Origin of the sequence: Streptomyces radiopugnans, assembly GCF_900110735.1 — a bacterium.
Lineage (GTDB): Bacteria > Actinomycetota > Actinomycetes > Streptomycetales > Streptomycetaceae > Streptomyces > Streptomyces radiopugnans.
Window position 1 is genome coordinate 56434 of the sequence record NZ_FOET01000014.1, and the last position, 102447, is coordinate 158880.

The 102447-nt window shown below is 72.9% G+C and carries 85 protein-coding genes, 1 rRNA gene and 1 riboswitch (1 of these 87 only partly in view); of the genes, 60 read left to right on the forward strand and 26 right to left on the reverse strand.

What is annotated here, in order from left to right:
* From dprA to BMY40_RS21570, 3 genes are all read left to right on the forward strand, one after another.
* Window positions 1–242, forward strand: partial view of a DNA-processing protein DprA gene (gene dprA / locus BMY40_RS28720; protein ID WP_245770232.1) — the end only. It extends 889 nt beyond the left edge of the window; the window shows 242 of its 1131 coding nt (coding positions 890–1131); its start codon lies off the left edge, out of view; its stop codon occupies window positions 240–242.
* A 266-nt stretch (window positions 243–508) separates the two neighbouring features.
* Window positions 509–1351, forward strand: a complete 843-nt coding sequence (gene whiG / locus BMY40_RS21565) for an RNA polymerase sigma factor WhiG (protein WP_093662153.1) — start codon at window positions 509–511, stop codon at window positions 1349–1351.
* 54 nt (window positions 1352–1405) lie between these two features.
* A complete protein-coding gene (locus BMY40_RS21570; RefSeq protein ID WP_093662155.1) occupies window positions 1406–1963 on the forward strand; it encodes a TetR/AcrR family transcriptional regulator in 558 nt (185 codons plus the stop codon).
* Between the two features lie 208 nt (window positions 1964–2171).
* Here the strand turns inward: BMY40_RS21570 and BMY40_RS21575 are convergent, their stop codons facing one another.
* The gene (locus tag BMY40_RS21575) at window positions 2172–2954 is read right to left on the reverse strand and encodes a murein hydrolase activator EnvC family protein (RefSeq protein ID WP_093662309.1); all 783 of its coding nucleotides are present in this window, start codon (window positions 2952–2954) and stop codon (window positions 2172–2174) included.
* 352 nt (window positions 2955–3306) lie between these two features.
* Between BMY40_RS21575 and rpsB the strand changes: the two genes are divergently transcribed.
* From rpsB to BMY40_RS21600, 5 genes are all read left to right on the forward strand, one after another.
* On the forward strand, window positions 3307–4206 hold the full coding sequence (rpsB, locus tag BMY40_RS21580; RefSeq protein ID WP_093662157.1) for a 30S ribosomal protein S2: 900 nt from the start codon (window positions 3307–3309) through the stop codon (window positions 4204–4206).
* A 115-nt stretch (window positions 4207–4321) separates the two neighbouring features.
* Window positions 4322–5158, forward strand: a complete 837-nt coding sequence (tsf, locus tag BMY40_RS21585) for a translation elongation factor Ts (RefSeq protein ID WP_093662159.1) — start codon at window positions 4322–4324, stop codon at window positions 5156–5158.
* A gap of 182 nt (window positions 5159–5340) precedes the next feature.
* On the forward strand, window positions 5341–6114 hold the full coding sequence (gene pyrH / locus BMY40_RS21590) for a UMP kinase (protein ID WP_093662311.1): 774 nt from the start codon (window positions 5341–5343) through the stop codon (window positions 6112–6114).
* A 172-nt stretch (window positions 6115–6286) separates the two neighbouring features.
* A complete protein-coding gene (frr, locus tag BMY40_RS21595; RefSeq protein WP_093662313.1) occupies window positions 6287–6844 on the forward strand; it encodes a ribosome recycling factor in 558 nt (185 codons plus the stop codon).
* Window positions 6845–6866: 22 nt separating this feature from the next.
* Window positions 6867–8066: a phosphatidate cytidylyltransferase gene (locus BMY40_RS21600; RefSeq protein WP_093662161.1), complete on the forward strand. Its 1200-nt coding sequence runs from the start codon at window positions 6867–6869 to the stop codon at window positions 8064–8066.
* Window positions 8067–8278: 212 nt separating this feature from the next.
* Here the strand turns inward: BMY40_RS21600 and BMY40_RS21605 are convergent, their stop codons facing one another.
* On the reverse strand, window positions 8279–8638 hold the full coding sequence (locus BMY40_RS21605) for a hypothetical protein (protein ID WP_093662162.1): 360 nt from the start codon (window positions 8636–8638) through the stop codon (window positions 8279–8281).
* Between the two features lie 181 nt (window positions 8639–8819).
* Between BMY40_RS21605 and BMY40_RS21610 the strand changes: the two genes are divergently transcribed.
* Window positions 8820–9395 carry a hypothetical protein gene (locus BMY40_RS21610; protein ID WP_093662164.1) on the forward strand — a complete coding sequence of 192 codons (576 nt, stop codon included), beginning with the start codon at window positions 8820–8822 and terminating at the stop codon, window positions 9393–9395.
* Between the two features lie 295 nt (window positions 9396–9690).
* Complete coding sequence (locus tag BMY40_RS21615) at window positions 9691–9915, forward strand: e9imm peptide (protein WP_245770233.1); 225 nt, start codon at window positions 9691–9693, stop codon at window positions 9913–9915.
* Window positions 9916–9918: 3 nt separating this feature from the next.
* On the opposite strand, the gene BMY40_RS21620 is transcribed toward BMY40_RS21615, so the two are convergent.
* Complete coding sequence (locus tag BMY40_RS21620) at window positions 9919–10470, reverse strand: HD domain-containing protein (protein WP_093662166.1); 552 nt, start codon at window positions 10468–10470, stop codon at window positions 9919–9921.
* A 403-nt stretch (window positions 10471–10873) separates the two neighbouring features.
* Window positions 10874–11638 (reverse strand): type II toxin-antitoxin system death-on-curing family toxin, encoded by a 765-nt coding sequence (locus BMY40_RS21625; protein ID WP_093662168.1) that lies wholly within the window; start codon window positions 11636–11638, stop codon window positions 10874–10876.
* A gap of 208 nt (window positions 11639–11846) precedes the next feature.
* On the opposite strand from BMY40_RS21625, the gene rlmN reads away from it, so the two are divergent.
* From rlmN to BMY40_RS21645, 4 genes are all read left to right on the forward strand, one after another.
* Window positions 11847–12953 carry a dual-specificity RNA methyltransferase RlmN gene (rlmN, locus tag BMY40_RS21630; protein WP_093662170.1) on the forward strand — a complete coding sequence of 369 codons (1107 nt, stop codon included), beginning with the start codon at window positions 11847–11849 and terminating at the stop codon, window positions 12951–12953.
* 89 nt (window positions 12954–13042) lie between these two features.
* A riboswitch (TPP riboswitch) is annotated at window positions 13043–13176 on the forward strand.
* Window positions 13171–14271, forward strand: coding sequence for a thiamine ABC transporter substrate-binding protein (locus tag BMY40_RS21635; RefSeq protein ID WP_093662172.1), 1101 nt, complete (start codon window positions 13171–13173; stop codon window positions 14269–14271). Its footprint overlaps the riboswitch before it by 6 nt.
* A 1-nt stretch (window position 14272) precedes the next feature.
* Complete coding sequence (locus tag BMY40_RS21640; protein WP_093662174.1) at window positions 14273–15946, forward strand: ABC transporter permease; 1674 nt, start codon at window positions 14273–14275, stop codon at window positions 15944–15946.
* Between the two features lie 2 nt (window positions 15947–15948).
* Window positions 15949–16986, forward strand: coding sequence for an ABC transporter ATP-binding protein (locus tag BMY40_RS21645; RefSeq protein WP_093662176.1), 1038 nt, complete (start codon window positions 15949–15951; stop codon window positions 16984–16986).
* Window positions 16987–17055: 69 nt separating this feature from the next.
* Here BMY40_RS21645 and BMY40_RS21650 read toward each other — a convergent pair whose 3' ends face one another.
* On the reverse strand, window positions 17056–18288 hold the full coding sequence (locus BMY40_RS21650) for a hypothetical protein (RefSeq protein ID WP_093662178.1): 1233 nt from the start codon (window positions 18286–18288) through the stop codon (window positions 17056–17058).
* Window positions 18270–19019 carry an ABC transporter ATP-binding protein gene (locus BMY40_RS21655; RefSeq protein WP_093662317.1) on the reverse strand — a complete coding sequence of 250 codons (750 nt, stop codon included), beginning with the start codon at window positions 19017–19019 and terminating at the stop codon, window positions 18270–18272. Before BMY40_RS21655 ends, BMY40_RS21650 begins: the two co-directional genes overlap by 19 nt.
* Window positions 19020–19314: 295 nt before the next feature.
* Between BMY40_RS21655 and BMY40_RS21660 the strand changes: the two genes are divergently transcribed.
* Window positions 19315–20763, forward strand: coding sequence for a gamma-aminobutyraldehyde dehydrogenase (locus BMY40_RS21660; RefSeq protein ID WP_093662180.1), 1449 nt, complete (start codon window positions 19315–19317; stop codon window positions 20761–20763).
* Between the two features lie 82 nt (window positions 20764–20845).
* Here BMY40_RS21660 and BMY40_RS21665 read toward each other — a convergent pair whose 3' ends face one another.
* On the reverse strand, window positions 20846–21883 hold the full coding sequence (locus BMY40_RS21665) for an adenosine deaminase (RefSeq protein ID WP_342745084.1): 1038 nt from the start codon (window positions 21881–21883) through the stop codon (window positions 20846–20848).
* Window positions 21884–21980: 97 nt separating this feature from the next.
* Here BMY40_RS21665 and BMY40_RS21670 point away from each other — a divergent pair, with 97 nt between their 5' ends.
* On the forward strand, window positions 21981–22631 hold the full coding sequence (locus tag BMY40_RS21670) for a DUF4190 domain-containing protein (RefSeq protein ID WP_093662184.1): 651 nt from the start codon (window positions 21981–21983) through the stop codon (window positions 22629–22631).
* Here BMY40_RS21670 and BMY40_RS21675 read toward each other — a convergent pair.
* Both BMY40_RS21675 and gabT read right to left on the reverse strand, forming a co-directional pair.
* On the reverse strand, window positions 22628–23254 hold the full coding sequence (locus BMY40_RS21675) for a phosphatase PAP2 family protein (protein ID WP_342745085.1): 627 nt from the start codon (window positions 23252–23254) through the stop codon (window positions 22628–22630). The two genes, BMY40_RS21670 and BMY40_RS21675, sit on opposite strands and share 4 nt — an antisense overlap.
* Window positions 23255–23636: 382 nt before the next feature.
* The gene (gabT, locus tag BMY40_RS21680) at window positions 23637–24989 is read right to left on the reverse strand and encodes a 4-aminobutyrate--2-oxoglutarate transaminase (RefSeq protein ID WP_093662186.1); all 1353 of its coding nucleotides are present in this window, start codon (window positions 24987–24989) and stop codon (window positions 23637–23639) included.
* Window positions 24990–25216: 227 nt separating this feature from the next.
* On the opposite strand from gabT, the gene BMY40_RS21685 reads away from it, so the two are divergent.
* Together BMY40_RS21685 and BMY40_RS21690 are read left to right on the forward strand one after the other, a co-directional pair.
* Window positions 25217–27424, forward strand: a complete 2208-nt coding sequence (locus tag BMY40_RS21685; RefSeq protein WP_425443151.1) for an ATP-binding protein — start codon at window positions 25217–25219, stop codon at window positions 27422–27424.
* Window positions 27425–27651: 227 nt separating this feature from the next.
* Window positions 27652–29355 carry a PucR family transcriptional regulator gene (locus tag BMY40_RS21690; protein WP_093662190.1) on the forward strand — a complete coding sequence of 568 codons (1704 nt, stop codon included), beginning with the start codon at window positions 27652–27654 and terminating at the stop codon, window positions 29353–29355.
* 38 nt (window positions 29356–29393) lie between these two features.
* Here the strand turns inward: BMY40_RS21690 and BMY40_RS21695 are convergent, their stop codons facing one another.
* Window positions 29394–30725 carry a M14 family metallopeptidase gene (locus BMY40_RS21695; RefSeq protein ID WP_093662192.1) on the reverse strand — a complete coding sequence of 444 codons (1332 nt, stop codon included), beginning with the start codon at window positions 30723–30725 and terminating at the stop codon, window positions 29394–29396.
* A 256-nt stretch (window positions 30726–30981) separates the two neighbouring features.
* Between BMY40_RS21695 and BMY40_RS21700 the strand changes: the two genes are divergently transcribed.
* The gene (locus tag BMY40_RS21700) at window positions 30982–32436 is read left to right on the forward strand and encodes an aldehyde dehydrogenase family protein (RefSeq protein ID WP_093662193.1); all 1455 of its coding nucleotides are present in this window, start codon (window positions 30982–30984) and stop codon (window positions 32434–32436) included.
* 104 nt (window positions 32437–32540) lie between these two features.
* Here BMY40_RS21700 and BMY40_RS21705 read toward each other — a convergent pair whose 3' ends face one another.
* Window positions 32541–35498, reverse strand: a complete 2958-nt coding sequence (locus BMY40_RS21705; RefSeq protein ID WP_093662195.1) for a glycoside hydrolase family 3 C-terminal domain-containing protein — start codon at window positions 35496–35498, stop codon at window positions 32541–32543.
* Between the two features lie 356 nt (window positions 35499–35854).
* Here BMY40_RS21705 and BMY40_RS21710 point away from each other — a divergent pair, with 356 nt between their 5' ends.
* From BMY40_RS21710 to BMY40_RS21730, 5 genes are all read left to right on the forward strand, one after another.
* Window positions 35855–37522: an extracellular solute-binding protein gene (locus BMY40_RS21710; protein ID WP_093662197.1), complete on the forward strand. Its 1668-nt coding sequence runs from the start codon at window positions 35855–35857 to the stop codon at window positions 37520–37522.
* Between the two features lie 125 nt (window positions 37523–37647).
* Window positions 37648–38775 (forward strand): ABC transporter permease, encoded by a 1128-nt coding sequence (locus BMY40_RS21715; protein ID WP_245770234.1) that lies wholly within the window; start codon window positions 37648–37650, stop codon window positions 38773–38775.
* 44 nt (window positions 38776–38819) lie between these two features.
* On the forward strand, window positions 38820–39701 hold the full coding sequence (locus tag BMY40_RS21720; RefSeq protein ID WP_093662319.1) for a carbohydrate ABC transporter permease: 882 nt from the start codon (window positions 38820–38822) through the stop codon (window positions 39699–39701).
* 87 nt (window positions 39702–39788) lie between these two features.
* Entirely contained in the window at window positions 39789–41837 is a 2049-nt protein-coding gene (locus BMY40_RS21725; protein WP_245770235.1) for a beta-galactosidase, read from the forward strand.
* A 55-nt stretch (window positions 41838–41892) separates the two neighbouring features.
* Window positions 41893–42756, forward strand: coding sequence for a GH12 family glycosyl hydrolase domain-containing protein (locus tag BMY40_RS21730; RefSeq protein WP_245770236.1), 864 nt, complete (start codon window positions 41893–41895; stop codon window positions 42754–42756).
* Window positions 42757–42843: 87 nt separating this feature from the next.
* Here BMY40_RS21730 and BMY40_RS21735 read toward each other — a convergent pair whose 3' ends face one another.
* Together BMY40_RS21735 and BMY40_RS21740 are read right to left on the reverse strand one after the other, a co-directional pair.
* Window positions 42844–44892: a glycoside hydrolase family 31 protein gene (locus BMY40_RS21735; protein WP_093662199.1), complete on the reverse strand. Its 2049-nt coding sequence runs from the start codon at window positions 44890–44892 to the stop codon at window positions 42844–42846.
* 107 nt (window positions 44893–44999) lie between these two features.
* Complete coding sequence (locus tag BMY40_RS21740; RefSeq protein ID WP_093662201.1) at window positions 45000–46013, reverse strand: LacI family DNA-binding transcriptional regulator; 1014 nt, start codon at window positions 46011–46013, stop codon at window positions 45000–45002.
* A gap of 252 nt (window positions 46014–46265) precedes the next feature.
* On the opposite strand from BMY40_RS21740, the gene BMY40_RS21745 reads away from it, so the two are divergent.
* Window positions 46266–48182 (forward strand): acyl-CoA dehydrogenase family protein, encoded by a 1917-nt coding sequence (locus BMY40_RS21745; protein ID WP_093662203.1) that lies wholly within the window; start codon window positions 46266–46268, stop codon window positions 48180–48182.
* A gap of 42 nt (window positions 48183–48224) precedes the next feature.
* On the opposite strand, the gene BMY40_RS21750 is transcribed toward BMY40_RS21745, so the two are convergent.
* From BMY40_RS21750 to BMY40_RS21760, 3 genes are all read right to left on the reverse strand, one after another.
* Window positions 48225–48971, reverse strand: a complete 747-nt coding sequence (locus BMY40_RS21750) for an alpha/beta hydrolase (protein ID WP_093662205.1) — start codon at window positions 48969–48971, stop codon at window positions 48225–48227.
* A 151-nt stretch (window positions 48972–49122) separates the two neighbouring features.
* Window positions 49123–50367: a S8 family peptidase gene (locus BMY40_RS21755; RefSeq protein ID WP_093662207.1), complete on the reverse strand. Its 1245-nt coding sequence runs from the start codon at window positions 50365–50367 to the stop codon at window positions 49123–49125.
* Window positions 50368–50893: 526 nt separating this feature from the next.
* On the reverse strand, window positions 50894–51421 hold the full coding sequence (locus tag BMY40_RS21760; RefSeq protein ID WP_093662326.1) for a GNAT family N-acetyltransferase: 528 nt from the start codon (window positions 51419–51421) through the stop codon (window positions 50894–50896).
* A 54-nt stretch (window positions 51422–51475) separates the two neighbouring features.
* Between BMY40_RS21760 and BMY40_RS27780 the strand changes: the two genes are divergently transcribed.
* The 10 genes from BMY40_RS27780 to BMY40_RS21805 all read left to right on the forward strand — a co-directional run bounded on the left by BMY40_RS27780 (window position 51476) and on the right by BMY40_RS21805 (window position 61892).
* Window positions 51476–51694, forward strand: a complete 219-nt coding sequence (locus tag BMY40_RS27780) for a hypothetical protein (protein WP_143071801.1) — start codon at window positions 51476–51478, stop codon at window positions 51692–51694.
* Window positions 51695–51702: 8 nt separating this feature from the next.
* Complete coding sequence (locus tag BMY40_RS21765; RefSeq protein WP_093662209.1) at window positions 51703–52242, forward strand: PadR family transcriptional regulator; 540 nt, start codon at window positions 51703–51705, stop codon at window positions 52240–52242.
* Complete coding sequence (locus BMY40_RS21770) at window positions 52239–52937, forward strand: ABC transporter ATP-binding protein (RefSeq protein WP_093662211.1); 699 nt, start codon at window positions 52239–52241, stop codon at window positions 52935–52937. The genes BMY40_RS21765 and BMY40_RS21770 overlap by 4 nt, the downstream gene beginning before the upstream one ends.
* Window positions 52934–54499, forward strand: a complete 1566-nt coding sequence (locus tag BMY40_RS21775) for a hypothetical protein (protein ID WP_093662213.1) — start codon at window positions 52934–52936, stop codon at window positions 54497–54499. Before BMY40_RS21770 ends, BMY40_RS21775 begins: the two co-directional genes overlap by 4 nt.
* Before the next feature lie 129 nt (window positions 54500–54628).
* Window positions 54629–55900, forward strand: coding sequence for a 1-deoxy-D-xylulose-5-phosphate reductoisomerase (gene dxr / locus BMY40_RS21780; RefSeq protein WP_093662215.1), 1272 nt, complete (start codon window positions 54629–54631; stop codon window positions 55898–55900).
* Window positions 55897–57201: a M50 family metallopeptidase gene (locus BMY40_RS21785; RefSeq protein WP_093662217.1), complete on the forward strand. Its 1305-nt coding sequence runs from the start codon at window positions 55897–55899 to the stop codon at window positions 57199–57201. Before dxr ends, BMY40_RS21785 begins: the two co-directional genes overlap by 4 nt.
* Window positions 57202–57355: 154 nt before the next feature.
* Entirely contained in the window at window positions 57356–58510 is a 1155-nt protein-coding gene (gene ispG / locus BMY40_RS21790; protein WP_093662219.1) for a flavodoxin-dependent (E)-4-hydroxy-3-methylbut-2-enyl-diphosphate synthase, read from the forward strand.
* 89 nt (window positions 58511–58599) lie between these two features.
* On the forward strand, window positions 58600–59445 hold the full coding sequence (locus BMY40_RS21795) for a GNAT family N-acetyltransferase (RefSeq protein ID WP_093662221.1): 846 nt from the start codon (window positions 58600–58602) through the stop codon (window positions 59443–59445).
* A gap of 122 nt (window positions 59446–59567) precedes the next feature.
* A complete protein-coding gene (locus BMY40_RS21800) occupies window positions 59568–60104 on the forward strand; it encodes a GNAT family N-acetyltransferase (protein WP_093662223.1) in 537 nt (178 codons plus the stop codon).
* 66 nt (window positions 60105–60170) lie between these two features.
* Entirely contained in the window at window positions 60171–61892 is a 1722-nt protein-coding gene (locus tag BMY40_RS21805; RefSeq protein ID WP_093662225.1) for a proline--tRNA ligase, read from the forward strand.
* A 64-nt stretch (window positions 61893–61956) separates the two neighbouring features.
* Here the strand turns inward: BMY40_RS21805 and BMY40_RS21810 are convergent, their stop codons facing one another.
* From BMY40_RS21810 to BMY40_RS21820, 3 genes are all read right to left on the reverse strand, one after another.
* Window positions 61957–62871, reverse strand: coding sequence for an aminoglycoside phosphotransferase family protein (locus BMY40_RS21810; protein WP_093662227.1), 915 nt, complete (start codon window positions 62869–62871; stop codon window positions 61957–61959).
* 44 nt (window positions 62872–62915) lie between these two features.
* Complete coding sequence (locus tag BMY40_RS21815) at window positions 62916–63392, reverse strand: DUF4439 domain-containing protein (RefSeq protein WP_245770241.1); 477 nt, start codon at window positions 63390–63392, stop codon at window positions 62916–62918.
* Window positions 63393–63514: 122 nt separating this feature from the next.
* A complete protein-coding gene (locus tag BMY40_RS21820) occupies window positions 63515–64051 on the reverse strand; it encodes a hypothetical protein (RefSeq protein ID WP_093662231.1) in 537 nt (178 codons plus the stop codon).
* A 260-nt stretch (window positions 64052–64311) separates the two neighbouring features.
* Between BMY40_RS21820 and rimP the strand changes: the two genes are divergently transcribed.
* The 8 genes from rimP (at window position 64312) to BMY40_RS21860 (ending at window position 72637) form a co-directional block, all read left to right on the forward strand.
* Complete coding sequence (gene rimP / locus BMY40_RS21825) at window positions 64312–64863, forward strand: ribosome maturation factor RimP (RefSeq protein ID WP_093662233.1); 552 nt, start codon at window positions 64312–64314, stop codon at window positions 64861–64863.
* 2 nt (window positions 64864–64865) lie between these two features.
* Complete coding sequence (nusA, locus tag BMY40_RS21830; protein WP_093662235.1) at window positions 64866–65891, forward strand: transcription termination factor NusA; 1026 nt, start codon at window positions 64866–64868, stop codon at window positions 65889–65891.
* 74 nt (window positions 65892–65965) lie between these two features.
* Window positions 65966–66244 carry a YlxR family protein gene (locus BMY40_RS21835; protein ID WP_093662237.1) on the forward strand — a complete coding sequence of 93 codons (279 nt, stop codon included), beginning with the start codon at window positions 65966–65968 and terminating at the stop codon, window positions 66242–66244.
* A 170-nt stretch (window positions 66245–66414) separates the two neighbouring features.
* Window positions 66415–69450 carry a translation initiation factor IF-2 gene (infB, locus tag BMY40_RS21840; protein WP_093662239.1) on the forward strand — a complete coding sequence of 1012 codons (3036 nt, stop codon included), beginning with the start codon at window positions 66415–66417 and terminating at the stop codon, window positions 69448–69450.
* Between the two features lie 178 nt (window positions 69451–69628).
* Complete coding sequence (locus tag BMY40_RS21845; protein ID WP_093662241.1) at window positions 69629–69922, forward strand: DUF503 domain-containing protein; 294 nt, start codon at window positions 69629–69631, stop codon at window positions 69920–69922.
* Window positions 69923–69988: 66 nt separating this feature from the next.
* Window positions 69989–70486 carry a 30S ribosome-binding factor RbfA gene (gene rbfA / locus BMY40_RS21850; protein ID WP_093662243.1) on the forward strand — a complete coding sequence of 166 codons (498 nt, stop codon included), beginning with the start codon at window positions 69989–69991 and terminating at the stop codon, window positions 70484–70486.
* Window positions 70487–70489: 3 nt separating this feature from the next.
* Window positions 70490–71395 (forward strand): tRNA pseudouridine(55) synthase TruB, encoded by a 906-nt coding sequence (gene truB / locus BMY40_RS21855; RefSeq protein ID WP_093662245.1) that lies wholly within the window; start codon window positions 70490–70492, stop codon window positions 71393–71395.
* A 303-nt stretch (window positions 71396–71698) separates the two neighbouring features.
* Window positions 71699–72637, forward strand: a complete 939-nt coding sequence (locus BMY40_RS21860) for a bifunctional riboflavin kinase/FAD synthetase (protein WP_093662247.1) — start codon at window positions 71699–71701, stop codon at window positions 72635–72637.
* A 108-nt stretch (window positions 72638–72745) separates the two neighbouring features.
* On the opposite strand, the gene BMY40_RS28100 is transcribed toward BMY40_RS21860, so the two are convergent.
* The 3 genes from BMY40_RS28100 to eccE all read right to left on the reverse strand — a co-directional run bounded on the left by BMY40_RS28100 (window position 72746) and on the right by eccE (window position 77793).
* Complete coding sequence (locus BMY40_RS28100) at window positions 72746–75493, reverse strand: SCO5717 family growth-regulating ATPase (RefSeq protein ID WP_093662249.1); 2748 nt, start codon at window positions 75491–75493, stop codon at window positions 72746–72748.
* A 240-nt stretch (window positions 75494–75733) separates the two neighbouring features.
* On the reverse strand, window positions 75734–76471 hold the full coding sequence (locus BMY40_RS21870; RefSeq protein WP_093662251.1) for a hypothetical protein: 738 nt from the start codon (window positions 76469–76471) through the stop codon (window positions 75734–75736).
* Window positions 76471–77793: a type VII secretion protein EccE gene (gene eccE, locus BMY40_RS21875; RefSeq protein ID WP_093662253.1), complete on the reverse strand. Its 1323-nt coding sequence runs from the start codon at window positions 77791–77793 to the stop codon at window positions 76471–76473. Before eccE ends, BMY40_RS21870 begins: the two co-directional genes overlap by 1 nt.
* A 192-nt stretch (window positions 77794–77985) precedes the next feature.
* On the opposite strand from eccE, the gene eccB reads away from it, so the two are divergent.
* The 7 genes from eccB to BMY40_RS21910 all read left to right on the forward strand — a co-directional run bounded on the left by eccB (window position 77986) and on the right by BMY40_RS21910 (window position 85062).
* Window positions 77986–79497, forward strand: a complete 1512-nt coding sequence (eccB, locus tag BMY40_RS21880) for a type VII secretion protein EccB (RefSeq protein ID WP_093662255.1) — start codon at window positions 77986–77988, stop codon at window positions 79495–79497.
* Between the two features lie 16 nt (window positions 79498–79513).
* Complete coding sequence (gene mycP, locus BMY40_RS21885) at window positions 79514–80827, forward strand: type VII secretion-associated serine protease mycosin (protein WP_093662257.1); 1314 nt, start codon at window positions 79514–79516, stop codon at window positions 80825–80827.
* Window positions 80828–80925: 98 nt separating this feature from the next.
* Complete coding sequence (locus tag BMY40_RS21890) at window positions 80926–81330, forward strand: hypothetical protein (RefSeq protein WP_093662259.1); 405 nt, start codon at window positions 80926–80928, stop codon at window positions 81328–81330.
* A gap of 16 nt (window positions 81331–81346) precedes the next feature.
* Window positions 81347–83020: a WXG100 family type VII secretion target gene (locus BMY40_RS21895; protein WP_093662261.1), complete on the forward strand. Its 1674-nt coding sequence runs from the start codon at window positions 81347–81349 to the stop codon at window positions 83018–83020.
* A gap of 64 nt (window positions 83021–83084) precedes the next feature.
* Window positions 83085–84308: a S8 family serine peptidase gene (locus tag BMY40_RS21900; protein WP_245770238.1), complete on the forward strand. Its 1224-nt coding sequence runs from the start codon at window positions 83085–83087 to the stop codon at window positions 84306–84308.
* Window positions 84309–84379: 71 nt separating this feature from the next.
* The gene (locus BMY40_RS21905; RefSeq protein ID WP_093662265.1) at window positions 84380–84745 is read left to right on the forward strand and encodes a WXG100 family type VII secretion target; all 366 of its coding nucleotides are present in this window, start codon (window positions 84380–84382) and stop codon (window positions 84743–84745) included.
* Between the two features lie 29 nt (window positions 84746–84774).
* Window positions 84775–85062 carry a WXG100 family type VII secretion target gene (locus BMY40_RS21910; protein WP_093662267.1) on the forward strand — a complete coding sequence of 96 codons (288 nt, stop codon included), beginning with the start codon at window positions 84775–84777 and terminating at the stop codon, window positions 85060–85062.
* 112 nt (window positions 85063–85174) lie between these two features.
* Here BMY40_RS21910 and BMY40_RS21915 read toward each other — a convergent pair whose 3' ends face one another.
* A complete protein-coding gene (locus BMY40_RS21915; protein WP_031508379.1) occupies window positions 85175–85408 on the reverse strand; it encodes a DUF397 domain-containing protein in 234 nt (77 codons plus the stop codon).
* A gap of 367 nt (window positions 85409–85775) precedes the next feature.
* On the reverse strand, window positions 85776–89777 hold the full coding sequence (eccCa, locus tag BMY40_RS21920; protein WP_093662269.1) for a type VII secretion protein EccCa: 4002 nt from the start codon (window positions 89775–89777) through the stop codon (window positions 85776–85778).
* Window positions 89778–90044: 267 nt separating this feature from the next.
* On the opposite strand from eccCa, the gene eccD reads away from it, so the two are divergent.
* From eccD to BMY40_RS21950, 6 genes are all read left to right on the forward strand, one after another.
* Window positions 90045–91520, forward strand: a complete 1476-nt coding sequence (gene eccD, locus BMY40_RS21925) for a type VII secretion integral membrane protein EccD (protein ID WP_093662271.1) — start codon at window positions 90045–90047, stop codon at window positions 91518–91520.
* A 226-nt stretch (window positions 91521–91746) separates the two neighbouring features.
* On the forward strand, window positions 91747–92034 hold the full coding sequence (rpsO, locus tag BMY40_RS21930) for a 30S ribosomal protein S15 (RefSeq protein WP_093662273.1): 288 nt from the start codon (window positions 91747–91749) through the stop codon (window positions 92032–92034).
* A gap of 278 nt (window positions 92035–92312) precedes the next feature.
* A complete protein-coding gene (locus BMY40_RS21935) occupies window positions 92313–94544 on the forward strand; it encodes a polyribonucleotide nucleotidyltransferase (protein ID WP_093662275.1) in 2232 nt (743 codons plus the stop codon).
* A 92-nt stretch (window positions 94545–94636) separates the two neighbouring features.
* Window positions 94637–95980, forward strand: a complete 1344-nt coding sequence (locus tag BMY40_RS21940) for a M16 family metallopeptidase (RefSeq protein WP_245770243.1) — start codon at window positions 94637–94639, stop codon at window positions 95978–95980.
* A 74-nt stretch (window positions 95981–96054) separates the two neighbouring features.
* On the forward strand, window positions 96055–96807 hold the full coding sequence (gene dapB, locus BMY40_RS21945; RefSeq protein WP_093662277.1) for a 4-hydroxy-tetrahydrodipicolinate reductase: 753 nt from the start codon (window positions 96055–96057) through the stop codon (window positions 96805–96807).
* Window positions 96808–96812: 5 nt separating this feature from the next.
* Entirely contained in the window at window positions 96813–97274 is a 462-nt protein-coding gene (locus BMY40_RS21950) for a hypothetical protein (RefSeq protein WP_093662279.1), read from the forward strand.
* 39 nt (window positions 97275–97313) lie between these two features.
* Here BMY40_RS21950 and BMY40_RS21955 read toward each other — a convergent pair whose 3' ends face one another.
* Complete coding sequence (locus BMY40_RS21955) at window positions 97314–97865, reverse strand: hypothetical protein (protein ID WP_093662281.1); 552 nt, start codon at window positions 97863–97865, stop codon at window positions 97314–97316.
* Between the two features lie 52 nt (window positions 97866–97917).
* Window positions 97918–98157: a hypothetical protein gene (locus tag BMY40_RS21960; protein WP_093662283.1), complete on the reverse strand. Its 240-nt coding sequence runs from the start codon at window positions 98155–98157 to the stop codon at window positions 97918–97920.
* 261 nt (window positions 98158–98418) lie between these two features.
* Between BMY40_RS21960 and thyX the strand changes: the two genes are divergently transcribed.
* From thyX to BMY40_RS21980, 4 genes are all read left to right on the forward strand, one after another.
* The gene (gene thyX / locus BMY40_RS21965; protein WP_218158309.1) at window positions 98419–99111 is read left to right on the forward strand and encodes an FAD-dependent thymidylate synthase; all 693 of its coding nucleotides are present in this window, start codon (window positions 98419–98421) and stop codon (window positions 99109–99111) included.
* A gap of 167 nt (window positions 99112–99278) precedes the next feature.
* A complete protein-coding gene (dapA, locus tag BMY40_RS21970) occupies window positions 99279–100178 on the forward strand; it encodes a 4-hydroxy-tetrahydrodipicolinate synthase (protein WP_093662287.1) in 900 nt (299 codons plus the stop codon).
* Between the two features lie 102 nt (window positions 100179–100280).
* Window positions 100281–101966 carry a ribonuclease J gene (locus tag BMY40_RS21975; RefSeq protein WP_093662289.1) on the forward strand — a complete coding sequence of 562 codons (1686 nt, stop codon included), beginning with the start codon at window positions 100281–100283 and terminating at the stop codon, window positions 101964–101966.
* Between the two features lie 414 nt (window positions 101967–102380).
* A 16S ribosomal RNA gene (locus BMY40_RS21980) occupies window positions 102381–102447 on the forward strand; the annotation flags it as partial.

Consider the following 102447-nt stretch of genomic DNA (forward strand, 5'->3'; position numbering starts at 1 on the left):
TGGCCCCCGAACGGCGCGGGCCCATGGTGCCGCGCGACCTGCTGTCCCCGGAGGCGGCGCGCGTCCTGGAGGCACTTCCCGCCCGGGGTGCGCTCGGCGTCGGGGCGGTGGCGCGCGCCGCCGCTCTCGCGGAGGACCGCGCGCTCGTCCGCCTCCAGGAACTGCAGTCACTCGGGTTCCTCGAACGCAACGGTGACTACTGGCAGTTGGCCAGAGCGGCCAACCAACACACCAACAGGTGACGAGGCGGTCCTTGACCTGGGTCGATCGAGTGAAAGGGTGAGAGACATGATCGCTGAACGCTTCATTCCGCATGGCCCGGCCGCGCCGCTCCGGCCACCCGGGTAACCCCGGGGTGCGGGCAGCGGAACGTATCTGCGTATGCCCGGTCGACCGCTCCTCGCGCTGAGCGACGCCTCAGTCACGCTACGCTCCCAAGGTTCCCGACCCCTCCGTACGCCCACCGGCGTCAGCGCACAGATCACGGCAGAACGGCTCAAGACGACGCATGCCCCATCACATCCCCGGGCCCGACCGCACGGCCACGGCAGAACCGACTGCGGCCGACGGTGCCGCACGCCCTGCCCCGCCCGCATCGCTCGACGAACTGTGGCGGTCGTACAAGTGCACGGGCGACGAGCGGCTGCGGGAGCAGTTGATCCTCCACTACTCGCCCCTGGTCAAATACGTGGCCGGGCGCGTCAGCGTCGGCCTGCCCGCCAACGTGGAGCAGGCCGACTTCGTCTCCTCCGGGGTGTTCGGGCTGATCGACGCCATCGAGAAGTTCGATCCGAGTCGCTCGATCAAGTTCGAGACCTACGCCATCACCCGCATCCGCGGAGCCATGATCGACGAGTTGCGGGCGCTCGACTGGATCCCCCGCTCCGTACGGCAGAAGGCCCGCGCGTTCGAGCGCGCCCACACCGCGCTGGAGGCGACGCTGCGGCGCACACCCTCCGAGGCCGAGGTCGCGGACGAGATGGGGATCCCGCTGGAGGAACTCCACGGCATCTTCAGCCGGCTGCCGCTGGCCAACGTGGTCGCCCTGGAGGAGGTGCTCCACAGCGGCGCGGAGGGAGGCGACCGGCTGAGCCTCATGGACACCCTCGAGGACACGGCCGCCGACAACCCCGTCGAGATCGCCGAGGACCGCGAGCTGCGGCGGCTGCTGGCCCGGGCGGTCAACACCCTGCCCGAGCGCGAGAAGACCGTGGTGACCCTCTACTACTACGAAGGGCTCACCCTCGCCGAGATCGGGCAGGTGCTCGGAGTCACCGAGAGCAGGGTCAGCCAGATCCACACCAAGTCCGTACTGCAGCTCCGGGCCAAGCTCGCCGATGTCGGTCGCTGAATCGCCACCGTCCTCCCTACAGTGGGACACGTGCCCAGGATTCGAGCGGCCTCCGTGGCCGAGCACCGGACGATGCAGCGCGACGCCCTGCTGGAGGCAGCACGATCCCTGCTGTCCGAGGGCGGCACGGACGCGCTGACCTTCCCCGCGCTGGCGGCTCGCACGGGACTGGCGCGCTCGTCCGTCTACGAGTACTTCCGCTCCCGCGCCGCCGTCGTCGAGGAGCTGTGCGCCGTCGACTTCCCCGTCTGGGCGGCGGAGGTGGAGGACGCCATGGAGCGGGCCGACACCCCCCAGGCGAAGGTGGAGGCCTATGTACGGCGGCAGCTGGCGCTGGCCGGCGACCGGCGCCACCGGGCCGTCGTGGCCATCTCGGCGGGCGAACTGGACCCCGGCGCCCGGGAGAAGATCCGTGCGGCCCACGGCGGACTGATCACCATGGTGGTGGACGCCCTCGCGGCTCTCGGTCACGACGAGCCGCGGCTGACGGCCACCCTGCTGCAGGGCGTCGTGGACGCCGCGGTCCGCCGTATGGAACTGGGCGCCGCCGAGGACCCGGACCGGATCACGCGGGCCGCCGTGTCGATGGCGCTCCACGGCGTCGCGGGCTGAACTCCCTCCTCCTTTTCTCCCCCACCCCCGCTCGCCCTCCGCTTTCCCTCCGGGCGCATGCGCGCCCGCCGTCCCGGTCGCCGCCCCCCGGGCGGCACACGTCTTCGGCGGGCCCGCCGGATCCGCCGAGGCGCGGAAGGCGTACGGGCGGCGGCGACGAGAGCACCCGCGGGCGCCCGGGGCGCGTACGGCCGTCGAACGCCGCGGTTCACGGGGACGGTCCCTCCGCGCGGAGCCGGACGTGCCGGCGCCGGGCCCAGGACGCGGCCACCACCATGACCAGCGCCGCCCCCACTCCGGACACGCCGGTGACCGGTGAGCCCCGAGCGGCTACCGTCCGCATCGCGTCGCCCCGCCGCCTTCCCGGGTCCGCAGGAAGCGGAACCCCCAGCACTGGGAGGAGCCGGGAGGGACCGCGGTCGAGCAGGGAGAGCGGATCCAGATAGGCGTCACCGCGGCGCAGCCCCCAGTGCAGACACCCCGCCGGGCAGTGGAAGCCGTCCCGCTCCAGCACGCCCACCACATCCCCCGCCGCGACCCGGTCGCCCTCGCGCACCCGCGCGCCGACCGGCTCGTACGTCGTACGCAGCGGAGGGGACCCCGTGCCCGCGAGTTCGACCGAGACCACCCCGCGTCCGGCGACCTCCCCGGCGAACGAGACCCGGCCCGCGGCCACCGCGCGCACCGGCTCCCCGGGGCGAGCCGCCAGGTCCACGCCGCGGTGGCCGGCCGACCACCGTTCGGGCGGGGGATCCCAGCCGCGTCCGACCGCTCCAGGCACCGGTCTGACCCGGCCGGGTCCGGACGGGACGTCGGCCGGGGCGCCGGACGGGACGTCGGCCGGGGCGCCGGACGGGACGTCGGCCGGGCGGCCGTCCCCGGGAGCGGCACGGGCCGCAGCGGCCCCCGCGGCCGGAAGCGGCAGCGACAGGAGAATCGACAGGCAGAGCGGCAGGCAGCGCGGCGGCGTGGCGCGGAGTCGGCGTCCCATGAGCACAGCGTGGCGCGGAGAGCGGGACGGAGTTGATCTCGGGCGAGGACTGTGGAGTACCGGCCGGTTGTGGACAACCGCGTCACCCGGTCCGGGGACGGCACCGCCCGCCGCGGCGGTGTCCGCAACCCATGCGTGTCGCCCGCCGCTTCCCCGGTCCCGTACACTTCTGGTGCGATCCGGGTCACCGGATCGACTTCGCACGCCCCGCCACCCTCCACAGGCGGCCGCGCACCTCGGTCCTCGAAGACGGTCTTCAACCCGTGAACTTCGCAGGCAAGCGCGTCGGGGCGTCAGGAGCGGCGGCCGTCCGGCCGCCGTGTACAACCGAGTGATCCAAGGAGATACGGCCATGGCCGTCGTCACGATGCGGGAGCTGCTGGAGAGCGGCGTCCACTTCGGGCACCAGACCCGCCGCTGGAACCCGAAGATGAAGCGCTTCATCTTCACCGAGCGCAACGGCATCTACATCATCGACCTGCTCCAGTCGCTGTCGTACATCGACCGCGCCTACGAGTTCGTCAAGGAGACCGTCGCCCACGGCGGCTCCATCATGTTCGTCGGCACCAAGAAGCAGGCCCAGGAGGCCATCGCCGAGCAGGCCACGCGCGTGGGCATGCCCTACGTCAACCAGCGCTGGCTCGGCGGCATGCTGACCAACTTCTCGACCGTCCACAAGCGTCTGCAGCGCCTGAAGGAGCTCGAGCAGATCGACTTCGAGGACGTGGCCGCCTCGGGCCTCACCAAGAAGGAGCTCCTGGTCCTCTCCCGCGAGAAGGCCAAGCTGGAGAAGACCCTCGGCGGTATCCGCGACATGCAGAAGGTGCCCAGCGCCGTCTGGATCGTGGACACCAAGAAGGAGCACATCGCCGTCGGTGAGGCGCGCAAGCTCAACATCCCGGTCGTCGCGATCCTCGACACCAACTGCGACCCGGACGAGGTCGACTACAAGATCCCGGGCAACGACGACGCGATCCGCTCCGTCACCCTGCTCACCCGTGTGATCGCCGACGCCGTCGCCGAGGGCCTCATCGCCCGCTCCGGCGCCGCCGGCGAGGGCAAGGGCGAGAAGGCCGCCGGCGAGCCGCTCGCCGAGTGGGAGCGCGAGCTGCTCGAGGGCGACGCCCAGAAGGCCGCCGAGTCCAAGGAGGAGGGCGAGGCCCAGGCCCCGGCCGCCGCCGAGGAGCAGGCCGCCCCCGCCGAGGAGCAGGCCGCCCCCGCCGAGGGCGAGAAGCCGGCCGAGCAGGCCTGACCGACGCCGCAGGTGGTACGGCCGGGGGCAGTGCCATGAGCGCCGCCCCCGGCCGCATGCCCGTCCCGTAGATCGATCCATCCTCATCGACCTTTCGAGAAGAGATTCACCGACCATGGCGAACTACACCGCCGCTGACGTCAAGAAGCTCCGTGAGCTCACCGGCGCCGGCATGATGGACTGCAAGAAGGCGCTGGACGAGGCCGAGGGCAACGTCGACAAGGCCGTCGAGATCCTGCGCGTCAAGGGCCAGAAGGGCGTCGCCAAGCGCGAGTCCCGCACCGCCGAGAACGGCGCCGTCGTCTCCCTGATCGCCGACGACAAGAAGTCCGGTGTGCTGGTCGAGCTCAAGTGCGAGACCGACTTCGTCGCCAAGGGCGAGAAGTTCCTCGCCGTGGCCGACGCCATCGCCGCCCACGTCGCCGCCACCTCCCCGGCCGACATCGAGGCGCTGCTCGCCTCCGAGATCGAGTCCGGCAAGACCGTGCGGACGTACGTGGACGAGGCCAACGCCACCCTCGGCGAGAAGATCGTCCTCGACCGCTTCGCGCAGTTCTCCGGCGGCTACGTGGCCGCCTACATGCACCGCACCAGCCCGGACCTGCCCCCGCAGGTCGGTGTCCTGGTCGAGCTGGAGCAGGAGAACGCCGAGGTCGCCAAGGACGTCGCGCAGCACATCGCCGCGTTCGCCCCGAAGTTCCTCTCCCGCGAGGACGTTCCGGAGGAGACCGTCGCCAACGAGCGCCGCGTCGCCGAGGCCACCGCGCGCGAGGAGGGCAAGCCCGAGCAGGCCCTGCCGAAGATCGTCGAGGGCCGCGTGAACGGCTTCTTCAAGGAGAACTGCCTCCTGGACCAGCCCTTCGCCAAGGACAACAAGAAGTCCGTCCAGAAGGTCCTGGGCGAGGCCGGTGTCACGCTGAAGCGCTTCGCCCGCTTCCGCGTCGGCGCCTGACCCGTACGCCCGCTCCCGGTTAGGGTCGGGGTACGGGGGCCCGTCCCGGTGCGTCGCGCACTGAGCGCAGGCGCGTACGGACCGGACGACCGCAGTTGTGACGAGGAGGCCATTGCCGCTTTCGGGGACCGAGAGGAACCACCGGCAATGGCCTCCTCACGCGTGTGCACGAGGAGATCCGCATGAAACAGGGCAACGACCCCGGAGGCAAAGCCTCCGACAAGGACCGCGACCGCCGCCGCCGCTTCCTGCTGAAGCTCTCCGGTGAGGCGTTCGCCGGCGGTGGAGGGCTCGGAGTCGACCCCGACGTCGTGCACAAGGTCGCCCGCGAGATCGCAGCCGTGGTCCGCGACGGCGCCGAGATCGCCGTCGTCATCGGCGGCGGCAACTTCTTCCGCGGTGCCGAGCTCCAGCAGCGCGGCATGGACCGGGCCCGGTCCGACTACATGGGCATGCTCGGCACGGTCATGAACTGCCTCGCTCTCCAGGACTTCCTGGAGAAAGAGGGCATCGACTCCCGTGTGCAGACCGCCATCACCATGGGGCAGGTCGCCGAGCCGTACATCCCGCTGCGCGCCGTGCGGCACCTGGAGAAGGGGCGCGTGGTCATCTTCGGTGCGGGCATGGGCATGCCGTACTTCTCCACCGACACCACCGCCGCCCAGCGCGCCCTGGAGATCGACGCCGAGGCCCTGCTGATGGGCAAGAACGGCGTGGACGGCGTCTACGACTCCGACCCGGCGACCAACCCCGACGCGGTGAAGTTCGACGCCCTGGAGTACGGCGAGGTCATCGCCCGCGAGCTGAGGGTGGCCGACGCCACCGCCATCACCCTCTGCCGCGACAACAAGCTCCCGATCCTGGTCTTCGAGCTGCTGGCGGAGGGGAATATCGCCAGGGCGGTCCGGGGTGAGAAGATCGGCACACTGGTGAGCGACCAGGGCTCCCGGGCCTGACGCCGAGGGCGGACACGAAACGACGTCCGTACGGGAGCCGCGGTACACGGCACCGTACGGCAACTCCGTGCCGCACGATGGGCACGGTACGGGGATGGACAACAGCCTGCCGGTCGGACACCGTGCAGGAATCAGGGCTTTCCGGCTCAATTCATCGAACCAGGAGCACGTGGTGATCGAAGAGACCCTCCTCGAGGCCGAGGAGAAGATGGAGAAGGCGGTCGTCGTCGCCAAGGAGGACTTCGCCGCGATCCGCACCGGCCGTGCGCACCCGGCGATGTTCAACAAGATCGTGGCCGACTACTACGGCGCGATGACCCCGATCAACCAGCTCGCGTCGTTCTCGGTGCCCGAGCCGCGCATGGCCGTGGTCACCCCGTTCGACAAGAGCGCGCTGCGCAACATCGAGCAGGCCATCCGTGACTCCGACCTCGGCGTCAACCCCTCCAACGACGGCAACATCATCCGCGTCGTCTTCCCGGAGCTGACCGAGCAGCGCCGCCGGGAGTACATCAAGGTCGCCAAGGGCAAGGCCGAGGACGCCAAGATCTCCATCCGCAGCGTCCGCCGCAAGGCCAAGGAGGCCATCGACAAGGCGATCAAGGACGGCGACATCGGCGAGGACGAGGGCCGCCGCGCCGAGAAGGAGCTCGACGACACCACCTCCAAGTACGTCACGCAGGTGGACGAACTGCTCAAGCACAAGGAAGCCGAGCTTCTCGAGGTCTGAGGTTTTCGAGGCTGCGATTTTCGTGAACGACTCATCCTGGGGAGCACCACCGTCGGGCGCCGGGCCCTCCGGTCGCCCCGGCCACCCCGCTCATCCCGGCCACTTCGGATACCGGAGCACTCACGAACAGGGTTTCTCCTCCCCGCTTCGCGCAGAGGTGGCACAGGCCCCGGCGGGTTACACGCACGAGGACGCCGACGCGTCGCAGACTCGGCGTATGCCCATCGTGCCCGACGCCCCCGGCGGTGACCAGGACGATCGTGACAGCCGGGCGGCCGGGCGGCCGTTCGACGGCGGCCCCGTCCCCGGCGGCGGCCGGCCCGAACCGAGGACCGGTCCCGAACCGAGGACCGGTCCCGGAGCGGAGCCCGCCGCCCCCTCGCCCCGGGGCCGTTCCTCGGGCCGCAAGCGGGCGGGCCGCGACCTGCGTGCCGCGATAGGGGTCGGCCTGGGGCTGGGCGCCGTCATCATCGCCTCGCTCTTCGTCTACAAGCACGTCTTCGTCGGCGTGATCGTCGCCGCCGTCGTGGTCGGGCTGTGGGAGCTGACCTCCCGCCTCGCCGAACGCAAGCAGATCAGGGTGCCGCTGGTGCCGCTGGCCGTCGGCGGCGCCGCGATGGTCGTCGCCGGTTACGTCCGCGGTGCGGAGGGCGCCTGGGTGGCCACGGCACTCACCGCGCTGGCCGTGCTGGTGTGGCGGATGACGGAGGACCCGACGGAGTACCTGCGGGACGTCACCGCCGGTGTCTTCGCCGCCTTCTACGTCCCCTTCCTGGCCACCTTCGTCGCCATGATGCTCGCCGCCGACGACGGCCCGCAGCGGGTGCTCACCTTCCTGCTGCTCACCGTCGTCAGCGACACCGGGGCGTACGCGGTCGGCTGGCGCTTCGGCACGCACAAGCTCGCACCGCGCATCAGCCCCGGCAAGACCCGCGAGGGCCTGCTGGGGGCGGTGGCCTTCGCGATGGCCGCCGGCGCGCTGTGCGTGCACTTCCTCATCGACGGCGGCGTCTGGTGGCAGGGTCTGCTGCTGGGGCTGGCCGTCGCCGTCAGCGCCACCCTGGGCGATCTGGGCGAGTCCATGATCAAGCGGGACCTGGGCATCAAGGACATGGGCACCCTGCTGCCCGGCCACGGCGGCATCATGGACCGCCTGGACTCCCTGCTGCCCACCGCCCCCGTGGTCTGGCTGCTGCTGACCGTCTTCGTCGGCGCGGGCTGACGACCCGCATCCCGCCCGTGTCCGGGGCCCGCCGCTCGCGAGCGGCGGGCCCCGGACACGTCCACGGCACCGTGCGGGACGACGCCCGGTGGGAACGCCCGGATCGCCGCGAGGCCGCCCTCGGTGCCGGGCCGGTGCGGCTCCACCCCGGCGGCCCGCCGTCCCGGCACCCCGGCGCCCCCGGCTCATCGGGTGCAGGAGACCCCGGCCGGTCATCGCGGCTCGTAGCACTCGGCGAACGACCACTTCCCGTCCGAGTAGGGGTCGTCCGTGCCGTCGGTGTACACCTCGAGCCTGCCCTGCGGCGTCAGACGGTAGTGGTCGCGGACCGGGGCGCCCTCCACGGTGGAGTAGGTCACCTGCAGTTCCGCGTCCTCGCCGCTCTCCAGGGACCGCCGCAGGCAGGCGATCTCCCCCACCGCCCGCTCACGCAGGTCCTCGCCCTGCTCCAGGGCCACCCCGCCGCAACCCGGGAAACCGGCCCTCGCCTCCCAGCGCTCCTCGACCGGAACGTCCAGGACGCCGCAACCGGCGGCCGACACGGAAGCGACCACCACCGCGACGAGCCGCATCCGGAACCCGTCTGCCGCCGCGCCACGGCGACGGACCCCGCTCCGACCCGACACGCCCCCACCTCCCCGTTCCGGCCATTGGACGCGGCTTCGCGAAAAGGAGCTCCACGCATGCGCGCGGCGACCCCGGGCGCCGGCCGGGCCCTCGGCCGCTGTCGGCGGCGTCTTCTATCGTCGCCCCATGGGAAGCCACTTCCAGACCGTCGTCGACCTGGACGCCACGCCGGCGGACGCTCCGTCCCTCGCAGCACGCGGTCTCGCCTGGCTCGTCGCCGAGGGGATAGTCCGCGCCGAGCGCACCGACTGTGTTCTCGGCGCCCCGCTGGGACATCCGCCCGGTCCGCTCTGGACCAAGGCCGTCAGGCACCGGGACTGGGAGCCCCACGACGGACTCAACATCGAGACGGGCCCAACCGTCTTCCACGGCGGCCAGGGCGATGCCATGTACGCCGCCTGCCCCCACTGCGCCGCCCACGTGGACCTTTACACCGACGAGTGGGAGGAGGTCGAGGGCGCCTGGGAACCCTTCGAGAAGGCCATCGGCACCTGGTGCGACACGGGGCGAGCCGCCGTCGCCTGCCCGCGCTGCGGCCGAGCCGGCGACCTGGCCGCGTGGAACTGGGAGAGCGACCACTACGCGTTCGGCCACCTGGGCTTCGAGTTCTGGGACTGGCCCGAGTTCGGCACCGGCTTCCTCGAAGGACTCGCACGCGCGCTGGGCGGCCACCGCACGGTCCTGGTGGCGGGCAAGCTCTGAGGAACGGCGCCCGTACGACCGCTCCGGGCGGCGGGCCGGCCGGCCCGGACGGGGACGGGGCAGCACCGCAGCCGCCCGGGCCGAGAGCGGAAGCGGCGTGGCCGAAGACCCCCGCCGGGTCGTTCCCAGGCCGTGCGGAAGCCGCCGGCGATGGCCGCCGACCCGCTCGCGCCCGGAATGCCGCAGCCGATCTGCGCTACTGGAGGGGGTATGCCGGCGCCACCCATCGATGCGTATGCGGACCGACCACAGTCTCGAAGACCGGGCAAGCCCTACATCGGGTAGAGGAGCGCTCATGACCCACCGCACCATGACCCGTGAGGAAGCTCTTCCCCTGGTGCAGCGGCTGATCGACGGGGACTACACCGACGAAGCAGAGGGCAACACCCTGCTGGAAGCTCTCGAACGGGGCCTAGCCTGCCCCCACATCAGCGGCTACATCTTCTGGGACCTCGACCCGGAACTGACCGCTGTGAAGGTGGTCGACAGGGCCTTGGCGTACCAGCCGATCGCCCTGTGACGATTACCCGTCGAGGCGCGCCCGAGCGCGCTCGACCGCAGCGCCGAGGTAGGGGTGAGCCTTACTGATCGCGGTGTGCACCTCACTGCCCGGCTCGTAACGCACCAGGATCTCGTCAATGCGGCGGCCGAACTCGAAGCACTGGCCCGCCGGTCCGGTGGCCGTGTCCGAGTAGACCAGGGCATCCAGAAGCGGCGAGTCCTCCCGCTCGTAGGGTTCGAGTTCGGTGACCAGGCCCCGTTGCTCAGCCTCGTAGACAGCGCCGGAGTGGTGAGCGACCAGGCAGACCAGCCGACGCGGAGCGCCCAGCGATTCGAGGTGCCGGGCACCGTCGAGCGGATGGAAACCGGTCTCCCGCAGCTCGGGCGCGTACCCGATGTCGTGCAGCCAGGCCGCGGCGACGAGAAGATCCCGCTCATCCTCGGGCACGGCCGGAGACGCCTCACGGGCCCGCTCAGCAACCGTCTGAGTGTGCAGCCAGCGGTTCCCGAGCGGGGGCAGCAGCGACCCGGCCAGCTCGGCCGCGCCCTGGGGCGTATCCAGCGAAGACGACATGCCTACACGGCAGCCGAGCAGCGCGGTAAGAGTTTCCCTTCATCAAGCCGCTTCCGCCGCGTTCGGCGCGTGGCCGGCGGTCCGGGCCGTCGCTCATGTCTTCCCCGCTCCGGCCCGGACCGCCGGCCACGCGCCGAACGACGAAGAGCTGGCTGAGGAGAAACCCGCTGTGGCTGGGGCCGGTCGGCTCCACGGCTTTAGGCAGCCACCTTGGGGCGAGCCTCGAAGATCGGGGCCCACATCGGGCATTAGCGGGCAGGTCCACAGACCGCCCGAGTCACCGAAAGCTTACAGGCCCCGATCTCTCGCCCCAAGGCAGCTCCCGCCCAAAGCCGCTCCGCCGACCGCGTACTCTGGCTGCCGCTCGGGGCGCGACCGAAAGCTATAGTCGTAGGGTTTTCAACTACGCATCTGCAAGCCTGTCTAGCACGCCACTATATTCTTGGACGAATCTGTCCACGGCGGGTTCTAGGTCGAAGAAGGTGGCTTCGTCTACGCCATCTGCAAGTCCAAGGCCGAGTTGCTGTCGGATGCCACGAATGTAGTCGGCGCTAAGTTCTTTTCCGTCTCCGCCATAGTAGATCTTCGCGACGCGGCCGGAGCTACTGGGAGGTGGTGTAACCCGGATAAAGCTCTTGATGGGTGGCCCCACCTCGCATCCGAGGTTCTGTAGCGAGGAAAGAAACTCGCCAGCCTTCATGGGGCGAAAACCGGCCCGTCGATCGCGGATGCGTGACCGGAGCCACCTTCCAACATCCGAAACCACTTCATCGGAGCCACCCTCGTAGTGGGCGAACCTGTCGCACTTTTTGTACGCGGCCACGTCTGTCGCAAGATCATAAAGTTCTTGCTCCGTTGCCTCGCCCAAGGATGCGCTGTTCTTTTCCAGTAGAACCAGCATCGAAACGAGTGCAGTGCGCTTATTTCCGTTCTCGAATGAGTGGCTGCAGGCTAGGCCAAAGAACAAAGTGGCAGCAATGGATTCGAGTTTTTTGTACTTCAGTTGTCCGCCGTACCCAACGGTCTGCCGGCTGACTGCGGATTCGAGCTTATCTGGGTATAGGGGTCGGTTTCCTCCGAAGTCGCGGGAAGCGATATTCATTTTCGTCATCGCGTTACGGACTCGCAGTACTTCATCGACCGAGAGAGTTATCACTGCCTTGGACATGGCGCCCTGCTCCCTTGCGCGGTTCGGAGCAGAATCCTCGCAGAATAAAGTGCATGTCGGGCCAGAATCGGGAGAATCCGCCGACTGCTCTGGGCCGTCTGTGGGCCGTGCGAGGGTGGCCGACGATGACAGAGGACGGCCGAGAGTGACGGCGGCCTCCCTGCTCTGGCCTGGGGCGTCGGAGTTGATCTGCGACACTGGAGGGGTTATGCCTGCACCCGGAGAACTCACCTTTGTCGCGCCGCGCGGGGCCGCCAGGCCGCCGCGGCACCTCGCCGACCTCGCCCCGGCCGAGCGGCGCGAGGCCGTCGCCGCGATCGGCGAGAAGCCGTTCCGCGCCCAGCAGCTGTCGCGGCACTACTTCGCCCGGTATGCCACCGACCCCGCCACCTGGACCGACATCCCGGCCGCCGCGCGCGAGAGGCTGGCGGGCGAGCTGCTGCCCGAGCTGATGACCGTGGTGCGGCACGTCAGCTGCGACGACGACACCACCCGCAAGACGCTGTGGCGGTTGCACGACGGGACGCTGGTGGAGTCGGTGCTGATGCGCTACCCGGACCGGGTCACCATGTGCGTCAGCTCCCAGGCCGGCTGCGGCATGAACTGTCCCTTCTGCGCCACCGGGCAGGCCGGGCTGGACCGCAACCTGTCCACCGCCGAGATCGTCCACCAGATCGTCGAGGGCATGCGCGCCCTGCGCGACGGCGAGGTGCCCGGCGGCCCCGCACGGCTGTCGAACATCGTCTTCATGGGCATGGGCGAGCCGCTGGCCAACTACAAGCGGGTCATCGCGGCCATCCGCCGCCTCACCGACCCCGAGCCCGACGGCCTGGGCCTGTCCCAGCGCGGCATCACCGTCTCCACCGTCGGGCTGGTCCCGGCGATCCACCGCCTGGCCGACGAGGGGTTCAAGTGCCGGCTGGCGGTCTCCCTGCACGCGCCCGACGACGAGCTGCGCGACACCCTGGTGCCGGTCAACACCCGCTGGAAGGTCCGCGAGGTCCTCGACGCCGCCTGGGAGTACGCCGAGAAGTCCGGCCGCCGCGTCTCCATCGAGTACGCCCTCATCCGGGACATCAACGACCAGGCGTGGCGCGCCGACCTGCTGGGCCGGCTGCTGGCGGGGAAGAGGGCGCACGTCAACCTCATCCCCCTCAACCCCACGCCCGGCTCCAAGTGGACCGCCTCCCGGCCCGAGGACGAGCGCGCCTTCGTCGCCGGACTGGAGGCGCACGGCGTGCCGGTGACCGTCCGCGACACCCGCGGGCAGGAGATCGACGGAGCCTGCGGCCAGCTCGCCGCCACCGAGCGCTGAGGGCGCGCCCGCCACTGGTACGGTGGCGGGGACCTCAGCGGTCGCACACAGTAGCGAAACACCAGTAGCGAACACATTCATCGAAACAGCGGAACCGACAGGGGAGCGCGCACAGCGCTGAGAGTGCGGTGTCGCCGGAGCAGCCGAGAGGCCGCCCGGGGAGCCGCAGACCCTCGGACCTGATCCGGTTAGTACCGGCGTAGGGAGTCAGAAGAAAGTGCACACCAAGCTCCGCCGCGCCCTGGGCGCGGCCGTCCTCGGCACGCTCACCCTCTCCGCCCTCACCGCGTGCGGCGGCTCGCAGTCCTCCGGGGACGGCGGGGGGAAGGGCGGGAAGGACAAGACGGTCACCCTGGTCGCCCACGACTCCTTCGCGGCCTCCGAGGCCGTGCTGGAGGAGTTCACCGAGAAGACCGGCTACAAGGTGAAGGTGCTGCGCGGCGGCGACGCCGGCTCCTCCCTCAACCAGGCCATCCTGTCCAAGGACAACCCGCAGGGCGACGTCCTGTTCGGCGTGGACAACACCCTGCTCTCCCGCGTCCTGGACAACGGCCTGTTCACGCCGTACGAGGCGGAGGGCCTGGCGAAGATACCGGCGCGGTACCAGCTCGACGCCGGGGAGCACCGCGTCACCCCCATAGACTCCGGCGACGTCTGCGTCAACTACGACCGCGCCTACTTCGACGAGCGCGGCATCGCCCCGCCGAAGACCCTCGACGACCTCGCCGAGCCCGCCTACAAGGGCCTGCTGGTCACCGAGAACGCCGCCACCTCCTCGCCCGGACTGGGCTTCCTGCTGGCCACCGTCGCCGAGTACGGCGAGGGATGGCCGCAGTACTGGGAGAAGCTGAAGGCCAACGACGTCGAGGTCGTCGACGCCTGGGAGCAGGCGTACTACGACCGCTTCTCCGGCTCCTCCGGAGGCAAGGGCAAGGGCGACCGTCCGCTGGTCGTCTCCTACGCCTCCAGCCCGCCCGCCGAGGTCCTCGGCGCCGACCCCGCGCCCGAGCAGGCCCCCACCGGGGTGGCCACCGGCACCTGCTTCCGCCAGATCGAGTTCGCCGGACTGCTCGATGGCGCGGACAACCCCGAGGGCGGCAAGGCGCTGCTGGACTTCATGACCGGCCGCTCCTTCCAGGAGGACCTGCCGCTGCAGATGTTCGTCAACCCCGTGCGCGAGGACGCGGAGCTGCCCGAGGTCTTCACCCGGTACGGCGAGACGATCGACGAGCCCCGCACCATGGCCCCCGAGAAGATCGCCGAGAACCGCGAGGCGTGGGTCAAGGCGTGGACCTCGGCCGTCGTGCGGTCGTCGTGAGGTGAGGACGGGCATACGTGCGGGGACGGCTGCGCGCCTAGCGCTCGCGGCGGTGCCGGCCGTCTTCCTCGCGCTGTTCTTCGCCTACCCCGTCGCCGCCATCACCGCCCGCGGGCTGTACGACGGCGGGCGGTGGCGTCCGGAGCGGATCGCCGCCGTCCTCACCGACCCCGACATCCTCGGCGTGGTCTGGTTCACGCTGTGGCAGGCGGCGGCCTCCACCGCGCTCACCCTGCTGCTGGCGCTGCCCGGCGCGTACGTGCTGGCGCGTCTGGACTTCCCCGGCAGGCGGGTGCTGCGGGCGGCGGTCACCGTGCCGTTCGTGCTGCCCACCGTCGTCGTCGGCTCCGCCTTCCTGGCCCTGCTCGGCCGCGGCGGGCTGCTGGACCAGTGGTGGGGGGTGCGGCTGGACGGCGGCGTCACCGCCATCCTGCTGGCCCACGTCTTCTTCAACTACGCCGTGGTCGTGCGGATCGTCGGCGGCCTGTGGGCGCAGCTCGACCCCCGCCAGGAGGAGGCCGCGCGGGTGCTCGGCGCGAGCCGGTGGGCCGCCTGGCGCACCGTGACCCTCCCGGCGCTCGTCCCGTCGGTCGCCGCCGCCGCGCTGATGGTCTTCCTGTTCACCTTCACCTCCTTCGGCGTCGTCCAGATCCTCGGCGGCCCCGGCTACGCCACCCTGGAGGTGGAGATCTACCGGCAGACCGCCCAGCTGCTGGACCTGCCCACCGCCGCCGTCCTGACCCTGCTGCAGTTCGCCTCGGTCGCCGCCCTGATGGCCTTCCACTCCCGCACCCTCCGCCGCCGCAGGACGGCCCTGGGCATGGTCGACGCCGCCCGCACCGCCCGCCGTCCGCGCGGGGCCGGACAGCGGGTGCTGCTGGCAGGGGTGCTGGTCCAGATCGCCGTACTGCTCCTGGCCCCGCTCGCCGTGCTCGCCGAGCGGTCCCTGAGCGGCCCCGGCGGCTACGGGCTGCACCACTACCGCGCCCTGGGCTCGGCCGACGCGGCCGGCGGCACCTTCACCGTGGCCCCGCTGGAGGCGGTCGGCAACTCCCTGGCCTACGCGGCCACCGCCACCGCCGTCGCCCTGGCCGTCGGCCTCCCGGCGGCCGTCGCCCTCACTCTGCGCGGTCCGGGAGGCCGGGCCGGACGGCTGCTGCGCGGCCTCGACGCGCTGCTGATGCTGCCGCTGGGCACCTCGGCGGTCACCGTCGGCTTCGGATTCCTCATCGCCCTGGACGCCCCTCCGCTGGACCTGCGCTCCTCGTGGATCCTGGTCCCGCTGGCCCAGGCCCTGGTCGGCATCCCCTTCGTGGTGCGCACCCTGCTGCCGGTCCTGCGGGCCGTGGACACCCGGCTGCGCGAGGCCGCCGCGATGCTGGGCGCGTCGCCGCCGCGCGCGTGGCGCGAGGTCGATCTGCCGCTGGTGCGGCGGGCGCTGCTGGTCGCCGCGGGGTTCGCCTTCGCCGTCTCCCTGGGCGAGTTCGGCGCCACCGTCTTCATCGCCCGCGCCGACGCACCCACCCTGCCCGTCGCCGTCGCCCGCCTGCTGGGACGGGCCGGAGAGGCCAGCTACGGCCAGGCCATGGCGCTCAGCACGATCCTGATGCTGCTGTGCGCGGCGACCCTGCTGGCGCTGGAGGGCGTCCGCACCGACCGATCGGGGGAGCTGTAGGGATGGCATCGCTGCGACTGGACGCCGTCACCGTGCGCTTCGGGAGGCGCACCGCCCTGGACGCCGTCGACCTCGACGTCGCCGAACACGAGATCGTCTGCGTGCTCGGCCCCTCCGGCAGCGGCAAGTCCACCCTGCTGCGGACCGTCGCCGGACTGACGGAGCCGGACGCCGGACGGGTGCTGCTCGCCGGCCGCGACCAGCGGGGCGTGGCCCCGCACCGGCGCGGGGTGGGCCTGATGTTCCAGGACCACCAGCTCTTCCCCACCCGCGACGTCGGTGGCAACGTCGCCTTCGGACCGCGCATGCGCGGCGAAACGCGCGCGAGGGCCGAGGAGCGGGTCGCCGAACTGCTGGAACTGGTCGGCCTGCCCGGGGCGCAGAGGCGGCCGGTCGCCGCCCTCTCCGGCGGCGAGCAGCAGCGCGTCGCGCTCGCCCGCGCGCTCGCGCCCAGCCCCGGCCTGCTGATGCTGGACGAGCCGCTCGGCCAGCTCGACCGGTCCCTGCGCGAGCGGCTCGTGGTGGAGCTGCGGCAGCTCTTCCGCCGTCTGGGCACCACCGTGCTGGCCGTCACCCACGACCAGGGCGAGGCGTTCGCGCTCGCCGACCGGGTGGTGGTGATGGAGGCCGGGCGGATCGCCCAGACCGGCAGCCCGGTGGACGTGTGGCTCCGCCCAGCCTCGGAGTTCGTCGCACGCTTCCTGGGTTTCACCAACCTCGCCGCGGCGACCGTGCGGGGGCGGAGCGCGGAGACCCCCTGGGGCGCGGTGCCCGTACCGCCCGGCGCGCCGCAGGGGCCGTGCACCCTGCTGGTGCGCCCCGCCGGGGTACGGCTCACCGACCCCGGTGGGGGACTGCCCTGCACCGTCACCGCCCGCACCCTGCGCGGCGGCGGCTCCTCGGAGATCTCCCTGCTGCTCGCACCCGGGCGCGGACCCGCGCTGGAGGCCTCCTGCCCCCTGCACACGGCACCCGATCCGGGCACCGCCGTGTCCGCAGCCTTCGACGCGGACGAGGTGGTCGTCCTGCCCGCGCGGTGAGCGCGGGCGGGAACGCGGACAGAGGGAACGGACGGGGCAACGGGCGGGCAGGGCGGCGCGGTCCCGTCCTCACCGCACCAGGGGCGCCGAGGCCAGTTCCGCCACCAGCCAGGCCGTCGGCACCAGCACACCCAGCAGGGCCGCCACCCGCAGCGCGGCGGCGGCGCGCAGCAGCCGCCGCGGTACGCCGAGCCGCCGCAGCCCGTCGTTGGCGGGGGCACGGGCCGCACGGAACTCCGACGCCGCGCTCAGCGCGCCCGCCACCGCGCACACCACGACCACCGCCGTCCCCAGCGCGGCCAGCGGCCCCACGGCCGGCGCCCCGCCGCCGAGGACCGCACCCGGCCCGCGCAGCCGGGCCGCGGCCAGCGCCCCCGCCGTCACCGCGCACAGCACCCCCACCGGATGGCCCACGCGCGGGGCCTCCTCCCGCAGCACCCGGCCCGACAGCAGCCGCAGCACCCCCGGCCGCCCGACCGCCAGCAGCAGCCCGCACAGATGGACCAGGCCCGGACCGGCCAGCACCAGCCCCGCGGCGATCAGCAGCCAGCCGGCCACGATCCCCGGTCCCAGGGCGTCCAGCGGGCCCGGCAGCGGCATCCGCGGGCCGGCGGAGGCGATGAACCGCTCGACGGCGTAGGCCTCCAGGGCCAGACCGGTCGCGGTGACCGCCACCCCCCAGGGCAGCCCGGCGGGCACCGGCGGCGGCCGGTGGGGGAGGGCGGCGGCCGGTCCCGGCCGGTGGCCGCCGGGCACCGCCCGCATCCGGGCGGTCACCGCGCTCGCCCCGGCCGCGGCCAGCGGCGGCACCGCCAGCAGCGTCAGCGCCGCAGCCCGCGGCAGCGGATGCCCGGCGCCCAGCAGCTCACCCGCCGCCCCGGCCAGCGGCGCCCCGTCCAGGGCCCCGCCGAACGCGCCGTCGAGCGCGCCGCCGAGCCCGCCGCGCAGATGGAGGAAGACCGGCAGGGCCAGCGCGCACCCCAGCGCGCAGTACAGGCCCGTGGCGAGCGCGGCCAGCAGCGGCAGCCGCGCGGGCCCCACTCCGACCGCGTCCAGCCCGGCCCGGGGGCGCACACCCGGGTCACTGCGTACGACGGTGACGGCGAGGTGCACACAGGCGGCCAGCGGCACCGCGCACCACAGCAGCCGGGCCGCCGCCGCGCCGGGCCGCTCCGGGTGGGCGACGGCATGGCCCAGCGCGCTCAGCAGCAGGAATCCCACGGCTCCCGCGGTGCAGGCGACCAGCGTCCGCCGTGCCAGCGCCGAGGGACGGGAGGTGCGTACTAGGCGGAGAGCGAGCACGCTGCCCTGCCCTCCGGACCGGGTCTCACGGGCGTGTCCGTGGGCGGCGGGGCGTCGGGGCCCACCCGGCGGCCGTCCACGAGCGTGACCGCGCGGTCCGCCACTCCCGCCACCCTGGCGTCGTGGCTGGCCAGCACCACCGTGATCCCGTGCGAGCGGGCCGCGGTGGTCAGGGTGCGCAGCACCTGGGCGCGATCGGCCTGGTGCAGCGGCGCGGTCGGCTCGTCGGCGAAGACCACCGCCGGGGAGTGGGCCAGCGCGCGGGCGATGGCCACCCGCTGCCGCTGCGCCTGCAGCAGCGCGCCCGGCCGGCTGCGGGCGCAGTACCCGACGTCCAGCCGCTCCAGCCACTCGCACGCGGTGCGGCGGGCCCGGCGCCGCCCGGCGCCCGACAGCAGCAGCGGCAGCGCGGCGTTCTCCCACACCGTCAGCTCCGGCAGGAGGTGCGGTTCGCTGCCGATCCAGCCGAAGCGGTCGCGGCGCAGCCGCTCGCGGGCCGGTACGGGCAGGGTGTGCAGGGGGACGCCGTCGAACCACACCTCGCCCCGCGCCGGCACCAGCCGTCCCGACAGGCAGCCCAGCAACGTGGACTTGCCGCAGCCGCGCGGTCCGGTGACGCAGAGGATCTCGCCCTCGCGGACCCCGACGCACACGTCCAGCAGCGCGGGCGAGCCCTCGTACTCGTGGTGCAGCCCGCGCGCCCGGAGCAGGTCCTCGGGTGCGGCCACCATGACGGGCACCTCCGCTCCTCGCCTTGGGTCGTGCCTCCTCCCCGACGGCTTGCAACGAGCGCCAGGGGGATCGGTCACTGGCACGGTACGGACCACGGCCGCGGCCGCGGTGGCGGCGGGCGCGGGAGCCGCCCAGTTTCCTCCGAATGGTCCTTCGGAGAGTTCTCTCCAGTATTTCCGCCATTCGGGTGCCCGGAGCGGAAGAAATCCCGGACGGGCAGGTGTGCCCAACACGTTCTTCGATGGTTAGGGTGGGTGTTCCACTCATCGGACAACAGAGCAGGAGTGCGCGAAGATGGGCACCGAACTGCGTCGGCTGCGCAACTACATCGACGGGGAGTTCCGGGACGCCGCCGACGGGCGCACCACCGAGGTCGTCAACCCGGCGACCGGCGAGGTGTACGCGACGGCGCCGCTGTCCGCCGCCGCCGACGTCGACGCGGCCATGGCCGCCGCCGAGGCCGCCTTCCCCGCCTGGCGCGACGCCACCCCCGGCACCCGGCAGACCGCCGTCCTCAAGATCGCCGACGCGATCGAGCGGCGCGCCGACGAACTGCTGGCGGCCGAGTGCGAGAACACCGGCAAGCCGCTGGAGCTGACCCGGCAGGAGGAGCTGCCGATGATGCTCGACCAGGTCCGCTTCTTCGCCGGTGCCGCCCGCCTGCTGGAGGGCAAGTCCGCCGGCGAGTACATGGAGGGCATGACCTCCTTCGTGCGGCGCGAGCCGGTCGGCGTCTGCGCCCAGGTCGCGCCGTGGAACTACCCGATGATGATGGCCGTGTGGAAGTTCGCCCCGGCGCTGGCCGCGGGCAACACCGTCGTCCTCAAGCCCTCGGACACCACCCCGGCCTCCACCGTCCTGCTCGCCGAGATCATCGGCGGGGTGCTGAAGGAGCTGGACCTGCCCGCCGGGATCTTCAACGTCGTCTGCGGCGACCGCGACACCGGCCGGCTGATGGTCGAGCACCGCGTCCCGGCGATGGCCTCCATCACCGGCTCGGTCCGCGCGGGCATGGAGGTCGCCGGCAGCGCGGCCAAGGACGTCAAGCGGGTCCACCTGGAGCTGGGCGGCAAGGCCCCCTGCGTGGTCTTCGAGGACGCCGACATCCCGGCCGCCGTCGAGGGCATCCGCGACGGCGGCTTCTTCAACGCCGGACAGGACTGCACCGCGGCCACCCGCGTACTGGTCCACGAGTCGGTCCACGACGAGTTCGTCGCGGCCCTCACCAAGGCCGCCGCCGAGGTGAAGACCGGCGACCTCGGCGACGAGGACTGCTTCTACGGGCCGCTGAACAACCCCACCCACCTGGAGAAGGTCACCGGCTTCATCGAGCGCCTGCCCGACCACGCCAAGGTCGAGACCGGCGGCCACCGCGTCGGCGACAGGGGCTACTTCTTCGCCCCGACGGTGGTCTCCGGCCTGCGGCAGGACGACGAGATCGTCCAGAACGAGGTCTTCGGCCCGGTCATCACCGTCCAGAGGTTCACCGACGAGGCCGAGGCCGTTCGGTACGCCAACGACGTCGAGTACGCCCTGGCGTCCTCGGTGTGGACCAAGGACCACGCCCGTGCGATGCGGATGTCCAGGGCGCTGGACTTCGGCTGCGTGTGGATCAACACCCACATCCCGCTGGTCGCCGAGATGCCGCACGGCGGCTTCAAGAAGTCCGGCTACGGCAAGGACCTCTCCGCGTACGGCCTGGAGGACTACACCCGCGTCAAGCACGTGATGACGGCCCTCTGAGACGCCCGTGCCCCGGCACGCCTGCCGCCCTCCGGCCCCGCACCCCTCCCGGGCGCGGGGCCGGAGCCGGCCGGCGATCCGGTCAGCGCGGCCAGGCGGCCAGGTACGCGTCGATCTCGGCCGTCAGGGAGGACTTGACCTGCGCGGGCGCGAAAGAGGCCGTCACCGCGTTCTTCGCCAGCTCCGCCACTCCGGCCGCGTCCAGCCCCAGCAGCCGGGCGGCGATCTCGTACTCCGTGCACAGGTCGGTGCCGAACATCGGCGGGTCGTCGCTGTTGACGGTGACCAGCACCCCCGCCTTGACCATCTCCGCGATCGGGTGCTCGTCCAGCGAGGCGACGGCGCGGGTGGCGACGTTGGAGGTCGGGCAGACCTCCAGCGGGATGCGGTGCTCGGCCAGGTACGCCAGCAGCTCGGGGTCGCGCACGGAGCTGGTGCCGTGCCCGATGCGCTCGGCGCGCAGGGAGTCCAGGGCGTCCCAGACGGTCCGCGGCCCGGTGGTCTCGCCCGCGTGCGGGACGCTGTGCAGCCCCTCGGCGATCGCGCGGTCGAAGTACGGCTTGAAGTGCGGGCGCGGCACCCCCACCTCCGGACCGCCCAGCCCGAAGGAGACCAGGCCCTCGGGGCGCAGCTCGCAGGCCAGCCGGGCGGTCTCCTCGGCGGCCTCCAGCCCCGCCTCGCCGGGGATGTCGAAGCACCAGCGAAGGGTGACGCCCAGCTCGGCGGCCGCGGCCCGGCGGGCGTCCTCGATGGCCTCCATGAAGGCGCGCTCGGGTATGCCGCGCCGCGTCGAGCTGTAGGGGGTGACGGTCAGCTCGGCGTAGCGGATGTTCTGGCGGGACATGTCCCGGGCGACCTCGTAGGTCAGCAGCCGGACGTCCTCGGCGTCGCGGACCAGGTCCACCACGGACAGGTAGACCTCGATGAAGTGGGCGAAGTCACTGAAGGTGAAGAACTCCGCGAGAGCTTCCTCGTCGGCCGGGACCGCGGAGTTCGGGTGCCGGGCGGCCAGCTCGGCCACGATGCGGGGGGAGGCCGATCCGACGTGGTGGACGTGGAGTTCGGCCTTGGGAAGGCCGGCGATGAACGCGGACAGACCGCCGCTGCCGGGGCTGGGCAAGATTCCTCCAGATGGACGGGGGCGCGGCCATGGTAGGCGGGGGCCGGGCGAGGCGCACGCACGCCTACGATGGCCGGACACGCGACGAGGAGGGGACATGCCGGAGAACCCGGGCCCGGGGGAGGGCGTACCGCTCGGCAAGGCCGGCGGGCAGGAGGCCGGCGCGCCGCCGTCCGGCCAGCCGACCGTGACGGCGTTCGTGCCGCCGGCCGGGCAGCCGCCGCAGCCGCCCGGGCAGGGCTACGGGCAGGACTACGGGCAGGGGCACGCGTACGGTGGCCCGTGGCCGGGTGCCGCGCCCCAGCCCGGCCACGGATACGGTCCGGCGGGCCCGGTGGGGCCGGTGCCCGGCTGGGCGCCGCTCCCTCCGCCGCCGCAGACCAGCGGCATCTGCACCGCGGCGATGGTCCTCGGCATCGTCAGCATGGTGCTGGTGACGACCTTCTACGGCGCGGTCCTGGCCGTCGTCACCGGCCCCGTCGCCATCGGCCTGGGCGTCGCGGCGCGCCGCAGGATCAAGCGGGGCGAGGCGTACGGCAGCGGCCAGGCGACGGCCGGACTCGTCCTCGGGGTGGTCTCCTTCGTGATCTCGGCCGTGATCATCGCGCTGGGCGCCTGGTTCTTCCTCAACATCGACCGGTTCGGCCCGGCGGAGGAGGACTCCTGGCACGAGGACACCAACCACACCCAGGTGGTGGACCGGATGCCCGGCGCCGGCGGGCACGGCCCGTCCGCCGGGGGGCTCTAGGAACCGCCCGGCGGGTCCGGGCGGCGCCGCCCGGACCCGCGGGAGGCGCGGGAGGCGGCGAGGACGGCGGCCAGCAGCGGTACGCCCAGGCACCAGCTGCCCAGCACGTCCAGCGGCCAGTGGTACCCCCGCCACACCAGCCCCGCGCCCACGGCGGCGCACACCAGCGCGGCAGCCGCCGGCAGCGCCCACCGGGCCCACCGCAGCCGGGCGCGGACGTGGGGCAGCACCAGCAGCGCGGCGGCGCCGTAGGCGACCAAGGCCGTCGCCGCGTGGCCGGAGGGGAAGTAGCCGGTGCCGTCGAGCGGGCCGGGCCGGCCGGTCAGCGCCTTCAGCGGCGCCACCAGCAGCGGTACGGCGGCCATCGCCGCGGCGGTAGCCGCGACCGCCGGCGGCGGTCGGCGGCTCCGGCGGCGTCCGCGCACCCACGCGTACGCCAGCGCCGCGGCCAGGACGGGCAGCGCGACCTCGATGTTGCCCAGGTCGGCCAGGAACTCGGCGAGCGCGGTCGGCGGGGCGTCCTCGCGCATCTCCCGCGCCAGGCGCTTGTCCCCCTCCGCCAGCGGGCCGCCCGCGGTCACCTGCCAGGTGACCGCGGCGAAGAGCAGTAGGGGAAGAACCACCGCCAGGAGGACCGTCAGGAGCGGAGCCGGGACCGGGAGCCGCCGCGGAACGCGGAACGGCGGCCCCGGAACAGGGGGGAGGGTTCCGGGGCCGCCGTGGCGACCGGTCACCGCTCGCCCCGGGGGGTATGGGGCGGGCGGCCGTCCGATCGGTGAGGAGTGTGCGCGAGGGCACGGCCGGACCGGATGAGGGGAATCACCGGCTCGGCACCGTCCGCGGAGACCCGCGGGCGGGACACTGCGTTCTTCCGAGGAAGACCGTACGGCAGACGGCGGGCGACGGACAGGCGTGTCACCGCAAGGCCATGGCCCCCGCACACGTTCTTCACGCAGCTCCTCTTTCCGGGATCGTTCCGGGGTCGTCCCGGGATCGCTCCGGGTGTCACCCCAGGCTCGCCAGGGCCTCCTCGACGACGTCCAGGCCCTCGTTCAGCAGATCCTCCCCGATCACCAGCGGGGGCAGGAAGCGGACCACGTTGCCGTAGGTGCCGGTGGTCAGCACCAGCACGCCCGCCTGGTGGCAGTGCCTGGCGACGGCGGCGGTGGCCTCGGGGTGGGGCTCCTTGGTACCGGGCTTCACCAGCTCGATCGCGATCATCGCGCCCCGGCCGCGGACCTCGCCGATCACGCCGTGCTGCTGGGCCATCTTCTCCAGCCGGGGCTTCATGATCTCCTCGATGCGGCGGGCCTTCGCGTTCAGGTCCAGCTCGCGCATCGTCTCGATCGCGCCCAGCGCGGCGGCGCAGGCCACCGGGTTGCCGCCGTAGGTGCCGCCGAGGCCGCCGGAGTGCACGGCGTCCATGATCTCGGCACGGCCGGTGACGGCGGCCAGCGGCAGGCCGCCGGCGATGCCCTTGGCGGTGGTGATCAGGTCCGGGACGATCCCCTCGTCCTCGCAGGCGAACCACCGGCCGGTGCGGCAGAAGCCGGACTGGATCTCGTCCGCGACGAAGACGATGCCGTTGTCGCGGGCGAACTCGGCGATACGTGGCAGGAAGCCCTTGGCGGGCTCGATGAACCCGCCCTCGCCCAGCAGCGGCTCGATGACGATCGCGGCCACGTTCCCGGCCCCGACCTGCTTGGAGATCTGGTCGATCGCCTGGGCCGCGGCCTCCTCGGCGCAGTTCTCCGGACCGGTGGGCCAGCGGAAGGGGTAGGCGACCGGCACCCGGTAGACCTCGGGAGCGAACGGGCCGAAGCCCTGCTTGTAGGGCATGTTCTTCGCGGTCAGCGCCATGGTGAGGTTGGTGCGGCCGTGGTAGCCGTGGTCGAAGACGACGACGGCCTGGCGCCCGGTGTACGAGCGGGCGATCTTCACGGCGTTCTCGACCGCCTCGGCGCCCGAGTTGAACAGCGCCGACCGCTTGGCGTGGTCGCCGGGCGTGAGCCTCGCCAGCTCCTCGCAGACCTCCACGTAGCCCTCGTAGGGGGTCACCATCACGCAGGTGTGCGTGAACCGCTCCAGCTGGGCGGCGGCGCGGCGCACCACGGCCTCGGCGCTGTTGCCGACCGAGGTCACGGCGATGCCGGAGCCCAGGTCGATGAAGGAGTTGCCGTCGACGTCCTCCAGGACGCCGCCCCCGGCGCGGGCGGCGAACACGGGCATGACCGTCCCCACGCCCGCCGCCACGGCCGCCTGCTTGCGGGCCATCAGCTCCTGCGACTTCGGACCGGGGATCGCGGTGACGACGCGGCGCTCCTGGGGGAGGGCGGGGCCTCCGGACAGTTCGGTCATGGCAGACTCCTCGGGCTCATCGGTGCGAAGGGGTGTTCAAGGGTGTGGTTTCTCGCAGGCTAGGCCGGGGGAGGGCACGTCGACATGCACCGCCGCGGAGAAGTGTCCGTGTCGTGTTGGCCGCGGTGGACATGGCCGTTCGTGTACGGCGGCCAACTGCGGTTCCCGGGGACTAGATTGGGACGGTGGACGGGCGAGGGCGTGCCGGACGAGGAGCTAAGCGGGGCATGGTGGACGGCGGGGCGCACGGGACATGGGGCGCGGGGGATCCACGGGACCCGCGCGGGGCGCACGGCGGGCGAGGGGACCTGCCGGTGATGCCGCCGGCCCCGCCCGCGCCCCCGATGCCGCGGCAGGCGCCCGCGGCCGGGCCGCCCCTGAGCGAGTGGCTGCGCACCCCGCGGCCCGAGGCCGGCCCGGGGATCTGGCGGTACGGGCACCGTCCCAGGCCGCCGGAGGACCCCGACCGGCTGGAGGACCGGCAGCTGCTGGGCGGTGCGGCGCTGGTGGTGCTCTGCGGGCTGCTGGTGTGGTCGCTGTGCTGGAACGGCTACATCGAGTTCTGGGTGAAGCCGCTGGAATGGTTCACGCCCGACTCCTGGCGTGAGCCGGGCGGAGACCACGTGGCATTCGTCCGGGCAGCGAAGATCTACGAGTACCTGTTCACCGTCGTCTTCTTCTCGGTTGTCGTCTGGATGGCCCGGGGCGGCGAGATCTGGCGGCGCCATGTGCGCCCCCGGCTGCGCGGGTCGCGAGGTGCCGGGGAAGGGACCGGGGGAGGGGCGGACGGCTCCGCCGCCCCGGCGGCCGAGCCCCCCGGCGGGCCCTCCGACCCGGCGCTGTGGCCACAGTTGCGGGCCGTGGGCGAGCGCGCCGCGGCCGACCGGCTGGCGGCCGAGATCCACGGCGGCCGGATGAACGACGTCGACTATGTCCGGATCGACCGCGCCTGGCAGGCGGCGCGGTCGCGGTACGAGCAGCTACCCGCCTTCACCGAGGCCGTACTCGACCGGGGGGCTGCCGCCTTCGCCCACCCCTCCGGCGACCGCGACCTGCCCGTCCGGGCGGCCCGGCACGATCTGCTGACCGGGCAGGTGCGGCTGGGTGCCGCGCCCGACGAGGAGCGCAACCCGTACGCCTACCGCGGCGTACGCCTCGCCCTGGAGCCCGCGCTGCTGAGCACCTCGATGCTGGTGGTGGGGCCGTCGGCGGCGGGCAAGACCAGCCGGGTGGTGCGGCCGGTGGTGGAGTCCCTGGCCCTCCAGGCCCTCGCCGGACGGGCCGCCGTGGTCGCCGTGGGCGCGGCGGGCGCCGGACTCGGCCCCGACGAGGCCTACGACGTGGTGATCCGGCTCGGCGACCCCGGCAGCCCCCACGACCTCGACCTCTACGGCGGCTCCGACGACCCGGACGAGGCCGCCGCCGTCCTGGCCGAGGCGCTGGTCGGGGACGCACCCGGCGGCCCGGTGGGCCCCGGCGGTGCGGGCGGCTTCGGCGGCGAGTCCGACACCCGCCGCGCCGCCACCGCGCTCGCCCAGCTCATCGGCCCCCACCGCAGCGCCCACGGCCGCTTCCCGTCCGTGCCCGAGCTGCGCGAGCTGCTCGACGGGGTGCCCGTCGCCCTCGCCGCGCTGCGCCAGGCGTGCGAGGCGGCCGGTGACGGCGCGGCCCTGCGCGAACTGGACGCCCGCGAGCGCCAGTCCGGGCGGCCCGGCGATCCGGGCCCGCTGCTCGCGGACCGGATCGCGCTGCTGGACCGGCCCGCGTTCGCCGGGTTCTTCGACACCGGAGGCACCACCCGCCCCTTCGCCATGCGCGATCTGGCGCACCCGCTGCGAGTGCGGATCGACCTGCCCGAACGCGGCCACGCCGAGGCCTCCCGGCTGCTGGCCCGGCTGCTGCTCGCCCAGTTCACCGCCTGCGCCCGCGACCGCGACGAGCGGTCCCTCTTCGCCTGCCTGGTCCTCGACGACGCCGCGCACACCCTCACCCCCGCCTCCGTACGCGCCGTCCAGCGGCTGCGGACGGCCAACGCGGGGGTGGTGCTGGCGCTGCGCAGTCTGGACGAGGTGCCCGAGCCGCTGCGTGCGGCGGCGGTGGGGGCGGTCGGCTGCCGGGTGGTGCTGTCGGGGGTGAGCACCTGGGACGGCGAGGTGTTCGCGCAGGCGTGGGGCCGCGACTGGGTGAAGACCGAGGACGTCACCCACAACCCCGACTTCTCCGGCGGCACGCTCCGGCGTGCCCTGCGCGGGATCCGGACCCTGTTCACCGGGGTGCGGGCGACCACCCGCTCGGTCACCGTGCGCACGGTCCAGCGGGAGCGCTGGTCCGCCTCCGACCTGGCGCACAAGGTGCCGCCGGGCCACGCGGTGGTGTCGCTGACCACCTTCCGGGGCGAGGCGAGCCCGCCGGTCCTCACCCGGCTCGGGGAGTAGCCGGGGCGCGCGTGCGGCCTGGGCTGCGGGCGCGGGCTCCGGGGTGCGCGCGGGAGGCGGCGCGACGGGTTGGGCGCGGGAGGGCGCACGACGGCGCGCGCGGCCGTACGGTCGGTGGTGGCGCGGCCTTATCCTTGCTACCGCACGGACAGTACCCGCCGCCCTCCTCCCCCGCCTGCCGGGCCGCCGGCCGGCGGTCGACCGCCGGAAAGGGCCTCAGGTCAGCCATGCCGATCACCCTCGCCTCGCTGGTCCAGCACTCCTCCCTCAAGCTCGCCGTCCTCGCGGGCGAGGGGCGGCTGGACACCCCGGTGCGCTGGGCGCACGTCAGCGAGCTGGCCGACCCCGTGCCGTATCTGGAAGGCGGGGAGCTGCTGCTGGTCACCGCGATGAAGCTCGACGTCGAGGACGCGGAGGCGATGCGCCGCTACGTCGCCCGGCTGGACGCCGCCGGTGTGGTCGGGCTGGGCTTCGCGGCCGGGGTCGCCTACGACACGGTGCCTCCGGCGCTGCTGGACGCCGCCCGCGAGGCGGGCTTCCCGCTGCTGGAGGTGCCCCGGCGCACCCCGTTCCTGGCCATCGGCAAGGCGGTCTCGGCGGCCAACGCCGCCGAGCAGTACCGCGCGGTCAAGGCCGGGTTCGAGGCCCAGCGGGAGATGACCCGCGCCGTGCTCTCCGCGCGCGGCGCATCCGGTCTGCTGGCGAAGCTGGCGGCCCACGTGGACGGCTGGGCCGCGCTCTACGACGTCTCCGGCGCGCTGGTCGCCGCCGCCCCGTCCTGGGCCTCCCGCCGCGCCGCCGAGCTGACCGGCGAGGTGCGGCGGCTGCGCGACCGCTCCGCCACCGCGAGCGCTGTGGTGAGCGGGACCGGCGGCCGGGCGGGCGACCGGGTGGAGCTGCAGTCGATCGGTTCCGGGCGCCGGGTCAGGGCCGTGCTCGCGGTCGGCACCGGCGCCCCGCCGGGCACCGCCGAGCGCTACGCCGTCAACTCCGCGGTGGCCCTGCTGACCCTGACCACCGAGCGCTCCCGCGCCCTGCTGGAGGCCGAGCAGAGACTGGGCGCGGCGGTGCTGCGGATGCTGCTGGCGGGGGAGGCCGACCACGCCCGGGCGGTCGCCGGTTCGCTCTACGGCACGCTGCTGGACGAGCCGCTTCGGGTGGTCGTGGCCGAGGGCGCGGCGGGACGGCGCAGGGCGGCGGACTCCCGGGAGTCCGGTGAGGACGGGGGCGGCGCCGCGGGAGAGGCGGGGGAGCCGGAGGGCGCACTGCCCGCCGGTGTGGAGGCGCTCGCCGAGAAGACCGAGTCGGCCGCCGCCCGGGCGGGGGAGTCGGTGCTGCTGGTCCGGCACGACCGGCGGCTGGTGGGACTGGTGGCGGACGGCGGCGCCGCCGCGGCGGCCTGTGCGGACTTCGCGAGCCGGGCCGAGGCGGCGGGCGGGGGCGGCCCGGCGGGCGCCGGCGCGGAGCACACGGTGGTCGTCGGCGTGTCGGCGCCCGCCGGGCTGGCCTCCGTCGCCGTGGCCTTCAAGCAGGCCGAACAGGCGCTGTCCGTCGCCCGCCGCCGCGGCCGTGCGCTGGTCGAGCACGAGGACGTGGCCTCCGGCTCGGTGCTCCCGCTGCTGGCCGACGAGGCGGTGCGAGCCTTCGCGGACGGAATGCTGCGCGCGCTGTACGAGCACGACGCGCACGGCCGCGGCGATCTGGTCGCCTCGCTGCACGCCTGGCTCTCCCGGCACGGGCAGTGGGACGCGGCCGCCGCCGACCTCGGCGTCCACCGGCACACCCTCCGCTACCGGATGCGGCGGGTCGAGGAGATCCTCGGCCGGTCGCTGGACGATCCGGACGTGCGGATGGAGCTGTGGCTGGCGCTCAAGGCGACGGCGACCGTGCCCCCGGTCCGGAGGGACCAGGGGCGGTCCCGGAAGGACTGACTCCCGGAAGGGCCGGTGCCACTCAGGGCGTCAGGGCGTCAGGAGCAGTACTGCTGCTCCTTGCCGATCGAGCGGTACATGCAGTCGGCGTTCTCCAGCAGCAGCAGGACGGCTTCCTCGTTGCGGCTGGTCTCCCGCTCGATCACCTCGTCGGGCGGGTAGAAGCCCTCCCGCCCGTTCGGACCGGGGTACATCTCGAAGGTGTAGCTGAAGATGCGGTGCTCGGCCCACAGCCAGTCGTTGATCGTGCCGTCGGTGATGTACAGGTCGCTGGACTGCTGGGGGGTGTAGCCGTTGGACGCGGCCATCGCCCTGCCGACGGTGGCGAAGGCGTTCCGGTCGTCCTGGGTGAGCCCCGGAGCGGTGTCGCTGTAGGTGTAGCCGTACGGCCACAGCACCAGCTCGCTGTAGGTGTGGAAGTCGATGTGCGCCTTGATCTGCTGCTGCCCGCCCACCACACGGCTGCGGACGAAGTCGGCGACGACCTTCACCTCCGGCGCGGACCCGGCGGACGGACCGCGGTAGGTGGAGCTGGAGGGGCTGGAGGAGGAACCGCCGCAGCAGCCCCACTTGTAGTACCAGTTGCGGTTGAGGTCGGTTCCGACGTAGGAGGAGCCGGAGTTGGGCTGGCGGTTCTTGCGCCAGCTGCGGTAGGTGCCCGAGGCGATGTCGTACTCGCCGCCGTCGGGGTTCACGTCCGCGACGACCCACAGCTCGCGCGCGTTCACCATCCGGGTGATGCGGGAGTCGCTGCCGTACCGCTGCCCGAACTCCCGGATCACATAGAGCGCCATCTCGACGGTCAGGTGCTCGCGGGCGTGCAGGTGGTGGGTGAACAGCACCTCCGGCTCGCTCTCGTCGGCGGAGACGTTGTCGCTGATCTTGACGGCGACGATGTCGCGGCCCTGGTAGGTCTTGCCGATGACCTTCTTGGCCATGATGGACGGGTACTTCTGCACGTACCCGTCGATGGCCGCCATGGTCTCGGCGTAGTTGTGGTAGCCGGAGTCGCTCGGCGGGTAGTCGAGGGTGCGAGCCCCGTCGCTCTCGGCACCCCGCTGCGGGGGAGCGGGCAGCGCGGTGAGGCGGTGGCCGGCCTTCCGCAGCTTCTCGGCCTGCGCGGCGTCGGCGGTGACCACCACCGAGTGCTCGCGCACCGCGTCGACGGCCGCACCCGTACGGGCGATGGCCGTGCGCTGTTCGACGCCGGTGATCCCGGCGACCTCGTACTGCCGCTCGCCGGCGGGGGTGGCCCGCCGGCCGTCGTCTCCGGGAGCGGCGGTGGCCTGCGTCCCGAGCGGAACGGCCAGTGCGAGGGTGAGGAGGAGGGCGGCGGTGAGGGTCCGCCGCCCGTGAGGACGTCTACGCATCGCGTCTCCTGGGGTGTCCAGTTCGACGGGTGGGGGTGGTGCGTTCCGTGCCGTGTCATGGTCGCGGCAAAGTGGCGGGCGGGCAAGCGGGCCGTACCTGCCAAAGCGGTGCGCGGAACAACCCGAGTGATACGCGCCGGACAAGAGTCCCGTACGGCCCGGGCCCCTACGGTGGTGCCAGGAGCCGGCCGCGCAGCAGCCCGGCCCCGACCACCACCTCCACCGCTCCACCACTTCGGAAGGGCCGGGATACGCAGTGACCACAGCGACTTCCCCACACGCGTTCTGGCTCGCCGGCCGCGAGGCGACCGGCGACGAGACCTTCGAGGTCACCTCGCCCTGGGACGGCCGGACCGTCGGCACCGTCAGCGTCCCCACCGAGGCCCAGGTCGAGCAGGCCGTGGCCGCCGCGGCCGAGGTGGCCGCGGAGTTCGCGGCCACCCCCGCGCATGTGCGCGCCGCCGCCCTGGACCACGTCCACCGGCGGCTCACCGAGCGCGCCGAGGAGATCGCGCAGCTGATCTCCGCCGAGAACGGCAAGCCCGTGAAGTGGGCCCGCGGCGAGGTCGGCCGCTGTGTGTCGGTCTTCCGCTGGGCCGCCGAGGAGGCCCGCCGCTTCAACGGCGGCACCGCGCAGCGGCTGGACACCGACGCGGGCGGGACCGGCCGCCTCGCCCTGACCCGCCGCTTCCCGCGCGGGCCGGTGCTGGGCATCGCGCCGTTCAACTTCCCCCTCAACCTGTGCGCCCACAAGGTCGCCCCGGCCATCGCGGTCGGCACGCCGATCATCCTCAAGCCCGCCCCGGCCACCCCGCTGTCCGGGCTGCTCATCGGCGAACTGCTGGCCGAGACGGACCTGCCGGCCGGCTCCTGGTCGGTGCTCCCCGTGCCCAACGACCGCATGCCGTCCCTGGTGGCCGACGAGCGCCTGCCGGTCATCTCCTTCACCGGCTCCGGCCCGGTGGGCTGGTCCATCCTGGACGCGGTACCCCGCAAGCGCGTCACGCTGGAGCTGGGCGGGAACGGCGCGGCCGTCGTACTGGCCGACTACTCCTCCGACGCCGACCTGGACCGGGCCGCGCAGCGCATCGCGACCTTCTCCAACTACCAGGGCGGCCAGTCCTGCATCTCCGTCCAGCGCGTCATCGCCGACGCCTCGGTCTACGACCGGCTGGTGCCCAGGGTGGTCGAGGCCGTCGAGGCGCAGGTCACCGGCGACCCCGCCGACGACGCCACCGACGTCGGCCCGCTGATCAGCGAGGACGCCGCGAAGCGGGTGGAGTCCTGGGTGGACGAGGCGGTCGCGGCCGGCGCGAAGCTGCTGACCGGCGGCAAGCGCGACGGCGCCTCGTACGCCCCCACCGTCCTCGCGGACGTGCCCGCCGACGCCACGGTCTCCTGCGAGGAGGTCTTCGGGCCCGTGCTGACGCTGACCTCGGTCGACGGCGAGGAGGCCGCCTTCGCCGCGGTCAACGACTCGAAGTACGGCCTGCAGGCGGGGGTCTTCACCCACGACCTGCAGGCGGCCTTCCGCGCCCACCGCGCCCTGGAGGTCGGCGGCGTGGTCGTCGGCGACGTGCCCTCCTACCGCGCCGACCAGATGCCCTACGGCGGCACCAAGGAGTCCGGTGTCGGGCGCGAGGGCGTGCTGTTCGCCATGGAGGACTACACCTACGAGCGGGTGATGGTCCTCACCGGCCTGGACCTGTAGCCCCCGCTCCGGCTGCCCGGCTGCCCGGCTGCTCGGACGCCCGGACAGCCGCCGCGGCCCGGCCCCGGAAGGAGGTCCGGGCCGCGGCGCGGGCCCGCCTGTCGTCAGGTGGTTTCGGCGGAAGAGGGACCGCCGAAGCCCAGACGGGCCAGTCTGAGGGAGCCGTGCAGGGCGACGCGCAGATCGCACACGCCCGAGGGCGGATCGTCCAGGACGGCCCGCACGGTGGTGTAGGCGTAGCGGTCGCCGGTGTGGGGGACGGTGAGGCGGGCCAGGACACGGCCGTCGCGGCCGCCCCCGCCGCCCTCGTCGCCGCTCTCCAGGAGCAGCACGATCTCCGCCTCGCCCGGCTCGGCGCGGGCGGCCTCCACCGTCACGGAACCGGCACCGGTTCCGAAGTCGCAGTCGTGGAAGACCAGTTCGGCCGCCTCGGAACCGGCCGGGACGACCGGGGCGACCGCGTCACCGCGCTCCCGGCTCAGGTCCACCAGCTCGGTGCCGCTCTGCTCGTCGTAGTCGGCGGCCCGGATCCGCGCCACCGGACGCGGAGCGCCGGACTCGCCGTCGACGCGGAAGACCGCGCTGCGGCGGATGTCGGCGCTGGAGGCGCCGATGTCGGCGGCGTAGGCGCCCGGTGCCACCCGCCACCGGCCGTGGGCCACGTCCCAGAAGCCGAGGGCCCGGGAGACCGGGACGGTGAACTCCACCTCCCGCGACGCGCCCGGGTCCAGCCGGATGCGGCGGTGGGCCGCCAGCGCGCGGTGCGGACGGGGCAGCCGGTGCCCGCCGATGCCGCCGGTACCGGCGCATCCAGGGGCTTCGGTGGTTCCGGCGGCGCGCACGTAGAGCTGTACGACCTCGTCGCCCGCCACCGCGCCGGTGTTGGTCACCGTGCAGCGGACGGTCAGCGTCCCGCCGTCGCAGGAGACCTCCGGCTCGCCGTAGCCGAAGGAGGCGTACGACAGGCCGTGGCCGAACGGATAGAGCGGTGTGCCGTCGAAGTACAGATAGGTGGTGCGCGCGCCGATGACGTCGTAGTCCAGCAGACCGGGCAGATCGGCGTCGTCGGCGTACCAGGTCTGCGGCAGCCGCCCGCCCGGTGAGACGTCGCCGGCCAGCACGGCGGCCAGCGCCTCCCCGGCCGCCTGCCCGCCGTGGGCGGTCCACAGCAGGGCGGGCAGCGCCTCGTCGGCGTCACCCACCGCGTACGGATAGGCCGAGGTGAGCACCAGCGCGGTACGCGGGTTGGCGGCGCGGGCCGCCCGCCACAGCCGGTCCTGCTGCGGCGGCAGGGCGAGGGTCGCGCGGTCCTCGGTCTCGCGCCCGCCGATGTGCGGGTCGTTGCCCGCGACGACGACCACCACGTCGGCCTCCAGAGCGGCGGCGCGCACCTCGTCCTCGCCGCGCCGGACGGTCTCCACGGCGAACACCGTGCCCGGTCCGCCGTCGGCGGCAACCCGGACGCCGTCGGCGGCGACTTCCACGTACCGGCCCGTCCCCCGGTGCCTGAGGAGGTGTCCGCCGTCGTGGGGCTCCAGCTCGAAGGTCTCCTGGACCACCCAGCCGCCCGGCTGCTCGGCCGATGCCCGCACGAGGCCGTCGTCGGCGACCGACAGATAGCGGCCGCAGCCCGCGCGCAGCGTCAGCACCCCGCCGCCCCAGTCCACCAGCGCGAACTCCTCACCGGCGACGGCGCTCACCGTCAGCGGGGGCAGATCGGTGCGGCCGCGCAGCAGCGCCGGGTCCAGCGCGCCCCCGGCCGCCGGGTCGCCGGACACCCGCTCACCGGGGCCGGTCTCGGGCACGGCCAGCCAGCCGCCGGGGCAGCCCAGCCGCACCCGGTCGGCGCCCTCGGCGTACACCACCCGGTCCGCGCCGAACCGCTCCCGCAATCCGTCCAGGGGGGTGGAGCGGCGCAGCAGCGCGCCGCTGTACCAGTCGAGCTTGCACTCGTCGGCCAGCAGCCCGACGACCGCCACCCGCGCCCCGTCCGCCAGCGGCAGCAGACCGTCGTTGCGCAGCAGGACGATCGCCTGCTCGGCGGCCTCGCGCGCCAGCTCCCGGTGCCCTGGGGTGTCGAACGCGGCCTCCCCGTCGAACGGTTCGGGGTCGAACTCGCCCAGCGCGCACCGCATCGCCAGCAGCCGCAGCACCGCCGCGTCCACGTGCTCCTGCCCGATCAGCCCGCGCTCCAGCGCGCCGCGCACCCGGGCGGTGATCTGCGAGGAGTCCTCGCCGTGGTCGGTGAAGCTGTCCACCCCGGCGCGCAGGGCGGCGGCGGTGGCCTCCTCGTGGGTGCCGAAGTAGCCCTGGGAGCCGGCCAGGTTGCTGGGCGCGCCGGCGTCCGAGCACACCACCAGGTCGTGGTCGCACCAGGTGCGCAACTGCTCGGCCAGCAGCGGCGAGAGGTGGTTGGGGCGGCCGTTGACCAGGTTGTACGCGGGCATCACCCCGGCCACCGCGCCCGCCTGGACCGGGCCGCGGAAGGCCGGCAGCTCGTACTCGTGCAGCACGCGCGGGCGCACCGAGGCCGAGGAGGTGTCGCGGTCGGTCTCGTTGTTGTGCGCCAGCCAGTGCTTGAGCACCGGGGCGGTGCGCCAGCGGGTGGGGTGGTCGCCGCGCAGGCCGCGGGTGTAGGCGGTGGCGATCGCGGCGGTCAGATGCGGGTCCTCGGAGTAGCCCTCCTCGTTGCGCCCCCACAGCGGATGGCGCAGCAGGTTGACGGTGGGCGACCAGACGTTCAGCCCGACGCGCGGATCGCGGGCCCGCATCGCGCGCACCTCACGTCCTACGGCCTCGCCCACCCGCCGCACCAGTTCGTCGTTCCAGGTCGCCCCGAGCCCGACGGCCTGGGGGAAGACGGTGGCCGGACCCATCCAGGCCACGCCGTGCAGCGCCTCCTGGCCGGTGCGGAAGGCGGCGACGCCCAGCCGCTCCACGGCGGGGGTGAACTGGTGCAGCATCGCGACGCGCTCGTCGGGCGTGAGTCGCGCCAGCAGGTCGGCGGCGCGCTCACGGGCCGGCAGCGCCGGGTCGCGGAAGGGCGGCTGGTCGGTGCTCACGTGCGGAAGGTCCCCTCCGGAAGATGGGCGGCCGCCACCGCGCGGCGGGTGCGTGCGGTGGTGCGTGCGGTGATACGGCGGTACGCGATTCGAAGCGCTTCGATGCTGGCGGGGCACCGGGCCGGGTGTCAAGGAGCTGAACGGCAGACAACCGCCCGGACCCCTGAACTGCCTGTATCCAGGCCGCTTCCGGTGCTTCGATGTTTCTTCGCCCCGACCCTTGCGCGGTATGACCCTCGCACTTAATCTCGGCGCAACATCGAAGCGCTTCGACCGACCTGCCCGACCGGCGGGGCCGCACGCCGGCCGTTCGCCCCGTCCGTCCCGCCGATGCGCCGCCACGAAGGGTTGCCGCCATGTCCCAGACCACCAGCCCCAGCCGGAGAACCTTCCTCGCCTCGACGGCCGTCGCCGCCGCGGCGGTGGGCGGCGTACCGCTGCTGTCGGCGTGCTCCTCCGAGGGCGGCGGCAACCGGAACGAGGGCACGACGACGAAGAAGGACGCGGCGAAGATCCTCCCGACGTACGTCGCCTCCAAGGTCGTCGAGCCCGACATCCCCGGCGAGAACGGCTCGCGCCCCGGCTTCACCGGCAAGGCCGAGCCGTACGACGCGCTGCCCGCCTCCGTCCCCGAGAAGATGGGCAGGGGCGGCGAGATCGCGATCATGAGCCCGCTGTGGGGCACCCCGCCGAAGAAGGACTGCGCCTACTACCGGGCCGTCGACGAGGCCATCGGCGTGAAGGTCGACTGGCAGACCCAGGACGGCAACACCTACGGCGAGAAGCTCGGTGCCGTCCTCGCCTCCAGCGGCATCCCCGACATGGTGGTGATCCCCAGCTGGGAGATGCAGGGCAAGATCCCCAGCGCCATCGACAGCCGCTTCGCCGACCTCGGCCCGTACCTGTCGGGCGACGAGGTGAAGAAGTACCCCAACCTCGCCGCGATCCCCACCGCCGCCTGGCAGATGTCCATCTTCGGCGGCAAGCTGAAGGGCCTGCCCATCCCCGCCGGCGCGGTCGACATCATCATCCCCTACTACCGCCAGGACGTCTTCGAGGACAAGGGCTGGGAGGTGCCCACCAGCCCGCAGGAGTTCACGGACCTCGCCAAGGAGATCACCGCGCCGAAGTCCAAGGTGTGGGCCTGCGAGGACATGAAGTGGACGGCGTTCAACGTCTTCGGCGTGCTGCCGGACAAGCCGTACTGCTGGCAGTGGCAGGGCGAGAAGCTCGTCCACCGCATCGAGACTGACAACTACCTCGAGGCGCTGGAGTGGACCCGCAAGCTCTACGCCGCGGGCGTCGTCCACCCCGACGCCAGGACCGGCCAGGGCGACGCCGGCACCCGCTTCACCGCCGGCCAGTCGATGATCACGAACGACGGCAACGCCAAGTGGTACGGCTGGACCTTCGAGCAGAGCGAGCAGAACCCCGACTTCCGCGTCCAGGGCATGGACATCTTCGGCCACGACGGCGGAGACCCGCAGCTCTACTTCGCCAACCCGGCCGGCATCTGGGCCTTCATCAACCGCAAGGCGTCCGAGGAGACGGTCCAGGAGTGCCTGGCGATCGCCAACTTCGCCGCCGCCCCCTACGGGACGAAGGAGAACCGCCTGGTCAGGTACGGCGTGGAGGGAACACACCACACGCTGAAGGACGGTGTGCCCACCAAGACCGGGCAGGGCGTCACCGAGGTCCAGGACACCTACTTCTTCACCGCCAGCGCCGAGGCCGTCGCCGCCTTCCCCGACCACCCGCAGGTCGTGCGGGACTGGTGCGGCTGGCAGCAGCGGATGGGCGCCTTCATGAAGAAGCCGCTGCTGTACGGGATGCAGGTCCGCGAACCCAACCGCTGGGCCAATCTGAGCGACCAGTTCGAGGACCTGGAGAACGACGTGGTGCGCGGCCGCAAGAAGGTCTCCGACGTGCAGAAGGCCGTCGAGGACTGGCGCCGGGCCGGCGGCGACGACCTGCGCGACTGGTACCGGAAGCTGATCGAGGACGCCGGCGAGTCCGCCGCCTGACGCACCCGTGCACACAGGCCCCCGGCCCGGCGGCCCGGCGGTGCGGCGCCCACCGCGGCGCACCGCACCACCGCACCACCGCACCACCGGACCGGGGCCGGAACGACGCTGACGAGGAGAGTCCCGTGTCCCACAGCACGGCCCCGGGCGAGGCACCGGCCGGCGGCACCGGCACCACCGGGATGGCCCCGGCACCCCACCTGGCACCGGTCGCCCCGGCCGACTCGCCCACCGCGGACGGGAACCCGCCGCACGGACGCGGGAGCGGCGGAGACGGCGGAGGCGGGGGCCGCGGGAAGCCCAAGGTCCCCCCGCCCCCCGGCGGCATCACCTGGCGGCACCGGCTGCGCCGCGACCGGGCCCTGGTCCTGATGACGCTGCCCGCCCTGCTGCTGGTCCTGGTCTTCGCCTACGTACCGCTGCTGGGCAACGCCGTGGCCTTCAAGGAGTTCGACCCGTACGTCGGCGAGTCCTTCACCGAGTCCTTCGCCCTCAGCCCCTGGATCGGCGGCGAGAACTTCCAGCGGATGTGGGAGGACCCCTACTTCTGGTCGGCCGTCGAGAACACCCTGGTGATCTTCCTCATCCAGCTGGTGTTCTTCTTCCCCGTCCCGATCCTGCTGGCGCTGCTGATCAACAGCATCATCAGCCCCCGGGTGCGCGCCTGGACGCAGGGCGTGCTGTACCTGCCGCACTTCTTCTCCTGGGTGCTGGTCATCACCGTCTTCCAGCAGATCCTCGGCGGCGCCGGGATCATCGCCCAGAGCATGCGCGAGAGGGGCTGGGGCGGCGGCTTCGACCTGATGACCGACCCGGGCTTCTTCAAGTTCCTGGTCACCTTCCAGGCCATCTGGAAGGACGCGGGCTGGGGCATCATCGTCTTCCTCGCCGCGCTGGCCGCCGTCAACCACGAGCTGTACGAGGCCGCCGCCGTGGACGGCGCGGGCCGATGGCGGCGGATGTGGCACGTCACCCTGCCCGCGCTGCGCCCGGTGATCGCCCTGCTGCTGGTGCTGCGCGTCGGCGACGCCCTCACCGTCGGATTCGAGCAGATACTCCTGCAGCGCACGGCGGTGGGCACCGGCGCGGCCGAGGTCCTGGACACCTACGTGTGGAACGTCGGCCTGGAGAACGGCGACTTCGGCTACGCGGCGGCCGTCGGCATCGTCAAGGGCGTCTTCGGCCTCTGCCTGGTGCTGGCCGCCAACAAGACCGCCCACCTGCTGGGCGAGCAGGGGGTGTACAAGAAGTGAGCGTGCTGACCGAGGACCGCGAGCGGGAGGGCGCCGGCGCCCGGATGCGCCCGGCCTGGGAGGAGCCCCCCAGCGGAGCCGGCACCGCCGCCAAGGGCGCGGTACTGGCCGTGGCCTGCCTGGCGATCCTCTTCCCGCTGTGGATCGTGGTCGTCACCAGCCTGTCGTCGGCCGAGACCATCCACCGGGCCGGCGGCCTGGTGGTGGTGCCCGACGGCATCACCTTCGAGGCCTACCGCGAACTGCTCTCCGGCGGCCAGGTCACCCGGGCCACCGTCATCAGCGTCTGCGTCACCGTCGTCGGCACGCTGTTCAGCATGGCCGTCTCGGTGCTGTGCGCCTACGGCCTGTCCCGTCCGGGTTCCTTCGGCCACCGGCCGATGCTGATGACGCTGCTGGCCACGATGTTCTTCGGCGCCGGGCTGATCCCCACCTACCTGTTGGTGCAGTCCCTCGGCCTGATCGACACCTACGCCTCGCTGATCCTGCCCAGCGCCGTGAGCGTGTTCAACATCCTGGTGCTGCGGGCGTTCTTCATGAACACCGCACCGGAACTGATCGACAGCGCCCGCATCGACGGCGCCGGGGAGTTCCGCATCCTGTGGCAGATCGTGATGCCGCTGTCGAAACCGGTGCTGGCGGTCATCTCGCTGTTCTACGCGGTCGGTTACTGGAGCGCCTGGTTCAACGCCTCCATCTACCTCAACGACCAGACCAAGATGCCGCTCCAGGTGGTGCTCAACCAGATCGTCCTCAAGGGCGAGCGCCCCACGGGCATGTCCCAGATCATCAACACCGGCCAGATCCACACCCTCTCGGTGCAGATGGCCGTCATGGTGCTGGCCCTGGTGCCGGTCGCCGTGCTCTCGCCCTTCGTCCAGAAGCACTTCAAGAAGGGCATGCTCATCGGCGCCGTCAAGGGCTGACCGCGGACCACCACCTCCACCCCCGGACCGATCCGACCATCACCACCGCGCACGGGCGGCCGCGGCGCCCGCTACGGAAGGCCCTCTGTGACCCCTTCACCCAGGCCCACCCTCGCCGACGTCACTCGCGGCCGGATCCTCTACGGCGGCGACTACAACCCCGAGCAGTGGCCGGAGTCCGTCTGGCCCGAGGACATGGCGCTGATGCGGGAGGCGGGCGTCAACCTCGCCACCGTCGGCGTCTTCTCCTGGGCCCGCCTCGAACCCCGCCCGGGCGAGCGCGACTTCGGCTGGCTCGACCGCGTCCTGGACCTGCTCCACGCAGGCGGGATCGGCGCCTGCCTGGCCACCCCCACCGCCTCGCCGCCCCCCTGGATGGGCGCCCGCCACCCAGAGACCCTGCCGCGCGACGAGACGGGCGCGGTCATCTGGTACGGCTCGCGCAACCACTTCTGCGCCTCCTCGCCCGTCTACCGCGACCACGCCCTGAGCATCACCACCGACCTCGCCGACCGCTACGGCGACCACCCCGCCCTGCGGCTGTGGCACGTGAACAACGAGTACGGCACCGCCTGCCGGTGCGATGTCACCGCGGCCCACTTCCGCCGCTGGCTGCGCGACCGCTACGGAAGCCTGGACGCACTCAACGACGCCTGGGGAACGGCCTTCTGGAGCCAGCGCTACGGCGACTGGGAGGAGATCATCCCGCCGCGCCGCGCCCAGTACATGGTCAACCCCACCCAGGAGCTGGACTTCCGCCGCTTCACCAGCGACGCCCTGCTGGAGTGCTTCACCGCCGAACGCGACGCCCTGGTGGAGCGCACCCCGCACATCCCCGTCACCACCAACTTCATGCCCCTGTTCGTCGGCCAGGACGGCTGGACGTGGGCGGAGCGCGAGGACGTCGTCTCCGTCGACATCTACCCAGACCCCGCCGACCCGGAGGGAGACGACGGCGCGGCATGGGGAGCGCTGGTGCAGGACCTCACCCGCTCCCAGGCGCGCGGGCCCTGGCTGCTGATGGAGCAGGCCGCGGGCCCGGTCAACTGGCGCGGCGTCAACCACCCCAGGCCCGAGGGCCTGACACGGCTGTGGTCACTGCAGGCCGTGGCACGCGGCGCGGACGGGATCTGCTTCTTCCAGTGGCGCCAGTCCAGGCAGGGCAGCGAGAAGTTCCACTCCGGGATGCTGCCCCACGCCGGACCGCGCAGCCGCACCTTCCGCCAGGTGCGCGAACTGGGCGCGGACCTGGGGCGCCTGGGCCGGATCATCGGCGAGTCCGTGACCGCGCGGGCTGCCGTACTGCATGACTGGAACGCCTGGTGGGCGACCCTCTCCGCCGGCCGCCCCTCCGGCCTCCTCACCTACGAGCGGCCGCTGCGCGCCTGGCACCGCGCCCTGTGGGAGTCCCATCTGACCTGCGACCTCGCCCACCCCGAGAGCGATCTGGACGGCTACGCCCTGGTGGTGGTGCCGCATCTGTACCTGCTCACCGACGCGGCCCTGGACAATCTCGCCGCCCATGTGCGCGGCGGCGGCACCCTGGTGTGCGGCTTCTTCACCGGCGTCGCCGACACCGACGACCGGGTGCGCGAGGGCGGCGTGGACGCCCGGCTGCGGGCGGTGCTGGGCATCGGCACCGTGCACGAGTGGTGGCCGCTGGAGGAGGGCGGGACCCAGCCGCTCGCCTCCACCGGGGACGTCGTCGGTCAGGGCGCCACCGGCACCCTGTGGCGCGAGGACTTCGAGACGGACGGCGCCGAGACCGTAGCCGTCTACCGGGGCGGCGAGCTCGACGGCCGTCCCGCGATCACCCGCCACAGCCACGGCGAGGGCACCGCCTGGTACCTGTCCACCCTCCCCGACCCCGCCGCACTGCGCGCCCTGCTGTCCCGCGCGGCCGGCGAGGCGGGAGTGCGGCCTCCGCTTCCCGGACTGCCCGCGGGCGTGGAGGCCGTACGCCGCGGCGCCTGGCTGTTCCTCCTCAACCACCGGCGCGAGCCGACCACCGTCCCCCTGCCCGTCCCGGCGACCGACGAGCTCACCGGGCGGCGGCACGAGCACGGAATCACGCTCGGCCGCCACGGCGCCGCCGTCCTGCGCGAGGACCCGCCCGCGCCGGGGAGCGGCGCCTGAACACCGTCCCCACGACACACCCGTCCCCCCACGACACGCCAGGAAGGCCCCCACCATGAGCGATCTCATGCCCTCCCGCCGCCGCGGGCGCCGCACCGCCCTTACCGCCCGCACCGCCCGGATCGGAACCGCCGTCGCGGCGGCGCTGGCCGTCGCCGCGTCCCTGACCGCGGCCTCCACCGCCTCGGCGGCCCCCTCGCCCCGGGCGCCGGGCAAGGCCTCTGCGAAGGCCTCCGCGGGCACCTGCGACGCCTTCGGGACGATCCCGATGGGCAAGTACTACGTCAACAACAACCTCTGGGGCCAGGACTCCGGCCAGGGATGGCAGTGCGCCTGGGACACCCACCGCAGCGGCGACACCATCGGCTGGGGCACCGAGTGGCAGTGGTCCGGGGTGTCGCACGAGGTGAAGTCCTTCACCAGCGCCGTCCTGGGCTGGCACTGGGGCTGGCAGTCGGACGCCACCGAGTTGCCGGTGAGGCTCTCCGACAACCGGTCCGTGCGCACCTCGTGGCGGTACGCCGTCAGCCCCGACCCCGGCACCATGAACGTCGCCTACGACCTGTGGCTGCACGACAGGGTCGCCGAGGACTGGGAGGACCAGCCCACCGACGAGGTCATGATCTGGACCTACCGCTCCGGCGGCGCGGGGCCCCTGGGCCAGAAGACCGGCACCGTGAACATCGGTGGCGCCACCTGGGACCTCTACCAGGGCGACATCGGCTGGAAGGTCCACTCCTTCGTGCGGACCTCCAACACCACCTCCGTCGGCCTGGACCTCAACGACTTCCTCAGGGCCCTCCAGCAGCGCGGCTCGGTGAGCCCCGCCAAGTACCTCTCCAGCGTCCAGGCGGGCACCGAGGTGTTCACCGGCGCCGGGCGCCTGGACACCTCGGCCTACTCCGTCGACGTCGGCTGACGGCCCCCGCACCTCTCCCGGAAGACGGACGGCGCCGGCGGATCGCGTCCGCCGGCGCCGTCCGCGCGGCACCTGCCGCCCGCCGCCTCAGTCCTCCCGCACCGGAAGCCGCGCGCCGTCCCGCAGGAACAGCGGGATCCGCTCCAGCGGCGCGGGCACGGTGACCGGCCCGCCGCCGGGGTACCTCTCGCCCGTCCAGGCGTCCGTCCACTCCGCCCCGGCCGGCAGGTGCACGGTGCGCTCCCGGGCGCCGGCCTCCAGCACGGGCGCCACCAGCAGGTCGGGCCCGAACAGATAGGCGTCGTCCACCTCCCAGGCGGCCGGGTCGCCGGGGAACTCCAGGAACAGCGGGCGCATCGGCGGCAGCCCCTCGGTGTGGGCGGCACGCATCTGCTCCAGCACGTACGGCCTGAGCCGTTCGCGCAGCCGCAGGTACGCCTCCAGGATCTCCCCGGCCTCCCGGCCGTAGGACCACACCTCGTTGGGACCGCCGGTCATGTCCGGGCCCAGCGGCATGCCGGGATCGCGGAAGCCGTGCAGCCGCATCAGCGGGGAGAGCGCGCCGAACTGGAACCAGCGCACCATCACCTCGCGGTAGGCCGGGTCGTCCGGATCGCCGCCGTGGAAGCCGCCGATGTCGGTGTTCCACCACGGGATGCCCGACAGCGCGGTGTTGAGGCCGGCCGCGATCTGGCGGCGCAGGGTGGCGAAGTCGGTGCCGATGTCCCCGGACCACAGGGCGGCGCCGTAGCGCTGGGAGCCCGCCCAGGCCGACCGGTTCAGCGAGATGATCCCGGTCTCGCCCTCGGCGGCCAGGCCGTCGTGGACGGTGCGGGCGTTCTCGCGCGGGTAGAGGTTGGACACCTCCAGCCCGGGGCCGGCGTGGTAGCGCAGATTGGCCGCGAAGCCCGGCTTGAGCTCCGGCTCCCCGGCGTCCAGCCAGAACGCCGTGATGCCGTACGACAGGTAGTTCTCCCGGATGCGGGACCACACGAAGTCGCGGGCGTCGGGGTTGGTGGCGTCGTAGAAGGCGACCTGGACGGGCTCGGCCACCCCCTTGTCCGGCCAGTCGGCGTGCGCCATCGGCCCGTACTCGGTGCCGATGAACAGGCCCTGCTGCTCCATCGGCCGGTGGTTCTCGCTCAGCGGCGAGACCGACGGCCACACCGAGACCACCAGCTTCACGCCCAGCTCGTCCAGCTCCTTGACCATGGCGGCCGGGTCGGGCCACTCGGCCGGGTCGAACCGCCACTCGCCCAGATGCGTCCAGTGGAAGAAGTCGCAGACGATCGCCGACAGCGGCAGCCCGCGCCGCTTGTACTCCCGCGCCACCGACAGCAGTTCGTCCTGGGTGCGGTAGCGCAGCTTGCACTGCCAGAAACCGGCCGCCCACTCCGGCAGCATCGGGGTGCGGCCGGTGGCGGCCGAGTAGCGGCGCTGGGCGTCGGCCGGGTCGCCGGCGGTGATCCAGTAGTCGATCTGGCGGGCGGAGTCGGCGACCCAGCGGGTGCCGTTGTGCGCCAGCTCCACCCGTCCGACGGCCGGGTTGTTCCACAGCAGGGTGTAGCCGCGCGAGGAGGTCAGCACGGGGATGGAGACCTCGGCGTTGCGCTGGACGAGGTCGACCACCGCGCCCTTCTGGTCCAGCAGCCCGTGCTGGTGCTGGCCCAGCCCGTACAGCCGCTCGCCCCCGTAGGCGGCGAAGCGCTGCTCCAGGCGGTGGTAGCCGTTGCCGGTGGCGGTGTGCAGCCGGGAGCCGGGCCACCAGAAGTGGGCGCGGTCCTCGGACAGCAGCTCGGCGCCGTCGCCGGTGCGCACGAAGCGGAGCATGCCGTCGGCGCTCACCACGGCGGTGATCGCCCCGCAGGTCACCCGGGCGTGGTCGTCCTCGATCCGGATGTCCGGCTCGGACCCGGCGGGCGGCGGATCGGCCAGGAGCGCGCCGGGCAGTCCGTCCAGGACCGGGCCGCCCAGCCGGGCGCGGACCCGTACGGCGTCCGGACCCCAGGGCTCGACGCGTACGGTCTCCTGCCGCCCGCGCCACTCCAGCACGCCGTCGCGCGTGCGGAAGGTGCCGCGGGTGGGGGAGGACTGGGCCAGGGAGGAGGGGGGAGGGGAGAAGGCGGGTGTGGACACGGGGCTCCTGAGGGGCTCGTCGGTGTGCGGACCGGTCGGGCGGGAAGAGCGGGGAGCGGCGGGAGAAGCGGGGGAGCGGTGAGTGGTGAGCGGCGGGAGCGCGGGGATCAGCGGGCGGCGGGGGCCGGACCGGAGCTGGCCCGCACCGTCAGCCGCGGGGGCAGGAGTTCGAGGCGGTCCCCGCGCTCGCCGCGCACCCTGGCCATCACCAGCTCCACCGCGCGGCGCCCCATCTCGTGGGCGGGTATGGCCACCGAGGTCAGGCGCACGGACGCCTGGACGGCCACCTGGTCGGGGCAGATGGCGACCACCGAGACGTCCTCGGGCACGGCCCGGCCCTGCTGGCGCAGCAGGCTCAGCAGCGGGTCGATGGCGGCCTCGTTCTGCACGACGAAGCCGGTGGTGCCGGGGCGTTCGTCGAGGATGCGGGCGAGCGTCCCGGCCATCGCCGCGTAGCTGCCCTCGCACGGCCGGTGCAGCAGCCGCACCCCCAGTTCGGCGGCGCGGGCGCGCAGCCCGTCGCGGGTGCGCTCGGCGAAGCCGGTGTGCCGCTCGTAGACGGCGGCCGCCTCGCCGACCACCGCGATGTCGCGGTGGCCCAGCTCGGCCAGGTGTTCCACGCACAGCGCGCCGGTGGCGGTGAAGTCCAGGTCGACGCAGGTCAGTCCGGACGGGTCGGCGGGGATGCCGATGAGCACGGCGGGGCGCCCGGTGTCGCGCAGCAGCGGCAGGCGGGCGTCGTCCAGCTCGACGTCCATCAGGATCATCGCGTCGGCCAGTCCGCTGCCCACCACCCGCCGTACCGCCTCCGGTCCCTCCTCGCCGGTCAGCAGCAGCACGTCGTGGTCGTGGGCGCGGGCGGTGGTGGCGACGGCCAGGGCGATCTCCATCATCACCGGCACGTACATGTCGGTGCGCAGCGGCATCATCAGGGCGATGATGTTGGACCTGCTGCTGGCCAGCGCCCGCGCACCGGCGTTGGGGTGGTATCCCAGCTCGCGGATGCTCTGCTCGACGCGTTCGCGGGTGGCGGCGGAGATGGAACGCTTTCCGCTGAGGACGTAGCTCACGGTGCTGGCGGAGACTCCGGCGTGCCGGGCGACCTCGGCGAGGGTGACCATGGGCTCTCCAGGGCGGTGCGGGAAGCGGCTGAGGTGAAGCGCTTCGACAGGGAATCTGCGGACCGACCCTAAACCCGACCTGACCGCCTGTCCAGATACTCTGCGAAGGGTTGTCGAAGCGCTTCAACAAGTGGTCGCATACGGGTGCACCGCACCCCGGAAGCGGTACGTACCGTGCACAACGGGTACACGCATCGCGCAGTACCCGGCAGTAGTGCTCGATGGCGCCCCGGCAGTGCGAGGTGAACCGCGATGACAGTCTCCGAACGCGAAGCGCGACAGGTGGCCGAGGCCGCGAGGGAACAGGGCTGGCGCAAGCCGAGCTTCGCCAGGGAGCTGTTCCTCGGCCGCTTCCGCCTCGACCTGATCCACCCCCACCCCCGGCCCGCGGACGCCGACGCCCGGCGCGGCGAGGAGTTCCTCGCCAGGCTCCGGGCCTTCTGCGAGGCGGAGATCGACGGCCCGCGCATCGACCGCGAGGGCATGATCCCCGACGAGGTGGTCAAGGGACTCAAGGAACTCGGCGCGCTCGGCATGAAGATCGACCCCGAGTACGGCGGCCTGGGCCTGAGCCAGCTCCACTACAACCGCGCCCTGGCCCTGGCCGGATCGGCCAGCCCCGCCGTCGGCGCGCTGCTGTCGGCGCACCAGTCGATCGGTGTGCCCCAGCCGCTGAAGATGTTCGGCACCGAGGAGCAGAAGAAGGCGTTCCTGCCGCGCTGCGCCCGCGGCGACATCTCGGCCTTCCTGCTCACCGAACCGGACGTCGGCTCCGACCCGGCCCGCCTGGCCACCACCGCCGTACCCGACGGCGACTCCTACGTCCTGGACGGCGTGAAGCTGTGGACCACCAACGGCGTCGTCGCCGACCTGCTGGTGGTCATGGCCCGCGTACCGGCCTCGGAGGGCCACCGGGGCGGCATCACCGCCTTCGTCGTCGAGGCCGACTCCGAGGGCATCACCGTGGAGAACCGCAACGCCTTCATGGGCCTGCGCGGCATCGAGAACGGCGTCACCCGCTTCCACCGCGTCCGCGTCCCGGCCGCCAACCGGATCGGCCCCGAGGGCGCCGGGCTGAAGATCGCGCTGACCACCCTCAACACCGGCCGCCTCTCCCTGCCCGCGATGTGCGCGGGGGCGGGCAAGTGGTGCCTGAAGATCGCCCGCGAGTGGTCCGCGGCCCGCGAGCAGTGGGGCAAGCCGATCGCGTACCACGAGGCCGTCGGAAGCAAGATCTCCTTCATCGCCGCGACCACCTTCGCCCTGGAGGCCGTCCTCGACCTCGCCTCCCAGATGGCCGACGACGACCGCAACGACATCCGCATCGAGGCCGCCCTAGCCAAGCTCTACGGCTCGGAGATGGCGTACGAGATGGCCGACGAACTGGTCCAGATCCGCGGAGGGCGCGGCTTCGAGACCGCCGACTCCCTGGCCGCCCGCGGTGAACGCGGTGTGCCGGCCGAGCAGATGCTGCGCGACCTGCGCATCAACCGCATCTTCGAGGGCTCCACCGAGATCATGCACCTGCTCATCGCCCGCGAGGCCGTCGACGCCCACCTGTCGGTCGCGGGCGACCTGGTCGACCCCGACAAGAGCCTCACCGACAAGGGCCGCGCGGCCGTCCGCGCCGGCGGCTTCTACGCCCGCTGGCTGCCCAAACTGGTCACCGGGCACGGGCAACTACCCACTTCCTATCGGGAGTTCCACCCCGGCGGCCACCCCGACCTGGCCGTCCACCTGCGCTACGTCGAACGCACCTCCCGCCGCCTGGCCCGCGCCACCTTTCTGGGCATGTCCCGCTGGCAGGCGAAACTGGAGGGCAAACAGGGCTTCCTGGGGCGGATCGTGGACATCGGCGCCGAACTGTTCGCCATGAGCGCGGCCTGCGTGCGGGCGGAGATGCTGCGCGCCCGGGGCGAGAACGGCCGCGCCGCCTACCAGCTCGCCGACGCCTTCTGCCGCCAGGCCCGCATCCGCACCGAGGAACTCTTCGACCGGCTGTGGGACAACACCGACGACATCGACCGCAAGGTCGTGCGCGGCGTGCTGGGCGGCGCGTACACCTGGCTGGAGGAGGGCGTCGTCGACCCTTCCACCCCCGGCCCCTGGATCGCCCCGGCCAACCCCGGCCCCTCCACCCGCACGGACGTCCACCGCCCCATCCCCTGACCGCGCCGCCCCCGGTTCGCCCGGCCCGCCATCGGCAGGCGGCTACCCCGGCACGGTGAGACCCGCGGCACGGGCCAGGACGCGGGCCGTTGTGCGGCCGGCCTCCAGGGCGTCCGCGCCGCGGGCCGGGACGCACCGCTCCCGCGCGGGGTCGTACTCGGTCATCACCGCGCCCGCGTGGTCGGTGCCGGTCTCGGTGAGGGTGACCGGCCACCCCCACCGGCGGAGGACGGGCACGAAGTCCCGCGAGTGACGGATGTCCGCGATGCCGTCGGCGGTGCCGTGCACCAGATGGACCGGGACCGGGGCCGCGGACGTCGCGGCCAACGCGTCACGCAGGTCGCGCAGCCCCATCTCCGGGCGCTCCCACAGGTACCTGCCCGCGATCCCGGCGACCGCCGCGGGCCGCCACCCGTCCACCAGCTCGGGCCGGACCGCGACGCTCACCGCGGCGTACGCGCCCAGCGACCAGCCGGCCAGCACGATCCGGCCGGCGTCGCCCCCCGGTTCACCGGCCCGCTCCCGGACGAAACGCACCGACGCCCGCAGATGCCCCCAGCCGCCGTCGGGTGCGTCCGGGCGCCAGTCGGGCACCACGACCGTCAGACCCAGCGCGGCGGCCTGACGGGCGACCGGCGCGAGCACATCCCGTTCGTCCGGCCCCCTGCCGTGCCAGAGGAGGACGATGGGCGCGGCCGCCGGGGCGCTGACGGGCCGGTGGATGTCCAGTAACCGGCCGCCGGGTTCGTAGACGACGCCTTGTTCGGTGCTGACAGTGGTCTCGTTCACGTCCGGTCGAACGGTTCGGGCTGGGTGAAGGTGCCGGGCGGGACGGCCCGTTCCTTCCGGTCCGGGGGCGACCGGCCGCGAGCGGCGCGACAGGGCTCCCGGCCGAGGCCGGGAGCCCTGTCAGCGGTGTCGGCCGCCGGACTCGCCGAGATCAGAAGGAGGAGACGTCCAGCAGCTTCTCCTTGCTCCCGTCGGGGTCCCCGGCGGGCCAGGTGTAGTCGGTGGTGCCCGCCGACTGCAGGGCGGACTTCACCGTGCCCGGGGAGGCGCCGGGGTGGCCGGCGAGGTACAGGGCCGCTCCACCGGCGACGTGCGGCGCGGCCATGGAGGTGCCGGAGATCGTGTTGTAGCCGCCCCTCATCCAGGTGGACTCGATGCAGACGCCCGGGGCCATGATGTCGACGTCGGCACCGTGGTTGGAGAAGTCCGCGATGGTGTCGTCGACGTCGGTGCGGCAGGTGGGCGCGCCCTCGCCGCCGGGCCTGCCGTCGAAGTCGGCCAGCGCGCTGACGGTGATGACCTCGTCGTAGGCGGCCGGCACGTGGTTGGCGGAGTCGTCCGCCTCGTTGCCGGCGGCCACCGTGTAGGTGACGCCCGCGGCGACCGATCTGCAGATCGCCTCGTGCAGGGCGTCCTTGTTGCTCCCACAGGCGCTGTCGGTGCCGGAGCCGCCGAGGCTCATGTTGGCGACCTCGATCTTGTCGGCGTTGGCGGTCACGTAGTCGACGCCGCAGATCACGTCAGACCAGGAGCCGCTGCCGGAGTTGCCCAGCACGCGGACCGGCCAGATTCGCGCGCCGGGCGCCACCCCGACGACGCCGTCGCCGTTGTCGAGCGCGCCGATCGTGCCCGCCACGTGGGTGCCGTGGCCGTTGCCGTCGTCGGCGCTGTTGCCCTTGGAGCAGTTCATGGCCCCGGCGGTGTTGACGTTGAGGTCGGGGTGGTCGAGGTCGACGCCGGAGTCGATCACCGCGACGTCGACGTCCACGCGCTCGTCCGCACCGTCGATGCCCGCTGTGGAGCTGAGTTCGGCGTTCGCCCGGTCGATGCCGGTCGGGGTGCTCTGGGCGGTGGTGGTGGCCACGCCGTCGGCCTGGACCAGCAGGACGCGGGAGTCGCGGGCGATGCGCTCCGCGGCGGTGGAACTCATACGGGCCGAGTAGCCGCGGATGGCGCTGCGGTAGACGTGGCCGACGGAGGCGCCGTGGGCGCGGGAGTGCTCGGCCGCCACCGACGGGGAGTCGGCGGTGGCGCGGAGCATGACGATGTAGCTCCCGGCGGAGGAGCCGGCGTCCGCCGGAGCGGCGCCGGCCGGAAGCGTGGCGGCGACCAGGCCGCCGGTGACGAGGGCTGCGACGGGGAAGACGGCTCGAAGCCGCTTCGCAAAGGCTCTCATGTCGTTGGAATCTGCCTTTCCTTGTCCGGATCACGGGCAATGAAGGCAAGGCGACACCCACGCCGCCCGGAGTTGCCGGACGGCGCCTTGGCAGCGGGTGGTCAGGACGCGCCCAGGCGTGCTCGCTTCGCCCCACACCCGCTGGTGATGTGTTCATGACCAGCGGGTCGCGAATATGGAACACCGGACTCCGGAAGGAGACAAGGGGGCCGACAGAGGTGGACCGAAGCCGTGGGTCGTCTCCGGGCGCCTGCCGGTGAGGCGGAAGCCGGTGAGCGGGCACCGCGGCGGTTGCGCTCGCCGCTCCTGCCGCCGTCCGGATCGCCGGATCCTCCCGACCCGTATCCCGCGCCACGGCTGATCCGCTCCGGTACCTCCGCGCCCCCGCACCACCGTCGCCGCCGGCAGGGCGTCCGGGGCCCGACGGCAGCGGCCGGCCGGCCCGCCGCGAACGCGAGCGGTCCGGGACGGCGGACCCACATCGAATCGTGCGGTGCCCGGGAGGAGCTTTCGGCTCTGTGCCCGCTCACACGCGGCTGAACGGCTCGGCGTAGGCGAAGGTGCCGCGCAGGGCGGGGTCTTCGGGGTCGTACGCGGCCAGGGTGCGGACCTGGAAGTACTCGCCCCAGGCCGGGTCGGGCGGGGCGATGCCGTACTCGGCGGAGGTGCGGAAGCCGAAGCGGCGGTAGTAGGCGGGCTCGCCGAGCAGGGCCACCAGCGGTTCGCCGAGGGCGTCGGCCGCGCCGAGCGCGGTGTGCATCAGCGCCGAGCCGGTGCCGCGCCCCTGGTGGCCGGGGTGGACGCTGATGGGGCCGAGCCCCAGCGCGGGCGCGGTGCCGATGTGCCCCCGGGTGCACACCACATGCCCGACGACCTCGCCGCCGGGGCCCTCGGCCACCAGCGACAGGGCGGGCAACCACGCCTCGCAGCCGCGCAGTTCGTCCAGCAGGGTGACCTCCACCGGTACGGGCGTCTGCGACCGGGCGGCGAAGGCCGCACCGGTCACGGCGCGTACGGCGGAAACGTCGGCGGGGCTCTCGCGTCGAATCAGCACCGGGGCAGTCTGTGCCGCCGCCCGGGGCACGGGCAACGGGATTACGCCCCACCGGTGGGCGGCCGGCCCTCCGTGCGCATCCGCTCCGGGAAGGCCGTCCACGGCGCGGCGGGCGGCGCGGTGACGCGCCACGCGCTCGCGGTGGCCGAGGCCGCCCCGACGGCGCCCACCGTGCTGTACGCCTCCGGCGCAGCCCGGCTGCTCGCCTCCGGGAGAGCGGCAACAGACCTGAGGGAGAAGCGACTTGACGGCAACTATTCTCTCAGGGAATAGTCGCCGTCATGTCCACCGCAGCCCATGTACTGCTCGCCCTGCTGGCCGCCGGGCCGCAGCACGGCTACGACCTGAAGAAGGCGCACGACCAGCGCTTCCCCAAGACCAGACCGATCGCCTTCGGCCAGGTCTACGGCACGCTCGGCAGGCTGGAGCGCGACGGCCTGGTGGAGAAGCGCGGGCAGAGCCGCGAAGGGGGGCCGGACCGCACCGAGTTCGCCCTCACCGACGCCGGACGCGAGAAGCTGCGCGCCTGGCTGGAGGAGATCGAGACCCCGGCCCCGTACGTCACCAGCACACTGCTGGCCAAGGTCGTCGTCGCCCTGCTGGTCAACGGCGTCGAACAGGCCCGCGGCTACCTCGCCGAGCAGCGCCGGGCGCACACCGCGCGGCTGCGCGAGCTGACAGCCGTCAAGACCGACCCCGAGTCCTCGCTCGGCGACGTGATCGCCGCGGACTTCGCCATCGCCCATCTCGACGCCGACCTGCGCTGGTTGCACACCACGCTGGACCGCGTCGCCGACCTGCACCGGGAGGTGCACCCATGACGCTCCTGCAAGCACGCGGGATCGTGAAGTCCTACGGGCCGACGCCCGCGCTCCGCGGCGTCACCGTGGAGCTGGCCGAGGGCGAGATCCTCGCCGTCACCGGACCCAGCGGCTGCGGCAAGTCCACACTGCTGCACTGCCTGTCCGGAATCCTGCGCCCCGACGCGGGCGAGGTGCTGTACGGGGGTCAGCGCCTCGGCACCCGCTCGGAGGCCGACCGCTCCCGGTTGCGGCGCACCGACTTCGGAGTGCTGTTCCAGTTCGGGCAGCTCGTCGCCGAACTGACGGCGGCCGAGAACGTCGCCCTGCCGCTGCTGCTGGCCGGCAAGGGGCGGCGCGAAGCCCGTACCGCCGCGCTGAACTGGCTGGAGCGGCTGGAGGTGGCCGACGTGGCCGACTCCCGGCCCGGCGAGATGTCCGGCGGCCAGCAGCAGCGGTGCGCCGCGGCGCGGGCGCTGGTCACCGAACCGAAGGTGCTCTTCGCCGACGAACCCACCGGCGCGCTGGACGCGCTGGCCGGGGAACGGCTGCTGGGACACCTGACGAGGGTCGCCCAGGAGCAGCGCACCAGCGTCGTGCTCGTCACCCACGAGGCGTCCGTGGCCGCCTACGCCGACCGCGAGATCACCCTGCGGGACGGCGCGTCGGACCCGACCGGACTCGGTGCCTACGTGCCGGCGGGCGGCCGCCCGTGAAACCCACCGCACTGCTCAGACTGGCCCTGGCCGGAACGCGTACCGACACCCTGCGGGTGGTGCTCACCGCCGTCAGCGCCGCCCTCGCCGCACTGGCGGTGCTCGCCGCGCTGACGGTGCTGGCCATCCCCGTTCCCGCCGGCTTCGGTCCGCGTGACGGCAGTGACGCCTGGGCCGACCAGTACACCAGCGCACTCCTCAAAGAACCCGGACTGCGCCCCGGTGTGGCCGCCGGCCTGCTGTTGCTCACCATCCCCGTGCTGGCCCTGGCGGGCCAGTGCGCCCGGCTCGGTGCGCCCTCCCGCGACCGGCGGCTCGCCGCGATCCGGCTGGCCGGCGGCACTCCGCGCCAGGCGATGACCGTCGCCGCCGCCGAGACGGGGGTGGCGAGCCTGCTGGGCACCTGCGCCGGACTCGTGGTCTGTCTGGTCGGACGCGAGGTAATGCACCGGCCGGACGCCGAGGGCAGGATTCCGCTGCCCACCGACGTACTGCCCTCCGTACCCGCACTGGCCGCCGCCGTGCTCGGGCTGCCGCTGCTGGCGGCGCTCGCGGCCGCGGTGATGCTGCGCCGGGTGATCGTGACTCCGCTCGGAGTGACCCGGCAGGCGCGGTCGAAGCGTTCGCCGAGACCGTGGCCCGCCGTCCTGATCGTGCTCGGTGTGGGGGCCTCCCTCGCCCTCGAAGCGATCCGGAAGAACTACGAGGACTCCGGTGACCCGGCCTTCGTCTCTCCACTGCCGCTCCTGCTGCTCTTCGGGGGCGGACTCATGGCCGCCCTCGGCGTGGTGCTCGGCACCGGCTGGATCTCCCACGCCACCGGTCGGGTGCTGCACCGCTTCGCCCGCCGTCCGGCCCCGCTGCTGGCCGCCCGCCGGCTGCTCGCCGACCCCTGGCACGGCAGCCGCACCCTCGCCGCCCTGCTGGTGGCCGTGGTCTTCGGCGCGGGAGCGCTGGCCGTACGCGCCTTCTTCGCCACCATGCTGGAGGCGCGGCAGGAGGTGCAGCGCTTCTACGACGAGGCGGCCGGGCAGGAGACGACGGGCGGATACGGCTCGGACACCTTCTACCTCGACGCCATGGACGTGGTGGACACCGCAGTCGTCGTGGGGCTGGTGATCGCGGCGGCCGGTCTGCTGGTCACCGTCGCCGAGGCCGTCGTCGCCCGCCGCCGCTCCCACGCGGCCCTGGCCGCCGCGGGCGTGCCCCGCTCGGTGATGGGCCGGGCCCTGGTGTGGCAGACGTTCGCGCCCCTGGTCCCGGCCGTGGCGCTGGCGATGACCGTGGGCACCCTGATGGGCCGGGGATACTTCGGCGCGGAGGTGCGGGAGGGCGGCGGCCAGGCGCAGACCTGCGACGCGGCCCCGGCCCTGTGCGAGGAGAACTTCGAGAAGTACAGCCACCTGATCGAGGTCCCCGACGTGGTGCGCGCCGTCCCCGTGCCCCTGGACGACCTCGCCCTCCACGGGCTGGGCGTACTGGTCCTCGTCGCGGCCGCCACCGGCCTCGGGCTGCTCTTCCTGCGCCCGGGCACCTCGGTGGAGGAACTGCGCACCGGCTGACGGCCGGACGACGGCCTGACGACGGCCTGACGGCGGCGGGGCGTCGGCGGGGGCGTCGGCCGGGTGGCGCGGTGCGGCGCGGCGCGACGTGGTGTCCGGGCCGTCTCGCGGACCGGACACAATAGGGGGATGACCGACAGTCCCGCCCCTCTCGCAGACCCGCATCTGCGCCATCCGGCCGACGCCCCCGCCGAGGGCGGCCCGCGTGACATCGTGATCCTGGGCTCCACCGGATCGATCGGCACCCAGGCCGTCGACGTGGTACTGGCCAACCCCGACCGCTTCCGGGTGACCGCGCTGTCCGCCGCGGGCGGCCGGGTGGAGCTGCTGGCGGAGCAGGCCCACCGGCTGAAGGTCCGCACCGTCGCGGTCTCCGACGCGAGCAGGGCCGGCGAGCTGCGCGAGGCGCTGCGCGCCCGCTACGGCTCCGCCGAGCCGCTGCCCGAGGTGCTGGCCGGACCGGACGCGGCCACCGAACTGGCCGCGTCCGAGTGCCACACCGTCCTCAACGGCATCACCGGCTCCATCGGGCTGCGCCCCACCCTGGCCGCCCTGGAGGCGGGACGCACCCTGGCCCTGGCCAACAAGGAGTCCCTCATCGTCGGCGGCCCGCTGGTGAAGGCGCTGGCCGAGCCCGGCCAGATCATCCCCGTCGACTCCGAGCACTCCGCGCTGTTCCAGGCGCTGATGAGCGGCACCCGCGCCGAGGTGCGCAAGCTGCTGGTGACCGCCTCCGGCGGCCCCTTCCGGGGGCGCACCCGCGAGGAGCTGGAGGACGTCACCCCCGACGACGCCCTGGCCCACCCCACCTGGGCGATGGGCCCGGTCATCACCGTCAACTCCGCGACCCTGGTCAACAAGGGCCTGGAGGTCATCGAGGCGCACCTGCTGTACGACATCCCCTTCGACCGCATCGAGGTCGTCGTCCACCCGCAGTCCTACATCCACTCGATGGTGGAGTTCTGGGACGGCTCCACCATCGCCCAGTGCGGTCCGCCCGACATGCGGCTGCCCATCGCCCTCGGCATCGGCTGGCCGCACCGGGTGCCCGGCACCGGCCCCGTGTTCGACTGGTCCAAGGCGATGAGCTGGGAGTTCTTCCCGCTGGACGAGAAGGCCTTCCCGTCCGTGGCGCTGGCCTGCCACGTCGGCGCGCTGGGCGGGACCGCGCCGGCGGTGTTCAACGCCGCCAACGAGGAGTGCGTCGAGGCGTTCCTGTCCGGCAGGCTGCCGTTCAACGGCATAGTGGATACCGTCGCCGCGGTGGTCGAGGAGCACGGCACCCCCCGGGGAGCCGGCCTGACCCTGGACGAGGTGCTCGACGCCGAGACCTGGGCGCGCGCCCGCGCCCGCGAACTGGCGGCACGTATGACGGAACGGACAGCGGAGGCACGCGCATGACGACGGTGATGACCATCCTCGGCATAGTCGTCTTCGTGATCGGCCTGCTGTTCTCCATCGCCTGGCACGAACTGGGCCACCTGTCCACGGCCAAGATGTTCGGCGTCCGCGTGCCGCAGTACATGGTCGGCTTCGGCCCCACCCTGTGGTCGCGGAAGAAGGGCGAGACCGAGTACGGCATCAAGGCGATCCCGCTCGGCGGCTACATCCGCATGATCGGCATGTTCCCGCCCGGTGACGACGGCGCCGTCCGGCAGCGCTCCACCTCCCCCTTCCGGGGGATGATCGAGGACGCCCGCGCGGCGGCCTACGAGGAGCTCCAGCCGGGCGACGAGAAGCGGATGTTCTACACGCGCAAGCCCTGGAAGCGCGTGATCGTGATGTTCGCCGGCCCGTTCATGAACCTGGTGCTGGCCGTGGCGATCTTCCTCGGCACGCTGATGACCTTCGGCATCAACACCACGACCACCACCGTCTCCTCCGTCTCCGAGTGCGTGGTCAGGGTCTCCGAGCGCACCGACACCTGCCCCGAGGGCGCCCCCGACTCCCCGGCCAAGGCGGCCGGCCTGAAGCCCGGCGACACCATCGTGGCCTTCAACGGGGTGGAGGTCACCGAGTGGGGCGACCTCCAGCAGCGCATCCGCGACACCATCGGGCCGGCCACCATCACCGTCGAGCGCGACGGCGAGCGCGAGGTCCTCCAGGCGAACCTGGTGAAGAACCAGGTCGCCAAGTCCGACGGGCGCGGCGGCTACGTCGAGGGCGAGTACGTCACCACCGGCTTCCTCGGCTTCTCCCCGGCCACCGGCGTGGTCGAGCAGTCCTTCCCGCAGGCCGTCGACCGCATGGGCGACATGATGATCGCCGGAGCCGAGGCGCTGACCCGCCTGCCGGAGAAGATCCCCGGCCTGTGGAACGCGGCCTTCGCCGGCGCCGAGCGCGAGCAGGACTCCCCGATGGGCGTGGTCGGCGCGGCCCGCGTCAGCGGGGAGATCTTCGCCCTGGAGATCCCGGCGGAGCAGCGGGTGGCGATCACCCTCCTCACCCTCGCCCTCTTCAACCTCTCGCTGTTCCTGTTCAACATGCTGCCGCTGCTGCCGCTGGACGGCGGCCACATCGCGGGGGCCCTGTGGGAGTCGCTGCGCCGGGGCCTGGCCAGGGTGCTGCGCCGCCCCGACCCCGGCCCGTTCGACGTGGCGAAGATGATGCCGGTGGCGTACGTGGTGGCGGGCGTCTTCGTCTGCTTCACGCTGCTGGTGCTCATCGCGGACGTGGTCAACCCCGTACGCCTGACCGGCTGACGCCGTACGCGGCGCGGGGCGGCGCGAGCCCGCCGCCCCGCGCCGCGTACGGCGGACCACGGTGTGCCCCGGGCCCCGGGCGTACCGTAATCTCGGAGGCCGGAGCCCGCCGCCGAACGGGGCACTGGACCACAGCTTGGGGTTGCACACCACAATGACAGCCATTTCGCTCGGAATGCCGTCCGTACCGACCAAACTGGCCGACAGACGGGTCAGCCGGAAGATCCAGGTCGGCTCGGTGGCCGTCGGAGGCGACGCCCCGGTCTCCGTGCAGTCGATGACCACCACCGTCACCGCCGACATCGGCGCCACGCTCCAGCAGATCGCCGAGCTGACCGCCTCCGGCTGCGAGATCGTCCGCGTGGCCTGCCCGTCCCAGGACGACGCCGAGGCGCTGCCGGTCATCGCGAAGAAGTCCCAGATCCCGGTGATCGCGGACATCCACTTCCAGCCCAAGTACGTCTTCGCCGCCATCGACGCCGGGTGCGCGGCCGTGCGCGTCAACCCGGGCAACATCCGGCAGTTCGACGACAAGGTCAAGGAGATCGCCAAGGCGGCCTCCGACGCCGGCGTCCCCATCCGCATCGGCGTCAACGCCGGCTCCCTGGACAAGCGGCTGCTGGCCAAGTACGGCAAGGCCACCCCCGAGGCGCTGGTGGAGTCCGCGCTGTGGGAGTGCTCGCTGTTCGAGGAGCACGGCTTCCGCGACATCAAGATCTCGGTCAAGCACAACGACCCGGTCGTGATGGTCAACGCCTACCGGCTGCTGGCCGAGAAGTGCGACTACCCCCTCCACCTGGGCGTCACCGAGGCCGGACCGGCCTTCCAGGGCACCATCAAGTCGGCCGTCGCCTTCGGCGCCCTGCTGAGCGAGGGCATCGGCGACACCATCCGCGTCTCGCTGTCGGCCCCGCCGGTGGAGGAGATCAAGGTCGGCATCCAGATCCTGGAGTCCCTCGGCCTGCGCCAGCGCCGGCTGGAGATCGTCTCCTGCCCCTCCTGCGGCCGGGCCCAGGTGGACGTCTACAAGCTCGCCGACGAGGTGACCGCCGGCCTCGAGGGCATGGAGGTGCCGCTGCGGGTGGCCGTCATGGGCTGCGTCGTCAACGGGCCCGGCGAGGCCCGCGAGGCCGACCTCGGGGTGGCCTCCGGCAACGGCAAGGGCCAGATCTTCGTCAAGGGCGAGGTCATCAAGACCGTCCCCGAGTCCAAGATCGTCGAGACCCTCATCGACGAGGCCATGAAGATCGCCGAGCAGATGGAGAAGGACGGGGTGCTCTCCGGGCCGCCGGAGGTCTCCGTCAGCTGACCGGCCCGCGCCCGACCGGCCGCGGCGGCCCAGGGGTAAAGTCGGAAGACCGCTCCCCGCCACCACGGCCGTACGGTGAGGCATCCCACGTGCTGACGACCACCACCACCCGTGTCGTCGAGCCCCACGAGCTCGACGACGCCCTCGCGGTACTCGACCGCGAGCCGGTCAACAACGCCTTCGTCGCCGCCCGTGTCCGGGTCTCCGGCCTGGACCCGTGGCGGCTGGGCGGGGAGATGTGGGGCTGGTACCACCGCGGGCGGCTGGAGTCCCTGTGCTACGCGGGCGCCAACCTCGTCCCCGTCTGCGCGGGGCCGGAGGCGGTGCGCGCCTTCGCCGAGCGGGCGCGCCGCCAGGGGCGGCGCTGCTCGTCCGTCGTCGGCCCGGCCGGGCCCACCGCAGCCCTGTGGGCCCGGCTGGAGCCGCACTGGGGTCCGGCCCGGGAGGTCCGCCGCCACCAGCCGCTGATGGTCGCCGACCGCATGCCCGCGGGCATACGGCCCGACCCGTATGTGCGGCGCGTCCGCAAGGACGAGATGGACGTGCTGATGCCCGCCTGTGTGGCGATGTTCACCGAGGAGGTCGGCGTCTCGCCGCTGGCCGGGGACGGCGGGCTGATCTACCAGGCCCGGGTCGCCGAACTGGTCGGCGCCGGCCGGTCGTTCGCCCGCATCGAGGACGGCCGGGTGGTCTTCAAGGCCGAGATCGGCGCCGTCACGTCGCAGGCGTGCCAGATCCAGGGCGTGTGGGTCGCCCCCGACCGCCGCGGCCGGGGCCTGTCCGTCGCAGGCATGGCGGCGGTGCTGCGCTACGCGCTGACCGAGGTCTCCCCGGTCGTCAGCCTCTACGTCAACGACTACAACACCGCGGCCCGCGCCGCCTACCGCCGGGTCGGCTTCCGCGAGGTCGGCGCGTTCATGAGCGTGCTGTTCTGAGACGTGCCGTTCCGAGCGGTCCCGGACGGCTCCCGCCCGCGGCACCGGACGATCCCGAACACCCCGGCGCCCGCGCGGGTGTTCGCCGGATCCCGCCGGCCTCTCCAGTAGGGTCGGACACCATGGAAGACGCCCAGGTCGGTCCCCTGGACCTCGCAGCCCGCGTGGACGAGGCGCTCGCCGTACAGGCCGTCGCCTTCGGACTGACCGACGACGAAGTGGGGGTGCGCCGCCACATCGTGCTGCGGCACGCCGCCGCCCCCGGGGTCCGGGCGCTGGGCGCCACCACACCGCGCGGGCGGCTGGTCGGCTTCGTCTACGGGATGCCCAACGACCGCACGCAGTGGTGGTCCACGGTCGTCGAGCCGTATCTGCGGCGCAACGGGAACGCCGGGTGGCTCGACGACGCCTTCGTCATCACCGAGTTGCACGTGCACCCGGCGTACCAGAAGCACGGCATCGGCCGGGAGCTGATCACCACGATCACCGACACCGCCGCCGAGCCGCGCTCGATCCTCTCCGCGATCGACACCGAGAGCCCGGCCCGCGCCCTCTACCGCTCCCTGGGCTACCGGGACCTGGCCCGCCATGTGCTGTTCCCGAGCGCCGGGAGCCCGTACGCGGTGATGGGTGCGCCGCTGCCGCTGCGGCGCCGGTAGTCTCCTGGGCGGGGCCGCAGCACCGCCGCGGCCCGGAAACCGACCCACCGCACGCAGGAGAAACCCATGGCAGCCCGTGTCCAGCGCATGTCCCGGCTCATGCTGAAGACGCTGCGCGAGGACCCGGCCGACGCCGAGACCGTCAGCCACAGGCTTCTGGTCCGCGCCGGCTACGTACGCCGCACCGCCGCCGGGATCTGGACCTGGCTGCCGCTGGGCAAGCAGGTCCTGGAGAACGTCACCCGGATCGTGCGCGAGGAGATGGACGCCATCGGCGCCCAGGAGGTGCTGCTCCCGGCCCTGCTGCCCAGGGAGCCGTACGAGGCCTCGGGCCGCTGGGAGGAGTACGGCGACCTGCTGTTCCGGCTCAAGGACCGCAAGGGCGCCGACTACCTGCTCGGGCCCACCCACGAGGAGATCTTCACCCAGGTCGTCAAGGACCAGTGCACGTCCTACAAGGACCTGCCGGTGATGCTCTACCAGATCCAGACCAAGTACCGCGACGAGGCCCGCCCGCGCTCGGGCATCCTGCGCGGCCGGGAGTTCCTGATGAAGGACTCCTACTCCTTCGACACCAGCGACGAGGAACTGGCCGAGTCCTACCGGCTGCACCGCGAGGCGTACGTGCGGATCTTCACCCGGCTCGGCCTGGACCACCGGGTCGTCTCCGCCGTCTCGGGCGCGATGGGCGGCTCGGCCTCCGAGGAGTTCCTCGCCCCGGCCGCCGCCGGCGAGGACACCTTCGCCGACTGCCCGGCCTGCGGCTACGCCGCCAACACCGAGGCCGTCACCTTCCCGCTGAAGCCGGGCGACCCCATGGGCCACCCGCCCGTCGAGGAACTGGACACCCCCGACACCCCCACCATCGAGACGCTCGCCGACCACCTGGGCGTGCCCGCCTCCGCAACCCTGAAGAACCTGCTGGTCAAGGTGGACGGGGAGATCTGGGCCGTGGGCGTGCCCGGCGACCGCGAGGTGGACCTCGGCAAGCTCGCCGAGCACCTGGCGCCCGCCACCGTGGAGCTGGTCACCGCCGAGGACTTCACCGGCCGCCCCGCCCTGGTGCGCGGCTACGTCGGCCCGCAGGGCCTGGCCGGCACCGCCTTCCGCTACGTCGCCGACCCGCGCGTGGCGCCCGGCACCTCCTGGATCACCGGGGCCAACAAGCCCGACACCCACGCCCGCAACGTGGTGTGCGGCCGCGACTTCGAGGTCGACGAGTACCTGGACGTGGTCACCGTCGAGGACGGCGACCCCTGCCCGTCCTGCGGTGCGGGGCTGAAGCTGGACAGGGCCATCGAGATCGGCCACATCTTCCAGCTCGGCCGCAAGTACGCCGACGCCTTCTCCCTGGACGTGCTCGGCCGCGACGGCAAGCCCGTCCGCGTCACCATGGGCTCCTACGGCATCGGCGTCTCGCGCGCGGTGGCCGCGCTCGCCGAGCAGACGGCCGACGGCCAGGGCCTGTGCTGGCCGCGCGAGGTCGCCCCGGCCGACGTCCACGTCGTCGCCGCCGGCAAGGGCGCCCAGATCGAGATGGCCCTGGAACTGGCCGGGAGGCTGGCCGGGGCCGGGGTGCGCACCCTGGTGGACGACCGTACGGGCGTCTCGCCCGGTGTGAAGTTCACCGACGCGGAGCTGATCGGCGTGCCGGAGATCCTGGTGGTGGGCCGGGGCGCGGCCAAGGGCCTGGTGGAGCTGAAGGACCGGCGCACCGGCGAGCGCGAGGAGGTCCCGGTGGACGAGGCGGTGGAGCGGCTGGTCCGCTCGGCCCGCGAGTCCGCCTGAGCCGTCGCGGCGGGGCCCTCACCGGCCCCGCCGCACGGCCCGGCACGGGCCCCGCGGCGGCGGCTCACAGCCAGCCGGCGAACTCCAGCAGCGCCTCGCCGTCGGCGCGTTCGCCGGCGGCGAGGTGCCGCGCGCCCGACTCCACCGCCCGGTACAGGCTCCAGCCGCGCAGCCGGTCGCGGTCCACCTCCAGGGAGTTCGCCAGCTTGGCCACCCGGCGCCGGGCGATCGCGGGGGCGCCGGAGCCGGCGGCCAGGTCGTGCAGCCGGTCGCGTACCAGCCGGGCCAGGTCGTACGCCCGCTCGCCCACCAGCGGATCGGGGCCGACCACCAGCCAGTGCGCCCGCCCCGGATCCGCCGACAGCACCGCGCCCTGCCGGAAGTCGCCGTGCAGCAGCACGTGTTCGGGGGCGTCGGCGAGCAGCCCGGAGCGCAGCGCCAGTGCCTCCTCGGCCAGCGGGCGGGCCTCCTCGGGCACGTGCGCGCGGATGCCCTCCACCGCCCGGCCGGTGTGCTCCTCCACGGTGGTGAAGGGATGCCCGCCGTCCTCCGGGGCGCCGGGGGACGCGGGGGGCACCCACAGCCGGTGCAGCGCCGAGACCGCCTCCAGGGTGGCCTTCGCGTCCGGCAGCGAGCGCAGCGACACGTCCGCGTGCAGCCGCTCCAGCAGCAGCGCGCCGTCCTCGGGCGCGGCGTCCAGCAGCCGTACCGCGCCGTGCCCCTCCCAGCGGGACAGCGCCGCCGCCTCGTCCGCCGCACCGGCGGCGCGCAGCTTCAGCGCGGCCGGCGAGCCGTCCGCCCGGCGCACCAGGACGACCAGGCTGCCGCGTCCGCCGGGGGAGACCACCCGCTCGGCCGTCAGCTCCCAGCGCGCCAGCGACGCCCGGACCAGGCCGGGCAGCCGCGCCAGCCAGGGGGAGTCCGCGCCCAGGAAGCGCACCAGCCGCTGCGGGGGTTCGACGTGCGGAGCCGATGTCATGCCCGGGCGTCCCTTTCGTCGTCGGCGTCGCGCGGGAGAACCCCTCAGAGGGACTCCCGGCCCGCCGACGCGGTGCGCTCGGCGAGCCCTGGGAAGGGTACGCCCGTACCGCGCCAGCGTGCCGCGCGGACCGCGGCCTCCCGCAGCGCGGCGGCCGCCTCCCGCCGCAGCCCGCCCTCGCCGGCCCGGACCAGGTCGGCGTAGACGGCGGCCACCCGTTCCTCCAGTTCGGCGGCGAGCCGCACCGCCGCGGCGCCGTCCGGCACCGCGAAGGGCAGGGAGTAGGCCGCCGCGGCGGGCTCGGGGCTGCCGCCCATCCGCCGTACCGCGCGGCGCAGGGCGTCACGGCGCGCGCGGTGGGCGTCGTGGGCCTCCCGCGCCTGCGCGCGCCGGTCCTCGGCAATCCGCCCGCCCACGACGCCGTAGCCGTAGACGGCGGCGTGCTCGGCCAGGAGCGCGGCCTGCAGGGCGGCCAGGGCGGAACCGTCCTTCGCGCCGGATCCGCCCTCCCCTGCGGGCACGCCGCCGGGGGCCGCGTCCGGTGCGGCGCCGGTGGAGGGGGAGGCGGGGGACGCCTCGGAGGAGGCCGTGGCCAGGGCCGGGTTCGCCACCGGGTTCACCGTCCGGCCGGTCGCCTGGTTCATCACTCGCCGTCCGTGAGCAGGTAGACGTGGACCGCCCCGGCCGCCGCGACGGACGCGAGCAGCCGGGCGAGCTCGGGCGGGGCGCCGTCGAGGGCCCGGGTGAGGGCGTCGGCGGCGGCGCGTTCGGCGTTCGCGAGGGCGCCCAGCGCGCGCCCGGGGTCGGCGGGCACGCCCGCCCCGGTGCCCCGGGCGGCCTTCGGGGAGGGCGAGCCGCCGGGGCTCCCGGAGGCCCTCGGGCTCCCGGAACCGCCGGACTCCGTCCCGCCGAAGGCCCTCACATGCCGTGCCACGTCCGCCCGCAGCGGCTCCAGCCGCCCGGCCAGGTCCGGGTGCGCGGCGAGGGTGCGGTCGTAGCGGGCCAGCAGCGCGGCACTGCCGCGCGCGGCGGCACGGCGCAGCCGCTCGTCCGCAGAGGCGAGCCTGCGCTCGGCGGCCGTCGGCCTCTCCTGCGAGCATCCGGTCAGCAGCAGCGCGGCGGCGCCCGCCGCACCGGTGGCCAGCAGGCTCCGCCGGCGGGGACGCGGGTCGATCGGCACGGGCGCTCCCAGGGGAGGTGGTTCGGCGGCGCGGGGGGACGGGCGGCGATCACCGCGGGTGTGAGCGTACCCGTGTTCGCAACGTCCCCCTCGGCGGGGCACCGCCGTGCCCCGCGCGTGCCCCGTGCGGGGGACGGCCGCCCGGCGCAGCGCCTCCGGCCGTCTGGTCGGCGCAGTCCGCGGCAGACGATAGGCTTGACCCCCGTAACCCCAGGACTGGACGTTCCCACAACAGCACACGCGGCCGAGGAGTCACCCGGATGAGCACCACCCAGAGCGAGAGGCTGCGAGGACTGCTGGAGCCGCTCGTCACCGCCAGGGGGCTGGATCTCGAGGAGATCGCAGTGACCCCGGCCGGAAGAAGGCGGGTGCTGCGCGTCGTGGTGGACTCCGACGAGGGCGTGCGGCTCGACACCTGCGCGGAGCTGAGCCGCGAGGCGTCCCAGGCGCTGGACGAGACCGACGTGATGGGCGGCGCCCCGTACGTCCTGGAGGTCACCTCACCCGGCACCGACCGCCCGCTGACCGAGCCGCGGCACTACCGCCGCGCCGTCGGCAGGCTGATCAGGGCGCAGCTGGCGGAGGAGGCGGGCGGCAGCGAACTGGTCGCCCGCGTCGGCGCCGCGGACGAGGACGGCGTGGACGTGGAGGTGCCCGGCGTCAAGGGACGCAGGGCCACCGCCCGCCGGCTCGCCTACACCGAGATCGCCAGGGCCCGGGTGGAGATCGAGTTCAACCGCAAGGCCGCCGAGAAGGCCGAGAAGGCGCGTCAGGCTGCGGCCTCTGACGAAGAGAGCCAGGAGGAGGCGTAGCCGTGGACATCGACATGAGTGCCCTGCGGGGTCTGGTGAGGGAGAAGGAGATCTCCTTCGACCTGTTGGTCGAGGCGATCGAGGCGGCTCTCCTCATCGCGTACCACCGCACCGAGGGAAGCCGCCGCCAGGCCCGTGTGGAGCTGGACCGCTCCACCGGCCATGTGACGGTGTGGGCCAAGGAGGATCCGGCCGACCTGCCCGAGGGCGCCGAGCCGCGCGAGTTCGACGACACCCCCTCCGGGTTCGGCCGGATCGCCGCGACCACCGCCAAGCAGGTCATCCTGCAGCGCCTGCGGGACGCCGAGGAGGAGATCACCCTCGGCGAGTACGCCGGACGCGAGGGCGACATCGTCGCGGGAGTCGTCCAGCAGGGGAAGGATCCGCGCAGCGTCCTTGTTGACATCGGCAGGCTCGAGGCGATCCTGCCCCCGCAGGAGCAGGTGCCCGGCGAGGACTACTCGCACGGCACCCGGCTGCGCACCTATGTCGTGCGGGTCGCCAAGGGAGTGCGCGGCCCGTCGGTGACGCTCTCGCGCACCCACCCCAATCTGGTGAAGAAGCTCTTCGCCCTGGAGGTGCCCGAGATCGCGGACGGCTCGGTGGAGATCGCGGCCATCGCCCGCGAGGCCGGGCACCGTACCAAGATCGCGGTACGGTCCACCCGTCCGGGCCTGAACGCCAAGGGAGCGTGCATCGGCCCGATGGGCGGCCGGGTGCGCAACGTGATGGCCGAGCTGCAGGGCGAGAAGATCGACATCGTGGACTGGTCGGACGACCCGGCCGAGATGGTGGCCAACGCGCTCTCACCCGCCCGGGTGAGCAGGGTGGACGTCGTGGACGCCGCTGCCCGGTCGGCCAGGGTCACGGTGCCCGACTACCAGCTCTCGCTGGCGATCGGCAAGGAAGGGCAGAACGCCCGGCTCGCCGCCCGGCTCACCGGCTGGCGGATCGACATCCGCCCGGACACCGAGCAGGGCGGGGAGCGCGGTGGGGAACGCCGTGAGAGCGGCGCGGAGAGGGGCTGAGAGGCCTGTCACCGTCCGTACCCCCACGGCGACCCCGCCAACGGCGCAATCCGCGCGGGGAGGTAGACTGAAGAGTGTCTGACCGGACGCGCGCCCGCGCATGCCCTGAACGCACCTGTGTGGGTTGTCGGGAGCGGTCGGGCAAGGGCGATCTGCTGCGTGTGGTGGTGGTCGGGAACAGATGCGTTCCCGACCAGCGCGGTACGCTGCCCGGCCGGGGCGCTTATCTGCACCCCGCACCGACCTGTGTCGACCTGGCGGTCCGCCGCCGGGCGTTCCAGCGGGCCTTCCGGGCCGGCGGACCGCTCGATACCGCGGAGCTGCTGCAGGCAGTACCGCGGGCAACACCGTAAGACAGCAAGCACGCACGACGGCCCGTACGGCACCCCGCCGTACGGGAGAGGTACCTCGCGAGTTGGAAGTAGGTCGAGATTGCGATGAGCACTCGATGAGTACGCGATGAGTACGCCCATGCAGTAGCGAAGGTCCGGCGGAAGAATCCCCCCGGACCGTAAGGAGCGAAGTGGCTAAGGTCCGGGTATACGAGCTCGCCAAGGAGCTTGGAGTCGAGAGCAAGGTCGTCATGGCCAAGCTCCAGGAACTCGGTGAATTCGTCCGTTCGGCGTCCTCGACGATCGAGGCGCCGGTGGTACGCAAGCTGACCGACGCGTTCGACGCGGGCAACGGCGCCGGAGGCGCCAAGAAGTCCGCCGCGAAGCCCGCCGCCCCCCGCAAGGCGGCCCCCAAGCCGGGCACCCCGAAGCCGGGTGCCTCCGCACCCCGCCCGGGTGCCCCCAAGCCCGGTGCGCCCAAGCCCCCGGCCCCCGCGGCCGAGGCGCCCAGGAGCGCGCCCCAGAAGAACGTCCCGGGTCCGGGTCCGGCGCCCGCCAAGAGCGGCCCGACCCCGCCCACCCCCGGGCCGCGTCCCGCCCCGGCCAAGCCGGGCCCGGCGCAGCCCCCCGCCCCGGCCAAGCCCGAGTTCACCGCGCCGCCGTCCGGCCAGGGCGCGCCGCGTCCGGGTGCCCCCAAGCCCGGTGGCCGTCCCGCCCCGACGGGCCAGGACCGCCGTGGTCCGGGCGGCCCCAAGCCGGGCGGTCCCAAGCCAGGCGCCCGTCCGGCCGGCCCGCGTCCGGGCAACAACCCCTTCACCTCCGGCGGCTCCACCGGCATGGCGCGCCCGCAGGCGCCCCGTCCGGGCGGCGCCCCGCGTCCCGGCGGCCCCGGTGCCCCGGGCGGTCCGCGTCCCGGAGCCGGCCAGGGCGGTCCCCGTCCGCAGGCTCCCGGCGGCGGCCGTCCCAGCCCCGGCAACATGCCGCGCCCGCAGGGCGGCCAGGGCGGCGCCGCGGGTCCGCGTCCGGGCGGCAACCGTCCGAACCCGGGCATGATGCCGCAGCGTCCGGCCGCGGGTCCGCGTCCGGGCCCCGGCGGCCGTGGTCCCGGCGGCGGCGCGGGCCGTCCCGGCGGTGGCGGCGGCGGCCGTCCCGGCTTCGCCGGCCGTCCCGGCGGCGGCGGCGGTCGTCCCGGTGGCGGCGGCGGTTTCGCCGGCCGTCCCGGTGGCGGCGGCGGTGGCGGCGGCTTCGGCGGCCGTCCCGGTTTCGGCGGCCGTCCCGGCGGTCCCGGTGGCCGCGGTGGCACGCAGGGCGCCTTCGGCCGTCCCGGCGGTCCGGCGCGCCGCGGCCGCAAGTCGAAGCGGCAGAGGCGCCAGGAGTACGAGGCCATGCAGGCCCCGTCCATCGGCGGCGTGATGCTGCCGCGCGGCAAGGGCGAGACCGTCCGGCTGTCGCGCGGTGCGTCGCTCACCGACTTCGCGGAGAAGATCAACGCCAACCCGGCGTCGCTGGTCCAGGTGATGTTCAACCTGGGCGAGATGGTCACCGCGACCCAGTCGGTCTCCGACGAAACGCTGCAGCTCCTCGGCGAGGAGATGAACTACGTCGTCCAGATCGTCAGCCCGGAGGAGGAGGACCGCGAGCTGCTCGAGTCCTTCGACATCGAGTTCGGCGAGGACGAGGGCGGCGAGGAGGCACTCGTCTCGCGTCCGCCGGTGGTGACCGTCATGGGTCACGTCGACCACGGTAAGACGCGCCTGCTGGACGCGATCCGCAAGACCAACGTCATCGAGGGCGAGGCCGGCGGCATCACCCAGCACATCGGTGCCTACCAGGTCGCGACCGAGGTCAACGACGAAGAGCGCAAGATCACCTTCATCGACACCCCGGGTCACGAGGCGTTCACCGCCATGCGTGCCCGCGGTGCGAAGTCGACCGACATCGCGATCCTGGTGGTGGCGGCCAACGACGGTGTGATGCCCCAGACGGTCGAGGCCCTCAACCACGCCAAGGCGGCCGACGTGCCGATCGTGGTGGCGGTCAACAAGATCGACGTCGAGGGCGCGGACCCGACCAAGGTGCGCGGCCAGCTCACCGAGTACGGGCTCGTGGCCGAGGAGTACGGCGGCGACACCATGTTCGTCGACATCTCCGCCAAGCAGGGTCTGAACATCGACCAGCTGCTGGAGGCCGTGGTCCTGACCGCGGACGCCTCGCTCGACCTGCGGGCCAACCCGGAGCAGGACGCGCAGGGCATCGCGATCGAGGCCCACCTCGACCGCGGCCGCGGCGCGGTTGCCACGGTGCTGGTCCAGCGCGGCACCCTGCGGGTCGGCGACACGGTCGTGGTCGGCGACGCGTACGGCCGCGTCCGGGCGATGCTCGACGACAAGGGCAACAACGTCGAGGAGGCCGGTCCGGCCACCCCGGTCCTGGTGCTGGGCCTGACCAGCGTCCCCGGGGCGGGCGACAACTTCCTGGTGGTCGACGAGGACCGCACGGCCCGGCAGATCGCCGAGAAGCGCGCCGCCCGCGAGCGCAACGCCGCCTTCGCCAAGCGCACCCGCAGGGTCTCCCTGGAGGACCTGGACAAGGTGCTCAAGGCCGGCGAGGTGCAGCAGCTCAACCTCATCATCAAGGGCGACGCGTCCGGTTCGGTCGAGGCCCTGGAGTCCTCGCTGCTCCAGCTCGACGTCGGCGAGGAGGTCGACCTGCGCGTCCTGCACCGCGGCGTGGGTGCGGTCACCGAGACCGACATCGACCTGGCGACCGGCTCCGACGCCATCGTCATCGGCTTCAACGTGCGCGCCGAGGGGCGTGCCACGCAGATGGCCGAGCGCGAGGGCGTGGACGTCCGCTACTACTCGGTCATCTACCAGGTGATCGAGGAGATCGAGGCGGCCCTCAAGGGCATGCTCAAGCCGGAGTACGAGGAGGTCGAGCTCGGCACGGCGGAGATCCGCGAGGTCTTCCGCTCCTCCAAGCTCGGCAACATCGCGGGTGTCATCATCCGCTCCGGCGAGGTCAGGCGGAACACCAAGGCCCGTCTCATCCGCGACGGCAAGGTCGTGGCGGAGAACCTCAACATCGAGGGTCTGCGCCGCTTCAAGGACGACGTCACCGAGATCCGCGAAGGCTTCGAGGGCGGTATCAACCTCGGGAACTTCAACGACATCAAGGTCGACGACGTCATCGCGACGTACGAGATGCGGGAGAAGCCCCGCGCCTGACCCCCGCCGGTGATGCCACCGGTGAACGGCCACGGAGCCTCCCGCCCCGGCGGGAGGCTCCCGGCCGTTATATGCGTCGATCACCGGGAACCGTTGCGTGTACGGTTTCCCGTGTCCTGCCGGGCGTCGGCAGGGCTCCGCCCCACGAGGCCTCACGGGTCGGCTGGACCCGCATCCCATGTACGTAGGCACACTCTCGTTCGACCTGCTCCTCGGCGACGTGCGGTCGCTGAAGGAGAAGAGGTCGGTCGTCCGCCCGATCATCGCGGAGCTGCAGCGCAAGTACACGGTGAGCGTCGCGGAGGTCGGGGAGCAGAACATCCACCGCAGGGCCGTGATCGGCCTCGCGATGGTCTCCGGGGACGCCGGGCACGTCTCGGACGTGCTCGACCGGTGCGAGCGGCTGGTGGCCGCCCGGCCGGAGGTGGAGCTGCTGTCGGTGCGGCGGCGGTTCCACGGGGACGAGGACTGAGCGCGTCCGGTGCGCGGCCCCGCCCGGACCCGAACCGAACGATCCGAAACAGAAGGAAGCAGACACATGACCGACACCGCGCGGGCACGCAAACTGGCCGACCGCATCCGGGTCGTGGTCGCGGAGACCCTCCAGCGGCGGATCAAGGACCCGCGGCTCGGCTATGTGACGATCACCGACACCCGGGTCACCGGCGACCTGCGGGAGGCGACCGTCTTCTACACGGTCTACGGCGACGACGAGGAGCGGGCGGCCTCCGCCGCGGCGCTGGAGAGCGCCAAGGGCGTACTGCGCTCGGAGGTCGGGCGGCAGACCGGCGTGCGCTTCACGCCGTCGCTGACGTTCGTCCCGGACGCGCTCCCGGAGAACGCCCGGACCATCGACGACCTGCTGGCCAGGGCCAGGGCGTCGGACGCCCAGGTGCGCCAGGCGTCCTCGGGCGCCACGTACGCGGGCGAGCCCGACCCCTACCGCAAGCCCGCGCGCGAGGAGGACGAGGAGGAGGCGGGCGGCGCCGAGGGCACGGGGGAAGCCGGGGGCGGCACGGACGGCGAGGACGCCTGACCCGTGGCACGCAAAGGAACCCAGGAGCCCGGCGGGCTGGTCGTCGTCGACAAGCCCGCCGGCTTCACCTCCCACGACGTGGTCGCCAAGATGCGCGGCATCGCCCGCACCCGCCGGGTCGGGCACGCCGGCACGCTGGACCCGATGGCCACCGGCGTCCTCGTCCTGGGCATCGAGAAGGCGACCCGGCTGCTGGGGCACCTGGCGCTGACGGAGAAGGAGTACGTCGGCACCATCCGCCTCGGCCAGAACACCGTCACCGACGACGCGGAGGGCGAGATCACCTCCTCCACGCCGGCGGACGGCATCGCCCGCGAGGCGATCGACGACGGCGTCGCCAAGCTGACCGGCGACATCCTCCAGGTCCCCTCCAAGGTCAGCGCGATCAAGATCGACGGCAGGCGGTCCTACGCCCGGGTGCGCGAGGGCGAGGAGGTGGAGCTGGCCGCCCGGCCGGTCACCGTCTCCTCCTTCACCGTGCACGACGTCCGCGCCGAGAGCGCCGAGGACGGCACCCCCGTACTGGACCTGCTGGTCTCCGTCGTCTGCTCCTCCGGCACCTACATCCGGGCGCTCGCCCGCGACCTGGGCGCAGGTCTGGGGGTCGGCGGCCACCTCACGGCGCTGCGCCGCACCCGGGTCGGCCCGTACGGCCTGGACGCGGCACGCACCCTGGAGCAGCACCAGGAGTCGCTGACCGTCGTTCCCGTCGGCGAGGCGGCCGCGGTCGCCTTCCCGCGCTGGGACGTGGACGAGCGGCAGGCGAGGCTGCTGGCGAACGGCGTGCGGATCGCCATGCCGCCGTCCGGCCGGCCCGGACCGGTCGCGGTCTTCGGGCCGGGGGACCGCTTCCTCGCACTGGTCGAGGAGCAGGGGGGCAGGGCCAGGAGCCTGGCCGTCTTCGCCTGACCGGCGCCCGGCGGGAACCGGCGGTGCCCGACCGGACCCGGCGGTGGCGGTGACGCACCGTGGGCGCGGGCACCGGGTGCGGCGCCCGCGCCCACGATCCCCCTCCTGTGCGCATACGGTTTCCTGTCCACACAGGGGCCCGGACGCACCCCGCCGGACGGGCGCACGGAGTGAACCACGGCGCGCACCGGGGCGCTTTCCGGCGGGAGCCGTCCGGCGCGGGTCCCCGTGCGAACGCGACGGGGGGTCATGGCACCCTTGGACCCGGCACCATCCACTGGCATTCGGCGAGGAGCGGGCACTGTGCAGCGCTGGCGTGGCTTGGAGGACATCCCCGAGGACTGGGGGCGCAGCGTCGTCACCATCGGCTCCTACGACGGGGTGCACCGCGGGCACCAGTTGATCATCGGCAGGGCGGTCGAGCGCGCCCGCGAGCTGGGCGTACCGGCCGTCGTCGTCACCTTCGACCCGCACCCCAGCGAGGTCGTGCGGCCCGGCAGCCACCCGCCGCTGCTCGCCCCGCACCACCGGCGCGCGGAGCTGATGGCCGGCCTGGGCGTGGACGCGGTCCTGGTCCTGCCCTTCACCGAGGAGTTCTCGAAGCTGTCGCCGGCCGACTTCGTGGTGAAGGTGCTGGTCGACAGGCTCCACGCCCGTACCGTCGTGGAGGGCCCCAACTTCCGTTTCGGCCACCGGGCGGCCGGCACCGTGGAAGCCCTGGCCGAGCTGGGCAGGACGTACGACTACGACGTGATGGTCGTCGACCTGTTCGAGCGCGGGGAGGCCGGCGGTGGCGAGCCGTTCTCCTCCACCCTCACCCGCCGCCTGGTCGCCGAGGGCGACGTGGAGGGCGCGGCGGAGGTGCTGGGCCGGCCGCACCGGGTGGAGGGCGTGGTCGTCCGCGGTGCGCAGCGCGGACGCGAGATGGGCTACCCGACGGCCAACGTCGAGACACTGCCGCACACCGCGATCCCCGCGGACGGCGTCTACGCCGGATGGCTGGTGGTGGAGGGCGAGTCGATGCCCGCCGCGATCTCCGTCGGCACCAACCCGCAGTTCGACGGCACCGAGCGGACGGTGGAGGCGTACGCCATCGACCGTGTGGACCTCGACCTCTACGGGCTCCACGTCGCGGTGGACTTCCTGTCCTACATCCGCGGGCAGGAGAGGTTCGACACGCTGGACGGGCTGCTGGAGCGGATGGCCGAGGACGTGCGGGTGGCCAGGGAACTGCTGGGCTGAGCGTTTCGGCCCGAGCACGGCGGACGGGCGGACGGACGGGCCCGCCGGCCCCGCCCCTCAGGGGCGGGGCCGGCGGGCCCGTTCACGTTCCGCGACGGTGCGCCGCCGTCACCGCTCCGGCTGCTGCCACTGCGCGCCGGGCGCGGGCGGCCCAGCGGCACCGGGCGGCTGCTGGGGGTGCGGCTGGGAGGGACCGCCCTGCGCCTGGCCGGGCTGACCCGGGTGACCGGGCGGGCCCGGATACGGCTGGTGGCCGGGGTGGGACTGACCGGGCTGCTGCTGGGGGTAGTGCGGGTACGGCTGCTGGGGGTGCGGCTGCGGCTGCCCGTACGGCTGCTGGTGCTGGGGGTAGGGCTGCGGCTGGTAGGGAGCCTGGGCCTGCTGCGGGGCGCCGGGCTGGGGCTGACCGGGGTGGGGCTGCGGCCGGCCGGGGATGGGCGGCGCGGTCAGCGGCGGGTTCCCGCCGGGCGACCACAGGCCCTGCTCCTGCTGGTGGCGCGAGAAGTCCTCGGCGATCAGGGCGGCGAGGTTGAAGTACGCCTCCCGCGTCCTGGGCCGCATCATGTCCAGGTCCAGTTCCGCGCCGGCCGCGAGGTGTTCGTCGAACGGGACGACCACCACATCGCGGCAGCGCGTCTTGAAGTGCGCCACGATGTCGTCCACCTTGATCATCTTCCCGGTCTCGCGGACCCCGGAGATGACCGTGATGCTGCGCTGCACCAGATCGCCGTACCCGTGGGCGGAGAGCCAGTCCAGTGTCGTACTGGCGCTGCTGGCACCGTCCACGGACGGGGTGGAGATGACGATGAGCTGGTCGGCGAGGTCGAGGACGCCGCGCATCGCGCTGTAGAGCAGGCCGGTGCCCGAGTCGGTGAGGATGATCGGGTACTGCTGGCCCAGCACGCCGATGACCCGGCGGTAGTCCTCGTCGTTGAAGGTCGTCGAGATCGCCGGGTCGACGTCGTTGGCGAGGATCTCCAGTCCGGAGGGCGCCTGCGAGGTGAACCGGCGGATGTCCATGTAGCTGCTTAGGTACGGGATCGCGGTCACCAGATCGCGGATCGTCGCGCCCGTCTCGCGCCGCACCCGGCGGCCGAGCGTGCCCGCGTCCGGATTGGCGTCGATCGCGATGACCTTGTCCTGCCGCTCGCTGGCGAGCGTCGCGCCGAGCGCCGTGGTGGTCGTCGTCTTGCCGACGCCGCCCTTGAGGCTGATCACCGCGATGCGGTAGCAGGACAGCACCGGGGTGCGGATGAGTTCGAGCTTGCGCTGCCGCTCGGCCTCCTCCTTCCTGGCCCCGATACGGAAGCGGGAGCCGCCGCGGTTGCTCTGTGGGCGGGGCTTCTTCTTCTGGTTCAGCAGGCGTTCGGAGGACAGCTCCACCGACGCGGTGTATCCGAGCGCGCCGGGCTGGCTCGGAGGCTGCTGACGGGGGTCGGGCCAGGCGGAGCCGGCACGAGGGTCCTGCGGCTGCGGCTGCGGCTGTGGTCCGGGTGCGGAGGGCTGGGCGGGAGGCAGCGGCTGGGACGGGCCGGCCTGCGGCGCGGCGGGCGGCTGGGGGAAGCCGTAACCGCCCTCCGGCTGTGGCTGCGGTCCGGGCGCGGCCGGGGGCTGCGGTTGTGCCTGCGGCTGCGGTTGGGGTTGGGGTTGGGGTTGGGGGCGGGGGAAGCCGTAGCCGTCCTGGGGGGCGGGCTCCGCGGGCGGCATGGGAACCCGGTCCGCCGCGGGCCCGGAGGGACCGGCCTGCTGTACGGCCGGAGGCTGGGGCGGCTGCTCCTGCTGCCGGGGAAAACCGTAACCGCCCTGCGGCGACGCAGGGTTGGGCGCGTCCGCGGGCTGCGGCCGGAAGGGATCGGCCGGGGGTGCGGCGGGCGGCTGGGGGAAGCCGTAACCGCCCTGCGGCTGCGGCTGCGGGCCGGGCGCGGCCGGGGGCTGGGCCTGCTGCTGGGGCTGGGCGAGGTGGTAACCGTCCTGGGGCACCGGCGGGTTGGGCGCGGCCGGAGGAGCGGCGGGCTGGAAGTGCGGCGGCAGGGGAGGCAGTCCGACCGGCGCCCCGCCCTCCGGAGCGGTCTGCCATGGCGGCTGCGCCGGGGCCTGCGGAGTGGATGCCGAAGGAGCCTGGGGCTGGGCGGGAGGCCGCGGGGCGGAGCCGTGCGGTTCACCGGCCGTTCCGTCTTCGGACCCAGCGGGCTCGTCGTCCCCCACGGACTCCTCACCGGCGTCGCCCTGGGGCCGGGAGCGGACTTCGGAGCCGGCGGACGGCGACGTGGCCGGAGCCGGGGGTGCTTCGTCACCGGAGGACGCGCTGCCGGCCGGCTCGCCCTCCGCGCCGTCCGCGCCCTCTGTGCTCTCCGGCCGGTCGTCTCCGCCGTCGGCGGACTCCTTCGCCGCCTGCCGTTCGGCGATCTCCCGGCGCAGCGCGGCGGAGGAGAAACGCATGGTCGCGTCACCGCCGGGACCGTCGCCGGCGGGATGTTCCCCCGTCCGTCCGTCCCGTCCGTCCTCCCCGCCGTCGGCGGCCTCCGGAGCCGGGCCGGCCGGCGGTTCACCGGGCCGGTGGTCGCCGGGCTCCTCCCGGGCGTCCCCCGTGGGGGGCCCGGGCGGCGTCACCGGGGGGAACGCGGGCGGCGTGCCGGCACCGGGACCGGTGTCCGCGTCCGTCCCGCCCGCCTCCGCGCCGTCCGCGAAGCCGCCGGAAGCGGCCGGCGTATGCGGGGCGGGGTCGGCGTTCCGCGTGTACCAGGCAGGTGGTGTGTAGTCGATGGTGAACTCGCCGGTGGCGTCGAGTTCGTCCTTGGGCAGGTCGTCGCCGGGTGCGATCCCGTCGACGCGGATCTCGTCCCGGTCGCTGTTCACAATGCCTCCTGCTGATCTGGTCGAGCACCCCGGCAGAACCGCGCGGACCGCTCCCTGCCGGCGGGCGGACCCGGCCGCCGGCTCCCCCGCCGTCGCGGCCTCCGGCCTGTTCCCTCGGAACGTCCTGCCGCGCGCATGCCCACCCTAGTCGCCACGGGCACCGGAACGGCATGCCGTTCGCGTCCCACTCGGGCAACGGACCGGTGACGGGTCGGCAGACCGCGCGCGGCCGGCGGAACGTCAGTCCAGCCGCCGGGCCACGCCCAGCAACCCCGTCTCGGCGTCGGTGGGTCTGGTCAGCACGAACCGCCGGTCCCGGCCCGTGCACCACAGCGTCACGCCGTCGGCGAGCGTGGACAGCGCCTCGACCTCCTGCCGGGACAGGGAGAGGATCCTGCCCACCTGCCGGGCCTCCTCGGGGGAGACCTGCTGGACGCCGGTGAGCGAGGCGCCCCTCAGCAACCGGGGGGCCACCGGGCTCAGATACGGAAGCAGCGTCAGCACCGACTGCCAGGGCCCCGAGGAGACCCGGCCGCGCGGCGGCTTCATCCCGCAGTCCCGGATCACCACGACCGGAGAGACGGCAGTGGCGCCCAGCGGCGGAACCCGGCCGACGTCGTGGAGCGTCATGCACTGCTGGTCGCCGCCCGCGGCGCGGGCCAGATTCGTCCACACCTGGGGCCGGCCGGTCTCGACGGCCACCCGCGCACCCGTGCCCGCCGCACGCAGCGCCAGCACCTGAGCCGTCCACAGACCGCCGATCAGCACCACGTCGTGGGGGGCCGGGTGGTGGAGGCCGATGACGGCCGGGCGGTCCTCGACATCGACACCGGCCACCACTCCGTCGTCACCGACCGGCAGGGCGAGCGCGTCCAACTGCTCCACGGACAGGACGTGACGGGGCGCCCGCGGCCCGCGCAGCCCGAACCCCAGGCGGGGCCGTACGGCCGTGCGCGCCGACTCTGCGGATCCGGGCATCAGCGCGTCCCTCCCAGCGGCAGCGTCGCCAGCACCCCGGGCACCTGCTCGCGGTCCAGCCGGGCGATCCCCACGCGGCGCTCCCGCGACAGCCGCTCCAGCACGTGCCGGGCGGCGACCAGTTCGGCGTCGCTGCGGGCGGTGATGCGCACATGTCCGCGTATCGCGACCGAACGGCTCTCACCCCGGCTCAGGGTCAGACTGAAGGTGGTGGCCAGGGCGGGCAGCCCCGTCAGCGACGCCACCAGCGACGGCAGCGGAACGGACCCCGGACCCAACTCGGGCCAGCGGGCCACCGCGTACGTGGTGTGCCAGCGGTCGTCGCACCGCCAGGCACGGGCCTTCTCCTCGGTGCGCCGCGCGGGGGAGGAGTCGGGACGTCCGGCCCGCGCCGTGGCCGCCGGGCTCGCCCCGGCCGACGTCGCCAGCGCGGTGACCAGCTCCTGCTCCGGCAGCAGCGTCGCCCGGAAACCCGCACCGGCCAGCCGGCTCGCCAACTGGTCCGCGGCTCGCACCAGGCAGCGCTGCGCGCCCTCCAGGCCGTCCCCGCGCGCCTGGACCGCCTCCCGGCACAGCTCCGGGTCGAGTTTGAGGGCCACCCAGGTCACACGTACGGCCGGTGCGCCGCACGACGCCTGGAGAGGGCCGTAACTGGAGGCGGCCACCGACTGCGCCGGCAGGTGCGGTGCCGGGGCGGGCTGGGTGTACTGCACCGCCTGCACCGACTCCAGCCGGATGCCGTCCACCTCCAGGGCGTCGGAGAGCAGCCGCAGCGGCAGGGGCCGTTCGTCGGGGCCGGAACGCAGGGCGGAGGGACGGGGCTCGACGCGCAGCACGGCCGTCAGGAACGTGCCGTCCCCCACCATGCCGACGCCGCGCCGCTCGCGGTCGACGTAGGTCAGACTGCGCAGGGCCGGGTCGCACTCGACGGCCGGGGCCAGGCCCGGGTCGGTGTCCGGCGGCAGCACCTCGGAGGCGGCCCGCCGCCTGCGGTGGCGCAGCGCCATGACGGTGCCCAGCCACTCCGGGAGCGGGCGGCCGCGCCGCCGCAGCACCGTCAGGAGCAGCAGGACGACGGCCACCACGGCCGCCGGGATCGCCAGGACCTTGTGCACGGCGGCCGCGGCCAGCACTCCCGCCGCGGCCAGCTCGGCCAGGACCAGCTGGTGCAGCCGGAGCGGCCCCAGGCCGCGGTGGCGTGCCTCGGCGCGCGGCGTGGCCGAACGCACCGGACGCGGCCTCGCGGGCTCGGGGCGTGCGCCGTCCGGCGCCGGACTGTCGGGCGCGGACGTGGCGGTCCGGGCCCGCGAGGCGGTCCCCATCCCCTGAAAATCCCCTTGTGTCCGTAATCGCCCTGACGCTCCAGGGCGTTGGTCGGGCGATCACCCTACCGGAGCAGCGAGGGCCCATCGCCAACGGGCATAGTAGGGGCCCGGTCCGACAGAAGGCAGCAGTGGCGGTGCTCCGGAAGCCCGGGGGACACCGGGCCCACCAGCGGGGAGAAGCAGCGAGAGATGGCATCACGGCGGGACGAGCTCAACGCCTACACCTTCGCCAAGAAGCGGCTGGTCTCGGCATTCCTCCAGCCCGCACCGACCGGGACCGAGGAGGGGGCGCCGCGCCCGCTGCGGGCGGTGCTCCCCGGACTGGTCATCGGGGCCGTGATCCTGGCCGGCTTCGGGGCCTGGGGGATGTTCAAGCCCAAGGCGCCCAAGGGCTGGGACAACCCCGGCGAGAAGGTCATCATCGGCAGCGAGTCCACCACCCGCTACGTCGTCCTCGAGACCAGGGGGAAGAAGCAGCTCCACCCGGTGCTCAACCTGGCTTCCGCGAAACTCCTGCTGGATCCCAGCAAGTTCGGGATCGTCGAGGTCGACGAGAAGGTCCTCGACAGCGGGAGGATCCCGCACGGCGCCACCCTCGGCATCCCCTACGCCCCCGACCGGCTGCCCGGCAAGGAGGAGGCGACGAAGGCCAAGCGCTGGGCCGTGTGCGTCCAGCCCGGCGACGACGGCGTGCAGAAGGCGGTCTTCGTTCTCGCCGACCGGGACGAGAAACGGGTCGAGGGCAGGAACCGGCTGCGCGGCGGCCAGGTGATGTACGTCAGGGACCCCGGCAAGAAGCTCCACATCGTCGACGCGCGGGGCACCGCGTACCCCATCGCGGCGGACGACACGCTGCTGCGCACCGTCGTCGGCAGCACACGGCCCCAGGACGTCAGCGCCGACTGGCTCAGGACGTTCAGACAGGGCGACCCGATCCTGTTCCCCGAGAGGATCGACGGACTGGGCACCCCGGCCGGCGCCCCCGGCGACCTGGACGCCGAGGCCAACCGGGTCGGCATGGTGCTGCGCGCCCCCTCCGGCACCGGCCACCAGCACTACGTGGTGCTCAGGGACCAGATCAGGCCGGTCACCGACTTCATGGCCAAGCTGCTGCTCAACAGCCCGCAGGCCACCCCGCTCGGCCAGCAGGGGAAGGCCCGGGAGGTCAGCGCCGGCGCCATCCGGCCCGAGAGCACCTTCTACGGCAGCAGCCGGAACTGGCCCGAGGCGGAACCGAGCGCGGTCAACCGGACGGGCAGCGGCCGGGACGCCCTGTGCAACGTGCTGCGCGGCGTCGACGAGAAGAAGGGCACCGCGACGCTCAGCACCTGGGCGGGCGAGGACTATCCGGCCACCCTCCCCAACGGGGCCACCAGCGCGTACGTGACCCCCGGCTCGGGGCTGCTCTTCCGCCAGGTCACGGGGCGGGACACCGGCTCCGGCGGCGTCTTCCTGGTGACCGACACCGGCCTGCGCTACGCGGTGCAGGCGAACACCGACAGCGGCCAGGACGAGTCCGAGATCGGCACGGACGGCAGGAAGAAGGACCCGGAGCAGAGCGTCCAGGAGGGCAATCAGGCGCAGATCATGCTCGGTTACGAGGGAGTCCGGCCGGTGCCGGTGCCCGCCGCCTGGTCGGGCTTCCTGCCGACCGGACCGAGGCTGAGCACGAACGCGGCGAAGCAGCCGCAGGGTTCCTGAGCCGGGGGAGCGCGAGATGACGGACACTTCGGCCACCACCACGCCCGCGCCGCTGCGGTGGGCGGCGCTCCCGACGGCCGCGGCGATCGGCCTGGCGGCCCTGGGGGCCGTCACCGCCCCCCTGGCCTGGGCGCCGCCGGCCGCCGCCGACACCGGGCAGTGCACCTTCCCCGCCGAACCCTTCGAGGGCAGGCCCTGGTCCCTGAAGCGGGTGATCCTGGACCAGTTGTGGGAGAAGACGAAGGGCAAGGGCGTCAAGGTCGCGGTCATCGACACCGGAGTGGACGACGACCACCCCCAGCTGAAGGACGCGGTCGACGCCGGACTGGGCATGAGCAACCTGCCCGCCCCCAAGAAGGACGAGTACGGCAACACCCCCAAGCCCCCCGCGAAGGACGGCACGGAGGACACCGTCGGTCACGGCACCAAGGTCGCGGGGATCATCGCCGCACGCCCGGCCGAGAACACCGGCTTCGTCGGCATCGCCCCCGATGCCACCATCATCCCCATCCAGCAGAACGACGCCGCCGGAAACGGGAACACCGACAGCATGGCCGAGGCCATCGACCACGCGGTCGACGTCGGGGCGAAGGTCGTCAACATCTCGCAGGACACCGCCAAGCCCCTCCGGCCCAACTCCAGGCTCGAGCAGGCGGTGAACCGCGCGCTGGCCAAGGACGTCGTCATCGTCGCCTCGGCCGGCAACGACGGCCTGGGCGGCAACGTGAAGGAGACCTATCCGGCCTCCTACGAAGGCGTCATCGCCGTCGCCTCCTCCGACCGCAACAACGAGAGGGCGCCCTTCTCCCAGTCGGGCGACTTCGTGGACGTCGCCGCGCCCGGCGTCGACATGGTCTCCACGGTCCCGGGCGGAGGCCACTGCGCCGACAACGGCACCAGTTTCTCGGCGCCCTACGTGGCGGGTGTGGCCGCCCTGCTGGTGGCCGAGCACCCGGACTGGAAACCGCACCACGTCGCTGCCCAGATCGCGCAGACCGCCGAGCGGTCCGTACCCGGGCACGACCGCCACGTGGGGTGGGGCGTCGTCGATCCCGTCCGGGCGCTGACCGAGGACGACAGGCGGATCGAGAAGCCGGTGGCCCATGAGGGCGTGGACCGGGCCGAACCTCCCACCCCGGCCGAACTCCACCTGGGCGAGACGCCGCAGGAGCGCGACAGGCGCCTGGGCACCTACACGGTGGTCGGCGGAGGCGTCCTGGTGTCGGTGATCGCCGGGGGCTCGCTGGTGTACCGGGACTGGCGGCGCAGACGGGGACCGGCCGGGGAGCAGGGCGGCCTCCGCGGTTCAGGGGCCGGGGCGCTCATGTGAGGGCCCGGAGAACCGGGTTGCCGCCGTGTCACACGCAGTGGCTAGAGTGATGGGGCACGGATCGGGATGTGCGTTGGAGCAGGCGGAGGGGGAGCCTGATGGGGGTGCCGGCCGACAAACTCAAGGGCGAACTCGAGTCGCTCAAGGAGTTCAAGAACCGGGTCGACAACATCCTCGAGGAGCTGGAGAGTTCGCCCGCCTCCCCCACGAGGGTCGGGCAGCAGGAGGTCAAACGCTCTTCCTTCGGGGGCGAGTTCGCCGAGGCCGACGGGATCTACTCGCAGTACGCCCGGGTCCACGCCCAGCTCACCAGGCTCTCCGGAGTCCTCGGCGACCAGATCGAGGCCATGCGCATCGCCGTCCACGGCGCCGACGTCGGCTTCGGCAACCTGGAGGACGATCTGAAGCGGCGCTTCTGGGAGCTCCAGACCAGGACCCACCAGCAGCAGCACGCGGCGAGCAAGCAGCCGCCCAGGGACGAGGCCACCGGGGTCACCTACTGACGGGGGAGGTACGACCGTGACCGACAAGGACAGGCAGGACGGGCAGGACAGACCCGAGGAGCCGTTCGTCGCAGGGCAGCTCGTCATGACCGACCTCAAGCGCAACGGCGCCTTCATCCCGGTCGACCTGTTCGGGGGCGTGGCCGCGCGCAACAGCGTCATGGGCACCACGGACTTCGAGAAGAAGGACCTCGAAGAGATGTTCCCCCTGGTGGACGACGCGGACCCGGCCGACATCGAGAACGCCGCCGACACCCTCTGGGACGCGGGCGGCAAGATCAGGCAGATCGGCGACGACCTCAAGAAGCACATCGACAAGGTCGACTGGGAGGGCGAGTTCGGCGACAGCTTCCGCGAGTGGGGCCGGAAGCTGAGCAGGAACACCCTCCTCCTGGCGGACTTCACCGAGAAGGCCAGCACCCAGCTGAAGGCCGCCGGAGTCGGCCTGTCCATGGTGCGCAGCGGCATGCCCGAGCGCGATCCGGCGGTCATGGCCGCGCCGCGACTGGAGAGCATCCCGCCCGAGGAGCGCGTCGAGTCCAACGAGAAGTACAAGCTGGCCAAGAAGAAGGAGGACGACCGCCAGGAGGCCATCAACCAGATGAACCGCCTGGCCTCCTACTACAAGGTCTCGCACGACAACATGAAGGGCCTGGAGGAGCCGGAGTTCGGCCCGATGCCGAACGTCGGCATGCCGCCGGCGCCGCCCAGGTACAGGAGAAAGCCCGTCCCTGGGGGTGGGGACGTCTCCGCGTCTCCTGGCCACGGAGGTGGGGGAGCCGTGAGTGGCTCGCAGGCCGCTGGCGTGGGGATGACGCATTCCGCTCCGGGCGAGCCCGGCTTCGTCGGGGGAGCGCCCGCCCTCCAGGAGCCTGTGCGCACGGACCTGAACACCGTTGCTCCCGTGACGCCTCCCGCACCCGCCGACACCGGTCCACGCACCTCGCCCGCCCCGACGAGTGGCGGGCCCGTCACGTCCGGTCCCGCCCTGCCCGGTCCTGCCCCCACCCTCACTCCCAGAGGAGGAGGGAATCTCAAGCAGGTGGGAACCTCCAGGATCCCGGCCGCACACGCTCCAGGTCAGGGGTCCGGCCAGCCCGGCACGGGACGTGCGGGCGGCCCGTCCACCGTTCCGCCGGCGAACAACACGAACCCCCGTCCGGTCACGGGTTCCGCCCCTCCAGCCGGAAGGGCGCCCACCGCGACGACACCGCCCATGGGGCGGGGCGGCAGCGGCATCTTCGGCGGGACTCCGCAGCAGGGCCAAGGGGCATCTAACGGCCCGCGCCTCCCGCGCGGAACCGTGATAGGAGCGGAGCACGGTATGACGGGACGCCCCTCAGGGGGGGCTGCGGGCACGGGAGCGATCGGCTCGGGGACGGGCAGCGGCTCCACCGGGCGCAGATCGGGTGCGGCGACCGGCGGCGGTGCTGTCGGGGCTCCCCGGAGCGCCCCGGGTCAGGGCGGAGTGGTACGCCCCTTCACGCCCGGCGGCTCCGGGCTGGCGAGAGGCGGCACAGGAGGAACGGGTGGGAGCGTCCAGAGTACGACGGGCGCGGTACCCCGCAGCGGAAGCGCAAGCTCCCGCGAGGAGAACCGGAAGGACTCCCGCAGGCCCGACTACCTCACCGAGGACGAAGAGACCTGGCGGACGGGGCGCAACGGAATCGCCCCTCCTGTTATCGACTAACCCACGACAGAGAGCGGCGATGACGGCAGGACACGACCACGGCCCCAGGCTGCCGTCGCGGCGTATGCGACGGCGCCTGCTCTCCGTGCTGGCTGCAACCGGTGCATGGACCGTATGCCTCGTCGGGACGGCACCTGTAGCTCAAGCGGACGATGTCCGTTCGCAGCAGTGGTACCTGGACGCCATGCGGGCCGAGGAGATGTGGAAGGTCAGCACGGGCGAGGGCATCAAGGTGGCCGTCATCGACAGTGGTGTCAACGACTCCACCGATGCTCTCCGGGGCCAGGTACTGCCTGGGGAGGACATGACCGGGACTCCGGGAGAAGCTACCGATGACTACACGGGCCATGGAACGGACATGGCCGAGATCATCGCTGGCACCGGGAAGAACGGAAGTGTTCGAGGGCTGGCTCCGGGAGCAAAGGTCATCCCGTACCGGATTCCGTTGGAGGGCCTCGGCAGCAAGCTCAAAGCCGACGGCTATGTGAAGGCGATCCGCGCGGCGGCCGACAGTGACGCCAAGATCATCAGCATGTCCTTCGGAGGCCCTTACTACGACCCCGCTGGAGCAGAGGCGATCGAGTACGCCATCGGCAAAGGGAAACTGCTCTTCGCTTCTGTCGGAAACGACGCCGAAGGAAAGAACAGACCGGAATACCCGGCCTCGTACCCCGGCGTGGTCGGCGTGGGCGCCACCGACGAGCAGGGCGAGGTGACGGGCTTCTCCCAGCACGGCGTCAACGTGGATCTGTCCGCTCCGGGAAGCGAGATGCCCGGATGGTGTGACGAGGACTTCCAGAAGTACTGCGTCAGGGACGGAGGCACCAGTGCCGCCACCGCCATCGCCTCCGCCTCGGCGGCCCTGATCTGGGCCAAGAACCCCGACTGGACGGCCAACCAGGTCCTGCGTGTGCTGGTGGACACCGCCGGGCGCAAGGACGGGAAAGACGGAGCCTCCAGCGTCTACATCGGATACGGTGCCGTCCGGCCCCGCATCCACCTGCTCGAAGGCAAGGGCGATCCCGGAGACCCGGGCAGGAACCCGATCGAGGCCACGGAACCGACCCTCCCGCCGAAGGCGTCCTCCTCCGAGGGGGAGAGCGACGGCAAGAACGACCGGAACGGTGCCGGGGGAACGGACGAGGACCGGAAGGACCAGGATGAGACCGCGGCCGCCGCGTCGGAGGACGACGGCAGTCTGTGGATCTACCTGGGAGCGGGTGCCGCGGCGGCCATCGTGGTCGCAGGCGCATCCGTTCTCGTGCGGAGGACGATCCGCAGGACGTGACGGGGGCCCGCACGCGGAGCGCCCATGACGACCAGCCAGTGAGCACCATCAACCCATTCGAGGAGAACGGTATGTCCGGAGAAGGCGGCGGCGACTTCCAGTCAAATGATGCCGATCTCAAGTCGCTGATCGACCAGGTCAACGACATGCAGGCCAAGCTCAAGAGCAAGATCTCCAACCTGAACGCCGTGGTCGACACGATCCAGGGCGCCTGGAAGGGCGAGGCCGCGAGCTCCTACGACCGGCTCCAGCGGCAGACGAACGAGTACGCCCAGAAGCTGGACGGCAGGCTCCAGATGATCGAGGAAGCCCTCCAGGCGAGCAAGGACGGGTTCACCACCAACGAGATCGACCAGATGGAGAAGTTCAACCAACTGGCGAAGGCGAGCCCGATCAGCGACTTCGCCGGTACGGGCATCACTCCGACCGTCAAGTAACGAGCCATACAGAGAAGGGAGGGGCCGACATGACCATCAAGATCACCTATGGCACCGTCACCGCCGCGGCGGCGGACATCCGCAGTGCGGCCAAGGACCTGACGAACGAGCTCAACGCGCTCGAAGACCGCGTGATGAAGGTCGTCAACACCTGGAACGGTGAGGCCAGGAACGCGTTCAAGGCCAAGCATGACGGCTGGGGCCGGGACGTCAGCGGCCTGAACACCACCCTCAACGCGATCGCCGACAAGCTGGACGAGTCGACCAGCGGCTACCAGCAGACGGACCGCAGGGCGGCCCAGCGGTTCGAGTTCTGATCCCTCGGGTCAGTCGCGAACACCTCGTCGGGCGCCCGGCGACCGGATGCGCATCCGGTCGCCGGGCGCCCGCCCGCTTTCCCGGCCGGTACGGGAACCGAGGCGCGGGGCCTCAGGGCTTGAGGTCGAACTCCCCGTCGCGGACCCCGAGTACGAAGGCCCGCCACTCGGCGGCGGTGTAGCGCAGCACGGTGTCGGGGTCCTTGGAGTTGCGCATGGCCACGGCACCGCCCGGCAGATGGGCGATCTCCACCTTCTCGTCCTCCGGACCGCCGGGTGCGCTCTCCCAGACGGCGTCGGAGATGTCCATCGCGTACAGCTCGTCCTTCTCCTGCTGAGTCCCCATCAGTGTCCTTCCTCGATGGACGGCGGCGACGGGAGCGTGCTCCCGCGCCACGCCGAGCACGGGTCCGCGGTGCGGCGGCGGTGAACGTGAGGGGCACGGCGCGGCGCTCCGCGGCTCACGGCCCCCGGGCAAGATAACAGCCCCGCACGGGCTCCGAGAGGAGTCCGCGCAACCTCCCGACCACGGCGAACGCCGGTTCGAGACGGCTCGCGGACATGCCCGGAGCCGGCCGGGGACCCGCCGCTCGAAGCGGTCCGCGGCGGAGCACGGCGCGATGGCGGCGCCGACGGCTCCCGGAGGCGGAACGCCCCGGGGCGGCGGTTACGGCCGGCGGGGCCGGACGTGCCGCCGCCCCGGGGCAAGGGGATCAGCGCGGGGGCAGCCAGCCCACCTGGACCAACGGGGCCCCGCGCTTGCGGGAGACGAAGTGGCCCCGGCCGGGCGGCATCGGCCGGCCGCGGACGTTGCCGAGGAGATCCCCCTCGCCCGGGTCGGCGGAGAGGACCACGCCCTGGGCCCCGAGTTCCTTCATGCGCTGCATGAACGGCTCGTAGGAGGCGCGGGAGGCCCCGGCGGAGCTGCGGGCGATGATGAAGCAGACACCGATGTCCCGGGCGAAGGGAAGGTGCTCGACGAGCATCGCCAGCGGGTTGCCGCTGGAGGTGGAGACCAGCTCGTAGTCGTCGATGATCATGAACATCTTCGGGCCGTGCCACCAGCTGCGGTCGCGGAGCTGCTGCGGGGTGACGTCCTCCGGCGGGGTGCGCTTCTCCATCAGGTCCTTCATCGCGGCCATGTGCGTGTCCATGGCGTTGGACATGGCGGCGTACACGATGAGGTGGGAGTCGGGGATGTCGCCCAGCAGCGAGCGCCGGTAGTCGGCGACGACGATGCGCGCCTCGTCGGGCGTGTAGCGCTCGCAGATCTGCTTGGCCAGCAGGCGCAGCAGCGCCGTCTTGCCCGACTCGCTCTCGCCGAAGACCAGGAAGAACGGATCGGTCTCGAAGTCGACGAAGACCGGCTGCAGGGTGTTCTCGTCGATGCCGAAGGCGACGCCGTACCCCGGGTGGTCGCCGCCCCGCGGCAGCCGGTCGGCGGGCAGCTCGCGCGGCAGCAGCCGCACCGGCGGGGCCGCGGGGCCCTGCCAGGCGCCGGCCACCGCCCGGGTCAGCGCCGCGGTGGCGTCGGAGAGCTCATCGTCGGAGGCGACGCCGTCGATGCGCGGCACAGCGGTCATGAAGTGCAGCTTCTCCGGCGTCTGGCCGCGCCCGGGAACGCCGGTGGGCACGTTCGCGGCGACCCTGCGGTCGAACTCCGAGTCCATGGTGTCGCCCAGCCGCAGCTCCAGCCGGTTCAGCAACTGGTCCTTCAGGGCCGGACGCACCTCCATGTAGCGGGAGGCCGCCACCACGACGTGAATTCCGTAGCCCAGACCGCGGGCGGCGATGTCGGTGACGACGGCCTCCAGCATCTCGTACTCCTGCTTGAAGGCGCCCCAGCCGTCGACGACCAGGAACACGTCGCCCCACGGCTGGTCGGTGATCTCCCCGCGGGCCCGGCGGCGCCGGAAGGTGGCGATGGAGTCGACGCCGCTGGCCCGGAAGTACTCCTCGCGCTGGTTGAGCACGCCGGCGACCTCGGCCACGGTCCGCCGCACCCGCTCCGGGTCCAGCCGGGAGGCGATGCCGCCCACGTGCGGCAGGTCCTTCACGGCCGTCAGGCCGCCGCCGCCGAAGTCCAGCCCGTAGAACTGCACCTCCTGCGGGGTGTGGGTGAGGGCGAAGGAGGCGATCAGGGTGCGCAGCAGGGTGGACTTGCCCGACTGCGGGCCGCCGACGACCAGCATGTGGCCCGCTGCGCCGGAGAAGTCGCGCAGCAGCGTCTCACGCCGCTGCTCGAACGGCTTGTCCACCAGACCCAGGGGCACCGTCAGCCGGCCCGCGTGCGGATGGTCCGGCTGGGTCAGGCCGCGGCCGGGCACCGCCGTCAGACCGGGCAGCAGCTCGTCCAGCGGCGATGCCTGGTCCAGCGGCGGCAGCCACACCTGGTGGGCGGCCGGTCCCTGGTTCTCCAGCCGGCGCACGATGACGTCCAGAACGGTGTCGGCCAGCGCGTCGTCGTCGGCCGGGGCGGCGGGCACGGGGGCCCGGGCGGGCTCGGCGCGCCGGGGAGCCGGCACCGGGACCGGCCTGGCGGTGAAGAGCACCGGCCGGCGCTCGGCCGGCAGCGGCCCGCCTGCGGCCCCGGCTCCGGCGGAGGTGCCGGAGCGGTAGGTGCCCGAGACGTAGGCGGCCTTGAAGCGGACCATCTCGTCGGTGCCGAACTTCAGATAGCCCGAACCGGGCACCGACGGCAGGTGGTACGCGTCCGGCACGCCCAGCGCCGCGCGGGACTCGGCCGCCGAGAAGGTGCGCAGACCGATCCGGTAGGACAGGTACGTCTCCAGCCCGCGCAGCCGGCCCTCCTCCAGACGCTGCGAGGCCAGCAGCAGGTGCACGCCCAGCGAACGGCCGATGCGGCCGATCTGGATGAACATGTCGATGAAGTCCGGCTTGGCCGTCAGCAGTTCGCTGAACTCGTCGATGACCAGCACCAGGGAGGGCAGCGGGATCAGCGGGGCGCCCGCGGCCCGGGCCCGCTCGTAGTCGTGGATGTTGGCGTAGTTGCCGGCGTCGCGCAGCAGCTCCTGGCGGCGGTTGAGCTCGCCGCGGATGGAGTCGCCCATGCGGTCGACCAGCGAGAGGTCGTCGGCCAGGTTGGTGATGACGGCCGCCACGTGCGGCATCTGCGACATCCCGGCGAAGGTCGCGCCGCCCTTGAAGTCCGCCAGCACGAAGTTCAGCGTCTCCGAGGAGTGCGTGACCGCCAGGCCCAGGACCAGGGTGCGCAGCAGCTCCGACTTGCCCGAACCGGTCGCGCCGACGCACAGGCCGTGCGGGCCCATGCCGTCCTGCGCGGCCTCCTTCAGGTCCAGCATGACCGGCTGGCCGGCCTCGCCCACGCCGATGGGCACGCGCAGCCGCTCGGCCGTGGACCGCGGCCGCCAGGTGCGCCGTACGTCGACCGAGGCGGCGTCGCCCAGACTCAGCAGGTCGGTGAACTCCAGGTTCGCCAGCAGCGGTTCGTCGTCGTCGCCGCCCGTGCCCACGCGCAGCGGGGCGAGCTGGCGGGCCAGCGCCTCGGCGGCCTCCGGGGAGAGGGAGTCGGGCCGCCCCTGGTACACCGCGCCGTGCGCCGACTCCAGCCGCAGCTCGCCGGGGCGTACGACCACCGACAGGCCGCCGCGCGGACTGCCGATGTCACCGGGCACGACCTCGATGACGGTGACCCCCTGCAGCCCCTCGGCGGAGGCCAGCATCGAGTCCGGCGGCACCACGGAGCCGCCGTCCAGCACGACCACCACGTGGGGCTGGTCCAGCAGCGGCGGCCCGGAGGAGTTGAAGCGGGGCCGGCCCTCCAGCTTCGCGCCCAGCAGATGCTCCAGGCCCGCCGGATCCCCCGTGATCAGCCGTCCGCTGCCCGCCCCGTCGGCGACGCCGGACACCTGCACGTGCGGCAGCCACTTGGCCCACTCCCAGCGCTCGGCGCCGTCCCGCCCGGTCACCACGCCGACCACCAGGTCCTCGGGGGAATGCAGGGTGACCAGGGAGGCGACCATGGCGCGGACGGCACCGTGCACCGACTCCGGGTCGCCGCTCACCGTCAGGTGGTAGAAGGCGCGCAGGGACACGGCCATCGGCAGGTTCGCGACGGTGCCCTGCGTCTGCAGGAACTGGTGCATCGCACCGGCCGTCAGTGGCTCCAGCTCGTCCACCGGAGCCGTCTCCGGGGCCACCAGCGGGGTGGCGAGCCGCTGTTCGCCCAGGCCGACGCGCACGTGCACGAAGTCGTCGTCGCTCGCGCGCCGTTCCCACACCCGGCTGGGCGCCTCCCCGGCGAAGCGCGGGGAGGACTCGGCGACCAGGGCCCACAGCTGGTCCGGCGAGGGGTGCAGGTAGTACTGCGCGTCCCGCTGCATCCGCGCCGTCCTGCGGACCTTGCGCCTGGTCTGCGCCAGGTACTTGAGGTAGTCGCGGCGCATCTGGGCCATCTCGCCCTGGGTGCCCCGGCGGAACCGCACGATGGTGGCGATGAGCATGGCCACGGTGGACGCGATCATGATCACGCCCATGATGCGCATGAAGGGGTGCGCGTTCGGCATGAAGAAGAAGACCACCGAACCGCCCATGCCCAGCATCGGCAGGAGCTGGAACAGCACGCCCTCCTGCTGCCCGCGCGGGAGTTCGGGCGGCGGTTCGAGCCTCAGATCCTCGCCGGGCACGCTGGGCGGCAGCACCCGCGGCGGACGCTTGACGACGATCTGGCTCACGGAAGCATCAATCCCTCGGGAGAGCGGGACGGTGGTGTGCCTGCCGACGCCCCCGTGGCGACGGACCCCGTCCGCGCGGGGCGATACTACTGGCAGCCGCCGGTGCCGGGGGGCGGTAGGGTGGCGCGCGACATATGCGCAGCGTGAGCGGCCGGCCGAGGGTGAAAAGCCGCGGTGGGGCGCGGAGTTCCCGGGGAGGGGCCGTGCGCATCGTGTGGAGCCAATGAGCCAGTGAGCCAGCGAGCAGCCCACGAGGGGGATCTCAAGGTGAGTACGACTGCACCGGCGGCCGCCACCGGCTTCTGCCGGGTCACCATCGTCGCGCCCGACAGCCGCATCGACGTGGCCCTCCCCGAGGACGTCCCGGTCGCCGACCTGTACCCCGAGATCCTGCGCCTCAGCGGCCAGACCTCCGCCGAGGGCGCCCCGGTCGGCTACCACCTGGTGCGCCGCGACGGCGGCGTGCTCGACAGCGCCCGCTCCCTGACCGCCCAGCAGGTCCTGGACGGCGAGGTCCTCAGCCTCCGACCGTTCGCCGAGTCGCTGCCGCCGGCCGTCTTCGACGACGTCTCCGACGCGGTCGCCTCCGCGGTCTCGAAGGACCGCAGGATGTGGAGCGACGACCTGATGCGCGGAGCCGGGCTGGTCGGCGGCGTGGTGCTGCTGTCGCTCATGGCCTTCGTGCTGTGGTTCGCCGACCCGGTCCGCCACGACATGCACAGCCTGCCGGGCATCCTCGCCGCGATCACCGGAGTGCTGCTGATCGCCTTCGCGGCGGTACGGGCCCGGGTGTACGACGACCGCCCCTGCGCGACGGCGCTCGGACTCGCCTCCCTGCCGCACGTGATGATCGCCGGGTCCGGTCTGCTGCCCCTGGCGGACGGCGGCGGCATCGGCAGACTGCAGTTCCTGCTCGGGTGCGTCGCCGTCCTGGTGGCCTCCGTCGCCCTCATCGCCGCCACGCCCGGCGGGGACGGCCCGTTCGTCGCCGCCGCCTTCGCCTCCACCATCGGCACCCTGGCCACCTTCACCGCCATCCTCGCCGAGCTGAGCCCGGTGCAGACCGCGGCCGTGTGCGCCCCCGTGGCGATCGGCGCCATCGCCTTCCTGCCCGGCCTGTCGGCCCGTTTCGCCCGGCTCCCCATCGGCTACAACGCGCCGCGCACCGGCGCCATGCGCTACGACGAGGACCCCGACGCAGCCCCCGACACCGCGGGGCCCGTCGACGCGGACCGCATCGCGGCCCAGGCCCGCCGCGGCCACGAGACGCTGCTCGGCCTCGTCGGCGGCTGCTCGGCCGTCGTCGTCGCCTCGGCGGCCGTCCTGGGCTTCTCCGAGTCGGGTTGGGGGCAGCTCCTCGCCCTGGCCGCGGGGCTGGCGGCGCTGACGCGCGCCCGCCTGTTCCGCTACACCGCCCAGGTCGCCTGCACCCTCGCCGCGGGTCTGGGCGCCCTCGCCCTCCTCGCCCTCGGCCTGGCCCTCAACCCGCCCGCCGACCTGGTGCGCGAGCTGCTGGCCGGCGACAGCGGCCCGCTGGACCTGCGCACCGTCTGGCTGTCGGCCGCCCTGGCCGGCGCGGCGGCCCTGGCCACGGCCATCGGCCTGATCGTGCCGCGGCGCGGCGTCACCCCCTTCTGGGGCCGGTTCCTCGACTTCGCGGAGGGCTTCGTCCTGCTGTCGCTGGTCCCGCTGTGCCTGGCGGTGCTGGACGCCTACTCCGCCGCACGGAGCATGACCGGCTGAGGCCGACGGCCGGGCCGTCCCGGCAGCCCGGTCGTCCGGCGGCGACCTGCGGTGAGCGGCCCGTCGCACGACTGGTAGGGTTGTCGGCGGCCGTTTGTGTACGCGTCTTCCGGTGACCACCTGGAGGCAGCGCCCAGCGGACCCCGCCTCCCGAGTCGTGGAAGATCCCCTGCGCGGAAGACCAGGGGCACTCGGTGGCCTCGACGAAGAATCCAAGGAGTATCGCGTGTCGCTCGACGCCGCTACGAAGAAGCAGATCATGGCCGAGTTCGCCACCAAGGAGGGCGACACCGGCTCCCCCGAGGTCCAGGTGGCGATGCTCACCCGCCGCATCTCGGACCTCACCGAGCACCTGAAGACCCACAAGCACGACCACCACTCCCGCCGGGGCCTGCTGCTCCTGGTCGGCCAGCGCCGCCGCCTGCTGCAGTACCTGGCGAAGAAGGACATCCAGCGCTTCCGCGCGCTGGTCGAGCGCCTGGGCATCCGCCGCGGCGCGGCCGGCGCCCGGTAGTACGCCGTGAAAGGGAGCGGTTCCCGCGACGGGGACCGCTCCCTTCGCCGTACTCGCGGCGCATCACAGGCACTCACGGAGACCGGAAGCTTTGTAGTCTGGTCCCACAACGACATACGAGAACGAGGCGGAGCGCCTTCACGCCGCCGGTCCTCGGTAGTGGCCCCCGGGCGAAAAGGTCCCGGGAGCTTCGATCGAAGACCGGCCCGTACGGGAAGACGCTCCACCGCCACCGTCCGCGCCACACGGGCACGGACGCAGACGAGGAGAATTCCCTGGTGGAGAACGAGACCCACTACGCCGAGGCCGTCATCGACAACGGTTCCTTCGGCACCCGTACCATCCGTTTCGAGACGGGCCGCCTGGCCCGCCAGGCCGCCGGCTCGGCCGTGGCCTACCTGGACGACGACACCATGGTGCTGTCGGCCACCACCGCCTCGAAGCACCCCAAGGAGCAGCTGGACTTCTTCCCCCTGACGGTTGACGTCGAGGAGCGGATGTACGCCGCGGGCAAGATCCCCGGCTCCTTCTTCCGCCGCGAGGGCCGCCCCAGCGAGGACGCGATCCTCACCTGCCGCCTGATCGACCGCCCGCTGCGCCCGTCCTTCAAGAAGGGCCTGCGCAACGAGATCCAGATCGTCGAGACGGTCCTCGCGCTCAACCCCGACCACCTCTACGACGTGGTCGCCATCAACGCCGCCTCCTGCTCCACCCAGCTGGCCGGCCTGCCCTTCTCGGGCCCGATCGGCGGCACCCGCGTCGCCCTGATCCGCGGCCAGTGGGTGGCCTTCCCCACCCACAGCGAGCTGGAGGAGGCCGTCTTCGACATGGTCGTCGCCGGCCGTGTCCTGCCCGACGGCGACGTGGCGATCATGATGGTCGAGGCCGAGGCCACCGAGAAGACCGTCGAGCTGGTCAAGGGCGGCGCCGAGGCGCCGACCGAGGAGGTCGTCGCCGCCGGCCTGGAGGCTGCCAAGCCCTTCATCAAGACCCTGTGCAAGGCCCAGTCGGACCTGGCCGCCAAGGCCGCCAAGCCGGTCGGCGAGTTCCCGATCTACCTGGACTACCAGGACGACGTGTACCAGGCGCTGGAGACGGCCGTCCGCGACGAGCTGGCCCAGGCGCTGACCATCGCCGGCAAGCAGGAGCGCGAGGCCGAGCTCGACCGCGTCAAGGCGCTGGCCGCCGAGAAGCTGCTGCCGCAGTTCGAGGGGCGCGAGAAGGAGATCTCCGCGGCGTACCGCTCGCTGACCAAGGCCCTGGTCCGCGAGCGCGTCATCAAGGAGAAGAAGCGCATCGACGGCCGCGGTCTGACCGACATCCGCACCCTGGCCGCCGAGGTCGAGGCGATCCCGCGGGTCCACGGTTCGGCGCTGTTCGAGCGCGGTGAGACCCAGATCCTGGGCGTCACCACCCTCAACATGCTCCGCATGGAGCAGCAGCTCGACACCCTCTCGCCGGTGACGCGCAAGCGCTACATGCACAACTACAACTTCCCGCCGTACTCCACCGGCGAGACCGGCCGTGTCGGCTCCCCCAAGCGCCGCGAGATCGGCCACGGCGCGCTGGCCGAGCGGGCGATCGTCCCGGTCCTGCCCAGCCGCGAGGAGTTCCCGTACGCCATCCGCCAGGTCTCCGAGGCGCTGGGCTCCAACGGCTCGACGTCCATGGGCTCGGTGTGCGCCTCCACCATGTCGCTGCTGAACGCCGGCGTGCCGCTCAAGGCGCCGGTCGCCGGCATCGCCATGGGCCTGATCTCCCAGGAGATCGAGGGCGAGACCCACTACGTCACCCTCACCGACATCCTCGGTGCGGAGGACGCCTTCGGCGACATGGACTTCAAGGTCGCCGGCACCCGCCAGTTCGTCACCGCCCTCCAGCTCGACACCAAGCTGGACGGCATCCCGGCCTCCGTGCTGGCCGCGGCCCTCAAGCAGGCCCGCGACGCCCGCCTGCACATCCTGGACGTGATGAGCGAGGCCATCGACGTCCCGGACGAGATGTCCCCCAACGCGCCGCGGATCATCACCGTGAAGATCCCGGTGGACAAGATCGGCGAGGTCATCGGCCCCAAGGGCAAGATGATCAACCAGATCCAGGAGGACACCGGCGCCGACATCACCATCGAGGACGACGGCACGATCTACATCGGCGCCGCCGACGGCCCGGCCGCCGAGGCCGCCCGCGCCACCATCAACGGCATCGCCAACCCGACGATGCCCGAGGTCGGCGAGCGCTACCTGGGCACGGTCGTGAAGACCACCACCTTCGGAGCCTTCGTCTCCCTGCTCCCGGGCAAGGACGGCCTGCTGCACATCTCGCAGATCCGCAAGCTCGCCGGCGGCAAGCGCGTGGAGAACGTCGAGGACGTGCTGGGGGTCGGCCAGAAGGTCCAGGTCGAGATCGCCGAGATCGACCAGCGAGGCAAGCTGTCGCTGATCCCGGTGCTCGAGGAGGACGAGAAGGAAGGCGCCGAGACCACCGACGCGAAGGACACCGCGGCCAAGTGACTCGCACGCCCCGTACGACGGCCCGCCCCACCGCCCCGGTGGGGCGGGCCGTCGCCCGTCCCCACCACGCCCCCCGCCCGGCCGGCGGACCCGTGCCCGGCCCCGTCCCGGGGCGCTGGTCCCCGTCCGCGACCGCAGCCGGAAACGGCGCGGGCACCGTCCGCAAGACCGTGCTCCCCGGCGGCCTGCGGGTCGTCACCGAGTCGGTGCCGACCGTCCGCTCCGCCACCTTCGGCATCTGGGCGCGGGTCGGCTCACGCGACGAGACGCCCACGCTCAACGGCGCCACCCACTACCTGGAGCACCTGCTCTTCAAGGGCACCGGACGGCGCAGCGCCCTGGACATCTCCGCGGAGATCGACGCGGTCGGCGGCGAGATGAACGCCTTCACGGCGAAGGAGTTCACCTGCTACTACGCCCGGGTCCTGGACACCGACCTGCCGCTGGCGGTCGACGTCGTCTGCGACATGCTGACCGGCTCGCTGATCCGCTCCGAGGACGTCGACGCCGAGCGCAACGTCGTCCTGGAGGAGATCGCCATGACCGAGGACGACCCCGGGGACTGCGTCCACGACCTGTTCGCCAGGACCATGCTCGGCGACACCCCGCTGGGCCGCCCGGTCCTGGGCACCACCGACACCATCAACGCCCTCACCCGCGACCAGATCGCCCGCTTCTACCGCCGGCACTACGACCCCACCCACCTGGTCGTCGCCGCCGCCGGCAACCTCGACCACGACACGGTCGTGCGCCAGGTGCGCGAGGCGTTCGAACGGGCGGGGGCCCTGGGACGCGCCGACGCCGAGCCCGTCGCCCCCCGGAGCGGCTCGCGCCGCATCCGCACCGCCGGCCGCGTGGACCTGCTGGACCGCGCCACCGAGCAGGCCCACGTCATCCTCGGCATGCCCGGGCTGTCCCGCACCGACGAGCGCCGCTGGGCACTGGGAGTGCTCAGCGCCGCCCTGGGCGGCGGGATGAGCTCCCGGCTGTTCCAGGAGGTGCGGGAGAAGCGCGGGCTGGCCTACAGCGTGTACTCCTACACCTCGGGCTTCGCCGACTGCGGCCTGTTCGGCGTGTACGTGGGCTGCCGCCCCAACCTGGTCCACGACGTGCTGAAGATCTGCCGCGACGAACTCGACCACGTCGCCGCGCACGGCCTGGGGGACGAGGAACTGCGCCGCGCCATCGGGCAGGTCTCCGGCTCCACGGTCATGGGCCTGGAGGACACCGGCGCGCTGATGAACCACATCGGCAAGGGCGAGCTGTGCTGGGGCGAGCAGCTTTCGGTCGACGGGATGCTCGCGAAGATCGCCTCCGTCACCCCCGACGACATTCGCTCGGTGGCCCGGGAGATCCTGGGATGGCGGCCCTCGCTGTCGGTCATCGGGCCGCTGACCGACCGGCAGAGCGCCCGCCTGGACGAAGCCGTCGCCTGACCGGAGGCCGGCCTGGCCGGCCCCCGCCCGATCCGGGCCCCGCCGGGCCCGTACCCGTGAAAGGGAACACGCACATGAGCAAGCTCCGCGTAGCAGTCCTGGGCGCCAAGGGCCGCATCGGCTCCGAGGCCGCCCGCTCCGTGGAGGGCGCCGACGACATGGAGCTCGTCGCGGCCCTGGACAAGGACGACTCCCTGGAGGCGCTCACAGAGGCGGGCGCCCAGGTCGCGGTGGACCTGACGCACCCCGACTCGGTGATGGGCAACCTGGAGTTCTGCGTCGGACACGGCATTCACGGCGTCGTCGGCACCACCGGCTGGACCGACGAACGCTTCGGGAAGCTGCGCACCTGGCTGGAGGCCTCTCCGGGCACCGGAGTGCTGGTCGCGCCGAACTTCTCCATCGGCGCCGTGCTGACCATGCGCTTCGCCCGGCAGGCCGCCCGTTTCTTCGAGTCCGCCGAGGTGGTCGAACTGCACCACCCGAACAAGGCGGACGCGCCCTCCGGCACCGCCACCCGCACCGCCCAGCTCATCGCCGCGGCGCGGGCCGAGGCGGGCTGCCCGGCGCAGCCGGACGCCACCACCTCCGCCCTCGACGGCGCCCGCGGCGCGGACGTGGACGGGATCCCGGTGCACGCGGTGCGGCTGCGCGGACTGCTGGCGCACCAGGAGGTGCTCTTCGGCGACACCGGCGAGACCCTCACGATCCGCCACGACTCACTGCACCACAGCAGCTTCATGCCCGGCATCCTGCTGGGAGTGCGCCGTGTGACCGGCACCCCCGGCCTCACCGTGGGGCTGGAACACTTCATGGACCTGGACTGAGACCCATGGGCGGAAAGATCACCTATGCCTTCCTCGCCGTCTCGCTGGTCGTCGTCTTCGCGGTGGTGGCCCTGGAGGGCGTACTGCTGCTGAGGACGGGCGAGCCGGCCGCGATGGGGATGGGGGCCGTCGCCTTCGTCCTCCCGTGCGTCGGCGCCTGGTTCCTGTGGCACAACACCCGCTTCGCGCGGAACGCGAACCGCCTGGCGCGGGAGCTGGAGGCCGAGGGCGGGCTGCCGCAGGACGGGCCCGCGCGGACGGCGGGCGGCCGCGTGGACAAGGCGTCGGCGGACGAGGTCTTCGCCCGGCGCAAGGAGGAGACCGAGGCCGCCCCGGACGACTGGCGCTGCTGGTTCCGGCTGGCCGTGGCCTACCACGACGCCCGGGACACCCCGCGGGCCCGCAAGGCCATGCAGCGGGCCATCGCGCTGCACGACGGCGGGCCCGTGCGGGAGACCGCCGCCTGAACGGCGCCGGCCGCCCCGGGCCCGCCGGACCGGTGCGGGCTAGGGGCGGCGGTTCTCCGCGGCCCAGCCCTCCACCACGTCCGCCGCCTGGTCGAAGGAGCCGGGGCGGGAGAGGAAATCGGCGTTGTGGTCGGTCAGCACGGGCCTGAGCGCCTCGCCGCGCCGCGGTTCGACGAGCAGGGCCTGCCCCTGCACGGTCCTCGGCATGCCCAGCCACTTCACCGGCTGCTGCACGGTCCGTACGGCCGAGACGTCCCGCCAGGACAGCGTCGTGGTCGAGACCAGGCCCACCTGGCGTATCCCGCGCGCGCTGACCCACACCCCCACACGCAGCAGCCGCAGCGCGTAGGCGATCACCAGCGCCGCGACGAGCAGGCACACGGCGGCCTCCGCGGCGCCGCCCGCCATGGCGATGATCAGGGTGGACATCAGCATGTAGGCGGCGAGCAGCAGTGCCAGCGCCGCTCCGGCGACGCGCCAGGGGCCCGGCCGGTACGGTCGTCGCCATCTCTCCCGATCCTCGTACGGCAGCGGTGCGTCGGAGGCGGTGGCGTCCAGTTCGCCGTCGGCCGTCAGGAAGTGCAGTGGCACGGGATCCTCGCTCACGGACACAGTGGGTGGGGGCCTGTGAGCGAGGAGATTATCAGCGGCTCTCGGCGGCGGTCGGCTGGTCCGGCCTGCCGTCCTGCGGCTGCGGGGTCTCCAGGGCCGGCATCCCCAGGAGCAGGGACCCCACGAGCCCGGCGACCAGGACCACCCCCAGCAGCACGCGACCGGCCAAGTCCGTCCTCGACGGGCGGCGGCGCGGGGGAGTGACGTTACTGCGGAAGTGCCCGGACTCGGCGACGAAGGCGAAGGGCACGGACTCTTCGCGGCGGACCATCTGCTGCTGCTCCTCGAAAGGTGATCTGTACTGCCACGGGGAGAACGTCCGGACGTTCGAGCAAGTGCCCGTTTTCTGCTGCTTGCGCGAGAATATCAGCGACCGTCTCCGCCGCCGTGCCGGCGGGGGCGAGCCGGGGGGGGCGAGGTCGCCCCCGCGGCCGTCGCCGCCATAGGCTGTGCGCCGCCCCCGACTTCCCGCGTGGCACGACCGAAAGGATCCCCGGTGTCCGACGCCCCCGACATCCGCTTCCGCAGTGACATGACCGTCGAGCTGGTCAAACACTCGGCCGCAGACACCGACGTGCTGTGGGCGGCGCGGGTCTCCACCGCGGGTGAGCAGTCCCTGGACGAGCTGGAGAAGGATCCGCAGCGCTCCAGGGGGCTGATCAACTTCCTGATGCGCGACCGGCACGGCAGTCCGTTCGAGCACAACTCGATGACCTTCTTCATCAGCGCCCCGCTGTTCGTCTTCCGCGAGTTCCACCGCCACAGGGTCGGCTGGAGCTACAACGAGGAGAGCGGCAGGTACCGCGAGCTGGAGCCCGTCTTCTACGTGCCGGACACCTCCCGCAGGCTGGTGCAGGAGGGGCGCCCGGGCAAGTACCGGTTCGTCGAGGGCAGCGAGGAGCAGCACCGGCTGGCCGTGGAGACCATGGAGTTCTCCTACCGCCGCTCCTACGAGGCGTACCAGGAGATGCTGGACGCCGGCATCGCCCGCGAGGTCGCCCGCGCGACCCTTCCGGTCGGCCTCTACTCCTCGATGTACGCCACCTGCAACGCCCGGTCGCTGATGCACTTCCTGGGACTGCGCACCCAGCACGAACTGGCGAGGGTGCCCTCCTTCCCGCAGCGGGAGATCGAGATGGTCGCCGAGCGGATGGAGGCGCACTGGGCCGGCCTCATGCCCCTGACGCACGAGGCGTTCAACGCCAACGGGCGAGTCGCCCCGTAGAGCACGGAACCACCGTGATCCATGTCCGGATTGCGGCCTTTGGAGAGGTTCGTCTACGCTTTTCCCACGGACCCGGCACTGTCTGAACCCCCGAGCGGACAGTGCCGGGCTCCTCAACCGGCTCCCGAGGGCACACCGGACCTCAGGCTGCGAGTAGCGTGGGACCCATGGCTCCGACCTCCACACCGCAGACGCCCTTCGGGCGGGTCCTGACCGCGATGGTCACGCCGTTCACCGCGGACGGCGATCTCGACCTCGACGGCGCGCAGCAGCTCGCCGCCCACCTGGTGGACGCCGGCAACGACGGCATCGTCGTCAACGGCACCACCGGTGAGTCCCCGACCACCAGCGATGCGGAGAAAGCCCAGCTCGTGCGGGCCGTGGTCGAGGCGGTCGGAGACCGCGCCCACGTCGTCGCCGGAGCCGGCACCAACGACACCCGGCACAGCCTGGAACTTGCCCGCGCGGCCGAGCGGGCCGGCGCCCACGGCCTGCTGGCCGTCACGCCGTACTACAGCAAGCCCCCGCAGGAGGGCCTGTACCGGCACTTCACCGCCATCGCCGACGCCACCGGCCTGCCGGTCATGCTCTACGACATCCCCGGCCGCAGCGGCGTCCCCATCAACACCGAGACCATCGTCCGACTGGCCGAACACCCCAGGATCGTGGCCAACAAGGACGCCAAGGGCGATCTGGGACGTGCGAGCTGGGCCATCGCCACCAGTGGACTCGCCTGGTACAGCGGCGACGACATGCTCAACCTCCCGCTGCTGTCCGTCGGCGCGGTCGGCTTCGTCTCGGTCGTCGGCCACGTGGTCGCCCCCGAACTGCGCGCGCTGCTGGACGCCCACCTCAGCGGTGACGTCACCAAGGCGACGGAGATCCACCAGAAGCTGCTGCCGGTCTTCACCGGTATGTTCCGCACCCAGGGCGTGATCACCACCAAGGCCGCCCTCGCGCTCCAGGGGCTGCCGGCAGGCCCCCTGCGCATGCCGCTCGTCGAGCTGACCCCGGAGGAGACCGAGCAGCTCAAGCGCGATCTCGCCGCCGGCGGGGTACAGCTCTGAAACAGACTTCACAACTGGATACGGACCAACAACTGCAAGTGCACGACGATCGCGCGCCACGTGCCCGACAGGGTGCGTGGCGCGCGTGGTGAGGAGAGACTTTTGAGCCACCCGCATCCCGAACTCGGCCCCCCGCCACCACTGCCCGAGGGCGGCCTGCGCGTCACCCCGCTGGGCGGTCTCGGCGAGATCGGCCGCAACATGACCGTCTTCGAGTACGGCGGCCGGCTGCTCATCGTCGACTGCGGCGTCCTCTTCCCCGAGGAGGAGCAGCCCGGAGTCGACCTGATCCTTCCGGACTTCAGCTCCGTGCGGGACCGGCTGGAGGACATCGAGGGCATCGTCCTGACCCACGGCCACGAGGACCACATCGGCGGCGTCCCGTACCTGCTGAGGGAGAAGCCGGACATCCCGCTGATCGGCTCCAAGCTGACCCTGGCCCTGATCGAGGCCAAGCTCCAGGAGCACCGCATCCGTCCCTACACCCTCGAGGTGGCCGAGGGCGGCCGCGAGCGCATCGGCCCCTTCGACTGCGAGTTCGTCGCGGTCAACCACTCCATCCCGGACGCGCTGGCCGTCGCCGTCCGCACCCCGGCGGGCATGGTCGTGCACACCGGAGACTTCAAGATGGACCAGCTTCCGCTGGACCGCCGCCTCACCGACCTGCGAGCCTTCGCGCGTCTGGGCGAGGAGGGCATCGACCTGCTGCTGTCGGACTCCACCAACGCCGAGGTGCCGGGCTTCACACCGCACGAGCGCGACATCTCCCAGGTGCTGCGCCAGGTGTTCGCCGGAGCGCGCAAGCGCATCATCGTGGCGAGCTTCGCCAGCCACGTCCACCGCATCCAGCAGATCCTCGACGCGGCCCACGAGTACGGCCGCCGTGTCGCCTTCGTCGGCCGGTCGATGGTCCGGAACATGGGCATCGCCCGGGACCTGGGCTACCTCAAGGTGCCCGCGGGCCTCGTCGTGGACGTCAAGACGCTGGACGACCTGCCGGACGACGAGGTGGTGCTCGTCTGCACCGGATCGCAGGGCGAGCCGATGGCCGCGCTGTCGCGCATGGCCAACCGGGACCACCAGATCCGCATCGTCCCCGGTGACACGGTGATCCTGGCCTCCTCGCTGATCCCGGGCAACGAGAACGCGGTCTACCGGGTGATCAACGGCCTGACCCGGTGGGGCGCCGACGTCGTCCACAAGGGCAACGCCAAGGTGCACGTGTCGGGCCACGCTTCGGCGGGCGAGCTGCTGTACTTCTACAACATCTGCCGCCCGAAGAACCTGATGCCGGTCCACGGCGAGTGGCGTCACCTGCGGGCCAACGCGGAGCTGGGCGCGCAGACCGGGGTGCCCAAGGACCACATCGTGATCGCCGAGGACGGCGTGGTGGTCGACCTGGTCGGCGGCAGGGCCAAGATCGTCGGAAAGGTCCAGGCGGGCTACGTCTACGTCGACGGCCTCTCGGTCGGCGACGTCACCGAGTCGTCGCTGAAGGACCGCCGGATCCTGGGAGAGGAGGGGATCATCTCGATCTTCGTGGTGGTGGACAGCACCACCGGCAAGATCACGGGTGGTCCGCACATCCAGTCCCGGGGGTCCGGCATCGACGACAAGGACTTCGAGTCGGTGATCCCCAAGATCGACGAAGCTCTGGCCAAGTCGGCGCAGGACGGCATCTCCGAGCCGCACCAGGTGCAGCAGCTCGTCCGCCGCGTGGTGGGCAGGTGGGTGTCGGACAACTACCGCCGCCGGCCCATGATCCTCCCCGTGGTCGTCGAGGTCTGAGGCTCAACCAGGGGCGGGGCACCCGGATTTGCATCCGGGCGCCCCGCTCCAGTACGTTTAAGTCTCCGCCGAACGGGAACCGGAAGCAGTCTTGTGCCGGTAGGTTCCCGACAACCGGAATCAGTGAACGGGACGGAAACGGACCGGAAAACGGTTCTGGTAAGGTCGGAGACACCGAAGGGAAGCGCCCGGAGGGGCCCCGAATAGGGGTGCCGAAGGAAGCGTCCGTTCCTTGAGAACTCAACAGCGTGCCAAAAGTCAACGCCAGATATGTTGATACCCCGTCGCTCCTCCGGTCCGGAGGAGTCGATGAGGTTCCTTTGAAACACACAGCGAGGACGCTGCGCACCGCGGGAATCATTCCTTCCCGCCGGTGCCGCTCTGCGCGATGTGCCCCGGAGTTCCGGGACAGCATTCACGGAGAGTTTGATCCTGGCTCAGGACGAACGCTGGCGGCGTGCTTAACACATGCAAGTCGAAC

Bases quoted from the DNA above. Each gene is read 5' to 3' on its own strand.
- BMY40_RS21810 (WP_093662227.1), bottom strand. From the start codon at position 62,871: ATGACATCGGCTCCGCACGTCGAACCCCCGCAGCGGCTGGTGCGCTTC.
- rimP (WP_093662233.1), top strand. From the start codon at position 64,312: ATGAGCACCACCCAGAGCGAGAGGCTGCGAGGACTGCTGGAGCCGCTC.
- BMY40_RS21915 (WP_031508379.1), bottom strand. From the start codon at position 85,408: ATGGGGACTCAGCAGGAGAAGGACGAGCTGTACGCGATGGACATCTCC.
- BMY40_RS21755 (WP_093662207.1), bottom strand. From the start codon at position 50,367: ATGAGAGCCTTTGCGAAGCGGCTTCGAGCCGTCTTCCCCGTCGCAGCC.
- BMY40_RS21730 (WP_245770236.1), top strand. From the start codon at position 41,893: ATGAGCGATCTCATGCCCTCCCGCCGCCGCGGGCGCCGCACCGCCCTT.
- BMY40_RS21620 (WP_093662166.1), bottom strand. From the start codon at position 10,470: ATGTCGTCTTCGCTGGATACGCCCCAGGGCGCGGCCGAGCTGGCCGGG.
- BMY40_RS21605 (WP_093662162.1), bottom strand. From the start codon at position 8,638: ATGCGGCTCGTCGCGGTGGTGGTCGCTTCCGTGTCGGCCGCCGGTTGC.
- BMY40_RS21610 (WP_093662164.1), top strand. From the start codon at position 8,820: ATGGGAAGCCACTTCCAGACCGTCGTCGACCTGGACGCCACGCCGGCG.
- BMY40_RS21615 (WP_245770233.1), top strand. From the start codon at position 9,691: ATGACCCACCGCACCATGACCCGTGAGGAAGCTCTTCCCCTGGTGCAG.
- BMY40_RS21805 (WP_093662225.1), top strand. From the start codon at position 60,171: ATGGCAGCCCGTGTCCAGCGCATGTCCCGGCTCATGCTGAAGACGCTG.
- tsf (WP_093662159.1), top strand. From the start codon at position 4,322: ATGGCGAACTACACCGCCGCTGACGTCAAGAAGCTCCGTGAGCTCACC.
- mycP (WP_093662257.1), top strand. From the start codon at position 79,514: ATGACGGACACTTCGGCCACCACCACGCCCGCGCCGCTGCGGTGGGCG.
- BMY40_RS21695 (WP_093662192.1), bottom strand. From the start codon at position 30,725: ATGCGTAGACGTCCTCACGGGCGGCGGACCCTCACCGCCGCCCTCCTC.
- BMY40_RS21645 (WP_093662176.1), top strand. From the start codon at position 15,949: ATGGCATCGCTGCGACTGGACGCCGTCACCGTGCGCTTCGGGAGGCGC.
- dapA (WP_093662287.1), top strand. From the start codon at position 99,279: ATGGCTCCGACCTCCACACCGCAGACGCCCTTCGGGCGGGTCCTGACC.
- BMY40_RS21685 (WP_425443151.1), top strand. From the start codon at position 25,217: ATGGTGGACGGCGGGGCGCACGGGACATGGGGCGCGGGGGATCCACGG.
- BMY40_RS21950 (WP_093662279.1), top strand. From the start codon at position 96,813: ATGGGCGGAAAGATCACCTATGCCTTCCTCGCCGTCTCGCTGGTCGTC.
- rlmN (WP_093662170.1), top strand. From the start codon at position 11,847: ATGCCTGCACCCGGAGAACTCACCTTTGTCGCGCCGCGCGGGGCCGCC.
- BMY40_RS21800 (WP_093662223.1), top strand. From the start codon at position 59,568: ATGGAAGACGCCCAGGTCGGTCCCCTGGACCTCGCAGCCCGCGTGGAC.
- BMY40_RS21960 (WP_093662283.1), bottom strand. From the start codon at position 98,157: ATGGTCCGCCGCGAAGAGTCCGTGCCCTTCGCCTTCGTCGCCGAGTCC.
- dxr (WP_093662215.1), top strand. From the start codon at position 54,629: ATGACCGACAGTCCCGCCCCTCTCGCAGACCCGCATCTGCGCCATCCG.
- BMY40_RS21740 (WP_093662201.1), bottom strand. From the start codon at position 46,013: ATGGTCACCCTCGCCGAGGTCGCCCGGCACGCCGGAGTCTCCGCCAGC.
- whiG (WP_093662153.1), top strand. From the start codon at position 509: ATGCCCCATCACATCCCCGGGCCCGACCGCACGGCCACGGCAGAACCG.
- BMY40_RS21785 (WP_093662217.1), top strand. From the start codon at position 55,897: ATGACGACGGTGATGACCATCCTCGGCATAGTCGTCTTCGTGATCGGC.
- BMY40_RS21870 (WP_093662251.1), bottom strand. From the start codon at position 76,471: ATGCCCGGATCCGCAGAGTCGGCGCGCACGGCCGTACGGCCCCGCCTG.
- BMY40_RS21900 (WP_245770238.1), top strand. From the start codon at position 83,085: ATGCGACGGCGCCTGCTCTCCGTGCTGGCTGCAACCGGTGCATGGACC.
- gabT (WP_093662186.1), bottom strand. From the start codon at position 24,989: ATGACCGAACTGTCCGGAGGCCCCGCCCTCCCCCAGGAGCGCCGCGTC.
- BMY40_RS21710 (WP_093662197.1), top strand. From the start codon at position 35,855: ATGTCCCAGACCACCAGCCCCAGCCGGAGAACCTTCCTCGCCTCGACG.
- BMY40_RS21745 (WP_093662203.1), top strand. From the start codon at position 46,266: ATGACAGTCTCCGAACGCGAAGCGCGACAGGTGGCCGAGGCCGCGAGG.
- rpsB (WP_093662157.1), top strand. From the start codon at position 3,307: ATGGCCGTCGTCACGATGCGGGAGCTGCTGGAGAGCGGCGTCCACTTC.
- BMY40_RS21845 (WP_093662241.1), top strand. From the start codon at position 69,629: ATGTACGTAGGCACACTCTCGTTCGACCTGCTCCTCGGCGACGTGCGG.
- dapB (WP_093662277.1), top strand. From the start codon at position 96,055: ATGAGCAAGCTCCGCGTAGCAGTCCTGGGCGCCAAGGGCCGCATCGGC.
- BMY40_RS21655 (WP_093662317.1), bottom strand. From the start codon at position 19,019: ATGGTGGCCGCACCCGAGGACCTGCTCCGGGCGCGCGGGCTGCACCAC.
- BMY40_RS21720 (WP_093662319.1), top strand. From the start codon at position 38,820: ATGCGCCCGGCCTGGGAGGAGCCCCCCAGCGGAGCCGGCACCGCCGCC.
- BMY40_RS21905 (WP_093662265.1), top strand. From the start codon at position 84,380: ATGTCCGGAGAAGGCGGCGGCGACTTCCAGTCAAATGATGCCGATCTC.
- BMY40_RS21660 (WP_093662180.1), top strand. From the start codon at position 19,315: ATGGGCACCGAACTGCGTCGGCTGCGCAACTACATCGACGGGGAGTTC.
- rbfA (WP_093662243.1), top strand. From the start codon at position 69,989: ATGACCGACACCGCGCGGGCACGCAAACTGGCCGACCGCATCCGGGTC.
- BMY40_RS21910 (WP_093662267.1), top strand. From the start codon at position 84,775: ATGACCATCAAGATCACCTATGGCACCGTCACCGCCGCGGCGGCGGAC.
- BMY40_RS21670 (WP_093662184.1), top strand. From the start codon at position 21,981: ATGCCGGAGAACCCGGGCCCGGGGGAGGGCGTACCGCTCGGCAAGGCC.
- thyX (WP_218158309.1), top strand. From the start codon at position 98,419: ATGACCGTCGAGCTGGTCAAACACTCGGCCGCAGACACCGACGTGCTG.
- BMY40_RS21765 (WP_093662209.1), top strand. From the start codon at position 51,703: ATGTCCACCGCAGCCCATGTACTGCTCGCCCTGCTGGCCGCCGGGCCG.
- ispG (WP_093662219.1), top strand. From the start codon at position 57,356: ATGACAGCCATTTCGCTCGGAATGCCGTCCGTACCGACCAAACTGGCC.
- BMY40_RS21890 (WP_093662259.1), top strand. From the start codon at position 80,926: ATGGGGGTGCCGGCCGACAAACTCAAGGGCGAACTCGAGTCGCTCAAG.
- BMY40_RS21625 (WP_093662168.1), bottom strand. From the start codon at position 11,638: ATGTCCAAGGCAGTGATAACTCTCTCGGTCGATGAAGTACTGCGAGTC.
- eccB (WP_093662255.1), top strand. From the start codon at position 77,986: ATGGCATCACGGCGGGACGAGCTCAACGCCTACACCTTCGCCAAGAAG.
- eccE (WP_093662253.1), bottom strand. From the start codon at position 77,793: ATGGGGACCGCCTCGCGGGCCCGGACCGCCACGTCCGCGCCCGACAGT.
- BMY40_RS21770 (WP_093662211.1), top strand. From the start codon at position 52,239: ATGACGCTCCTGCAAGCACGCGGGATCGTGAAGTCCTACGGGCCGACG.
- pyrH (WP_093662311.1), top strand. From the start codon at position 5,341: ATGAAACAGGGCAACGACCCCGGAGGCAAAGCCTCCGACAAGGACCGC.
- BMY40_RS21690 (WP_093662190.1), top strand. From the start codon at position 27,652: ATGCCGATCACCCTCGCCTCGCTGGTCCAGCACTCCTCCCTCAAGCTC.
- BMY40_RS21575 (WP_093662309.1), bottom strand. From the start codon at position 2,954: ATGGGACGCCGACTCCGCGCCACGCCGCCGCGCTGCCTGCCGCTCTGC.